Origin of the sequence: Streptomyces sp. x-80 (genome assembly GCF_046549095.1) — a bacterium.
Classification (GTDB): Bacteria; Actinomycetota; Actinomycetes; order Streptomycetales; family Streptomycetaceae; genus Streptomyces; species Streptomyces celluloflavus.
The window spans coordinates 224329-336329 of sequence record NZ_JAJPWM010000005.1; the positions used below are offsets into that span (position 1 = coordinate 224329).

The window sequence follows — 112001 nt, forward strand, 5'->3', positions numbered from 1 at the left end:
TGTACGCGCGGACGCAGGCGAGCGCGACCTCCTTGTCGTGCGCCTCGGCGAAGGTCTGGCCGCAGAAGCGCGGGAAGGTCGGGAAGCAGAGCGACGCCTCGACGTGGTTGAGGTCCATGTCCTTGAGCCGCTCGGCCGGATCCCAGCAGCCGCGCCGCATCTCGGCCCGGGTGATGCCCTCCAGCGTCATATCGTCACGGTCGAAGCCGACGGCGGCGATATTGCGCTTGTACGGGAACTTCAGGTCCTCGTAGATCCACCAGTCGGCCGGCGGCCCGTCCGGGTCCATGGTGATGACGTATTTGCCGCCGGTGTACGCCAGTTCGCCGATGCCCGTGGTCAGCGGGCGCGGTCCGCGGTCGCGGTACTTCGCCGGCAGCCAGGTCTCGAAGAGGTGCGCGGGCTCGATCACATGGTCGTCGACGCTGATGATGCGCGGTAGCTCCATCGGGCTCCCCAATCTGACGCCCTGTCAGAAACCTGTCAGGGAACGAGGCTAGCCCCGACCCTCTGGACCGACAAGGCGCGCAGCCCTACGCTCCCCAGGAAACCTGATGCATCGTCAGCCCACTGTCATGCGACTCCACGTCACTGCCACTGCCAGCCGGCCGCCCGGCCGTCGGCCGATGCCCCGGACACCGGCCGGCACCCCGGCCACGGAGAGGGGGACATATGCCCGCCACCCCCACCCTGTGGGACCTGGTCGCCCGGCGCGCCGCACAGACTCCGGACGCACCCGCCCTCATCCAGGGCGCCGAGAGCGCCCGGCACGAGCGCCGGATCACCTTCGGCGCCCTGCGCCGACGGGCGGAACGCGTCGCGGCCGGTCTGTACGAGCGGGGCGTACGCCCCGGCAGCCGGGTCGTCTGGCAACTGCCGACCCGCATCGAGACGGTGCTGTTCAGCCTCGCACTGGCCCGCCTCGGCGCCGTACAGAGCCCCGTCGTCCCGCTCTACCGCGACCACGAGGTGGACCAGGTGCTGCGGCGCACCCGCGCGGCCTTCTTCGCCGTACCCGGCACCTGGCGCGGTGTCGACCACACCGCGATGGCCCGCCGCCTGGCCCCCGGGCTGCCCGGCCCGCTCACCGTCGTCGAGGCGTACGACACCCTGCCGGACGGTGATCCCGCCGCGCTGCCCGCACCGCCCGCCGACGGCGACGCGGTCCGCTGGATCTACTGGACCTCCGGCACCACCGCCGCCCCCAGGGGCGTCCTGCACACCGACCACAGCCTGCTCACCGCGGGCGGCCGGCTGGCGGAGGCCCTGCGCATCGCACCGTCCGACGTCGGCTCCATGGCCTTCCCGTACGCCCATGTCGCGGGGCCCGACTACACCGTCATGCTGCTTCTGCACGGCATTCCGGCCGTCCTCCTGGAGCATTTCGCGCTGCCCGGCTCGCTCGCCGCCTACCGCCGCCACCGTGTCACCCTGGCGGGCGGCTCCACCGCCTTCTACGCCCTCTTCCTCGCCGAACAGCGCAAACTGCCGCCCGGCCGCCGGCTGCTGCCGTCGCTGCGGCTGCTGGCCGGCGGCGGCGCGCCCAGACCGCCGGAGCTGTACCACGAGGTGGTCGCCGAGCTGGGCTGCCCACTCACCCACGGTTACGCGATGACCGAGGCCCCGATGGTCACCATGGGCGACCCGGCGGACCACCCCGCGCACCTCGCCACGACCGACGGGCGGCCACCGGACGGCATGGAGATCCGTATCGCGCCCGGCAGCGGCGAGATACTGCTGCGCGGCCCGGCCGTCTGCCGCGGCTACCTCGGCGAGCCGGACCCCTTCGACGCGGACGGCTTCCTGTCGACCGGCGACCTCGGACACCTCACCGACACCGGCCATCTCGTCGTCACCGGCCGTCTCAAGGACATCATCATCCGCAAGGGCGAGAACATCTCCGCCCAGGAGATCGAGGGCCTCCTCCACCGGCACCCGGACGTGGCCGACGCCGCCGTCATCGGCCTGCCGGACCGGGAACGCGGCGAACGGGTCTGCGCGGTCGTCGAACAGCCGCCGGGTGCGGGCGAGTTGACGCTCGCCTCGATTGCCGCGCATCTCCGCGCCCAGGGCCTGGCACCGCACAAACTCCCCGAACAGCTGGAGGTACTGCCCGCCTTGCCCCGTGGCGCGACCCTCCGCAAGGTCCTCAAACAGGAGCTGCGGGAGCGGTTCGCGGGGGCGGATCCGGCGGGGTCCCGGATCGCGGATCATCCGTGATCGCCTCCGGAGGGCCTTGACGGGCCGGTGTTCCGCCCCCGCCCTGCGTGGCCCGCGGGCCGGGTCCGCCCTCGGATGCACCCGCAGGTCGCCGGAACGCCGACCATCGCGCTGCCGCCTCCCACACATGGGCATTCCGGGTGGTTTGGTGCGCATGAAGGATGTCGTCGTACGCGAAGGATGCCCCACCACACAGGCAACCTGTGCAGGCTCCCTGCCTTTATGTTATCTTCGCAATATGCCGAGGAGTGGGCACCACGGGGATTCGCCCGAGCCCGCCGAGCGTGCGCGGGTCACGATGACGCCGCCACGCTCCCTGCGGCGGTTCCTGCGTCCGGGCGGGAGAGCCGCACCGTCGGGCGCATAACCGAATCAATTGTCGGTGGAAACCGGGGTTTTGATCATGTCAGCGGAAATCTCCTTTCTGGGCATGGGCGACGTGCTGATCGATCGCGCAGCACCGAAGACCATTTTCGCGCACGTCGCAGATACGCTCCAGGCGGCGGACATCACATTCGCGAATTGTGAGCAGATGTACTCCGACCGTCTGGAGCACCCCGTCTCGCGTCATCCGTCCCATTCAGATCCGGCAAACATCGACGCTCTGGAGTTTGCGGGCTTCGATGTGTTGTCCCTGGCGAACAACCACACGATGGACTGGGGCGGGGACGCCCTTGTGGACACGGTGTCGAGGCTACGGGAGCGAGGGTTTTGGACCGTCGGAGCGGGCGCCGACATCGGTGCGGCGCGGAAGCCGGCCATCGTGGCAGCGAAGGGCGTCAAGGTCGGCTTCCTGGCATATGGCAGCACGGGTCCGGAAGCGTATGCGGCCGATGCGGAGAGTCCGGGATACGCACCCGTCCACGCGTGGACGGAGTACGAGACGCTGGACCGTCAGGCCGCCACGCCCCAGCTGATCCGGTCCGGCGCCAAACCGGCCGAACTCGCCGCCATGACCGACGACATCAAGGCACTCAAGAAGCTGTGCCATGCCGTGGTGGTCTCCTTTCACTGGGGAATTCATTTCATCCCGCGCGTCATTCCGGACTACTGCTATGAGATGGGCCGGGCCGCCGTCGATGCCGGCGCGGACCTCATTCTCGGCACACATCCGCACATTTTGAAGGGAGTTGAGACCTACCGGGGTAAAGTGATTTTCTACTCCACGGGGAACTTCTCCCTGGAGCTCGGCCCGACGCATATGGCGGACGAAAATGCCGTCCAGGCGCTCAAGAGGCTGCACAAGCTGTACGGCGTGCGCCCGGATCCGGAATATCCCACGTACCCGATGCCCCCCGAGTCGAAGGCTTCGATCATCGTGAAAGCCTCGGTCTCCCGCAGGGGGATCGAACGCGTCGGCTATATCCCCGTTCACATCAACCGCAACGCCGAGCCCGAGATTGTCGGTCAGCTCGACCCGCGCGGGCAAGAGGTCTTCGGCTATCTGCGCGGCATCACCGAGAGCGAGGAACTCCCCTGCGTTTTCCGGTGGTACGGCGACGAAGTCGTCATCGACACCGCCACCGACGCGTAGGCGCAGGGACCGGGTCGACGCGGGTTCAGCTGTCGGCGAGACGCTCCATGATGCGCGCCGCGTCCGCCAGCGTCCGGCGCTCGGCGGGCGAGAGATGCCGCTCGATGGCCGCTTCGAGCCATGCCTCGCGGATGGCGGGGATGCTCGAAAGGAGTTCGCGGCCCGCTTCCGTCATCGAGATGAGCGTCTTACGCCCGTCCGTCGGATCCGGCTCGCGGGTGACCAGCCCTTCCCGCAGCAGGGCGGCGACCGTCTCGGCCATCGACTGCGGGCGGACGTGCTCGGCCGTGGCGAGCGCGCTGGCCGTGGTGGACCCCTCCTCGGCGATGCGGCTGAGCGTGGTGATCTGCGACCACGTCCAGCGCCGGTCCGTGGGCGCGGACTCGGTCCGCAGCCGCGCTCGCAGCCGGACCATCGCGTGCGGGAGCCGGCGAGCGACGTCACGGGGGAGCGGGTCTGTCATGAGTGAGCACTCTATGTCCGGTTGTCCGAGATTGCCAGTCGGCCTGTATAGTTAGACAGGTAACCTGATAAGCTGCCCTGCGTACTGGGGTGGGCGACGGTCAAGGGCGACGGCGCAGGTCCGGCCCACGCCTGAGACACGGACGAGAGGCACGACTGTGACCATGCCGACCAGTGATCAGAGCATCGTCGCGCGGCGGACAGCGCTGATGCTGATGGACTACCAGCCCGCGATACTGGGCCAACTCCCCGGCCGGGACGCCTTGCTGGAGAACGCGCGGGCCGCACTCGGCTGGGCGCGCGAGCATGGCGTCAAGGTGGTGTTCGTACGGGTGGCGTTCGCACCGGAGGACTACGCCGCGATCCCCCGCCACCACAAGACGTTCGGGGCCGTGAAGCAGGGCCTCCTGTTCGCCGACGGGGACCCGTCCTTGGAGATCGATCCCGCCCTGGCGGTGCGCGACGGCGACCTCGTCGTCCGCAAGACCCGCTACGGCGCCTTCAGCACCACCGGCCTGCACACCCTGCTCGGGGACGCATCGATCGACACCCTGGTGGTGGGCGGCATCTCGACAGCCGGAGTCGTCTTGTCGACGGTCCGCGACGCCGCTGACCAGGACTACCGCATCTTCGTGCTCGCCGACGCCACCGAAGATCCCGACCCGGAAGTCCACCGGGTCCTCATCGAGAAGGTGCTGCCGCGCCAGGCGGACGTGATCACGACGTCCGATCTGAAAGCCCTGGTCCGCGACGCCTGACCCGCACTCGCCGTTGCCGTTGTCACGCCGCGGCCACGGCCACGGCCGCCGGACGATCGCCCCGCCCGAACGCCACCCGGCAACGGCAAACAGCGACGGCGGCTGAATCCGGCGCCCGGAACCACCGGTGACGGGACGCCGCCCGCCCGCGTACGCGGCGGGCACCACCGCGCGCCCCTCGCGAAGGAGGGATACGCCATGGCCGGGCGCGACACTCTCGGCGTCGGCGACGGCGACGCGCCCGTTTCGATGGCGGCGCCGCGCCGGGACGACCCACAAGTCCGGTTCACCGGTGGACAGTTGGCCGTCTCGTGGCGCCGGCGGAGGCCCCTCGGAACGGGATGCCCGAACTCGACGTGCGGGAGTCCGACGAGCCGGCCGGCCAGGCGCGGCGAGCGGCGGCGAGACGCGCCGCGCGCCGTCGCAGCGCAGCTCACCGGCCTCGTCGTGGCGCGAGTCCGCGCTCGTCGCGGGCGATCCGGTACCGGCGTTACGCCGTGCGGCATCCCGCCGAGGGCGCCGACTGCCGTGGGGGCCCTCGGGCGCCGCGAACGCGCGGGACCACCGCCCGCCCCGGTGAGCACGTACCGCGCGACACCTGCCGACCGCCCGCCACGGCGGTGCGCCCCTCGCACGTCCACCACGTCTGACACCACTGACACATCGCACACGTCTGACACGACTGACACGACTGACCTTCGGCCGGTCAAGAATCGGAAGGAGAACCAGTGCCCTCGTCACAGGCGGCACCCTCTGACGCGCACCGCGAGGCCGACGGCGCGAGCGGATCCGCTGCCGACCGGCAGCGCAGCGCGTTCTCCTGGCGATTCGTCACCCCGCTGTACCTGAGCTCGGCGCTCAACCCGGTCAACAGCTCGCTCATCGCGACGGCGCTGGTACCCATCGCCCACGCGATGGGCGTGTCGGTCGGGGCGACCGCGGTCCTGATATCCGCGCTCTACCTGGCCAGCGCCATCGCCCAGCCCACCGCCGGAAAGCTCGCCGAGCAGCTCGGTCCGCGCCGGGTCTTCCTCGTCGGCATCGTGCTGGTGCTCCTGGGCGGCGTCGTCGGCGGTTTCGGGCAGAACATGGCGGCGCTGACCGTCGCGCGCGTCCTGATCGGGACAGGCACCTCGGCCGGCTATCCGGCGGCGATGGTCATCATCCGGCGTCGCGCGATCCGGGCGGGGATGAGCGGGCCACCCGGCAGGGTGCTCGGCGGCCTGTCCATCGCCGGAACGGTCACGGTCGCGGTCGGCCCGCCCCTCGGCGGTGTGCTGGTCGCCGCGTTCGGCTGGCACTCGGCCTTCCTCGTCAATATCCCCATCACCGTCATCGCCCTGCTGCTGACGATGGCGTGGGTCCCCAGGGACGAACCGCTGGCGCGCCGTCCCCTGCGGGAGATCGCCGGCCGCATCGACGTCAGCGGCATCCTGCTCTTCGGCGGCACCATGAGCGCCCTGCTGGTGTTCCTGCTGTCGCTGCCGGACCCGGACTGGCTTCCGCTCGGCATCGCCGTCGCGCTGGGCGGCGGGCTCGTGCTGTGGGAGCTACGGGCGGCCACGCCCTTCATCGATATGCGACTGCTCGCCTCGAACCGTGCGCTGACCCGCACCTACCTGCGCGGCGCGCTCACCCTGCTGGCGTTCTACACCGTGCTCTACGGCCTCACCCAGTGGCTGGAGGCCGCCCACGGCCTGTCGGCCCAGGAGGCCGGGCTGGTGCTGTTCCCCATGGGCATCCTCGCCGCGCTCGTGTCACGGCCGATCGCGGTCCGCAACCTCGTCCGCGGTCCGCTGGTCGTCGGCGCCGCGAGCTTCGTCCTGGCCGCGGCCGCCGTCACGCTGTTCACCTCGGCAACTCCCGTCGTGGCCATCGTCGGTGTCACGCTGCTGTTCGCGATCACGCTGGGCGCGACCACCGTGAGCAACCAGACCGCCCTCTACACCCAGGCCCCCGCCGACCAGGTCGGCACCGCCGCCGGGCTGTACCGGACCTTCAGCTACCTCGGGTCCATCGCCTCATCCACCATCACCGGCATCGTCTTCCGCCACCACGTCACCGACTCCGGCCTGCATCTGGTCGCCTTGATCCTGGTCGGCGTCAGCATCGCCGTCCTGGCCCTGACCGTGCTCGACCGCACCCTCAGGACGCCCGGGACCTCGCGGTCCGACGACGGTGACGAACGCGCTCGCTGACGGACACCACCGGGCGCCACGCGCTGCGGGACCGGCGCCCGTCCGAGGCGCGAGCAGTGGCGGACCGCCTCGTCACCGGCACCGGCCGGCTCCTGCCCGTACTCCACGAGCGGGCGGCGCGCAGGCACCCCACCACTCCTCATCACTCCCCATCACTCCCTAGAATTACGCAAACATCCCTATGGATTCCGCTTCAGGGATGGTTAGATACGCATGTCGAGCAACCAGGAGACCGGAACCAGAACGAGAGGAACCCGGTGAACAGCATCTACACCTCCGACGAGGGTGCGCGCGTCCTCGCGCAGCGGTACGCCGCCTTCCTGGAGGAGTGGCCCGTGCCCGCCGAACGGCTGCACGTGCCCACCCGCCAGGGCGAGACCTTTGTCCTGGCCAGTGGGCCGAAGGGCGCGGCGCCCCTGGTCCTCCTGCACGGCTCCGGGGCGAATACCGCGATGTGGGCGGACGAGGTGTCCCTGTGGGCCGAGCACTTCCGCGTCTACGCCGTCGACATGATCGGCGAGCCCGGTCTGAGTGCCCGTTCGCGGCCCGCCCTGGATTCGGACGCGCACGCGCTGTGGCTGGATGACGTACTGGACGCGCTGAACGTGGCGAGCGCCGCGTTCGTGGGGACCTCGTTGGGCGGCTGGCTGGCGCTCGACTACGCGATCCGCCGCCCGGCCCGGGTGGCACGGCTGGCGCTGCGCTGCCCCGGCGGGATCGGCCGCCAGAAGATGGGGGTGGTGGTCGCGTCGGCGTTCCTGCTTCCGTTCGGGAACCCGGGACGGCGGGCCATGCTGAATCTGGCGATCGGCCCCACCCCTGCCGCGGCCACGGCCACAGCCACGGCCCAGGAGCGCGCCGTCGGCGAGTATGTGCTGCTCGTCCACAAGCACTTCCGGCCGCGGATGGAGCGGCTGCCCGTCTTCACGGACGGCGACCTGGGTGCGCTGAACATGCCGGTGCAGGTCACCCTCGGCGGCCGGGACCGGCTCATCGACTCCCACGGCACCCGCCGCCGTCTCCAGCGTGCCGCGCCCCGGATCGCGGTCGTCTTCCTCCCCGAGGCGGGCCATCTGCTCAGGATCCCGGCCCGGCGGACCCTGGACTTCCTCCGCGCGGCGCCGGCGGCACCGCCCGCCGCCTGACACGCTCGCGGGCCGCGGCCGGTCCCTCACCGGCGCCCCGCACGACGAGTTCGCGGCCGGACTCCGTGACGCGTGACCACGGGGGCGCTCACCGGCCTCCTCGCCCCGGGCGACGGCCGGCGCCGGCCGCGGTGCCGCGGTGCCACCGTCCCGCGGCCCCCGCTGAGAGGCGGCGTCGTCCCACAGGCGGGTGCTGTGGGCGTCGACGAGGGCGCCGATGCGGGCGAGAACGTCCTCGACCGGCCGCGGGTCGAGCCGGCGTCCGTCCCGCAGCCGCAGTGCGACATGGTCGTCGGCGGCTTCCCTGGCGCCGACGACGGCTTGGCAGGGAACCAGGCGGGCCTGTCGGATACGGGCGCCCAGGCTGCCGTGTTCCGGTCCCGTGGCCTCGGCCCGCAGTCCGAACCCGGCGCACCAGCGGCGCCCGCACGGCCATCTCCCGGCGGCGGGTCCGGGGCGCGCAGCGGCCGCGGCTCGCCGGGCGTCAGCCGGGCCGGTAGGCGTCCGTGGCCTGCTGGTAGAGGTGGTCCGCCTCGCGGCGCCCGCTGTTCGGGCCGATGACGAGGACGAGGTGGTAGCGGCCGTCGTGGATCATCGCGAGGTTGCGGACGTACACCTCGCGGCCGCTGCTGTCGCGCCAGGTGAAGGTGCCCTCCGCCATCGCGGTCTTCCCCACGTCCGTCCGCCGCAGCCGGGAGGACGAGGACCAGCCGGAGTCGCGGTACGGCTGCAACTCCGCCTCCTTGTCCTGCTGGTACGCCATCGGGTCGGCGCCGAAGTGGGCGGTGGTGTCGCGGCCGGGCACGATCACCAGCTCGTAGTCGCCGCCGACGTACCGGACCTGTCCCCGGTCGTTCTCGCCGCGCCGCTCCCAGCCCTTCCGGACCGCGACCTGGAACCCCTGGGGGTCCTTGCGCACCTCGAAACCCTTGGCGAGGCCCGCGGGCGCGGTGGTCTGCGTCGCACCGGCGCCCGCGCCGCCGTCCCGTCCGTCGCCCCGGCCCGCGGTCGCCGCGCCGGTACGGTCGGCGCCGGCCGGTCCGCCCCGGGTGTCCGCACCGGACTTCGGCAGGAACACGAAGGCGTAGGCGATCGCCGCCACGACCAGGAGCAGGATCACGGTGAGCAGCAGCCGGCCGAGGTGCCGCGGCCCGCGGGCGTGCGGCGCCCGCGAGGGTCTCGACGCGTCCGGCGGCCCCGGCGGACCGGTCAGCGCCGACGCCGCCCCCGCCCGCTCCAGTCCCACCTGGCCCAGCATCTGCTGCTCGTAGTGCTGTCCGGCCCGCTGCCGAGCGGACCTGGACGCCTTCTTGGGGCCCTTGACCGGCTTCACCGGTTTGGGCTGCTTGACCGGCTTGGTCTGCTTGACGGGCTTCACCGGAGCCATGGCCTTGGCCGGTCCGGTCGCCCGGGGCTGCCGTTCGGTCCGGGGCCGGCGAGGGGAATCCGGCTGCTCGGGGAGCCGCCGCGGACGGGGCACGGGAGCGGTCGGCGCCGCCGGTCCACCGGGGCCGCCGGACGCGGGGAGGGGCGTGGGGCCGGGCGTGGCGGACGGTGGCCGCGGACCCGGCGTACGGCGGTCCCGGCCCTTCTCCCGCCGCCCCTTGCGGACGAGTTCGCCGCGCCGCCGCACGACCGGCAGCCGTCGCGAATCGGCGGCCCCGTCCAGCGCCGGCATCGTCACCGCCCGGGTGCCGATCTCCGGCTCGGGCGCCGTACGGATCAGCGACCGCAGCCGGCCGCGCAGTTCCCCGATGTCCGGGCGGCCGGCCGGGTCCGGGCACAGCAGCGATTCGACGACGGGCCGCAGCGCACCGCACTCCTCGGCCGTGACGGGCGGCCACGAGCACACCAGCCGGGCCAGTTCGGCGGCGCTCTCCTCGGGGTACGGCGGACGGCCCTGCACCGTGCGGAAGAGCAGCGCGCCGACCGCCCACAGGTCGGTGGCCGGGCCTGTCTGCGGCGCCGACGGCCCCGCCTCGTGCACCGGTCCGGCCTGCTCCGGTGCCCAGCGTTCGGTGACGGGGCCGATGACGGCCAGCCGCGTCTGCCGCGCCCGCTCGGCGGCGAGCCCACCGAGTGGACGGCCGTACGCGGCGGATCCGGATCCGGATCCGGGTCCGGGTCCGGGTGAACTGCCGTCAGCAGGGCCGTACTTGGCGAGTTCGGCATCGCGCGGCGGGGCCTTGACCAGGAACGCGCCGGTCCCCGCGCCGCCGCCGGCCGCCCCGGGCTCCCGGGTCGCCGCCGTCTCCCGGTCCCCGTGTGCCTCCCCGGTCCCGTTCGCCTCCCCGGTCCCTTTCGCCGCCCCCGGCTCCCGCGCCTCCCACGACGCCCCCGCCTCTCCCGGCACCGGGTCGTGCCCGCACAGTGCCTCCTGGGCCGCGCCCACCGCCAGACCGCTCAGGACGGCCCGGCCGTCGTCACAGATCAGGACCGTACGAGCGGTGATATTGCGGTGGAGCCAGCCGTGCGCGTGCAGGGTGCGCAGCGCCGTGAGGACGTCTGCGGCTATTTCCGCGGCGCGGTGCGGGGAGAGCGTCCGTCCGGCGAGCAGCGCGGACAGCGGGCGGGCCGGGATCAGTTCGCCCGCGATCCAGAGGCTGCCGTCCTGCGCGAACACATCGAAGACCTGGTCGAGCCGGGGATGGTCGGGCAGCCGGGCCGCCGCCGTCGCGGCCTCCAGCGCCCGCCGTACGGCGGGATCCCGGGGGCTGCGATCGGCCACCCCCGTGCCCCGCGCACGGGCGCCCCGGAGCGAGGGGTCCGCACCGCTGTACGGGCCGCTCCACGGACCGCCACCGCGGCCACCGTCGTGCGCCGCCTCGTCGACGAACTCCGCCTCCACGACCTCCGGCAGCGGCACTTGGCGGAGCAGGATCTCCTGCCCGCTGTACGTGTCCAGCGCCCGGGTCTCGGTGAACTCGTCGTCGCCCGCCGGCCGCAGTGGCAGACGGTAGCGCTCGGCGAGCACTCTCCCCGCGTACGCGTCCACGGCGCCTCCCCACAGCGCGCGCTGTCAGCCGTCCCCGGAGCCGGACCGCGGCGCGCACCTACGGTCACTTCCGGTCGTTTTCCCGCCCATCGCGGAGGTGTACGGCCCGCGGCGTCTCACGATACGGGCCCGGCCGCGGAGTTGCGGCCCGCCCGGCGGCACCGCACCCGCCGCCGGGGCCCGGTGTCAGTCCTTCACCGTGAACGTCTTGAACGCCGTCTCGCGCAGCTGCCGGCACTCCGTGTCCGACCACGCGTCCGCCTTGCAGGTGATCATGATGGCGTAGCCGTGCTTGTCGTCGGCCTTGAAACCGCGGTTGAGCACCTGCACCTGCTCACCGCCCTGGGTGCGGGTGAACTGCCAGTCCGCGACGGTCGGATAGTCCCGCCATTTGACGGGGGCGATGCCGACCAGGTGGTAGTTGTCGCTGGAGCCGCGCACACTCGGCTCCTGGCTGTGCCAGGATGCCGCCGCGTCGGTGCCGGGCTTGGCGTTGTAGTCGACCTGGATACGCGGAAAGCCGCCCGACGCGCTGTAGATGGCGCCGGAGTTCTGCCCCGCGGTACCCGTCTGCCGGAAGCCCTTGGGCATCGCCATGGCGAACTTGTACTGGCCGTTGGCGATCGCGCCGAAGCCGTCCGGCAGCGCCTGGCCGTCCTTCGCGGCGCCGCTGCCCGACTGCGGCGGCGGGGTGCCCGGACGCTGCTTCGCGGGCTCCTCGCCGGTACCGGACCGGTCCGCCGTGGAGGATGCCTGGCCCGCGGACGCCTTGTCGTTCGTGCCGGACGCGTCCGTGCTCTGGCCGTCGCCGCCGAGCGCGAACGCCAGCACCGTGCCGACGATCGCCACCGCGATCACCACGGCGACGATGACGAGGGTGCGGCGCGGGACCACATCGGTCACCGAGGCGCGCGGCGGGGCCGGCCGGCTGCTGCCGTCGCCCGGTCCGGAGCCGGACCGGGTCGCCGCGGTGGCGGCCTCGCGTACGGACCGGAGGGCGCCGCGCATCCGCTCCTTGGCGGCGTCCGTGTCGAACCCCGGCCGGTCCGTCGCCGGACGGTCCCCGGCCGGGCGGTCCGTCCCGTACCGGCCCGCCGTCCCGGCCGGCGGCTGCCCGGACCCGGCCCGCTCCGGCGCACCCGGCGCCCCGGCCGCGCCGGTACCGGCCGTCCCCGGCCGCGCCTGCGGCGCGGGCTTCGGCTTGCGCTGCGGCTTCGGTCCGGCCGTCGCCTTCGGCTTCGCCGGACGGGCCGCGGGGCCGGCCGGGGCCCGCTCCTCGGGAACCGTCGGCAGTGCCATCGCACGGGTGGCGTCCAGGGCGGGCTCCGGCGCCTGCGGACCGGTGTCCTCCGGCCCGTGCACGACGTCCAGCAGCAGGGCGCGCGCGCCCGCGTCGTCCAGCCGGCCCGCCGGGTTCTTCACCAGCAGGCCGTAGATGACCTCTTCCAGCGCGCCGGCGCTCTTCGGCGGGTCGACCGGCTCGGTCATCACCGCCGTCAGCGTCGCGATCGCCGACCCCTTGTCGTACGGCGGTACGCCCTCGACGCAGGCGTACAGCAGCCCGCCCAGCGACCACATGTCGGCGGGCGGGCCGGGCTTGTGCCCGCGGGCCCGCTCCGGCGAGATGTACGAGGGCGCGCCGACGAGCATGCCGGTGGAGGTGACGGAGGGGTCGCCCTCGACCTGTGCGATGCCGAAGTCGGTCAGGACGACGCGGCCGTCGTCCGACATCAGGACGTTGGACGGCTTCACATCGCGGTGCAGGATGCCCTCGCGGTGGGCGGCGCGCAGCACATCCAGTACGGCGAGGCCGACCTCGGCGGAGCGGCGCGGGGTGAGCGCGCCGTCGTCGCGGATGACCTCGGCCAGCGAGCGGCCCTCGACGAGTTCCATCACGATCCACGGCCGGTCGTCCTCGTCGACCACGTCGAAGACCGTCACGGCGCCGTTGTTGCGGATCCGGGCGATCGCCTTGGCCTCGCGCAGGGTACGGGTGATCAGGCGGCGCTTCTCGTCCTCCTCGACCCCGCCCGGGAAGCGCAGTTCCTTGACCGCGACCGTGCGGCCCAGGACCTCGTCGCGAGCACGCCATACCGTGCCCATGCCGCCCCGGCCGAGAACATCGGCGAGCCGGTACCGGCCGGCGAGCAGCCTGCCCTCCTTGCCGTCCATCTCGACCTCGTCGCCCACTGAATCCCCTCTGTAATCCAGCCGAGTTGGCAGCTTCGCTTTTCCGTCGCTCACCAAACTGGCCCAACTCGGACAACCCACCCTGGCAGAGCCTTCATTCTCCCTCATCCGCAGCCGTGGGGAAGGCCCGGGTCCGCGACGGACGGCACCGCGCGCGCCCGTCATGATGGCCCCGACGAACGGGAGTCCCGATGACGCTGCGGTCACCTCGCGCCGCCTCGGCGCGCGCCGCCCGCCGCCGTGCCACCGCGCTCACCGCCCAGGCCGCCGCCCTGGCACTGGCCCTGACGGCCTGTACGGGCGTAGCGCGGCGCGACCCGGTCCCGTCCGCGGCGGCCGGGGCGCCGTCGGCCGCGACCGGGCGCGCCCTGGACCGGCTGGTGGCCGACGGGGCCCCGGGCGCCGCCTCGCTCAGCACGCGCGACGGCCGCATCCGCGCCTCCCGTTTCACCACTGCGGGTGTCGCCGATCTGCGCACCGGCCGCCCCATGGAGCGCACCGACCACTTCCGGGCCGGCAGCCTCACCAAGACCGTGGTCGCGACCGTCGTCCTGCAACTCGTCGCCGAGGGGAAGCTGTCCCTGGACGACACCGCGGACCGGCAGCTGCCTCAGGGTGTACCGGGCATCGGGCCGGACGAGCGCGGCGTCCTGCGCCAGGTAACGGTCCGCCGGCTGCTGGACCATACGACCGGCCTGTTCGACTACACCGCGGACCCGAGGCTCGCCCGGCAGCTGCGCGGCAGGGGGTTCGGCGCCCACCGCTACGACCACCACACCCCGGCGGAGCTGCTGCGGATCGCGCTGAGCCACGGGCCGGCGGCCGGTTCCCGCGCGTACGGCCCGGCGGGCGGACGGGGCGCCCCCTTCGCCTACTCCAACACCAACTACCTCGTCCTCGGCCTGCTCATCAGGGGCGTCACCGGGCACCCGTACGCCGAGGAGATCCGCCGCCGCGTCATCGGCCCCGTCGGGCTCCGCGACACCTCCTTCCCCGGCACCGACCCGGCCCTGCCCGAGCCGCACGGCCGCGCCTACGCCCGGGTCGGCGGCCGCCGGGTGGACGTCACGGCCCTGGACCCGAGCCGGGCGGGCGCGGCCGGCGAGATGGTCACCACCCTCGGCGACCTCAACCGGTTCTTCGCGGCGCTGCTCGGCGGCGCGCTCCTCCCGCCGCGTCAGATGGCCCAGCTGCGCAGCGAGCGGGGCACCGGCGGCGCCTACGGCCTCGGCCTGTACGCCACCGTGCTGCCCTGTGGCGTCACGGTCTGGGGCCACAACGGCGACATCAACGGCTCGTACGCGCAGACCGCGGGCACCGCCGACGGCCGGCACCTCGTCAGCTACCGCGTCAACACCGCGCCCCTCGCCGTCCCGGAGCACGGCACGGACGTGCTGACCGCGGAGTTCTGCGCACCGTCCCGGCGCACCGCGGGGCACCGGGCCGCCGCCACTCGCGGGCGGACGGCCCGGTCCGGTCCCTGACGGCCGCCGGGGCGCGGGCCGTCGCGCCTCCGCCGCCTACGACGGCACGATGTCCGGCGCGCCCAGCCGTGCCGCGTCCGCCGTCAGATCGTCCGGCTGCCGCTGCGACTCGCGCTCCGCCTCGACCCGTTTCTCGTAGTGGGCGATCTCCTTCTCGACCCGGTCGGTGTCCCAGCCCAGCGCGGGCGCCATCAGCTCGGCCACCTCGCGGGCGCTGCGGGTGCCCCGGTCGAAGGTCTCGATCGAGATGCGGGTCCGCCGGGTCAGTACGTCGTCGAGATGCCGGGCGCCCTCGTGCGTGCAGGCGTACACCACCTCGGCCCGCAGATAGTCGTCGGCGGCGGCCAGCGGTTCGCCCAGCGACGGATCGGCCACCACCAGCTCCAGCAGCTCCTCGGCGCGCGAACCGTAGCGGTTCAGCAGGTGCTCCACGCGCGCCACGTGCAGGCCGGTGCGCGCCGCAGTGCGGGCCCGCGCGTTCCACAGCGCCTTGTAGCCCTCGGCGCCGACCAGCGGCACGTCCTCCGTCACGCACTCCGCGACCCGCTGGTCCAGCGCGTGCACCGCCTCGTCCACGGCGTCCTTGGCCATCACCCGGTACGTCGTGTACTTGCCGCCCGCGACCACGACGAGGCCGGGCACCGGGTGGGCGACCGTGTGCTCGCGCGACAGTTTGCTGGTCGCATCCGACTCACCGGCCAGCAGCGGCCGCAGGCCCGCATAGACGCCTTCGACGTCGTCCCTGGTCAGCGGCGTGGCGAGCACCGAGTTGACATGCTCCAGCAGATAGTCGATATCGGCGCTGGACGCCGCCGGATGGGCCTTGTCCAGATCCCAGTCGGTGTCCGTCGTCCCGATGATCCAGTGCCGTCCCCACGGGATGACGAACAGCACGCTCTTCTCGGTCCGCAGGATCAGCCCGGTCGTCGAGTGGATACGGTCCTTGGGCACGACCAGGTGGATCCCCTTGGACGCGCGGACGTGGAACTGCCCGCGCTCGCCGATCAGCGCCTGGGTGTCATCGGTCCACACCCCGGTGGCGTTGACGATCTGCCGGGCGCGGATCTCGTACTCGCCGCCCGCCTCGACGTCCTGCACCCGCGCGCCGACCACCCGCTCGCCCTCGCGCAGGAAGCCCACCACGCGCGCCCGGTTGGCGACCTGGGCCCCGTACGCCGCGGCGGTCCGCACCAGCGTCATCACGAAGCGCGCGTCGTCCATCTGCGCGTCGTAGTACTGCAACGCCCCGACCAGGGCCTCCTTCTTGAGGCAGGGCGCCACCCGCAGGGCGCGGCGCTGGGAGAGATGCCGGTGTACCGGCAGCCCGCGGCCGTGCCCGGACGAGACGGACATGGCGTCGTAGAGCGCGACGCCCGATCCGGCGTACCAGCGCTCCCAGCCCTTGTGCTGCAACGGGTAGAGGAACGGCACCGGTTTCACCAGATGCGGCGCCAGCCGCTCCAGCAGCAGTCCGCGTTCCTTCAGCGCCTCCCTGACCAGCGCGAAGTCCAGCATCTCCAGATACCGCAGGCCGCCGTGGATGAGCTTGCTGGACCTGCTGGAGGTACCGGAGGCCCAGTCGCGCGCCTCGACCAGTCCGGTGGTCAGCCCGCGCGTCGCCGCGTCCAGTGCCGTACCGGCGCCGACGACTCCGCCGCCGACCACCAAGATGTCCAGCTCCCGCTCCGCCATTCGGGCGAGCGCCTCGGCACGCTGCGCCGGTCCCAGTGTCGCTGTCTTCACCACTGCCTCCCGCTGTGATCGGGGCCACACCCCCCGTCGGTCGATTCTGTCCGCGCTACGTGCCGCCAGTCCCCCTTCGCCGCGGGCGGCGGCAACACCCCGCCACCTCGATCGGCCAATATCCATTCTGAGTCGAATGTCGGCTTAGTCTACTTATGCGCCATCCGGAATCGCTCGGGAAGGGCGGCAGCAGCCATGCCCGCAGACCTCGCCGTCATCGGCCTCGGACACCTCGGCCTCCCTCTTGCCCAGGCCGCCACCACCGCCGGCATCAGCACCGTCGGCTACGACCCCGACCCGCACGCGGCCGCCCCCTCGGTCGCCGACGGGCCGCTGTCCGCCACCGAGATCCGCCGCCTGCTCGCCGGCGGTTTCCGCACCACCGCCGACCCCGCCGCCCTCGGCAAGGTCCGGACGGCCGTCATCTGCACCCCCACACCGCTCGGCGAGGACCGCGCCGTGGACCTGACCGGCGTCGCCGACGCGGCCCGCACCCTGGCCGCGCAGCTGCGCCCGCACACCACGGTCATCCTCGAATCGACCGCCTACCCGGGCACCACCGAGGAATTCCTGCGCCCCCTGCTCGAAGCGGGGTCGGGACTGACCGCCGGCCGCGACTTCCACCTCGCCTGCTCACCCCACCGGCACGACCCCGGCAACCGCACCCACCGCTACGGCAACACCCCCAAGGTCATCGGCGGCCTCACCCCCGCCTGCACCGAGGCCGCCGCGGCGTTCTACGGGCGGCTGACCGACAAGGTCGTCCGCGCCCGCGGCCCCCGCGAGGCGGAGACGGCCAGGGTCCTGGAGACCAACTACCGCCACGTCAACATCGCCCTGATGAACGAGATGGCGGTCTTCTGCCACGACATCGGCGTCGATCTGTGGGACGTCATCCGCTGCGCCGAGACGAAACCCTTCGGCTTCCAGGCGTTCCGCCCCGGCCCCGGCGTGGGCGGCCACGCGGCCCCCATCGACCCCAACTGCCTCTCCTACAAAGGACGTTCACCGGGCTACCCGCTCCGCATGGTCGAACTCGCCCAGGAGGTCAACAGCCGGATGCCGCGCTATGTCATCCAGCGCTGCGCCACCCTGCTCAACGAACACGGCAAGTCCGCCCGCGGCGCCCGCGTCCTGCTCCTCGGCGTCAGCTACCGGCCCGACACCGGCAACCAGGAGGGCTCCCCGGCCCGCGAGATCGCCACCCGCCTCATGGCACTCGGCGCGCAGCTCACGTACCACGACCCCTACGTCCCCCGGTGGAACGTGCGCGGCCGCCCCGTCCCCCGGTCCGACTCCCCCTACGAGGCCGCGGCCGACGCCGATCTGACGCTCCTCCTCCAGCCCCACCGCACCTACGACCTCCAGGGCCTCGCGGCGAAGGCCCAGCTCCTCCTGGACACCCGGGGCTCGACCCCGACGGGCACCGCCCACCGGCTCTGACCCGCAGCCGGTGCGGGACGGTCCCGGAACCGGAAAACGCGGCGGCCCGGCGACATGATGTCGCCGGGCCGCCGCGTCGCGTACGGGGACCCCGTGGCCGCGCCCCGGGGCCTCGCCGCCGCTAGCGGTTGTCGTGCTGCGACGGCGCGACCGTCACCTCGACCCGCTGGAACTCCTTGAGCTCGGAGTAGCCCGTGGTGGCCATCGCCCGGCGCAGCGCGCCGAAGAAGTTCATCGACCCGTCGGGCGTGGTCGAGGGCCCGAGGAGCACCTCTTCCGTCGTGCCGACCGCGCCGAGGTCCATCCGCTTGCCCCGCGGCACGTCCTCATGCACCGCCTCCATGCCCCAGTGGTGGCCGCGGCCGGGCGCGTCCGTCGCACGGGCCAGCGGCGAGCCCATCATCACCGCGTCCGCGCCACAGGCGATCGCCTTCGGCAGGTCGCCGGACCAGCCCACACCGCCGTCGGCGATGACATGCACATACCGGCCGCCGGACTCGTCCATGTAGTCCCGGCGCGCGGCGGCGACATCCGCCACCGCCGTCGCCATCGGGACCTGGATGCCCAGGACGTTACGGGTGGTGTGCGCCGCGCCGCCGCCGAACCCGACCAGCACACCGGCCGCACCAGTCCGCATCAGGTGCAGCGCCGCGGTGTACGTGGCGCAGCCGCCGACGATGACCGGGACATCCAGCTCGTAGATGAACTGCTTCAGATTCAGCGGCTCGGCGGCCGACGAGACGTGCTCGGCGGAGACGGTGGTGCCCCGGATCACGAAGATGTCCACGCCCGCGTCCACGACCGCCTTGGAGAACTGGGCGGTGCGCTGCGGCGACAGCGCGGCGGCGGTCACGACACCCGAGTCGCGCACCTCCTTGATCCGCTGCCCGATCAGCTCTTCCTTGATCGGCGCGGCGTAGATCTCCTGCAACCGCTTGGTGGCCGTCTCACCGTCCAGCTCCGCGATCTCCGCGAGCAGCGGCTCCGGGTCCTCGTACCGGGTCCACAGACCCTCCAGGTTGAGGACGCCCAGGCCGCCCAGCTCACCGATGCGGATGGCGGTCCGCGGCGAGACCACGGAGTCCATCGGAGCGGCCAGGAACGGCAGCTCGAAACGGTAGGCGTCGATCTGCCAGGCGATCGAGACCTCCTTCGGGTCGCGGGTGCGGCGACTCGGGACGACGGCGATGTCGTCGAAGGCATATGCCCGGCGGCCGCGCTTGCCGCGTCCGATCTCGATCTCAGTCACGTGTGTGGCCTTTCCCTCTACGTCTGCCGTTCCAGTATCCCCGACACACGAAAACCCGCGGCCGCGGTGCGGCCACGGGCTTCCGCCACGCCTGCGCGCGCACGCGCCACGCTCAGCGACGCGAATGTCCGGCGCCGCCGGCGACGCGAACAGTCCGGCGCCTCGGTCGCCATCCGCCCCCAGCCCCCCCCGGGGGCAACCCCCGAACCCCCGGCCGGAGGGCCCGTCCTAGCGACGCGAGTAGTTCGGCGCCTCGGTCGTCATCTGACCCCATCCCCCGGGGGCAACCCCCGGACCCCCAGCCGGAGGGCCCGTCCTAGCGACGCGAGTAGTTCGGCGCCTCGGTCGTCATCTGGATGTCGTGCGGGTGGCTCTCCTTGAGGCCCGCGGAGGTGATGCGGACGAAGCGGCCCTTGTCCTTGAGCTCCTGGATGTCGGCGGAGCCGACGTAGCCCATGGAGGCGCGCAGACCGCCGACGAGCTGGTGGGCCACCGAGGAGAGCGGGCCGCGGTAGGGCACCTGGCCCTCGATGCCCTCGGGGACCAGCTTGTCCTCGGAGAGGACGTTGTCCTGGAAGTAGCGGTCCTTGGAGAAGGACTTGCCCTGCCCGCGGGACTGCATCGCGCCCAGCGAACCCATCCCCCGGTACGACTTGAACTGCTTGCCGTTGATGAAGACCATCTCGCCCGGCGACTCCTCGCAGCCGGCCAGCAGCGAGCCCAGCATGACCGTATCCGCACCGGCCGCGATGGCCTTGGCGATATCGCCGGAGTACTGGAGGCCGCCGTCGCCGATCAGCGGTACGCCCGCGGCGTGCGCGGCCTGCGCGGCCTCGTAGATCGCGGTGACCTGCGGCACGCCGACACCGGCGACGACGCGGGTGGTGCAGATGGAGCCGGGGCCGACCCCGACCTTGATGCCGTCGGCGCCCGCGTCGATCAGCGCCTGGGCGCCGTCGCGAGTGGCGACGTTGCCGCCGACGACATCGACGCGGATGTTGGACTTGACCTTGGCGATCATGTCGAGGATGCCGCGGCTGTGGCCGTGCGCGCTGTCCACGACGAGGAAGTCGGCACCGGCCTCGACCAGCGCCTGCGCCCGGTCGTACGCCGCGTCGCCGACACCGACGGCCGCGCCGACGACCAGCCGGCCCTCGGCGTCCTTGGCGGCGTTCGGGTACTTCTCCGCCTTGACGAAGTCCTTGACGGTGATCAGACCCTTGAGGACGCCCGCGTCGTCGACCAGCGGAAGCTTCTCGATCTTGTGGCGGCGCAGCAGCTCGATGGCGTCCTCGCCGGAGATGCCGACCTTGCCGGTGACCAGCGGCATCGGCGTCATGACCTCGCGGACCTGCCGGCTGCGGTCCATCTCGAAGGCCATATCGCGGTTGGTGACGATGCCCAGCAGCTTGCCCGCCGCGTCGGTCACCGGCACACCGCTGATCCGGAACTTGGCGCACAGCGCGTCCGCCTCGGCGAGCTCCGCGTCCGGGCGGACCGTGATCGGGTCGGTGACCATGCCGGACTCGGAGCGCTTGACCAGATCGACCTGGTTGGCCTGGTCCTCGATGGAGAGGTTGCGGTGCAGCACACCGGCGCCGCCCTGGCGCGCCATGGCGATCGCCATCCGCGCCTCGGTGACCTTGTCCATCGCCGCGGACAGCAGCGGGATGCTCACCGTGACGTTCCGCGAGACCCGGGAGGCGGTGCTCACCGCGTTCGGCAGCACCTCCGACGCGCCGGGCATCAGCAGAACGTCGTCGTATGTCAGCCCGAGCATGGCGAATTTGGCGGGCATACCGTCGACGTTGTCACTCATGACACCTTCCCCAATGCTCTTGCCTCAGCGCGGACACCCATGCTAACGGCCTGGAGAGGTGTCCCATTCCACGGCCGATGAGGGCCTCATCACTCGTACGTTTCTACCGAGCCGCCCCGCCGTCCCGAAGGGGGATTCCCGCGGAGCACCGGGGCGCTCCGCGGACCGCCCCCGTCCGCTACTGCTCGGCGAGCGCTCGCAGCCGGCTGAGCGCGCGGTGCTGGGCGACCCGCACCGCACCGGGCGACATCCCCAGCATCTGCCCGGTCTCCTCGGCCGTCAGCCCGACCGCGACCCGCAGCAGCACCAGCTCACGCTGGTTCTCCGGCAGGTTCGCCAGCAGTTTCTTGGCCCACTCGGCGTCGCTGCTCAGCAGCGCCCGCTCCTCGGGGCCGAGGGAGTCGTCCGGCTGCTCGGGCATCTCGTCGGACGGCACGGCCGTACTGCCGGGACCGCGCATCGCGGCCCGTTGCAGATCGGCGACCTTGTGCCCGGCGATGGCGAAGACGAACGCCTCGAAGGGCTTGCCGGTGTCGCGGTAGCGCGGCAGCGCGCAGAGCACCGCGACACACACCTCCTGCGCCAGGTCCTCCACGAAGTGCCGGGCGTCCCCCGGCAGCCGGGAGAGCCGGGTGCGGCAGTAGCGCAGGGCGAGGGGGTGCACATGGGCCAGGAGGTCGTGCGTGGCCCGCCGGTCGCCCTCGACGGCGCGTGCGACGAGATCACTGATCTCCTGATTGCCGTCATCGCGCATCGGTCCATGGTGCCTTGACGCGGCGCCGCTCTCGGCATCACCCCTGTTGTTGTGCACCGAACCGTTACGAGCCGTCGTACTGGAACCCACGTCCCACGCCTCCCCCGATCGGGTTGTGCCCATACCGGCCCCGGGACCCTGTCGGTAGCTTGTAGCCCGTGCCGAACGGCACCGGGCAGGGCTTGTCCGTCATCAGGGTCTCTTCTGGCCGAGTGAGAAGCCCCGGCCTCCGCCGGGGAGGAGTCACACGTCAAGGATGCGGCATCGCGTGACGTTTCGGCGCCGGGCGCCCACGCGGTGGGGCTGCGGCCTTCGCCACCTCATCGAGGGACGAACGCCGCAACCCCGTTACGCAGCGCGTCACACCACGGTCAGCGGACCAGTCCCCAGCGGAAACCCAGCGCCACCGCGTGTGCCCGGTCGGATGCGCCGAGCTTCTTGAAGAGGCGCCGGGCATGCGTCTTGACCGTGTCCTCGGAGAGGAACAGCTCCCGGCCGATCTCGGCGTTGGAGCGGCCGTGGCTCATGCCCTCCAGCACCTGGATCTCCCGGGCGGTCAGTGTCGGCGCCGCGCCCATCTCGGCGGACCGCAACCGGCGCGGGGCGAGCCGCCACGTCGGGTCGGCGAGCGCCTGGGTCACCGTGGCGCGCAGCTCGGCGCGCGAGGCGTCCTTGTGCAGATAGCCGCGGGCACCGGCGGCGACCGCTAGCGCGACCCCGTCCAGATCCTCGGCCACCGTGAGCATGATGATCCGGGCGCCGGGGTCGGCGGACAGCAGCCGCCGCACGGTCTCGACACCGCCGAGACCGGGCATCCGTACGTCCATCAGAATCAAGTCCGAGCGATCGGCGCCCCAGCGGCGGAGGACTTCCTCGCCGTTGGCCGCCGTCGTCACACGCTCGACGCCGGGCACGGTCGCAACCGCCCGACGGAGCGCCTCTCGGGCAAGCGGGGAGTCGTCGCAGACGAGGACGGATGTCATGACCGTCCTCCGCAGCTGATGCGCGTCACCTTGAGCCTCCAGGCTGATACATATCGTCACCTGTGCGATTGACGGCCTCGGACAGATGCCCGACGGCTACCTCTGCCAATCGCCTCCGCACTCTCAACGACGGTCACTCGAAAGAGTTACGGCCTCGACGACCGAGTTCGGCACGCTCCGTAAGGGACCGGATACGCAGACGGTTCATCGCTGTACCGGCGGTCGCGCGCGCACCCTATGCCCTATTTGGCCCTCTTCCTTTCATTTTCGTGCCAACTGCGGCTAGATTCGCAATGAGTCATATTTACATCTACTTAGACAGTAGATGTACGGTCTTCAGCACCGAGCCCGAATCAGCATCGCTTCGAGGGGACACGCAATGGCAGATTTCTCCCGCCTCCCGGGCCCGAACGCAGACCTCTGGGACTGGCAGTTGCTGGCCGCCTGCCGCGGCGTGGACAGCTCGCTCTTCTTCCACCCCGAGGGCGAGCGCGGAGCGGCTCGTAGCGCGCGTGAGACATCGGCGAAGGAGGTCTGCATGCGCTGCCCCGTACGGGCCGAATGTGCGGCGCACGCGCTGGCGGTCCGCGAGCCCTACGGGGTCTGGGGCGGACTGACCGAGGACGAGCGCGAGGAACTCATGGGCCGGGCCCGGCACCGGCTGGTCCCCGCGACCTCGATGACCCACCACGTCGGCGTGACCGGCATCTGACCGTCCGGAGCCGCCGCACCGGAAGCACGCACGCTCCGCGAAAGCCCGCCGCGAGCAGCGGGAAGGCCCCGGGAGAACCCGGCCGGGCCTTCCCCGGATGGCCGGCGCCGCCGCGGGCGGCGCCCCACGCCCGTCCCCCTCGTCACTGATTCATCGCGGCGCTTCTCGTCACTGATTCATCGCGGCGCTTCTCGTCACTGATTCATCGCGGCGCTTCTCGTCACTGCTCCGCTGCGGCACTTCTCGTCGCTGCTTCACCGTGTCGCTTCTCGCCGCTGCTCCGCTGCGGCACTTCGTCGCCGCGTCGCGCTCCGGTCACTCGAACGGCGGCCAGCCGTCGCCCCGTATGAGGAGCACGTCCGCACCGGGTGAGGACCACCGGATGAGCCCCCACCTGAGACCCCACCTGGTGAACGACGCCGGGTGAAACCCCACCGGGTGAACGCCCACCTATGGAATCCCGTCGGCCCTGTGGAATCCCGTCGGCCGTCCCGTGCCGTCAGTGTCCGGCGGCCTCGACCAGCTGATCGAGCATCGCCTCTACCGCGGGGACCTGTGCCAGGTCCGGCAGCGTGAGCGCGACGATCTCGCGGTGCACGGCCGGTTCCAGCCGTACCGTCGTGGTGCCCTTGGGGCGTACGGACGCCAGGGTCAGCTCGGGCAGGGCGGCGACGCCCAGACCCGCGCCGACCAGGCCGATCACCGCCGGATAGTCGTCGGTGGCGAAGTCGATACGCGGGGTGAAGCCCGCGTTCTCGCAGACCTCCACGAGGTGCCCCCGGCAGCGCGGACAGCCGCCGATCCACGGTTCGTCGGCCAGCTCGGCGAACCGGACCGTACCGGCCTGCGCCAGCCGGTGGCCGTCCGGGACCAGTCCGATCAGCCGGTCCGCCAGGATCGGGCGGGCGACCAGGTCGTCCCACTCCGCCCCGGCGGCCGGGTCCGCGCCGCGCACCTCGGGATAGCGGAAGGCCAGCGCGATCTCGCAGTCGCCGTTGCGCAGCATCTCGATCGAGCGCGGTGGCTCGGCCTCGACCAGCGAGACCCGGGTGCCGGGGTACGCGGCGCGCATCGCCGCCAGCGCGGTCGGCACCAGCGTCGAGCTGCCGGAGGGGAACGACACCAGCCGCACCCGGCCGGCCCGCAGGCCCGCGATGGCGGCGACCTCCTCCTCCGCGGCGGTGAGCCCCGCCAGGATGCCGACGGCGTGCCGTACCAGCGCCTCACCCGCCTGCGTCAGCCGCATCTCGCGACCCGTACGGACCAGGAGCGGGGTGCCGGCGGACTGTTCCAGGGCCTTCATCTGCTGGCTGACGGCGGGCTGGGTGCAGCCCAGCTCGCGGGCGGCGGCGGAGAAGGAACCGGTCCTGGCGACGGCGCGCAGCACACGGAGATGACGGGCCTCGATCATTCTTCAAGCATAAGCGAGCCTTGGAGAGAAAGCGGATTACTCACTGCGCGCTTTGGCTGATTTGGCTTAGCGTGAGCGCATGAAACTGCTTTCCGTGAATCTGGGGCGTCCCATCCCGTCCGAGCACACCGACGCCCCGGCCGGGACGGGTATCGACAAACAGCCCGTGGACGGCCCGGTGGCGGTCACCGCGCCGGGCCCCAAGGGCATCGGTGCGAGCGGGCTGGCGGGCGACGCGGTGGTCGACACCCGCCATCACGGCGGCAACGACCAGGCCGTGTACGCCTACGCCCGCGAGGACCTGGACGCCTGGCAGCGGGAGCTGGGCCGCGAGCTGGGCAACGGCGTGTTCGGCGAGAACCTCACCACCGCCGGCGTCGAGGTCAACGGCGCCCTGGTCGGCGAGCGCTGGCTGATCGGCGACCGGCTGCTGCTGGAGGTGACCGCACCGCGGATTCCGTGCCGGACGTTCCAGGGCTGGCTGGGCGAACATGGCTGGATCAAGCGGTTCACGGCGGCCGGGGTGCCCGGCGCGTATCTGCGGGTGCTCGAACCGGGCGAGATCCACGCCGGGGACCCCGTCGAGGTGGTGCACCGCCCGGACCACGGCGTGACCATCGCGCTGATGTTCCGGGCGCTGACGACCGAGCGGGAGCTGCTGCCGCGGCTGCTGACGGTCGGGGACGCGCTGCCGGAGGAGGCACGGGCCAGGGCGGCCAAGTACGTGGCGCAGGCGGCGAGCTGACGGGAAGCCGGCCGAAGGGGGCGGGCGGCGGGAGCGGGTGCCGGCGCGTCCCAGGGCATCGGCGCCGCGCCCGGTGCGGATAGCGTGCCCCGTATGACGACTGCACTGATCACGGGAGCGACGGCGGGCATCGGGGCGGCGTTCGCCCGGCGGCTCGCCAGCGACGGCCACAGCGTGGTGCTGGTGGCGCGCGACGAGAAGCGGCTGCGCGAGCAGGCGACCGAACTGCACGACCGGCACGGCATCGAAGCGGAGGTGCTCCGCGCCGATCTGGCGACGGAGCAGGGCATCACCGCCGTCGAGGAGCGGCTCGCGGACACCACGCGTCCGGTGGATCTGCTGGTGAACAACGCGGGGTTCGGCAACAAGGGCGAGTACCTCGAAGTGTCGATGGCCGATGAGCTGACGATGCTGAAGGTGCACTGCGAGGCAGTGCTGCGGCTCACGACGGCCGCGGTCCGCGGTATGCGGGACCGGCGGCGGGGCGCGGTCGTCAATGTCGCGTCCGTGGCGGCGTTCGTACCGCGCGGGACGTACGGGGCGAGCAAGGCGTGGGTCGTGCAGTTCACCCAGGGCGCCGCGCGGGACCTGGCCGGCAGCGGGGTCCGGCTGATGGCGCTCTGCCCCGGCTTCGTACGGACCGAGTTCCACCAGCGGGCCGGGATGGGCACGGACAACATCCCCGGCTGGTTGTGGCTGGACGCCGGCAAACTGGTCGACGCGGCGATGCGGGATCTGGCGCGCGGCAAGTCACTGTCCGTTCCGGACCCGCGGTACAAGGCGCTGGTGGGCGCGGCGAAGCTGGCGCCTCGCGGGGTGCTCGGCGGGATCACTTCGCGGACGGGGCGGAAGTATGGTCCGCGGTAGTCGCTGGCGCTCCGTTTTTCCCCACGATGCTGGGTGCGGCGCCGTAGTCGCTGGCGCTCCGCCTTTCTCCACGATGTTGGGTGCGGCGCCGTAGTCGCTGGCGCTCCGCCTTTCTCCACGATGTTGGGTGCGGCGCCGTAGTCGCTGGCGCTCCGCCTTTCCCCACGATGTTGGGTGCGGCGCCGTGTCGGCGGGTGAACTCTTCCGCTGCGCGGGGCCGTAGTCGCTGACGCTCCGTCTTTTCCCACGATGCTGGGTGCGGCGCCGTGCCGACGGGTGAACTCTTCCGCTGCGCGGGGCCGTAGTCGCGGACGCTCCGGATTTTCCCACGATGCTGGGTGCGGCGCCGTGCCGACGGGTGAACTCTTCCGCTGCGCGGGGCCGTAGTCGCGGACGCTCCGGATTTTCCCCACGTTGTGGGGTGCGGCGCCGTCCTTTCACGTCGTACGGGGACGTTCCCGTTGGTGCTGCGGATTGCCCGCAGCGCCGCGCTCGGCGGCACTTCTCCATATTGCCGAGTGCGGCGCCGCTTATCCGCTGCGCGGGACATCACTCCCCCGCATTGCCGGGTGCGGCGCCGCATTTCCCTTTCCACTGCGGGGGGGGGGGGACGCCGCTCCCCCGCGTTGCCGGGTGCGGCGCCGTTGCCTTCCCTTCCGCTGCGCGGGGCCGTAGTCGCTGGCGCTCCGTCTTTTCCCACGATGCTGGGTGCGGCGCCGTACTTTCCCGACGTCCGGGATCACCCCCGTTGGTGCTCAGGATTGCCCGCGGCGCCGCGCTCGGCGGCACTTCCCCGCGTTGCCGGGTGCGGCGCCGCTTTTCCCTTTGCGCTACGCGGAACGCCGCTCCCCCACGTTGCCAGGTGCGGCGCCACTTTCCCTTTCCGCTGCGCGGAACGCCGCTCCCCCGCGTTGCCCGGCGCGGCGCCGCTTTTCCGCAACGCGGGACGCCACTTCCCCACGTTGCCCGGTGCGGCGCCGCTTGTTTTGTTTTCCGCTGCGCGGGGCTTTCAAGGGGCGGTGAGGGGCCGCAGGGGTCGGGTGCGGGGACTGCTTCGCTTTACGTCCCCGCACCCGACCCCTGCGGCCCCTCACCTTCCGTGGGTGGGTGGTGGGGAAGAAGAGCTGGGTGGTCAGGAAGGAGAGGTGCGTGGTGGGGGGAGAGTGGGTGAGTGGTGGGGGAAGGGCAGGTGGGAGGTGGTGCCGTCGTGCCAGGTGACGTGGATGGCGTGGGGGGTGATGCGGGTGGTCGCCAGGGTGTGCAGAGGGGCGGGGGTGGGTTCCGCGGTGAGGGAGGCCAGGGAGAGGAAGAGGGTGCCCTGGGGGTCGGAGACGGTGCCGTCCAGGGTGGCGGTGCGGGTGTGCGGGCCGAAGGGGGTGCTGCCGGTGGCGGTCTCGCGGGGTGGGCCGGAGTAGCCGTGTACGGGATGGAGTTGGGCGGTCGGGCCGTCGGGCGTGGTGGCCCAGCCGGTCTGGCGTACGGGGGTGCCGGGGGTGGCGCCGGTGACGAGGTGGGCGCGGAGTTCGGCGCGGCCGTGGACGAGGGTGGCGGACAGGATCCGGACGCCGGGGAGTTCGGTGCCGTCGGCCTGGCGTGGGGTGTGGGTGGAGGCGGCCCAGTCGGGGCCGGTGCCGTGCGGGGTGGCGGGGCCGCGGGTGGTCGGGCTGCCGTCGATGAGCAGGGCGAAGTGGTTGTCGGAGGTGGAGTCGCCTGCCAGACCGTCGGGGGCGGAGTCACCTGCCAGGCCGTCGGGGGCGGAGTCGCCGGCCAGGCCGTCGGGGGCGGAGCCGCCGACCAGACCCTCGGGGGCGGAGCCGCCGACCAGACCCTCGGGGGCGGACCCGTCGGCCAGGGCGTCGGGGGCCGTGGGGCCAGCCAGGGCGCCGGAGGCCGTGGGGCCGATCGGGCCGTCGGAGGCCGTCGGACCGGTGCGGGTGGAGTAGGCGTAGCGGGTGTAGTACGGGTCCGCGTCGCTGAGGACGGAGTTGCTGCCGTGGTTGTGGAGGCGGACCAGGCCGTCGGACACGGTGGACTGGACGAGCAGACCGGTCGGCCCCAGCGGGAGGACGGCGTCGGCGGTCTCGGCGGGGAGGGGCTCCTCGGGGGCCGTCCAGGCGGGGTGGTCGGCGGGCAGCAGGAGGCCGAGGAATCCCTTGGAGGCCCAGTAGGGCGAGCCTGGTCCCGAGTAGACCTGGAGCATCGGGGCGTACTCGCCGTACCAGCCGAGCGGCAGCAGACCGTCCTCGGTGACGGCGCCGCGGTCGAGGAAGTGGCGCAGGGCGCCGGAGGTGAGGCGGCGGGTGGCGCCGGGGGTGAGCGGGGTGTGGCCGGTGAGAGCGCCGAGCCAGGGGGCGGCGGTGGCGGCGAAGCGGTAGGTGAGCGAGCGGCCGAAGGGTATGGGTGCGCCGTTGGCGTCGAAGAGCAGTGTGTAGGAGGCGAGTTGGGCGTGCAGGCGCTCGCCGTAGGTGGCCAGCAGGGCGGCGTCGTCGCTGAGGTGGGCGTGCAGGACGGGATAGAAGTGCAGGGCCCAGGCGTTGTAGTGGTCGAAGGCGCTGTTGTCTCCGTCGCTGTACCAGCCGTCGCCGCGGTACCAGCCGTCTATGCGGCTCAGCGCGCGGTCGATGGCGGCCTGCGCCCGTACGGTCTCGATGCCCGCGTCGAGCAGGAAGCCGCCGACGGTGAGGCCGAAGAGCCACCAGTTGTTGTCGATGGGCGGCGCTTCGAGGGTCGGCAGCAGCCATTCCACGACGCGGGCGCGGACCCGGTCGTCGAGGGTGTCCCAGAGCCGGCGGCGGGTCAGCCGCAGGCCGAGGGCCACCGAGGCGGCCTCGACGTACGCCTGCCGGACGGTCTCGATACGGGGCCAGGAGTCCGGTTGGCCGGGCGCCAACTCCGTGTCGAAGGTGGGGTTCTCGGTTCCGGCGGTGAGGCCCTCGGCGTAGCGGTCGAGGAGGCCGTGCGGGTCGCGGCCGTCGTCGCCGGCGATCCTGAAGGCCGCGAGCAGGAACGTCCGGGCGAAGCCTTCGAGGCCGTCCGAGCGGGGGCCGGAGAAGCTGGGACGGGGGCCGGGGAGGGAGATGAGGCCGTGACGCCGGGAGGCGTACGGGGCGGTGGCGTTCAGCAGGCCGTCGGCCGCCGCCTCCCAGTGGGCGCGGGTCCAGCCGGTGTACGGGCTGCGGTCGCGGTCCTCGGGAGGGAGCGGGAAGGGGTACGAGCGGCGCTGCGCGGCGGAGTGGGACGGGAGTTGGGGCATGGGCTTCCCCTGAGTGGCTGGGCGGCCGGGTGACGCGGGAATCCTTCAGCCGCGAGCGATCCATCGTCAAGAGAGCGGGATCGAATGATCGATTGAGCGTTCTCCGCTCCGGTCGATTCGGAACGATCGGGCTGGACTAGGCTCGGCCGCCATCCGGCCGCCTCGGGCCGCCTGCTGGGAGGGGAACGCCGCCGTGCGTGAGAGTGCAGTGCAACGCCACGACCGCCTGCTGACCTTGGTACGGGAGCACGGCACGGCCCGGGTCACCGACCTCGCCGCCCGGCTCGGGGTGTCGCCGTTGACCATACGGCGGGACGTCGAGACGCTGACCCGCAAGGGCCTGGTCGAGCGGGCGCACGGGTCGGTGTCCTGGCCCCGGCCGCGCACCGGGGAGGCGGGGGCCGGCGGAGCCGGGGCCACGCCGGTGCTCGGGCTGCTCGCGCCGTCGGCCACGTACTACTTCGCCGAGGTGATCCACGGCGCGCACGAGGCGGCGGCGCGGGCCGGGGCCCGGCTGGTCCTGCGGATATCCGACTACCGGCCCGAGGGGGACCGGGCGCGCGCCGAGGGGCTGCTGGCGGCCGGCGCCGAGGGGCTGCTGATCGCGCCGGGCTGGCGCGACCGGGCAGATCCGGCCGAATACGGGGGCTGGCTGGCCGGTCTCCCGGTCCCCGCCGTGCTGCTGGAGCGGACGGCCGCTCCGGGCGGACCGCTGGCGGCGCTGGACCGGGTCTGCTCCGACCATGCGCACGGGGTGCTGCTGGCGCTGCGCCATCTGGCCGGGCAGGGCCATGCGGCGCCGGTGCTGGTGGCCCGCGCGGACAGCCCGACGGCGCTCGCGGTGCGCACCGGTTACGACGAGGCGCTGCGCGCCCTGGGGCTGGAGCTGCCGCATCCGGTGATCGACGCGCCGGCCGGCGGCGATCCGGAGGGGTTCGAGCGGGGCGTACAGGCGCTGTGGACGGCGGTGACGGCGGGGCGGGTGACGGCGGCGCTGGTGCACAACGACGTGGACGCGATCCAGCTGGTGCAGCGGCTGGCGGAGCTGGGTGTACGGGTGCCGGGCGAGCTGGCACTGGTCGCGTACGACGACGAGGTGGCGGCGCTGGCGGACACCCCGCTGACGGCGGTGGCCCCGCCCAAGCGCGAAGTGGGACGGCTGGCCACCGAGTTGCTGCTGGAGCGGTTGCGCGGGCGGGCGGGCGGCGGGGCCGTGGGCTGCCCGGAAGGCGGGCGGCCGGGCGGTGCGGGAGACGGGACGGGGGGCCGGGCCGAGCCCGCGCCGCGGCGGCATCTCGCCCTGCTGCCCCGTCTGCGGGTGCGGGCCTCCTGCGGGGCGGCCGAGGCGCGGGCGGCGCGCGGGTAGCCGCCTCCCCGGCCGGTCCGGCCCCGCCGTTCCGTCCCGTCTCCGAACACTCACACTTTGTTCTTTTTTCGATCATTCAATCTTTCGCTCTTGACTTCGCTCATTCCTGGCCCAAGGATCGCCGCCATCGCTTCCCGCTTTCCTTCCGTCGTCAGGCCGTCAGCCCAGGAGCCGTGTCATGAGCCGCAGTTGGAGCAGAACCTCTGTCGCGATCGCCGGTGCCACGGCCGCCCTCGCCGTACTGACGGCCTGCGGCGGCGGTGACCCCGCCGCCGGAGGCGACGGCGGACACGTCACGATCACCTACTGGGGCTGGGCCAAGGGCACCAAACAGACCGTGGACGCGTTCAACGCCACCCACGACGACATCACCGTGAGGTACGAGGAGATCCCGTCGGGCGGGGCCGGCGGCTATGCGAAGATCGCCAACGCGGTCAAGGCGGGCAACGCCCCCGACCTGGTCAGCATCGAGTACCCCTCGCTCCCCGAATTCGTCAGCCAGGGCTCGCTCCAGGACATCAGCCAGTACGTCACCGACGACCTCAAGAAACAGCTGCTGCCGCAGGCCGTGGAGCTGACCACGCTGGGCGGCAGGAACTGGGCGGTGCCCTTCGACGCCGCACCGCAGACGTACTACTACCGCAAGGACTTCTTCGACCGGCACAAGATCGAGGTGCCGAAGACCTGGGACGAGTTCCGGACCGCGGCGGCCGCCGTCAAGAAGGCCGACCCGAAGGCCCGGATCGGCACGTTCTTCCCGGACGACCCGACGACCTTCGAGGCGATGGTCTGGCAGGCGGGCGCGCGGTGGTTCGCCACCGAGGGCGACGCCTGGAAGGTGGACACCACCGATCCGGCCACCAAGAAGGTCACCGCCTACTGGCAGGGCCTGCTCGACGACGGCCTGGTCAACAGCGCCACCTCCTTCAGCCCCGCGTGGACCGGCGCGCTCAAGAACGGCGACACCGTCGGCTACCTCGGCGCCTCCTGGGGCGCGGGCGCGCTGAAGGGACTCGTCCCCGACCAGAGCGGCAAGTGGGCCGCGGCCCCGATGCCGACCTGGGACGGGAAACCGGCCGGTGGCATGCTCGGCGGCTCCACCTGGGCCGTCACCAAGGACAGCCACCAGGCCGCGGCGGCCGTGAAGTTCGCGACCTGGATGTCCACCTCGCCGGACGCCATCAAGGCCCGGCTCTCCTCCGGCGACTCCAGCGCCTACCCGGCCGCCGCGGCGCTCCGCCCGGTCGCCAAGAAGGCGTTCGACACCGGTTTCTTCGGCGGCCAGGACCTCTACGGGCTCTTCGACGGCGCCGCCGCCGCCATCAAGCGGGACTGGGCCTGGGGCCCGACCGGCGGCACCACCAACACCACGCTCAAGGACGCGTTCGGCAAGGCCGCGGACGGCAACGGCACCCTCGCCGACGCCGTACGGTCCGCCCAGGACGCGACCGTGCGGGAGCTGCACAAGCGCGGGCTGAAGGTCGCCGGCCGGTGAGCCCCAAAGCGCGCGCCGTCACCGTCCTGCTGACGCCGTTCTTCGTCCTCTTCACCGTGGTGATGGTGGTGCCGATCGGCTACGCGCTGTGGCTGAGCCTCTTCACCGAACAGCAGTCGGGGCTCGGGTTCGGCGGTACGCAGACGGTCTTCACCGGCCTCGGCAACTACCTCACGGCGCTGGGCGACCACGCCTTCCGCGACGGTTTCCTCGTCCTGATCGGCTACTGCGCGCTCTACATACCGCTGCTGCTGGCCGGCGGGCTGACGCTCGCGCTGCTGCTGGACTCGGCGCTGGCACGGGCCCGGCGCTTCTTCCAGCTCGCGCTCTTCCTGCCGCACGCCGTGCCCGGCATCATCGCGGCGCTGATCTGGGTCTACCTCTACACCCCGCAACTCAGCCCGGTCATCGGCGCGTTGCAGTCCGGCGGCCTCGACTTCTCCTTCCTCTCCCCCGGCGGCGCGCTGCCCGCCGTCGTCAACATCGCGCTGTGGGAGTGGCTCGGCTACAACATGGTCATCTTCTACGCCGCCCTCCAGGCCATCGACCGCTCGGTGATCGAGGCCGCGACGGTGGACGGTGCCGGCTCCTGGCGGATCGCGACCGGTGTCAAGATCCCGCTGATCCGCTCCTCGGTCGTGATGGTCGCCCTCTTCACCGTGATCGGCTCCCTCCAGCTCTTCACCGAACCACTGATCATCAACCAGGCGTCCTCCGCCGCACTCACCTCCTCCTGGACACCGAACATGTACGCCTACGCCGCGGCCTTCACCCGCAACGACTACGGACTGGCGGCCGCCGCGTCCGTCCTCCTCGCGCTCGCCGCGGCGGTGCTGTCCTTCGCCATCACCCGCCTCTCGCAACGCGCCCCCCGGTCCCGGACGAAGGGCAGGACAACGTGACGGACCGCACCACGGCCGGCCCCGCGACAGCGGACCCGGCCGACGGAACCGGCCGGCCCGGCGACCGGGCCGCCAACGGGGCCGCTGCCACCCCCGCGGGTGCCCCCGGCACCGCTCCCGTACGGCCCGCGCCCCGCGGCACCGTCCGCGCCGCCGCCCGCCCGTCCCGCAGCCGCTGGCTCTCCAAGGCCGCCGTCAACGGCACGCTCGTGCTCGCCGTGCTCTACACCCTCTTCCCCCTCGTCTGGCTGGTCACCGCCGCCACCAAGGACGCCGGCGGGCTGCTGGCCGGGAACGCCTTCTCCTTCGAGGGCTTCGACCTCGGCGGCAACCTCTCCCGCCTGGCGTCCTACAACGACGGCGTCTACTTCCGCTGGTACGCCAACAGCCTGCTCTACGCGGGCGGCGGCGCCCTGCTCTCCGCGCTGGTGTCCGTGGCCGCCGGATACGCCTTCGACACCTACGAATTCCCCGGCAAGGAGCGGCTGTTCGGCGCCGTGCTGCTCGGGGTGCTGGTGCCCACCACGGCGCTCGCCCTGCCGCTGTACCTGCTCGCCGCCAAGACCGGCCTCGTCAACACCTACTGGGCGGTGCTGATACCCGTCCTCGCGCATCCGTTCGGGGTCTATCTCGCACGGGTCTTCAGCGCCGGCTATGTGCCCGGTGAGGCGATCGAGGCCGCCCGTATGGACGGCGCGGGCGAGCTGCGGATCTTCTGGTCGATCGGCCTGCGCATGCTCATGCCGGGCTTCGTGACCATCTTCCTCTTCCAGTTCACCGCGATCTGGAACAACTTCTTCCTCCCCCTGGTCATGCTCTCCGACCAGCGCCTCTTCCCGCTCAGCCTCGGCCTGTACGCGTGGAACAGCAACACCCACGCCGAGCCGTCCTACTACCCCCTCGTCGTCACCGGCTCGCTGCTCGCCGTCATCCCGCTGGTCATCGCCTTCGTCGCCCTCCAGCGGCACTGGAAGGCCGGCCTCGCCGCCGGCAGCGTCAAATGACGACGGACCGCCGGACGACCGCGCGCCCGTGCGACCGCGCGACCGCGAAGGAGCACTGGTTCCACCATGCACCCCACCACTGACAATCCCCCCGGCCCCACCGCACCCCCGGCCGCCCGGCCCGGTCTGCTGCTGTCCATGGGCCCCGGCATCGCCGACCGACTCCTCGCACCCCGGCACCACACCCGCCTCACGGCACTCACCCGCACCAACTCCCGTCTCGTCGGCCATGAGTTGGCCGACCCGACCCCCCAGGTGGCCGCCGCCCTCGCCGGCGCCGAAGTACTCCTGACCTGCTGGGGCGCCCCGCCGCTCACCGCCGGGGTACTGGCCGCGGCCCCCCGGCTGCGCGCCGTCGTCCACGCCGCCGGTTCGGTCAAACACCACATCACCGAAGCCTGTTGGGCGCGCGGCATCGCCGTCACCTCGGCCGCCGCCGCCAACGCGCTGCCGGTCGCCGAATACACCCTCGCCGCGATCCTCTTCGCCAACAAACGGGTGCTGCACACCGCGCACCGCTACCGCGGTCTGCGTGCCCCGCACGACTGGCAGCGCGAACTGGCCACCGCGGGCAACTACCGCCGCACCGTCGGCGTCATCGGCGCCTCCCGCATCGGCCGCCGCGTCATCGATCTGCTGCGCCCCTTCGACCTGCGCGTCCTGCTGCACGACCCGTACGTGGACGCCGCCGAGGCCGCCCGCCTGGGCGCGACGGCGGTCCCCCTCGACACCCTCTGCGCGGACAGCGACATCGTCACCGTGCACGCCCCGGAACTGCCCGCCACCCGCCATCTGATCGGCGCCCGCGAGCTGGCCCTGATGCCGGACGGCGCCACCCTCATCAACACCGCGCGCGGCTCCCTCATCGACGAGGCCGCGCTGCTCCCGGAACTGACCCGCGGCCGCCTCAACGCGGTACTGGACGTCACCGCCCCCGAACTCCCGCCGTCCGCCTCGCCGTTGTACGACCTGCCGAACGTCCTGCTCACCCCCCATGTGGCCGGTTCGCTCGGCGGCGAACTGCACCGCATGGCCGACCTCGCCCTGGACGAGGTCGAGCGCTACACCCGGGGCCGCCCGTTCGCCGACCCGGTACACCCCGAGGGCCTGCACCGGTCGGCCTGACGCGCGGGCCGCGCCCCGCACCCCGGGACGCGGGTGGCGCGGCGGTTGGCCGAGGTGCCGCGGTCCCGGCCCGGCATCCCCGGCCGAGGTGCCCGCCGGGAGTGAGAGAGTGTGCCCATGAGTGAAAAACCAGGGCACCAGCAAGGCTGGTGGGCGCCGCTCAGCGGGGAGCGGGAGGGGCGGTCCGTGATCTGCCCGCGGATGTGCGGCGGACTGCTCACGGCCCAGCCGGCCGGCCCGCTGATCCACTGGACGTGCCAGAACCCGGGGTGCGGCTACCACATCCACAGCTAGCGCCCTCCCGGCAAGCTCCGCCCCGTCGCGCCACCCAGCACGCACGTACCGGACGACGCTCTCCAACGGGGCAGACACTGCCGGTCACGGCACCAGCGGGTACGCCACGGCCCGGCAGCACTCCGCCGGGCCGTGGCCGGGCGCCCCGTCCGCGCACCCGCCACCCCGCCGCGTTCGCCACCCCGCCGCATCCGCGAAGCGCGCGAATTCCGCGAATCCCCGTGTGCCCGACGACGGTTTGTGCGCACAGTCTGTACATGAACAGTTACGGAGACGCGACCCCCGCCTACCTGGCGATCCGGGTCACCCACCAGGAGAGCCCGATCGCGGCCCTCGCCGAACGGGAGGCGTGGCAGGCCAGAGAGCGCTACCCCGAGCTGATGGGGGTGGGTCTGCCGGAGTTCTTCCACGCCCGGGAGTGCGAGACGGGCGGCTGGGAGCTCTCCGAGTACGGCAGCGATACGCCGCAGGGGGCACGGGACATGCTCGGGGCGGACTTCCGGCGGCGGGCCAAGGCGGCCGAGGACTCCGGCGCGGAGCGGGCGCGGCGCAAATGGCTGGCGGCGGCCGCGCGCATGGACCGTGAGGTCGTCGACGAACTGAGCATCCTGGGCACCAGGTTCACGATCGCGCGCGCCTCGCGCTTCATCCGGATGGGCACCGGCGGCCCCGAGCCGCCCCGGCCCACCGACCCCGATCCGGCGGAGGTCGGCGAATCGCACCGGCTGCCCTCGCGCACCAAGGGCTTCGTGATCGACCCGTACACCGGCACCGGGCTGGCCGACGGCATCCTCAAGCTGGATCTCATCCAGTTCGTCGGGGCCCCGCCCGGCGCGCCGCCGGAGATCGTGGCGGATGCGCGGCGGGCCTGTGTGACGCATCCGGGCGGGGTGCTGATGCCCGCCGTGTTCATGGTCGCCGAGCGGACGGACGGGCACTGGCAGTCCCACAACCCGGGCGCGTCGCACTCGACACCGCAGGGCGCGCGGGACGCCCTGGCCGGGTGGCTGCGGGTGATGGCCCCGTTCACACTGGATCTCGACGAGGCGGAGCGCGCGGTGTACGCACGGGTGGCGGACCGGCTCGACGCGAAGCGGAGCAACGGGGCGAGCGTCGCCGGGAGCCGTTTCCGGGTGACCCGGGTCGAGCGGCTGGTCCGGATCGGCCCGGACGGGCCCGAGGGCCCGCGCCCTTCCGACTACGACCCGGAGCAGCCCATCGAGGTCCAGGTCCGCGACCTCAAGGCGCGGGGGCTGTGGCGGGGCGAGGACGAGCCGCTCGAACTCGACGAGCGGGCCGAGAAGTTGCGCGGTCTGTGGGAGCAGGAGGAGGCCCGCCGCCAGGCCGTCCGCCGCGGCAGGTGACGGCGGCAGACGGCAGCCGCCGGCCGGGTGCCGCACATGACCGAGGCCCGGTCCCCGCGCAGAGCGGGGACCGGGCCTCGGCCGTGGTGCATCACACCGGCGGGACTGCCCGCGTCAGTGGGAGTGACCGTGGCCGTGGCCGGCCTCGGCGGACTCCTCCTCCGCCGGCTTCTCGACGACCAGGGTCTCGGTCGTGAGCAGCAGCGAAGCGATGGACGCGGCGTTCTCCAGCGCGGAGCGGGTGACCTTGACCGGGTCGATGACGCCGGCCTTCACCAGGTCGCCGTACTCGCCGGTCGCGGCGTTGAAGCCCTGGCCCTTGTCCAGCTCGGCGACCTTCGAGGTGATGACGTAGCCCTCAAGGCCGGCGTTCTCGGCGATCCAGCGCAGCGGCTCGACGACGGCGCGGCGGACGACGGCGACACCGGTGGCCTCGTCGCCCTCCTTGCCCAGCGAACCCTCGAGTGCCTTGGCGGCGTGCACCAGAGCGGAGCCACCACCGGAGACGATGCCCTCCTCGACCGCGGCGCGGGTCGCGGAGATGGCGTCCTCCAGACGGTGCTTCTTCTCCTTGAGCTCGACCTCGGTGGCCGCACCCACACGGATGACGCAGACGCCACCGGCGAGCTTGGCGAGGCGCTCCTGGAGCTTCTCGCGGTCCCAGTCCGAGTCCGTGGACTCGATCTCGGCCTTGATCTGGTTGACGCGGCCGACGACGTCCTCGGAGTTGCCGCCACCGTCGACGATGGTGGTGTCGTCCTTGGTGACGGTCACGCGGCGGGCGGTGCCCAGCACCTCAAGACCGGCCTGGTCGAGCTTGAGGCCGACCTCCTCGGCGATGACGGTGGCACCGGTGAGGGTGGCCATGTCGCCGAGCATCGCCTTGCGGCGGTCGCCGAAGCCGGGGGCCTTGACGGCCACGGCGTTGAAGGTGCCACGGATCTTGTTGACGACCAGGGTCGACAGGGCCTCGCCCTCGACGTCCTCGGCGATGATCAGCAGCGGCTTGGAGGAGCCGGCCTGGATGACCTTCTCCAGCAGCGGCAGCAGGTCCTGGATCGAGCCGATCTTGCCCTGGTGGATCAGGATGTACGGGTCGTCGAGGACGGCCTCCATACGCTCCTGGTCGGTGACCATGTAGGGCGACAGGTAGCCCTTGTCGAAGGCCATGCCCTCGGTGAAGTCCAGCTCCAGACCGAAGGTGTTGGACTCCTCGACGGTGATGACACCGTCCTTGCCGACCTTGTCCATGGCCTCGGCGATGAGCTCGCCGACCTGCTTGTCCTGCGCGGACAGACCGGCCACGGCGGCGATGTCGGACTTGTCGTCGATCGGGCGGGCGGTCGCGAGGAGCTCCTCGGACACGGCCTTGACCGCGGCGTCGATGCCCTTCTTCAGGGCGGCCGGGGAGGCACCCGCGGCCACGTTGCGCAGGCCCTCGCGGACCAGCGCCTGGGCCAGCACGGTGGCGGTGGTGGTGCCGTCACCCGCGATGTCGTTGGTCTTGGTCGCCACCTCCTTCACGAGCTGGGCGCCCAGGTTCTCGTAGGGGTCGTCGACCTCGACCTCACGGGCGATGGTGACACCGTCGTTGGTGATGGTCGGCGCGCCGAACTTCTTGTCGATGACGACGTTGCGGCCCTTGGGGCCGATCGTCACCTTGACCGTGTCGGCAAGCTTGTTGACGCCGCGCTCAAGGGCGCGACGGGCGTCCTCGTCGAACTTCAGGATCTTCGCCATGGGGTTGCTTCAAGTCCTCTCGTTGCGATCCCGGTCCGCGCCCGGCGGCCGTCATCGCGTCAAACGAACTACGCCCCGGCCCCGGGTTGTTTAGACGCGGGAACCAGGGGCGCAGATCTAGGCAATTCTGGGTGAATTACTTCTCGATGATCGCGAGAACGTCGCGAGCCGAGAGAACGAGGTAGTCCTCGCCGTTGTACTTCACCTCGGTGCCGCCGTACTTGCTGTAAAGCACGATGTCACCGGTGCTCACGTCGAGCGGAAGACGGTTGCCGTCCTCGAAGCGGCCCGGACCAACGGCCAGGACGACGCCCTCCTGGGGCTTCTCCTTGGCAGTGTCCGGAATGACCAGGCCCGAGGCCGTGGTCTGCTCGGCGTCGAGCGGCTGGACCACAATGCGGTCCTCAAGCGGCTTGATGGCAACCTTGGAGCTGGCGGTCGTCACGATCCGACCTCCCCCTTCGGAGATCTCACGGGGTTAACTGTCTGAGGTGGCGACCAGGTGGATCCGTCGTCGCGGGTGCCGGATCTGCCCGTCGCTGTGTTTGGCACTCCCCGGTGGAGAGTGCCAACGCTGACACTATGACGCGGTTAGCACTCGGTCAAGCGGAGTGCCAGCGCGGCGGTGCCGGCACCGGCGTTCCGCGGGCCGCCCCGGCGCCCCGGCCACCCGCCGTCCCCGGCGGCGGTCACAATGCAGGCAGGACGAGAGCAGAACGAGATACGGCGGGGTCACCCGACAACGTGGGGCACGGAGCAGATGCGCATTTTGGTCGTCGAGGACGAAGACGGGCTCGCGGATTCCCTGCGGCGGGGGCTCGGGGCCGAGGGGCACTGGGTGGACGTCGCCCACGACGGCCACCGCGGTCTGGAGCTCGCGCTGACCGGGCCGTACGACGCGATCGTGCTGGACGTGATGCTGCCGGGACCCAGCGGATACGAGATCTGCGGGCGGCTGCGGCGGCACGGCGACTGGACGCCGGTGCTGATGCTCACCGCGAAGGACGGCGAGTACGACGAGGCCGAGGGGCTGGACGCGGGCGCCGACGACTACCTGACCAAACCGTTCTCCTTCGTCGTGCTGCTGGCCCGGCTGCGCGCGCTGGGGCGGCGGACGCGGGACGGGCAGGCGCGGCCGCGCACCCTCCAGGCCGGCGATCTGACGCTGGACACCGAGGGCCGCCGGTGCCGCCGCGGCGACGTCGAGGTGGAGCTGACCGCCCGCGAGCTGGGCGTGCTGGCCTGTCTGATGGCGGGCGACGGGCAGGCCGTCGCCAAGCAGGACATCCTCGACGAGGTGTGGGACTCCCCCACCGAGATCGACCCGAACATCGTCGAGGTGTACGTCTCGTCGCTGCGCAAGAAGATCGACGTGCCGTTCGGGCGGCGGTCGATCCGGACCGTGCACGGGACCGGGTACCGGATGGCGGCGGACGGTGCCTGACCGCCCCACCGGGTGGCTGCGGCGGCTGCCGCCGCGTACGGTCCGTGGCCGGGCCGCGGTGGCCGCCGCGCTGACCATGGCGCTGGTGCTCACCGTCGGCGGCGGCTGGCTCGCCGCGACGCTGCGGGCCAACCTCCTGGACAACACCACGGGCCGCACCGAACTGGCCGCCCGTAAGGTCGCCGCGCAGGTCGACACCGGCGCCCTCCCCGAGCAGCTCGGCGCGCCCGCGTCCGGGGTCGATGTGGTGCTGGTGACGGACGGTGCGGGCGGGGTCGTCGCCGCGAGCCGGTGGCAGGCCGCGTCGATCGCCGCCGACCTGGCCGGTTTCCGGCCGCCGGCGGAGCAGGACTCCGCCTCGCAGATCATCGTCGGCGGGCCGGTCGCGACGGACGAACGCGCGGACGTGGTCGTGGTGCGGGCCGCGCCGCCCGGTGGCGGGGAGCGGTTCGTCTACGCCGTGACCGTGCTGTCCGACGTGGACGACGCCACGCACGCCATCCGGGTGGGGATGCTGGTGGTGGCGCCGCTGCTGATCATGCTGGCGGCGGCCATCGCCTGGGCGGTGACCGGGCTGGCGCTGCGGCCGGTCACCGCGATCCGTACGGAGCTGGCCGCCGTCACGGAGCGCGAGCTGGACCGGCGGGTGCCGGACCCGGCGGGCGGTGACGAGGTCGCGCTGCTGGCCCGTACGGTCAACGCGACCCTGGACCGGCTGGAGGAGGCGGTGGGGCGCCAGCGCCAGCTCGTCGCCGACGCCTCGCACGAGCTGCGCAACCCGATCGCCGCGGTCCGCTCCCGGCTGGAGGTGGCGCTGGCCGGCGAACCGGGCCCCGCGCTCGCCGAGGCGGTACGGGCGGCGCTCGGCGACACCGAGCGGCTCCAGCGGATCGCCGCCGATCTGCTGCTGCTCGCCCGGCTCGACGCGCATCCGCCGCGGGCCGCGGAGCCGGTGGACCTGGCGCTGCTGGCGGCCGAGGAGGCGGCCCGGCGGCGGGCGCCGCGGGTGCCGCTGGCGGTACGGGCCCAGGCGCCGGTTCCGGTCCGCGGTGACCCGGCCCAGCTGGAGCGGCTGCTGACCAATCTCGTCGACAACGCGCTGCGGTACGCCGGCTCCCGGGTGCGGATCACGGCCGAGCCGCTGCCGGGCGGCGGGGCGCGGCTGGAGGTCGCCGACGACGGGCCGGGGATCGCCCCGGCCGACCGGGAGCTGATCTTCGAGCGGTTCGCCCGGCTGGACGCGGCGCGCGACCGCGAGCGCGGCGGGAGCGGCCTCGGCCTGGCCATCGCCCGCGGTATCGCCCGCGCCCACGGCGGCGACCTGACGGTGGCCGCCGGGCCGGACGGCCTGCTCACCGGGGCCCGCCTGGTGGCGGCCTTTCCGGCGCCGCTCCCGCCGGCCGGGCCCCGTCCGCCGTTCCGGGCGCCCGGCTCCTGAAGGACTTTTCAGAAGTTTCAGGTCTTCTTCAGGAAGCGCCGCCCACCCTGGTCGAATGAAGCACCGTCAGCATGGTCGGACTGTGACACGGCGTCGGCGCGCGGTATCGCGCAGGGGCGCACGGCGACGGCTCGGGCGCCGGATTCTGGTGACTCTGAGTGTGCTCCTGCTCGCCGCCGCCGGCTGCGGCTGGTACCTCTACGACGATCTGACCCGGCAGATCGGCTCCTCGCACGCGCTCGACAAGAACGCGCCGCGGTCCGCCGGCGGGGCCACCAACATCCTGCTGATGGGGCTGGACAGCCGTAAGGACCAGGAGGGGAACGATCTGCCGGCGGACGTGCTCCAGAAGCTGCACGCCGGCAGTTCCGACATCGGCGGCTACAACACCAACACCCTGATCCTGCTGCACGTCCCGGGGGACGGCGGGCGGGCCAAGGCGTTCTCCATACCCCGGGACGACTTCGTCGAGATACCCGGGCACGGCAAGGACAAGATCAAGAAGGCGTACGGGCTGGCGAAGGCGGCCAAGGAGGACGCCCTCGTGAAGCAGGGCGTCACCGATCACGGACAGCTGGAGCGCGAGGGCCGGGAGGCCGGCCGCAAGGCCGAGATCGAGACCGTACGGAACTTCCTCGGGGTGCCGATCGATCACTTCGCCGAGGTGAACCTGGCAGGCTTCCTGCACATCGCCGAGGCGCTCGACGGCGTGCCGGTATGCCTGAAGCACCCGGTCAAGGACCGCTACTCCGGCGCCGACTTCCCGGCCGGCAAGCAGACGCTGAACGGGCCGCAGTCGCTCGCGTTCGTCCGCCAGCGGCACGGGCTGCCGGCCGGCGACCTGGACCGCACCCGCCGCCAGCAGGCATTTCTCGCCTCCGCGACACACAAACTGAACTCCGCGGGCACCTTCACCGACCCGCTGCGGCTGGTGCGGCTGATGGACGCCGCCAAGAAGGATCTGGTCATCGACCAGGGCTGGGATCTGCTGTCGTTCATCCAGCAGGCGAAGAACCTCTCCGGCGGGAACGTAGAGTTCTCGACACTGCCGATCGAACGTTTCGGTCGGCACAACGGGGAGGACATCAACGTGGTCGACCCGCAGACGATCAAGCGGCTGGTCTCGAAAGCCATCGGTGCCAACTCGGACACACCTGCCACGTCCTCCGCAACCCCGCCTGCGTCGTCCTCGTCTACCTCCTCGACTGCCGAGCCGAAATCCGGACCCACTTCGTCCGGATCCGCGGCCAAGACGATCGATGGCGGAGGAATCCCGTGCGTGGACTGACCGGCGCACCCAGGACCGACGAGCCGGAGGGTGATGCCGAACGGACGATGACGTTCGCCGCCCTCGCGCAGGCGCCCAACCGCCGCAGAACCGAGGCGTGGCTGCTCGGCTTCGTCATCCTGATCACGGTCTTCGGGTACGCCTACACCGGCCTGTCGATGACCGGCAAGCTGTCCGACGGGCTGGCCGGCTTCGCCGTCAGCGTCTTCTTCGTGGCGCTCGTCCCGCACCTGGTGGTCCGCCGCTTCGCACCGCGCGCCGACCCGCTGATCCTGCCGCTGGCCACCCTGCTGACAGGGATCGGGCTGGTGCTGCTGCACCGCCTGGACATCACCTACGCGGCGAAACCCCGGCTGAAGATCGCCCAGGCGGCGAGCGGCCAGCTGGTGTGGACCGTGATCGGGGTGGCGGTCTGCATAGCGATCCTGTTGCTGCTGCGCGACCACCGCATCCTCCAGCGCTACATCTATCTGACGATGGCGGTCGCGCTGGTGCTGCTGATGGCGCCGGCCTTCTTCGGTGCCGACCAGTTCGGCGCCAAGCGGTGGATCCTGCTCGGGCCGCTGTCGATGCAGCCCGGCGAGTTCGTCAAGATCATGATCGCGGTGTTCTTCGCGGGCTATCTCACCGTCAACCGCGACGCCCTGGCGCTGACCGGCCGCCGCGTCATGGGCATCCAGCTGCCACCCGGCCGGCAGCTCGGGCCGATCTTCACCATCTGGGTCATCAGCCTGCTGGTGCTGGTCTTCGAGCGGGACCTCGGCACCTCGCTGATCTTCTTCGGCGTCTTCGTGATCATGCTGTACATGGCCACCGAGCGGACCAGCTGGGTGCTCTGCGGCCTGGCGATGGCCGTGGCGGGCGCCGTCACCGTCGGTTCCATCGAGCCGCACGTCAAGGGCCGCATCATGGCCTGGCTGCACCCCATGGACATCTTCCTGCCCGAGAACCAGCGACCGCCCGGCCTGATCTCCGACCAGGCCGCCCAAGCGCTGTTCAGCTTCGGCAGCGGCGGCATCAGCGGCAGCGGACTGGGCCAGGGCCACCCGGAGCTGATCGGCTTCGCCGGCAACAGCGACTTCATCCTCACCACCGTGGGCGAGGAGCTGGGCCTGGCCGGGGTGATGGCGATCCTGATGCTGTACGCGCTGCTCGCCCAGCGCGGCCTGCGGGTGAGCCTGACCGCCCGCGACCCGTTCGGCAAGCTGCTGGCGGTCGGGCTCGCCGGCGCGCTGCTGCTCCAGGTCTTCGTCGTCGCCGGCGGTGTCACCGGCCTGATCCCGCTCACCGGCAAGGCCCTGCCGTTCCTGGCCAAGGGCGGTTCGTCCCTCGTCGCGAACTGGGTGATGATCGCGCTGCTCATCCGCATCAGCGACAGCGCCCAGCGCCGCCGCGAACCGGTGGGCCCGGGAGCCAACCGGCCGGGACGCCGCGGGCGCGGCCGCCGCCGGGCGGAGCCCGAGCTCGAACCCGAGGCGTAGCCCGCCCCCGGCCGCCCCGCCGTTCCCCGGCCGCCCCGCACGTGATCCGCCAGGGCCGCACGCAGTCCGCCGACCGCGCAACGGCACAGCCATGGCGCACAGCCGTCCGCAGCACCCGGCGCACCACCTCCGGGATCACACCACCCCGGCCACACCGCCCCGACCCGGGCCGTCCCGATCCGCCCCACCCCGGGACAGGCCCCACCCCGCACGTGATCCGCCAAGGCCACACGCAGTCCGCCGACCGCGCAACGGCACAGCCCTGGCGCACGGCCGTCCGCAGCACCCGGCGCACCACCTCCGGGATCACACCACCCCGGCCACACCGCCCCGACCCGGACCATCCCGGGGCGGGCCCCGCCCCGCGCTCCCCTGCGCCGCGCCGCAGAAGTCCGGCACGACGCGGGACACCGGATCGCGGCAGCGCCCCCGCGCCGCACCGGGGCGCTCCCGCCCTGCGCGCCGAAGCGGTCCGCCGACTGGCCCACAATGGGGCAGGTGACCGACCTCGACACCTTCTCCGCGCTGCTCGCCCCCGAGGGGCAGGCGCTGCTGACCGCACTGCGCGACCACGATCCGGCCGACGAACTGACGACCGCGACCCGGCTGCGCCGGGACCATCCGGCGCCGCTGGTCTCCGCGGCGCTCGGGCAGGCGCAGCTGCGGCAGCGGGCGGCGGTGAAGTTCGGGGCGGACGCGCGGCTGATGTACTTCACACCGCACGGTGTCGAGCAGTCCACCCGCGCCGTCGTCGCCGCGCACCGCGCCGCCCGGCTCGCCGCGCTCGGCGTCCGTACGCTGGCCGACCTCTGCTGCGGTATCGGCGGGGACGCCCTCGCCCTGGCCAGGGCCGGGATCTCGGTGCTCGCGGTCGACCGCGACCCGCTGGCCTGCGCCGCCGCCCGCGCCAACGCCGAGGCGCTGGGGCTGGCGGAGCTGATCGAGGTCCGCTGCGCCGATGTCACCGAGGTGGACACCGCCGGATATGACGCCGTCTTCGTCGACCCGGCCAGGCGGGGCGGGGCGCGGGGCGGCCGGATCTTCGACCCGGAGGCGTACTCACCGCCGCTGTCCTGGGCCGTCGAGGCCGCCCGTACCGCCCCGTACGCGGCGCTGAAGATCGCCCCCGGGGTGCCGCACGACGCACTGCCGGAGGATGCCGAGACGGAGTGGATCTCCGACGCGGGCAAGGTGAAGGAGGCGGTGGTCTGGTTCGGCGGGGCACCGGGGAGCGCACCGGCCGCGCCGGACGAGGTGGCCGGTGCCGCCCACCGCATCGTCCCCGGCGGCCGCCGGGCCACGCTGCTGCCGGCCGGTGACTCCCTGCTCGGCGCGGGGCTGCCGGACCCGGAGCCGGGGCCGGTCGGCGCCTGGCTGTACGAGCCGGACGGCGCGGTCATCCGCGCCCATCTCGTCGCGGACGTCGCCCGGCAGACCGGCGGCTGGCTGATCGACCCGACGATCGCCTACATCACCGCGGACACCCTCACCGAGACCCCGTACGCGACCGCCTACGCGATCACGGATGTGCTGCCGTTCAACGTCAAGAAGCTGAAGGCGCTGCTGCGGGAGCGCGAGGTCGGCATCGCGGTGATCAAGAAGCGCGGTTCGGCGGTGGAGCCGGAGGAACTGCGCAAGAAGCTGAAGCTGGGCAGCGGGCGGCGCTCCTGCACCATCTTCCTCACCCGGGTCGCCGGCGCCCCCACCATGCTGCTGGGGCACCCGGCCGCCGAGCTCACTCCCGGTCGGTGAGGTCCTCGGCGTAGATCTGCGAGAGCGGCTGCGGGCCGATGTACTGCTGGCAGGTGCACCGGCCGGCCTCGTACCGGATCGGCTTCTGGTCCGCGTCCCAGGCGACCGGCACCTGGACCAGCTCATGGCACTTGCCCTGCTTGTCGTGCTTGGCGAGATGGTGCGTACAGCCGCACACCGGATCCGGCGTCTTGTCGGCGGCCGCCAGCTCCTGGCGCTCCTGGCGCGCGGACTCCAGGCGCTCCATCTTGCGCTCGTGCCGGGTGCGCAGGGCCGTCCGGCCGGCGTCGGCCACCTTCGCGAAGCCGCCCACCGCGAAAAAGATGAACACCCACCAGAACCAGTGCACAGTCCGCCGCCTCCCCGTGTGCGTGCGTGCCAACCGCTCCCGCTCAGGGTAAGGCGTTCGCACGGGCGGCGGGGAGCCGGGCGGCGGGGGCGGAACCCGTGCGGACCGGGCGTCAGGAGTAGAGGTTGTCCTTGCTGACCTCGTGGACGTGGTCATGACCGTGCGCGTGCGGATGGTGGGCGTGGCCGGGGCCCGCCGCCGACGACGGCTCGCCGGGGACGTGCGGGTCGGTCACCGGCAGGGAGGAGTCCGCGGACAGGTCCCAGGCGGAGGCCGCCCGGCCCCGGGCCACCATCTCCGCGCCGAGCGCCGCGACCATCGCGCCGTTGTCCGTGCACAGCTTGGGCCGCGGCACCCGCAGTGTGATGCCCGCGTCCTCGCAGCGGCGCTCCGCCATCGCCCGCAGCCGGGTGTTGGCCGCGACCCCGCCGCCGATCATCAGATGGTCCACGCCGTGGTCCTTGCAGGCCCGGACGGCCTTACGGGTCAGCACGTCCACCACGGCCTCCTGGAAGGACGCCGCGACATCCGCGACCGGGATGTGCTCACCGGCCGCCCGCTTCGCCTCGATCCAGCGCGCGACCGCGGTCTTCAGACCGGAGAAGGAGAAGTCGTAGACCGGGTCGCGCGGGCCGGTCAGCCCGCGCGGGAAGCGGATCGCGTCCGGGTTCCCCTCGCGCGCGTAGCGGTCGATGACCGGGCCGCCCGGGAAGCCCAGGTGCAGCACCCGCGCGATCTTGTCGAACGCCTCGCCCGCCGCGTCGTCGATGGTGGCGCCCAGCGGGCGGACGTCGGCGGTGATGTCCGGGGCCAGCAGCAGCGACGAGTGGCCGCCGCTCACCAGCAGCGCCATGGTCGGCTCGGGCAGCGCGCCATGCTCCAGCTGGTCGACGCAGATGTGCGAGGCGAGGTGGTTGACGCCGTACAGCGGCTTGCCCAGGGCGTACGCGTACGCCTTCGCGGCCGAGACACCGACCAGCAGCGCGCCCGCCAGGCCGGGCCCCGCGGTGACCGCGATGCCGTCCAGATCGCTCGCCGCGACCCCGGCGTCCTTCAGCGCGCGCTGGATCGTCGGCACCATCGCCTCCAGATGCGCCCGCGAGGCCACCTCGGGCACCACCCCGCCGAAGCGCGCGTGCTCGTCGACGCTGGAGGCGACCGCGTCGGCGAGGAGGGTGTGCCCGCGGACGATGCCGACACCGGTCTCGTCGCAGGAGGTCTCGATGCCGAGGACCAGCGGTCCGCCGCGTGAGTCAGCCATGGTTCTCAGGTTCCTTGTACGGGGTCGGAAGGGGCGGTGGGGGCGGTGGAGCCCGGCGGGGCGCCGGTGACACCGGCCGGATCGGCGTCGGCATCCGGGGCGGTGTCCGGGTCCGGGTCCGGGTCGGTGTCCGGGTCCGTACCGGTACGGCGCATCACCAGCGCGTCGACGTTGCCCGGCTGGTAGTAGCCGCGCCGGAAGCCGATCGGCTCGAAGCCGAAGCGCTCGTACAGGCGCTGCGCGCGGACGTTGTCGACCCGCACCTCCAGCAGCACCTCCCGGCACTCGAAGGCGGTGGCCGCCGACAGCAGCTCGGTCAGCAGCCGGGCGCCCAGGCCGGTGCCCCAGTGGTCGCGGGCGGTGGCGATGGTCTGGATGTCGCCGGTGCCGTCGACGGCGGCGAGCCCGCCGTAGCCGACCAGCCGGCCGTCCGTCTCGGCCACGACGTAGCGGCGGTTGGCCCGCGGGCCGCGGGCGTGCGCCAGCTCGGACCAGAACATCCCCGGCGACCAGGCGTCCTCGGGGAAGAGCGTGCGCTCCAGCTCCAGCACCGCGTCCAGGTCCCACCAGCGCAGCTCGCGCAGCACGGGGGCCGGGACGGGCACCTCGCCCGTCGGCGCTCCGTTCCTCGCGGCGGGCGTCACGTCGGGGTGACCACCTTGTAGTTGGCCGGGACCTGGGCGTCCGGCCGGCGCAGGTACAGCGGCTGGGCGGGCAGGAACTCCGTACCGGCCGCGAGCTTCTCGGCGGCCAGCGCGGCGAGCGCACCGGCGGACTGGTGCTCGGGCCCCTCGCGCCGGACGCCGGTGAAGACCGACGCGTACAGCAGCGCGCCCGCGCCCACCGCCGGGACGCCGGCCATCTGGTCGGCGAGGTCCGCGGGGCGGTCCACGGCGGGTTCGGTCAGCCGGGTCCGGGCATCGCCGTAGCGCGCCCAGTAGACCTCCTTGCGGCGGGCGTCCGTCGCCACCACGAAGGGCTCCGTCAGGCCGGACGCGTACGCGAGGCCGTCCAGGGAGCACAGACCGTGCACCGGGACGTCCAGCGCGGCCCCGAACGTCGCCGCGGTGACCAGCCCGACCCGCAGGCCGGTATACGGGCCGGGGCCGACGCCGACGACGATGTCGCTGACCGCGTCGAGGGTGCGGCCGGCCTCCGCCAGCACCCGGTCGACGGCCGGCAGCAGCAGTTCGCCGTGCCGGCGCGCGTCCACCTGGCGCGACTCGGCGAGGACCTGGGAACCGTCGTGGAGCGCGACGGTGACGGCAGGGGTGGCGGTGTCAAGAGCTAGCAGCAGCACGCCTTTAAGACTACGGCTCGGCCGGTGGTGCCCGGCGCGGTGCTACGGTCGGCCCACATCCAAGCAGTTAGTCAGCCAGGCACGGGGCCTACCGCCGCCGGCGGAGAGTACGGAAAGGTGGCACAGCGGTGCCCGCTAAGAGCAGCTCGATCGTCGTCGCTCTGACCGCGGCGGCCGTGGTCGTGGTCGGCGTGCTCGGCTACCAGGCCGCGGCGTCCGCGCCGGACCAGCTCACCCAGGCCCGGAAGGGCGGCGGTCCCACCACCCCCAAGACCCCGGCGGACCCGCACGCCAAGAAGGAGAAGGCCCCCGCGCCCCCCGCGATCCCCGCGGCGTCCGGCTCCGGCGAGCGGGTCGTCTACGCGCTCGGCGCCAAGCGGGTCTGGCTGGTCGGCGCGGACGGCAAGGCGCGGCGTACGTTCGCGGTCGCGCCGAGCACCGTCAGCCCGCCCCTGGGGACGTACTCGGTCACCTCGCGTTCGGTGAGTGTGACGGGCTCCGACGGCATCGCGATCGAGCACGTCGTGCGGTTCGCCAGCGTGGACAACGTCGTGATCGGTTTCAGCGCGGCGGTCGACGGCTCGAAGCCGGACCTGGACCCGGCCAAGAAGACCGGCGGTGTCCGCGAGTCGCGGGACGACGGCAAGGCCATGTGGGACTTCGCGCTACGCGGTGCGAAGGTCGTCGTCGTCGCCTGACCGCCCGCCCCGCGGGTCGCCCCTACGCCCGTGTGTCGCCCCTACGGATGACGGCGCCCGCGGATCACGCCGCGTCGCACCCCTGGGTGGCCGTCGGCGGGCGCCCGCTCCCGGTCCGCGCTTCCGTCCCGGGCCCTGCCGCCGTGTGCTCGGCGTCCGCTGCGTCCGCTGCGTTCTCGGTGGGCACTGTGTTCTCGGTGGGCTCGGTGTTCTCGATGGTCCCGGCGGTCTCAGCGTCCTCGTCGACAGGCCCCGCGGGTTTGCCCACCCGGGCGGCCGCGGGGGCTCTCGGGGGCGTGGAGACGGCGCTGGCCGCGGCGCACGCCGCCAGCAGCTGGTTCATCGTGGGCGGCTGCTCGGGCGCATCGTCCTCGGCGCGCCGGGCCGCCGTGAGGGGGGCGCGCCCGCGGTCCTCGGACGTGCGGGAGGTGTGGTGGGCCGACATGAACGCCTCCCGGGCTCCTGGGGCAGGCAGCGGAAGTTAGGTTGACCTAACCAGCTCTCTGCATCCATGTCACCATGCCCGGCACCGCGCGCGCAACATCTTGCCGACGACCTGTCGGAAACTGTCGGAAAGTGCGGAGTCCACCGGCCCCGGCCGGGCGGGGTACGGCGCGGTCAGCGGGGTGCGAGGGCCGGCAGACCGGCGTCGGCCCAGCGCGCGCCGACACCGGTGACCGTCACCTCGCGTACGTCGTCCACGTCGCTCTCCAGGGCGTCGGCCACACCGCCCGGCGCGTCCGCCCCCACCGCCCGCGCGATGACGACATGCAGCCGGTCCTCGGACAGCTCCTCGACCTTGCCGTCGCCCCACTCCACGACCACCACCGACTCCGGCAGCGAGACGTCCAGGTCCAGGTCCTCCATCTCGCCGAGACCGCCGCCGAGCCGGTACGCGTCCACGTGCACCAGCGCCGGACCGCCGGTCAGCGAGGGGTGCACCCGGGCGATCACGAAGGTCGGGGAGGTCACCGCGCCGCGCACGCCCAGGCCCTCGCCCAGGCCCCGGGTCAGCGTCGTCTTGCCCGCGCCCAGCTCGCCGGTGAGCAGCACCAGGTCACCGGGGCGCAGCAGCGCGGCCAGTCTGCGGCCCAACTCCTGCATCTGGTCGGGGGACTTGATCGTGACGTGGGTGGTCGCGGCAGTGGTGCTCATGCCGCAAATGGTACGGGCCCCGCGGCCGGCCGTGCCGGGCCCGCGTCCGGCCGGTGGCCCGGACCGGCCGCCCCGGCCGGGCCGGGCCGTCCGGGGTTCCGTCCGGGGCGGCCGGGTCCCTCGTTCAGGCCCGCGCCGAGCGGGAGCTGCGCGCCGTCGCGCACGCCCGCTCCACCAGCGACACCAGTTGCTCGTTGACCTCGTCGGGGCGCTCCAGCATCACCAGATGTCCGGCGCCGGGGAGGCACACCAGCTCGGCCGTGGGCAGCAGCTCGGCGATGGCCCGGCTGTGGTCGGCCGGGGTGATCAGGTCCTTCTCCCCGGCGAGCACCAGCGCGGGCACCCGGTCGTACGCCACCAGCGACTCGGTCTTGTCGTGCTCCGCGAAGGCCGGGTAGAACTCGGCGACCACATCGATCGGGGTCGCCTCGATCAGCCGCTCACCGAACCGGGCGACGCCCGGGTCCACGTCCTCGGGCGTACCGAACGAATAGCGCTTGACGATCCCCGCGAACAGGTCGGCGGTGGCCCGGCGCCCGCGCTCGACGATCTCGGTCTGCGCGCCCAGCGCCTTGAGCACGCCGGGCGCCAGCCGGTGGAACGCCTTGACGCCCAGCGCCGGCAGCCCGAAGGCGACCTCGCTGAGCCGGCCCGCGGAGGTGCCGATGAGGGCCACCCCGGCCACCCGTTCCGCGACGTACTCGGGGAACTGGTCGGCCAGCGCCATCACCGTCATCCCGCCCATGGAGTGCCCGACCAGCACGATCGGGCCCTCGGGCGCGGCGGCGTCCAGCACCGCCTTCAGGTCTCGCCCGAGCAGGTCGATGGTGACCGGCTCGGAGCCGTCGAGCTGGGCGAGCCCGCGGGCCGAGCGGCCGTGGCTGCGCTGGTCCCAGTGGACGGTGCGCACCGTGCCGCGCAGCGCGGCGCGCTGGAAGTGCCAGGCGTCCTGGCTCAGGCAGTAGCCGTGGCTGAAGACCACGGTGAGCTCCGGGGAGCGCCGCCCGAGCGCCGCCCGCAGCCGCTTGCGGTAGGTGCCCTGGCCCGCCGTCCCGGAGCCGCCGGACCGCTTCTTCGGCGCCTCGCCCGACGCATGGCCCGCCGCGCCGCCCGGCTCGTCGATCTCGTAGTACAGCGCGGTGCCGTCCTCCGCGATCACCGTGCCGGGGGTGCCGCGCAGCGTGCCGTACGGGCCCGCCGCGTCCAGCGCCAGCCGGGCCCGGCGGCGCATCCCGCGGCCGACCGTCATCCGCTCCAGCGCCACCCCGGCCGCGGCGCCCGCCGCGACCACGCCGATCGCCGCGCCGGCGATACCCGCGTGCCGCCCGGCCCTGGACCAGTTACCGGCCGCGTCGGCCGCCGCCCCGACCGCCCTGGCCGCGGTCTCCTTGCCTTCCGTCATGCCCTGCCCCCCTGGCCGCCGACTCCTTCGTCGTGCTCATCACTATCCAGGAAGACGCGCGGCACCCGGGTGCCGATCCGGGTGACGATCTCGTAGCCGATGGTGCCGGTCGCCCTGGCCCAGTCCTCGGCGGTCGGCTCACCGCGGTCCCCCGGCCCGAACAGCACGGCCGGATCGCCCGGCCGCGCACCGTCGCCGCCCAGGTCCACCACGAACTGGTCCATCGCGATCCGGCCGGCGACCGTCCGCCACTTGCCCGCGACCAGCACCGGCCCGCTGCCGGAGGCGTGCCGCGGAATGCCGTCGGCGTAGCCGAGCGGGACCAGCGCGAGGGTGGTGTCACCGGGCGTCGTGTAGTGGTGGCCGTACGAGACGCCGTGGCCGCCCGGGACCCGCTTGACCGACGCCAGCGACGCCTCCAGCGTCATCGCGGGCCGCAGCCCGAAGTCCTCCGGGATGCCGATCTCGGGGCTGGGCGAGACGCCGTAGACGCCGATACCGGAGCGGACCAGGTCGAAATGCGCCTCGGGGAGGGTGAGCAGCGCCGGGGTGTTGGCGATATGCCGTACCTCGGGGCGCAGCCCGGCCGCCGCGGCGGCCGCCAGTGCCTGCCGGAAGGCGGTCAGCTGGAGCGCGATCGAGGGGTGTCCGGGCTCGTCGGCGCAGGCGAAGTGGGACCAGACGCCGGTGACCGTGAGCGCCCCCGCCACCTCGGCGGCGCGGGCGGCGGCGATCAGCTCCGGCCAGTCGGCGGGCTGGCAGCCGTTGCGGCCCAGACCGGTGTCGGCCTTGAGCTGGACGCGGGCGGGGCGGCCGCAGGCCCGCGCCGCCGCGGTCACCTCGCGCAGCGCCCACAGGCCGCTCACCGAGACGTCGATGTCCTGCTCGATCGCGGTGCGCCAGGGGCCGCCGGGCGTCCACAGCCAGCACATCAGCCGCCCGGTGTCCCCCGCCGCCCGCAGCGCGAACGCCTCCTCCGGGAGCGCCGTACCCAGCCAGCTCGCACCGGCCGCGCGGGCGGCGCGGCCGCACCGCACCGCACCGTGTCCGTAGCCGTCGGACTTGACCACGGCCATCAGCTCTGCCCCGGGTGCGCGGCGGCGCAGTGCGCGGACATTCGACCGGACGGCGGCGAGGTCGATGGCGGCGCGGGCACGCATTGCTGTCTCGTTCATCTTCCTCAGTGTCTCAGGCGGCACCGCCGCGCTCCGGGGGACCGGCGCCCAGGGGTCCCCTCGTAGCACCGGCACGGGGTACCTGACCTGGGCACACCCGCGCCGGACCGCCCGGTCGGTCCTGTACGTCCCGCCAGGCCGCGGCCAGGTGACCGGCGACCTCCGACGCCAGGATCGGGGCGCCCGTCGGACCGGCCGCGCGGCGGGCCGCCAGACCGTGCAGATACGCGCCGACGGACCCCGCGTCGCGGGCCGGCAGCCCGGCGGCGAGCAGCGCGCCGGTCACCCCGGAGAGCACATCGCCGCTGCCCGCCGTCGCCAGCCAACCCGTCCCGGTGGGATTGACCCGTACGGGCCCGGCCGAGTCGGCGACCAGCGTCGTCGAGCCCTTCAGCAGCACCGTGGCGGCGTACCGCCCGGCCAGCTCCCGTACGGACCGCAGCCGGGCCGCCTCGACCTCGTCCCGGCCCCGGCCGAGCAGCGCCGCGGCCTCGCCGGCGTGCGGGGTCAGCAGCGTGCCCGCGGTCCTGGCGCGGACCCGCTCCGGGGTCAGGAAGCGCAGCCCGTCCGCGTCCACCAGCACCGGCACATCCGCGGCCAGCACCTCGTCCAGCGGGTCCGCGTCGTCACCGAGGCCCGGTCCGATCACCCATGCCTGGACCCGGCCCGCCTTGCCGGGCGGCCCGGCGTGCACCAGCGTCTCCGGGAACCGCGCGAGCACCGCGTCGGCGGCCGGGCCGACGTACCGTACGGCGCCCGCGCCCCCGCGCAGCGCGCCCGCCACCGCCAGCACCGCCGCGCCCGGATAGCGGGCCGAGCCGGCGACCACGCCGACCACCCCGCGCCGGTACTTGTCGCTCTCGGCCGTCGGCCGCGGCAGCAGCTCCGCCACGTCCGCGTGCTGCAACGCCTCCACATCGGCGGCCGCGGGCAGCGCGAGCCCGATGTCCACCAGCCGCAGCGCGCCCGCCGCCGCACGCGCCGGGTCGATCAGCAGCCCCGGCTTGTACGCCCCGAACGTCACCGTCGCATCGGCCCGTACGGCGTCCCCGCGCACCTCGCCGCTGTCCGCGTCCACCCCGCTCGGCAGATCGACGGCCACCACGGTCGCCGACTCCCGTGCCGCGCGGGCGAGCCGGGCCGCCTCGGGGCGCAGCCCGCCCCGGCCGCCGATGCCGACGATGCCGTCCACGACCAGATCGGCCCGCGCGAGGTCCCGCGCCGCGTCGGCCGACACCCGCCCGCCGGCCGCCCGCAGCGCGGCCAGTCCGCCGCCGTGCGCCCGCTCGGGCGACAGCAGTACGGCGGCGACCCCGGCCCCGCGGCGCGCCAGCCGGGCGCCCGCGTACAGCGCGTCGCCGCCGTTGTCGCCGCTGCCGACCAGCAGCACCACCCGGGCGCCGTACACCCGGCCCAGCAACTCCGCGCAGGCGGTGGCCAGTCCGGCCGCCGCCCGCTGCATCAACGCCCCGTCCGGCAGCCGGGCCATCAGCTCCCGCTCCGCGGCCCGCACGCTCTCCACGCTGTAGGCAGTCCTCATGCGGTCAGTCTCACACCCGCGCCGCGGCGGGCACCGCACCCGGACGGGGAGCGGAGCGCCGCACCGGGACGGCCGCCCCGCCGCTACCCCTCGGCGATCACCACCGCCGACGCGACCCCCGCGTCATGGCTGAGCGACACGTGCCACGCCCGTACGCCCAGCTCCGCCGCGCGCGCCGCGACCGTGCCGCGGACCCGCAGCCGCGGCTGACCGCTGTCCTCGACGTACACCTCGGCATCCGTCCAGTGCAGCCCGCCGGGCGCGCCGAGCGCCTTGGCCACCGCCTCCTTGGCGGCGAACCGGGCCGCCAGCGAGGCGGTCCCGCGGCGCTCGCCGCTCGCCAGCAGCAGCTCCTCTTCGATGAACAGCCGCCGCGCCAGCTCCGGTGTCCGCTCCAGCGCCGCGCCGAACCGTTCGATCTCGGCGACGTCGATCCCCACCCCGATGATCACCGGTTCACTCCACCGTCACGGACTTGGCGAGGTTGCGCGGCTGGTCGACCTCGTTGCCGCGGGCGGTGGCCAGCTCACAGGCGAAGACCTGGAGCGGCACCACCGACACCAGTGGCTGCAACAGCACCGGGGTGCGCGGGATCCGTACGAGGTGGTCGGCGTACGGGGCCACCGCCTCGTCGCCCTCCTCCGCGATCACGATGGTGCGCGCCCCGCGGGCCCGGATCTCCTGGATGTTGGAGACGATCTTGTCGTGCAGCACCGAGCGGCCGCGCGGCGACGGCACCACCACGACCACCGGCAGATCCTCCTCGATCAGCGCGATCGGCCCGTGCTTGAGCTCACCGGCCGCGAACCCCTCCGCGTGCATGTACGCGAGTTCCTTCAGCTTCAGCGCGCCCTCCAGGGCCACCGGGTAGCCGACGTGCCGCCCCAGGAAGAGCACCGTGTTCTTGTGGGCGAGGCCGCGCGCCAGCTCGCGCACCGGCTCCATCGTGCCGAGCACCTCCTCGACCTGGGTGCCGATGGCCGCCAGTTCGCGCACCACGTCCCGGATCTCGTCGCCCCATTTGGTGCCCCGCACCTGCGCCAGGTAGAGCGCGACCAGATAGCAGGCCACCAGCTGCGTCAGGAACGCCTTAGTGGAGGCGACGGCGACCTCGGGCCCGGCGTGCGTGTAGAGGACCGCGTCCGACTCCCGCGGAATCGTGGACCCGTTCGTATTGCAGATCGCGAGCACCTTCGCGCCCTGCTCACGGGCGTGCCGCAGCGCCATCAGCGTGTCCATGGTCTCGCCGGACTGGCTGATGGCGATCACCAGCGTCCGCGGGTCCATGATCGGGTCGCGGTAGCGGAACTCGCTGGCCAGCTCGGTCTCGCAGGGAATCCGCGTCCAGTGCTCGATCGCGTACTTGGCGATCATGCCCGCGTGGTACGCCGTCCCGCACGCCACGATGACGACCTTGTCGACCTCGCGCAGCACCGACGGCGCGATGCGGACCTCGTCCAGCGAGAGCACCCCCGAGGCGTCGATCCGCCCCAGCAGGGTGTCCGCGACCGCCTTCGGCTGCTCGGCGATCTCCTTCAGCATGAAGTAGTCGTAGCCGTCCTTCTCGGCCGCCGACGCGTCCCAGTCGACGTGGTACGCCCGCACCTGCGCCGGGGCGCCGTCGAAGTCCGTCACCGTCACACCGTCCCGGCGCAGCTCCACGACCTGGTCCTGCCCCAGCTCGACGGCCTCCCGGGTGTGCGCGATGAACGCCGCCACGTCCGAGGCCAGGAACGCCTCGTCCTCCCCGACGCCGACCACCAGCGGCGAGTTGCGGCGCGCCCCGACGACCAGATCCGGTACGTCGGCGTGCACCGCGACCAGCGTGAACGCGCCCTCCAGTCGCCGGCACACCTGCCGCATCGACTCCGGCAGATCGCCGCACGACGAGTACGCCTCGGCCAGCAGGTGCGCGACGACCTCCGTATCCGTCTCGGACTCCAACTCGTGCCCACGGTCGGCCAGTTCGGTCCGCAGCGCCGCGAAGTTCTCGATGATGCCGTTGTGGACGACGGACACCCGGCCGGCGTTGTCCAGATGCGGATGGGCGTTCTGGTCGGTGGGCCCGCCGTGCGTGGCCCACCGGGTGTGCCCGATCCCGGTCGTCCCGGTCGGCAGCGGACGGTCCGCCAGCTCCTTCTCCAGGTTGGCGAGTTTCCCCGCCTTCTTGGTCGCCGCCAGCCCGCCATCGGCCAGCACGGCGACCCCCGCCGAGTCGTAACCCCGGTACTCCAGCCGCTTCAGCCCGGCCAGAACGACATCAAGGGCAGGCTGCCCGCCCACATATCCCACGATTCCGCACATGGAGGCAGCCTACGACGCACCGACACCGGGCCTCGCGGCACGCCGCGCCTTGGTGCGGGGGCCGGACGGGGGCGGCCCTGCTCCCCCACCCGCGCCTCTCGGCTCGGAGTGCGATGGGCCCCGCGTCCGCGACGAGGTCGCCGGCGACAGGGCCGCCCGAAGGTGACCCGACCCGCTGAACGCAACACGCTGAGGTGGACGGGATATCGGCCAGGACCAGCCTGTGCGCCCGGAGTCTCCTGTGCCCGTCCACCCATCGGGGCTTGATTCGACCAGCCCGGCCCTGCGGTTCCCGTCCCGCCCGGCGCACGGCGTTCGCGATCCTCGCGCAGCCCCGCGACCGGTCGAGGGCGTCGCCGGCATGCATCTCGGGGAGCAGGCGGCGGTGCGGCCTTTCGACACAGCACGCCGCGCGTTCTGCTCGATACGGCACCCGCAGTGTTTCCGACGTTTTCCAAATCGTTCGAACCGTTCCTTCCGGCCAGTTCCAGTCCTGCCGGACGTGATCAAACTTTTGCCCTGCCCGCTGACCTGGAGAGGATATGCGCCGCAGTGCCCTGGGCACGGTGAAATATCGGAGCAACCCACTGGCCGGTTCGCGCGTACGGAGTTGCCGACTTGTCGTGTACCTGGGAATGATCCGAGCCGATACGCCCCCTCAACCGCCAGGAGGAAGAACGCAATGGTGTACTCGGACCCCCAGGAATTCGGCGAACTCACCTTCATCTTCAGCGACGGTGAGGGCAAGCCACCGAACGGCTATTTCAGCCTTGCGGGGCACATCTATCCCGCCGAAGAAAGCCGCCGCCCCCCGATGGTCTGGGTAAAGGAGACCAGGTCCGGTTCCGGTGCACTTGCCAAGCCCATCGACTGGAAGCCCCTGAAATGGGAGGGCAAAGTCCGGCACTACCGGCCCGTCCCCCCGCCTGGATACCGGGCGTTGAGCGATTTCCCTGGATCCGGCTCCACCATTCCCCGCAGTGACTTTCGTTGCATCAGGGAAGTAATCAACGGACGCAACTACGTCGCCAAAGGTCTGCTGGACACGGAGACCGGCACGCTGGGTGCGGAGCCCAGGCCGCCACAGGCGATCCCCGACGATTCCGGAGTTCTCCTCGTGCCAGGCAATTGCTTCTGGTTCTGGGACGAAAGCGATCACGCAGGGGAAGACCCTGGCAACGTTTACGTTCTGGACGTGCCACCCCATTCCGTCAGGGGAGATGACTTGATCGCCCCCGTCCTCAGAAATTATGACACCGTACCCGACCAACAGTGCGATGTGACCGACCACCAGGTCACCGTCCCGTGCACTGCCATCTTGGACAAGGACAAGACCGCGGAATGGATTGTCCGAAACTCCCCCGTCTACACGGTACGCCGCAAGCGTTGCTACACGATCATCGGCTCGGACAACAGGAAAAACTCGGACGCCGACGGGAGCCTCAAGGAAACGGTCTCCTGGGGAGTCACGAAGACCGAAGCCGAGTCGTTCCACGCGTCGGTTGGCGTTACCGTGGGATACGAAGTCGGGATCAACTTTGAGGTCGTCGAGGCTAAAGCTTCATTTCAGCTGGCTCTGCAACTGGGGTATGACCGAACGCACTCGGTGTCCGTTATGAAAAATTATTCCCGCGATGCCACTACCACCACGCTGGCGCATCACACCACAGCCTTCTACGCCGAGACCCACACTTTAGACGTCGTCCGCAAGGACGGAACACACGCTTCCGGCCAGAATGGTCTGACCTTCAATGCCGGGAAACATGTCACGACGTGCCAATGGCCGCCCGCCAAACAGCCACCGGGGCCGCACCCGGGGCACCCCCAGAACTGAGCCGACCCGACAGGAAATCAGCCACAAGGCCCCCTGTGCCTCTTTCCGGGAATCCCGGAAAGAGGCACAGGGAAACACACTCCCGGGCTGACCGTTTACTCAGCCACTCTGGCAACGACGAGCCGGGGGATTTCCACACTCCCCTGGCCGGCGAAACCATTGTGCTGCACAACCAGCCTGTCATGGTCGTACGTACTTAATTCCAGCGTGTTCGTGGAGCCGGTCACCCACGGAATGCTCCAGTAGATCTTCACCCACTGGTCCGGGTTGTCGCCGAGCTGGTAGATGACCGTGCCCGTTGTCCCGGTCGCAGTGCTCTGCCGACCACTGGAACGGAACGCCTCACCATCGAACTTCTTTTCGAGGTCGACGGGTGCGTGGTTCCCTAAATCCGTCCACTTTCCCCAGTCCAGGTGCTCGTACTTGAGCTTGAGCAGCCCGCCGGTGAGGTTCTTCAGCTGGCAGCCGAAAACCAAGTTCTCCGACATCTCTTTCCTTTCACACTCGGGAGGAGCAACAACACGGAGAACATATAAGGCGATGTCCGGCGGCAGGGAGAATCCAGCCATCGCTTAAGGAATCGCCACTACGAGTCATTTAGGCGATCAAGATTCTGACCTCTCCTAATGGCATCGAGCCGCTTTCAGATACCGCTTGACGGTTGCAATATGTGCGCGACCAGTGCGGTTCCGAAGCCTCTGATCAGCAGAAACGTTAATTCCTTCGGAACGTCTCAATCCTTCCCCATGCCAAGTAGGAGGTGACCCGCAATGGCACAGGTGATCCTGAGGAGAGATGCCGAATCGCTACCGCCGGCCAGGGAACGGCTGGTCCGGTCGGCAGCAAGGGGGCACACACGCTGTACGGCAGCATCAGCTCGTGGCGACCGGGGATAGCCGTGATGCCGGTGAGGAGAACGTGGTCGAACGGCAGCCAGGTGCCAGGTGATTCAGCGGGGCTCATGCGGAGTCCGTCGGATGTGAGCACGACGCGTCAGGGTGTGATCGCGCCGGCGCTCTTGTGCGCCGGCCGCCGCTTCCTGGCAGTGGCGGGCGTCGAACCGATGGCCGGAAACCCCACGGCGGCCAAAGTCGGGTGGCCCTCGAACGGCGGGGCACCCCACTCGCGGGCTGGTCTGGACTCAGGTTGCCGTACGGGGGAATTAAGCCCTCCGGACCAGGAGGTCCGTGCTGTCCGTCCGGGAGATCTTCCACGTGATTTGCGGCCCGCGGACGGAGCGTTCCCGGCGTCCCAGGCATGAGCCGAGGCCGTTTTTGCAGCGGCCTTTTCCAGGCTCGGCCTCCGCCGACCCGTCCGTCCCGGTCAGCATGGGGAGCTGGATTCTGCCGAGCACCGGGCCGACGGACGCCAGGCCGAGATCACTGGGCGTGAGCGGCTGATCAACCGCATCGGAGAGGACTCCCGCGAGCAGTGCGGGCACCGGCGGGCGGCCCCGCTCCCCCACCCGCGCCTCCGGTTCAGAGTGCGATGAGCCCCGCGTCCGTCGGCCGGAATCCACAGGCATCGACGTAGAGCGCCCGCAGACGCCCCTCGAAGTCGACATGCAGCCCCCGCCACTCGCGCGTGACCATCACTACGCCTCGAACGCTCCGGCCTTCACCCCGCCGACAAACGCGGCCCAGGCGGCGGGCGCGTGGAACTGCGTCCCACCGTCGCGGTCTTTACTGTCCCGGACGGCGCGGCCGCCGTCGGCGGTGTGCGCGACTTCTACGCAGTCATTGGTCGGCCCTGAGGAAGCACTGGCCTTCTTGAATGCGGTCACGAGTTCTCGGTTCTTCATAGCGCACCTTTCTCGCTTCCAAAGAAATTCAGCAAACTGGCCACTCGGGATGGAGAGGGTCACATTCGCTGGACGCCCCCAGGAGCACGACGCCAACACAGAGACCGTGGCCATCCCCCGCCTGCTCACGCTCCCCCGTTCTCCGCGGTGGCGCCGTTCCCCATGAAAGTCACCGGTCGAACGCTCCGGCCTTCACGCCGACGACGAACGCACCCCAGGCGGCGGACGCGTGGAACTGCGTCCCACCGTCGCGATCCTTACTGTCCCGGACGGCGCGGCCGCCGTCGGCGGTCACAGCCACCTCCACACATTCCTGATTTATCCCCTGCGACGCACTGGCCTTGACGAATTCAGTGACGATGTCCCGAGACTTCATCGATGTCACCCCTCACCCTTCGGAATACCCGCTATCACTTTCTCCAGGAACACCAGGCTTTGCTTCGGACTCAACGCGGCCGACCGGAGCGCTTCGAAGATCCGCGCATGCTTGGCCACGTCTTCCAAGTCCTCAATGATCACGGTGCTCGTCGTGCTGTCGAACGCGACGGCTTCAGGAGCAGGCTCGGGCCCGAACGAGTACAGGACGAAGTGCGACGCCATGTGTGCGGCACTCCATTCCGAATACGGCAGGATCTGCACCGTGACGTTCTGCCGCCGGGCAGTGTCGAGGACGTACATCAACTGCTCCCGATGCACTTCCCTTGACGGCATGGGGGCGGTCAGCGCCGGCTCCCAGACGACCGCGGCGAAATGTGATCCGGCTTCTTCAATGACCCGTTTACGCTCCCGCCGGACCGCCATAGCCTTTTCGATGGTCTCGGGCGAGTGCACTGTCAGGCTGGCGCCGACAAGCGTCTTGAAGTAGCCGGGCGTTTGCAGCAGTCCAGGAATGAAGAGCGGTTGCCACGTCCGGATGTACGACGCGTCGGTCTCCAGCGCGATCAGATCGGCATGCTCATCGCTGACCATGCCTGCGTAGTCGAGCCACCAGCCACGCTTGTTGCTCACCCGGGCGAGGTGCTCCAAATGCACCCTTACGTTGGCGTCGTCCACGCCGTAGAGGTCCAGCAGGACCCGCACATCACCGACGCGCGACGCACTGATGCCCGCTTCGACGCGGCTGACCTTCGCCGTGGAACAGCCGAGCGCCTCGGCCGCATGCTCCTGGTCGAGATGAGCGGCGAGCCGGTACCGCTTGAGGGCCGCGCCGAGCCGCCGACTACGCACTGTGGGCTTCCCACCTGCGGGCATGCCGTCTCCCTGTCTTCCGCTTCCAGGATGCACGGTAACTGACCACGCACACCAGGCTGTTGAGACTCCGAGTAGCTCGTAAATTTACACCTACCGAGGACTTGCAAGTTGCCCCACCGCGCCTCTAGCTTCAGTCACATCACTCCGTGCCATCACAACGAAACCGTGAGTGATCAAGGTTCCGCCTGCCCACCACCCTTGGGGGACATATGTCCGGGCGCACGCACGTGACGAGGTTCCGGATCCGCAGGAGCTCCGTACCCGCAGCTCGCCACCACGTCGAAACGCTCCTGAAGGAGTGGAGGCTCGGCGGCCTCGTTGACGTCGCCGCCCTGATCACAAGTGAGTTGACGGGAAACGTCATCAACCACGCCAGGGGAACAGGCGAGTTCTTCGACCTGGGCCTGCGCCGCCGAGGTGGCCTCCTGATCCTGGAGGTCTCCGACTCCTACCAGTGGCAGATGCCCGAACTCCGGAAGCCCGGCCCGGACGACCTCTCCGGCCGGGGCCTGCTCATCGTCGACGCACTGTCCGAGAACTGGGGCGTCCGGCCACGCGACCCCGGCAAGACCGTGTGGGCGCATCTCACGATCAACCGCGTGGAACACCGATAGGCCAAGCCCCTTCCACCGGCGTCCCATCAGAGGCTTCCCCGCCCTCCTCGGGCGGGGAGGTACGAGCGCTTCCCCTCGGTTCGTGATCAGCGGTGGGAACGGGAGCCACCCCTATCAGGTGACATCGCATGACGCCGGGCGGTGTGGGAGTGTCCGCGGATGCGATACGGACGTGAACCGATGGCTTGGCGGTCCCGGGCCCGGCTGCCCCGTGTCCCTGACAGGCGCGGTTCAGAAGGGCCCGGCCCCGTCAGGGCCTCTCCGTAGCTCGGACGTTGTCTGGACGCACCGAGCCCCTAGGGCCTGTGGTTGTTGTGATCAGTACTGCTTGGTCTGTGGAGCGGGCCGTCGACGAGGTGCCTCGGCTGAGGTCCTCGTCGACGGCCTCTTTCCGGACCGAGTGTCCGGCTTCCCAGTGCCGGGTTCGGTGAACCGCTGTGTATGGGGTGTGCGAAATACCTCTGGTTCTTCTGGCTGTCAGCACCGCGGGTCTGGTGGTCGGGGCGGGCACCCTCGCGGACGGACGCCGTAGTTGGCAGAGCCTGGCCCGGTGATCAGGGCTTGGGAAGCGTTCCCGGCATCAGGTACTTGTCCTCAGGTACCTTGTCGCCCCTCCACTGGGCGAAGAACTCGGTGAGGTCCTGCCCGGACACCTGCGTGAACATCCGCGCCATGTCCTCCCAGCCGCGTACCTCTCCGGCATTCTCGGTCTGCCACTTCTTCAGTACGGCGTCGAAGTTCTCGGCGCCGATCTGATGCCGGAGAGCGTGCAGGAAGTAGCTGCCCTTGCTGTACGCACCCATCCCGTCGAGGGTGTTGTCGGCCCACCATTTCGCGTCGTCCTTGCGCTCAAGGATCTCGCTCCGGTAGCGGGCGTCGATGTCCTTCCCGTTGTGTTCGTCCCACAGCCACGCCGCGTACTGGGCGACGGACTCGGTGGTGATCGCATCGGCCGGGGCGTCACCACCGGACACTGCCATCCCGAACCACTGGTGTGTCCACTCGTGCGCATAGGCCGGCTCGTCCCAGTACTGCAATGGAGCTGAGAAGTGGACCCTTCCTTGAGTCGCCAGGAAGGGATAGTTCTCGTCCGCCGGTTCGGCGAACAAGGTGCCCAGCGAGGAGAACGGGTAGGGCGTGCCGAACTTCTGGGCGAGGAAGTCGATGATCTCCTGCTGCTTGGCCACGTAGGGGGCGGCCTTCGCCTTCAGCCCTTTGCCGTAGGCGGTGTAGACGGGCTTGCCGTCCTTCAGCCGGGATTCCTCGATCTCCCACGGGCCGATACTGATGACCGATTCCTTGAGGGCGTCCAGGTCCTGTGTGGTGGCCCAGTGATAGGTGTCCCGGTCACCGGTGTGCTCGGTGTCTGTCTTGGTGCCGTTGGACATCGCCGACCAGCCGGCGGGCACCGTAGCGGACACCTTCAGTGAGGCCCGGTCCATGACACCCGCATGGGAGGCGAACCAGGGGGTGTTCTCCATGCTCATCAACCCGCCGTCCGTGGTGCCGAACAACCTGGCCCCCTCTGGGGCACCCGCGTACTTCACCCGGACGGTGAACTCCTGGCCGCGTTCGATCTTCCGTGCCGGACGGACGGTGAGGGAGGAGTCGTAAGGGTCGTCCGGATTCGTCTCGAAACCGGCCTTCACGCCGTCGACCTCGACACTCTCCGTGGGGAAGACCAGGCCGAGCCGCAGAGTGTCGAGATCCTGGTCGGCCTTCGCGTTGATGTCCGTGATCCCTGACAGCTCCTTGGCCTCGGGGCGGTAATCGAGCTTCACTTTGTAAGAGCTCACGTCGAAGTCCTTGCCCGGGGCCTGCGCCGCACCGGCCGGAACGCTTGCGAGCACCGATCCTCCCAGCACGACCGCGCCGCAGAGAACCGCGCTGCCGAACCTCTTTCCTGCATACATGTCCCGATCTCCTTCACGTTGCGTACCTCCGGCACCGGCACACTAGAGAGTCGAATTGACGGGACTTAGCCCAGATTGCGACCGCCCCGTGACAGTCTGGTTCTTCCGCTTGGGCCTGTGTTGCGATCAAACTTCAGGTCCCGTCCCCGTACGCGGACGGGGGGCCGGTAGACGCTGGGTGTGACGCGTAGGCAACTGAGCGGCGGGCAACGGACGTTCATCGAGCCCTGTCTGCCGATCGGCGGGTTCGGCCCGTACCCGAGCGGCTGCGGGACCAGTTCGAGGGGGTGATCTGGCGGTTCAGGTCCGGCGCCCAGCGGCGGGAGATGCCCTGTGAGTCCGGTCCCTGGCCGACGGTCTACGGCCGCTTCCGGGCCTGGAGGGATGCCGGTGTCTTCACCGCGCTGGCCTTGCGGGCCTCGATCGCGACCAGGTCTGCTCACCGAGCCGACCCTGAGCGCGGTGGTCGATCCGGCGACGACCACCGCGGCGGGCAGCTGCCGGTGCAGCAACAGCACCTCGATCAGTATCCGGGTGCCCTCCGCTGCCCGGCCTTCGTCTTCGCCGCGGCCCAGAACGCCTCGTGCACCTTGGTGAAACCGCCCTCCGCCCTGGCCTGCACCAAAGCCGCGGCCCCGCCGAACGCACCCGGCTTGACCAGCAGGATCTCCAGATAGTGGTCCAGAATGTCGTGATAGGCGTAACGCCTGGTCAGCCTCGGGTGCCGGGCGACGACATGGCGGCCGTCGAAGACCCACAGCTCATTCGCCCGCAGCTTCACCCGCACCTTCGCGCCGATGAACTTCGCTGGCACCGAGTAGTGGCACTGGCGCACCGTGCCCCGCCCGTTGCGGGCCACCACCGGCGTCAGATCGATCCCGCAGTCGTACCCGTCCGCGGGCAGCGGCCCCAGCAGCGGGCGGCGCCCCTCTTTCGCCAGGGCCAGCTCCGGACGCCGCTTTGCCACGTAATCCCGCACCGTGGAGTACGCGGCGAGCTCGAAATCGTGCTCACCCGCAAGCCGCTCAAGGATCCGGTCGATGGTGTGCTTCTGCTTCCTCCACACCTCAAGGTCCTCGCGCAGCATCGCGTCGATGAAGCCCTTCACCGGCTCCAGCACGCTCTTCCTCGGCGGCGGCTTCTTCCGCCTCGCCGGCACCGGGCACGACAGCGCCTTCGCCACCGTGTTCCGCGACACCTTGTACCGCTGAGCCAGCACCAGCCCCGACACCGCCGGATCCAGCCGACGATCCCGGCGGATCCGCTCAAAGACCCACTCACGCGACCTGTACACACGGGTTTCCTGACACGACCGTGATCAATGATCACAGCGTGCAAGCGGCTCCCAAAACGACCGCCCCACTGGCTCTACTTCACCCCGTTAGAAACACCGGCATCTACGAAAACCTGCCGCCGGGCGTCTACCGGTACTCATCGCAGTGCACCGGGCTTCAGCCCGGTGGTGAAGCGATACTGAACGCTGCCCTGACCGGCAGATCAGAGCAGCCGATTCTGCTGCTCAATGTACTGACGGCCGATCGAGGGCGGAGCCCCGCACACTGACCCGGCGAAGCATGAGCCGGACCACAGACGCTGTGCCCGCCAGTAGTGCCGGACCAGTTCCGGGTACTCCTGGCGGAGCCTGCGCGAGCTGACGCCCTTGAGCCGTGCCGTCCTTGACGGGGGTGTGGCTCCAAAACCGGCACGCGCCACACGGCGAAGGTCCGCGCACGCCCGCGGCGCGCCGTTCCGGGTGTCCCCTGGCGCCGTCGCGGCCGTCACCCCCCGGCGGCCGCCGGGGGAACCACGTCCCGGTAGAGCTGGAAGAGGCTGATTCCCTCGCCCTCCTCCTCGTACGTGTCCAGCAGCGACCAGCACCGCGCGACGAGTTCCCGCGCCTGGGTGCCGGGCCAGGGCTGCGGGAGCAGTTCGGGCGGGAGGAGGGGGTCGTGTTCCATGGCGCGGGAGAACTCGGCGGCCAGTTCGACCGCGATGCTCAGCCGCTCGGGGGCCGTCAGACCGGCGTCCTCCGTCAGCCGGCGCAGCCGCGGCCGGACGACGGCGGCGAGGCGGTGATGGCGCTCGGCGATCTCGTCCAGCGGCCACAGGGCGCGGGCGAGTGCGACGGGATCGCGCTCATCGCCCTGGCGCAGGTCACGGGTGGTGAGGAAGGTGAGGTGGCCGAAGACGTCGAGAGGGCGGGCCTGCTCCTCGACGTACGGTTCCCAGCTGTTGGCGCTGACGTAGAGGCCGCCTTGCACGGGGGCGCCGCCGAGCCGGGTGAGCGCGGTCCGCAGGGCGTCGCGCGCGGTGCGGATGCTCTCGGGCACGGCGAAGGCGACCAGATGCCAGGTGCCGTCCCAGGGCATCAGCCCCGCGTCCTGCTGGAAGGCGTAGGCGACGAACTCGACGTCGGGGCCCAGCGACCGCGCGGTGGCGCCGGCGGCGCGCAGCAGGGCCTTGCGCCCCCTGCCCTCCTGCGTGAAACGCCCCTCGGTGACCAGCCGCTTGATGCACAGCCGCACCTGCTGATCGCTCATCCCGAGCAGGTCGGCGGTGGCATAGAGCTCACCGGTATCGACGGTGTGGTCGGTGCGGATCAGGGCCTCGACGAGCGTCCGGGTGGGGACCTGGACGTCTGGTGCCGACATGCGGGGGGAATCCGTTCTGCTCGTGGAATGGTGGGCCTTCCGGGCGTGTGAAGGGTACGGCACGCGGGGGTGCCGGAGCGGAGCCCCGGCAGGTCGCGCGGGCCGGAGGTCAGCCCGGTGAACACACTGATCGCGCGGGCCGGAAGTCCGCCCGGTGAGCGCACTGATCGCGCTGTCCGTCCCGGCCGCCGCCAGACGCTCCCCCGCACCCGCGTACCGTCCCGGCAACACGGCCCCGATCAGGGCGGCATAGGGTCGGCCGATGGGTACTTCGTATGACGACGACTATCTCGACCAGGTCCTGATCGGGGGCCGTGAGCCCGCGCGGATCGTGGTGGTGGACCCGGATCCGCACTGGGCCGACCGGTTCGGCGCCCTCGCCGCGAGGGTCCGCCGGGCGCTCGGGGAGACGGCGCGGGTCGAGCACATCGGTTCCACGTCGGTCCCCGGGCTGGCGGCGAAACCGATCATCGACATGCTGCTGATCGTCGAGGACGCCGCCGACGAGGACGCTTTCGTGCCGGCACTCGTGGCGGAGGGATTCGTCCTACGGGTGCGCGAGGCCGGCCACCGGATGCTGCGCACCCCCGAGCGCGACGTGCATCTGCACGTCTACGGCGAGGGCGCGCAGGAGATCCAGGACTACCGCGATCTGCGCGACTGGCTCCGCCACGACCTGACGGACCGGGAGGTGTACGCGGCGAAGAAGCGCGAACTCGCCGAGCGGGAGTGGCAGGACATGAACTACTACGCCCAGGCGAAGGATGAGGTGGTCGCGCTGATCCTCGCGCATGCCCGTGCCTGGCGTACCGGCGAGCGGGCGTGAGCGCGTGAGCGCGTGAGCGCGTGAGCGAGCCGGGGCCGGGACCACGGCCCGGCCCCTTCGACGTGCCCGGCCGGTGACGTGAGCCGCCGGTCCGGCAGGGGCGGTGACCTCCCGAGCCCCGGGAGGCCGGCGGCGAGCACGCGGTGGCAGGGCGGGGCCGCCAGGAGCGGCCCCCGGTCCGCCGGGCTGCGTCCCGGACCGTGCAGCAGCACCGGGGGGGGCCGCTGCCGATGCCCTGTCGTCCCACCCGTTCACCCGGCCGTTCACTCGCCCGTTCACCCAGCCGTTCACCCGGCCTGCGTCACGGTGATGGCCACGCCGTCGGGAGCACCGTCGCCGTCGGCGAGGCCGGGCACCTGGCGTGCCAGGTCGGCGAAGAACCGTTCGGCGTCGACGGCGGTCTCCGGCGGGTGCACGCCGGGTCGGCGGGCGGTGCCGTCCAGCAGTTGCGCGAGCCCCAGCGCCAGGGGGATCCCGGTCGCCGCCGCCATGTCGTTGACCAGTGCCGTGGCACCGGGCGTATCGGCGAGCCGGGCCAGCGCGGTGAGCGGGCCGCCGTTCCGGGTGCCCCTGGCGACGGCGAAGAACGGCGGCAGCGACCCGGGCCCCTTGCGCGTCACGGCACCCGCCGTGGCCCGCAGCGCGCGGGACAACGAGGGCCTGACCAGATCGGCCGCGGCGGTCTCGCCGGTGAGTCTGCCGGCGTCGATGTCGCGGCGCAGGACGTCCAGGTAGGCCACCGTGCCCGGGGTGACGACCATGAGATTGGCGGCCTCGCCGGCCGGGCGGAAGCTGCGGTGCAGGGTGACCGGCTCGGGGTGCCCGACGGTGTAGGCCGTGCCGGAGTTTCCCGGGGAGACGTCGAGGGCGACCGGCAGGAGCGGCCGCCGCTGGACCAGCTGCCCGCCGCTGATCACCGCCACCTCCCCGCTGATCTGCTCCATCCAGTGCACGGCCGCCGCGGTGGGGCGCCCTTCGGCGTCACTCATCTGTTCGTCGTCGTCCCAGCCGCTGGTGACGTCGACGGGCCAGGCGGTGTACAGGTCCTGGACGTGGTCCAGATGCCGGACGGCGCGGGCGGCCAGCAGGTTGCTGACACCGGGGCTGGCGCCCATGCCCACGACGGCGCAGACCCCGGCGGCCCGCGCGTCCTCGTCCAGGGCGAGCATCTCCAGGGTCGGCTCCCAGTCGTCGCAGATGTCCAGGTAGTGGGTCCTGGCCGTGATCGCGGACCGCAGCACGGTCATGCCGAAGCGGAAGTACGGGCCGACGGTGTTGAGCACGACATCCGCGTCCTCAAGTGCGGTGCGCAGCGCGGTGGTGTCGGTCACGTCCACCGTGAGCGCCCGCACCGGCACCTCGGCGGTACCGGCGAGCCGGCCCACCAGCGCCTGGGCCGCCGCCAGGTTTCTGTCGGCCACCACCATCTCCGTGACACCGGGGAGCCGGGCCGCCACGCGCACCGCCACGGCCCCCATCGCTCCGGCGCCGCCGAGAGCCAGGATCCTCATCGCATCTCCATTCGCCGCATGGACGCCATATGGAATGCGATCGTAAACCATACGATCGTATCCATGATGACCAATCAGGCCGATCAGTGAATGGATACGGATCCTGACCGGCCCGCGCAGCAGCACGCGGCCCGCCCCGCACGGATCGCCCCGCACGGGCCGGCCCCGGCCCCGGCGCACCGGGACCGGACCCCGCGGCAGACCGGCGGCCAGGTGGGCGACGACCCGGCCGCCGTTCAGGAGCCGTCGGCCCCCGCGGAGGCGTCGCCGAGCAGCCCGGCCGCCTGCCGGGCCGCCTGGTCGAGGGCCTCGTCGAGATGCTCGGGGCGGCGTCCGCCGGCGCTGGCGAGGGGGCCGCGCCCGCCCGAGCCGCCGCCGACGATGCGGGCCGCCGCCGTGAGGAGCTCACCGGCCTCGGTACCGCCCCGGTGCAGGTCGGGCGAGACGGCGGCGGCGAGGAGGGCCTTGCCGTCGTGGTCGGCCCCGAGGATCACGACGGCCGGGCCGTGCGGGACGCGGCGGAGGGCCTCGGCGGCGAGAGAGCGCAGTTCGTCCGGGGCAACGCCGGTGACGCGCCGCGCGACGAGCCGGCCCGCGCCGACCGGCCGGGCCCGGCCGGCGAGCTGCTCGGCCCGCTGCCGCAGTTCTTCGGCCCGCACCTTCGCCAGTTGTGCCTGGGCGTCGGCCAGGGCGTCCAGGCGCTTGCGCAGGGCCGCGGGGGCGTCGGCGGGACGCGCACCGAGCAGGCCCGTCAGCTCGGCCAGCAGGCGGCGTTCGGTGTCCTGGTGGTGGCGGGCCTGGTGGCCGGTGAGGGCTTCGACGCGGCGCAGGCTGGAGCCGATGGAGGACTCGCCGAGCAGCCGGAAGGTGCCGATCTGGGAGCCGTGCGCGACATGGGTGCCGCCGCACAGCTCACGGGAGAAGTCACCGATGTCGACGATCCGGACGGTGTCGCCGTACTTCTCCCCGAACAGGGCGAGCGCGCCCACGGCCTCGGCCTCGGCGCGGCCGGCGTACCAGGCCCGCACCTCCGGATCGTCCAGGAGGTGACCGTTGACGGCCGCCTCGATCCGGGCGAGCTGGTCGGGGCCGACGGCGGAGAAGTGCGCGAAGTCGAAACGGAGCCGGTCCGGCTCGACGAGGGAGCCCTGCTGGCGGGCGTGGTCGCCCAGGGTGGCCCGGACGACCGCGTGCAGGATGTGGGTGGCCGAGTGCGCGCGCATCAGCCCCTTGCGGCGGTCGCCGTCCACCACCGCGACGCCGCTGTCGCCGGTACGGAGTTCGCCTTCGAGGACGCGGGCGGTGTGGACCCGGAAACCGTCCAGGCCGTAGTGCGTGTCGGTGATCCGCAGCCGGGCGCCGTCGCGGGTGGTCAGGGTGCCGGTGTCGCCGATCTGGCCGCCGGCCTCGGCGTAGAAGGGTGAGCGGTCCAGGACGAGTTCGGCCTCGGTGCCCTCGGGGGCGGTGCGGGCCACCGCGCCGTCCCGGACGATGCCCCGCACAGTGGTCTCGGCGGTGAGGTGGTCGTAGCCGAGGAACTCGGTCCGCGGCAGACCGGCGGCCAGCTCACGGTAGGTGTCCCGCTTCCTGAGCGCCTCGGCGGTCCGGGCCCTGCCGCCGGCCTTCGCGCGCTTCTGCTGCTCCGCCAGCAGGGCGGCGAACCGGTCCTCGTCGACGGTCAGGCCGGCCTCCCGGACGGCCTCGACGGTGAGTTCGAGGGGGAAGCCGTAGGTATCGGCGAGCTCGAAGGCGGTCTCGCCGGGCAGCGCGGCCGACCGGGTCTCTCGGGTACGGCTGATCGCGGCGTCCAGCAGCCGGGTGCCCTGGGCCAGGGTGCGGGTGAAGGACTCCTCCTCGCTCGTGACGACCCGCTCGATCAGCGCGGCCTGCGCGGTCAGTTCGGGCCAGACCCCGCCGAGATGGGCGATCACGCTCGCGGTGACGGCCGGCAGCACGGGCCCGTCGATGCCCAGGAGGCGGGCGTGGCGGACGGCACGGCGCATCAGCCGGCGCAGCACGTAGCCGCGGCCGTCCTTGGCGGGCAGCACGCCGTCGGCGATGAGGAAGGCGATGGAGCGGGCGTGCTCGGTGACGACCTGGAAGGAGACCTTCTCCTCGCCCCGGCCGGGGTAGTCGCGGCCGGCGAGGCGCTGGACGGTGTGGAGGGTGGGCAGCAGCAGGTCGGTGGTGCAGACGTTCTCGGCGTCCTGGAGGATCGCGGCGAGCCGGTCCAGGCCCAGGCCGGTGTCGATGCTCTTGGTGGCGAGTTCGCCGAGGATGGGAAAGGCGCCCTTCTTGTCGCCCTCGCCGCGCCGGAACTGCATGAAGACCAGGTTCCAGATCTCCACGTAGCGTTCGCCGTCGACGGCGGGCCCCCCTTCCCTGCCGAAGGCGGGGCCACGGTCGTAGTTGATCTCCGAGCAGGGTCCGCAGGGGCCGGGGACGCCCATCGACCAGTAGTTGTCCGCCATACCGAGGCGCTGGATACGGGAGGCGGGGACGCCGATGCGGCGCCAGTGGCGTTCGGCCTCGTCGTCGTCCTCGTAGACGGTGATCCAGAGCCGGTCCGGCGCCAGGCCGTAGCCCTCGGTGAGCAGCTCCCAGGCGAACGCGATGGCGTCTTCCTTGAAGTAGTCGCCGAAGGAGAAGTTGCCCATCATCTCGAAGAACGTCGCATGCCGGTTGGTGCGGCCGACGTTGTCGATGTCGGAGGTCCGCGCGCACTTCTGGATGCTGGTGGCGCGGGGGAAGGCGGGCGGGGTCTCACCGAGGAAATAGGGCTTGAACTGGTTCATCCCGGCGTTGGTCAGCAGCAGGGTGGGGTCGTCCGGGACCAGGGGGCTGGACGGGACCTGGTGGTGGCCGCGGGAGGTGAAGAAGTCGGTGAACGTCTCGCGGATCTGCGTCGCGCGCATGGCTGCATGGCCTCACGGAAGAGTCGTGGCAGGTGGGGGAAGAGCACACGCCGAGCCGGGCCGAGAACGGGGACTGAGAGGGTTCTCAGTTCTCCAGCTCGACGCAGATAGCTCGCGCCCCCACGGTGCAGACCATGACTCCCGATCCGTTGATCGCTTCGGTGGTACGGCGGGCCCCGATGGGTCTGCCGCCCTTTCGACTGTAGCCGGTCCGGCGTCAGGACCGCTCGGCGTTTTTACGGGGCTCCGCCATGGCTCGGCGGGGGCGGGTCCACGGGCGGCGGCCGAGCCCGGCAGGCCGGGCCGGGCCTGCCGCGGTGCGGGCCCGTACTCCCCGCGGCGGCGTACGGGTGAACCTGCGCACCCCCTCCCGCCGGGCCCGTGTGCGCGGGGTAGGGCTTCGGTGTCACCGTCCCGTACCAGGAAAGGCGATACCCATGGCAGGCAATGACCTGGGCAGTCTGCTCGACGCACTGCTCGGCGACGGCTCGGGCCGGCTGCTCGGGACGCTGCTCGATGCGGTCGGGGGCGCCGGGACCACCGGTGGCGGCGGGAATCCGCTGGACGGGCTCCTCGCCGAGCTGCGGGAAGGCGGGATGGCCGACCAGGTCCAGTCCTGGGTGGGGACGGGCGCGAACCGGTCCATCAGCGGTCCCGAGATCGCGCAGGCCCTGCCCTATCAGGCACTCGACCACGTCGCCCAGCAGGGCGGCGTCTCCCCGGAGGAGGCCGCCGACCGCATCGCCGCGACACTTCCGCGGGCGGTCGACAAGCTCACCCCGGCGGGCGAACTGCCGCAGGGGTCCCTGGAGGACCTGATCCGGCAACGGATGTGACGGGCGACGGCCGGCGGTAGGCAGCCGGTGGTCGGCGAGCCGCCCACCGTCGGCAGTCGACGGTCAGCGGTCGGCGATCGATCGGCGGCCGGCAGCCAGCGGTCCGCAGTCGGCGATCAACTGTCGACGGCGACGGCCGCCGGCTGACAGGCGGCGACGGCCGCGGGTCACCGGCGCCCGGCGGCACCCGCACCCGCACCCGTCCCCTTCAGTACCCCCGCTCGATCCGGTCGAGTGCCCCCCGGACCGTCTCCAGGAACTCCGCCTCCTCGTCCTCGTCCATGCCGGGCCGGCTGCCCGGTTCGTAGTGCTCCAGGAAGTCGGCGAGGTCCTCCCCCAGGTCCTCGTCGGGCAGTTCCTCGGCCAGCTCGGCGTGGACCCGGGCCGCCGGCGCGTCCGTCGTCGCGTCCCCGGCCGTCTTCCTCGTCCCAGCCGCCCCCGGGCCGTTGCCCGGGGACCGGTTCCCACCGCGGGCCGCCTTGCGCAGCAGCCCTGACAGGCGCGGTCGCACGCCCACCCCCATATTCGTCATGTTGCTCAGCCGGGCCGTACCCGGCGCCGTCGCCTCATCCGGCCCGTACCGGCGCCGTCCCCGCCGCCGACCGTACCGGCGAACATCCGCCGGGTACACCGGTTACCGACACGCCGGGCGGCGTACGCCCCGGCCCGCGCCCCCCGGCGCGGCGTACGGGAACCCGCGCCCCGCACAGGGACCACCCCGATATGAGCCGCGCGACGCGCCTGCGCACAATGGGCGCGTGCCCCTCACGACAGAGCCGCAGCAACGACGCCGCGCCGACAGCTCCCCGTACGTCGATCTGACGCGTGCGGAGTGGAGCGCCCTGCGCGAGAAGACCCCGCTGCCGCTGACCGCGGCGGAGGTCGAAAAGCTGCGCGGCCTCGGCGACGTCATCGACCTCGACGAGGTGCGCGACGTCTACCTCCCGCTCTCCCGCCTGCTCAACCTCTACGTCGGCGCCACCAGCAGTCTGCGCGGCGCGCTGAACACCTTCCTCGGTGACGCGGGCGGCGGCCACGGCGCGCAGCCCGGCACCCCGTTCGTCATAGGGGTCGCGGGCAGCGTCGCGGTCGGCAAGTCCACCGCCGCCCGGCTCCTCCAGGCGCTGCTGGCCCGCTGGCCCGAGCACCCGCGCGTCGAGCTGGTCACCACCGACGGGTTCCTCTTCCCCAACGCCGAGCTGCAAGAGCGCGGCCTGATGTCCCGTAAGGGCTTCCCGGAGTCCTACGACCGCCGGGCCCTGACCCGCTTCGTCGCGGATGTGAAGTCCGGCAAGGCCGAGGTCACCGCCCCGGTCTACTCGCACCTGATCTACGACATCGTGCCCGGCGAGCGGCTGACCGTGCACCGCCCGGACATCCTCATCGTCGAGGGCCTGAACGTCCTCCAGCCGGCGCTGCCCGGCAAGGACGGCCGCACCCGCCTGGGCCTGGCCGATTTCTTCGACTTCTCCGTCTACGTCGACGCGCGCACCGAGGACATCGAGCGGTGGTACCTCGGCCGGTTCCGCAAGCTGCGCGAGACCGCCTTCCAGAACCCGTTCTCGTACTTCCGCAAGTACACCCAGGTCTCCGAGGAGGAGGCGCTGGAGTACGCCCGGATGATCTGGCGCACCGTCAACAAGCCCAATCTCCAGCAGAATGTCGCGCCCACCCGCGGCCGCGCCAACCTGGTGCTGCGCAAGAGCGGCGACCACAAGGTGCAGCGGCTGTCGCTGCGCAAGCTCTGAACGCCGGCCCGCCGGCGCCGACCGACCCACCGCCCCCGGGAGCCGTGCCACCGTGCTGCACCTGCGCCTGATCGTCCCCGCCGACCGCACACCGGACGTGCTGCGGCTGCTGGAGACGACCGTCGGCACCGCCCACCTGGCCGTGCTGACCGGAGCCGCCCGCGACCCGCAGGGCGATGTGGTGCTGTGCGATGTGGCCCGGGAGGCCGCCGACGGCCTGCTGACCGGACTGCGCGAACTGGGCCTGGACCGGACCGGTTCGATCGCGGTGGAGAACATCGACCTCTCGCTCTCCCGGCGCGCGGACCAGGCGGAGGCCGACGCGCCCGGCGAGGGCGCCGACGCCGTCCTGTGGGAGTCACTGACCGAGGCCACCCACGAGGAGTCCACGCTCTCCGTCACCTACCTGGTGTTCCTGACGGTCGCCACGATGCTCGCCGCCTGCGGTGTGGTCCTCGACAACGCGGTCCTGATCGTCGGCGCGATGGCCGTGGGACCGGAGTTCGGCCCACTGGCCGGCATCTGTACGGCGCTGGTGCAGCGCGCGCCCCGGCTCGCCTGGCGCTCGCTGCTCGCGCTGCTCGTCGGGTTCGCGGTGGCGATGGCGGTGACGGTCGGCTTCAGCCTCTTCATGGACGCGATCGGCCTCTTCCACATCGAGGCGCTGAAGGCCGACCGGCCGAACACCAACTTCATCTACCGGCCCGACTGGCTCTCCTTCGTCGTCGCCGTACTGGCCGGCATCGCCGGGGTGCTCTCGCTGACGTCCGCCAAATCCGGCGCCCTGGTCGGCGTGGCCATCTCCGTGACCACCGTCCCGGCCGCCGCCAACGCCGCCGTCGCGTTCAGCTACCACGCGTACGGCCAGGCCGGGCACTCCATGGAGCAGCTGCTGCTGAACCTCGTCGGCATCATCGTCGCGGGCGCCCTGACACTGGCCACCCAGAAATATCTCTGGGCCCGCCAACGCGAACGGGCGGGTTCCCGGCCGTAAGGCCGCGAACCCGCCCGCGAGGCACCCGTCCGGCGCCGTCCGGCTAGCCCAGCGCCGACTTCACCGCGTCCGCGAGCCGCCCCGCGACGGCCCGCGCCTGCTCGATGTCCGCGGCCTCGACCATCACCCGTACGAGCGGCTCGGTGCCGGACGGACGGAGCAGCACCCGCCCGGTCGTGCCCAGCTCCCGCTCCGCCTCGGCGACCGCGGTGGTCAGCTCGGGCGAGGTGGCCACCCGCGACTTGTCGACGTCCGGGACGTTGATGAGGATCTGCGGCAGCCGCTCCATGACGCCCGCCAGCTCCCCGAGGGGCCGGCCGGTGGCGGCGACCCGGGCGGCCAGCATCAGACCGGTCAGCGTGCCGTCACCGGTCGTGGCGTGGTCCAGCACGATGACGTGCCCGGACTGCTCGCCGCCCAGCGCGAAGCCGCCCGCCTTCATCTCCTCCAGCACGTAGCGGTCGCCGACCGCGGTCTGCACGAACTCGATGCCCTCGCGTTCCATGGCCAGCTTGAAGCCCAGGTTGGACATGACGGTGGCGACGACGGTGTTCTTGCGCAGCACACCGGCCTCGCGCATGCCGAGCGCGAGGACGGCCAGGATCTGGTCACCGTCGATCTCGTTGCCCGCGCCGTCCACGGCCAGGCAGCGGTCCGCGTCACCGTCGTGCGCCACACCCAGGTCGGCGCCGTGCTCGACGACGGCCTCGCGCAGCAGCCGCAGATGGGTGGAGCCGCAGCCGTCGTTGATGTTCAGGCCGTCGGGCTCGGTGCCGATGGGGATGACCTCGGCACCGGCCCGCGCGAACGCCTCGGGCGAGACCCGCGCCGCCGCGCCGTGCGCACCGTCGATGACGATCTTCAGCCCGTCCAGGCGGTTGGGCAGCACGCCGATCAGGTGCGCGACGTAGTTGTCGAAGCCCTCGTCGTAGACCGTCACCCGGCCCACCCCGGCGCCGGTCGGCCGCTCCCACGGCTCACCGGTGCGGTGCGAGCGGTAGGTCTTCTCGATGCGGTCCTCCAGCTCGTCGGCGAGCTTGTGGCCGCCGCGGGCGAAGAACTTGATGCCGTTGTCGGGCATCGGGTTGTGGCTGGCGGAGAGCATCACGCCGAGGTCCGCGCCGAGCGATCCGGTCAGATACGCGACGGCCGGGGTCGGCAGCACGCCCACCCGCAGCACGTCCACGCCGGCGCTGGCCAGCCCCGCGACGACGGCGGCTTCCAGGAACTCTCCCGACGCACGCGGATCGCGTCCGACCACCGCCACCGGCCGGTGACCTTCGAAGGTGCCCGCTTCGGCGAGCACATGCGCCGCAGCGACCGACAGACCGAGCGCGAGCTCCGCCGTCAGATCCGCATTGGCGACACCGCGCACACCGTCCGTGCCGAAGAGTCGTCCCACTGGTGTCCTCCGAGTAGATGAGCTTGGACCAGAACCTGAAGTCCAGGTATACGCCCCTGGTCGCGGATAGCCGAACGCCCCGGCAGCACGGAAGTGCCACCGGGGCGTTCGCCAAGAGCTGCCGTCGCAGCGAGCGCGATTAGCGCTTGCTGTACTGGGGCGCCTTGCGGGCCTTCTTGAGACCGGCCTTCTTGCGCTCGACCGCACGGTCGTCGCGCTTGAGGAAGCCGGCCTTCTTCAGCGGGGCGCGGTTGTTGTCGACGTCCGCCTCGTTCAGCGCACGGGCGACGCCCAGACGCAGCGCACCGGCCTGGCCGGAGATGCCGCCACCGGAGATCCGGGCGACGACGTCGTAGCGGTTGTCGAGCTCCAGCACCTTGAAGGGCTCGTTGACTTCCTGCTGGTGCACCTTGTTGGGGAAGTAGCCCTCAAGGGTGCGACCGTTGATCTTCCACTGACCGGTGCCCGGAACGATCCGGACGCGGGCGATGGCGTTCTTGCGACGGCCCAGGCCGGCAGCCGGCTGGGGGTCGCCGAAACGGGAGGCGAGGGACTCGGAGGTGTACTCCGACTCAACGACCTCGGTCTCGGTGGTGTACTCCTCGACGGCCGTCTCTTCGTCGAGGACGGGGGTCTCAGGGGTGGTCTCGGCCACGATGCTCCTCAGATTCTTTTCGTCTTAGGGGGTGGCCGGACTTACTGCGCGACCTGGGTGATCTCGAACGGGACCGGCTGCTGCGCAGCGTGCGGGTGCTCGGCGCCCGCGTAGACCTTCAGCTTCGAGAGCATCTGACGGCCGAGGGTGTTCTTGGGGAGCATGCCCTTGATGGCCTTCTCGACGGCCTTCTCGGGGTTCTTCTCAAGCAGCTCGTCGTAGCGGACGGAGCGCAGGCCACCCGGGAAGCCGGAGTGGCGGTAGGCCATCTTCTGGCTCCGCTTGTTGCCGGACAGGTGCACCTTCTCGGCGTTGACGATGATGACGAAGTCACCGGTGTCAACGTGCGGCGCGTACACCGGCTTGTGCTTGCCCCTCAGGAGGGACGCGGCCTGGGAGGCCAGACGGCCCAGGACAACGTCCTGCGCGTCAATGATGTGCCACTGGCGCTGGACATCGCCGGGCTTGGGGCTGAACGTACGCACGGTCGTAGCCTTCGCTTCTTCAGTGATGGGGTCTCCCCGAGCCCGCGAGGGCCGGGAGGACGGGTCCTGTACTGGTCACCACGGTCGATCACACCAGCTCTGGCGGTACTACGGGTGACGCAACCCGATCGTCCGCCGCTGGTCATCGGCCTGGTGGACCGGCGTAAGGGCCCCTCACGTGAGATAGAGCAAGCCAATACGCATAACGAACTGGCAGAATACCGGCCCGCCCCCGGCCGGGTCAAAACGCGCCCCGAACCCCCGTACGAGCACGGCCGCGCCACCCCCTCGCCCGGCCGCCCCGGCTACCGCTTCCGCGCCACCCGGCGCTCGTCCCAGACCGGCTCCGGCGTCTCCCGCACCCGGCCGTCCTGCCCGAAGACCAGATAGCGGTCGAAGGAGCGGGCGAACCACCGGTCGTGCGTCACGGCCAGCACCGTCCCCTCGTACGCCTCCAGGCCCTCCTGCAACGCCTCCGCCGATTCCAGGTCCAGGTTGTCCGTCGGCTCGTCCAGCAGCAGCGCTGTGGTCCCCGACAGCTCCAGCAGCAGGATCTGGAAGCGCGCCTGCTGACCGCCGGAGAGCCGCTCGAAGCGCTGCTCCGCCTGGCGCTCCAGCTCGTAACGGCGCAGCGCGCTCATCGCCCTGCCGCGGTCCTTGGCGTGCTCGGTCCACAGGATCTCCAGCAGCGTGCGCCCCTCCAGCTCGGGATGGGCGTGCGTCTGCGCGAAATGGCCCGGGACGACGCGGGCGCCCAGCTTCCACCCGCCCGTGTGCGCCACGTCCTCCCCGGCCAGCAGCCGCAGGAAGTGCGATTTGCCGGAGCCGTTGGAGCCCAGCACGGCCACCCGCTCGCCGTAGAAGACCTCCAGGTCGAACGGCTGCATCAGCCCGGTCAGCGTCAGGTCCGCACAGGTGATGGCGCGCACGCCGGTCCGGCCGCCGTGCAGCCGCATCGTGATCTCCTGCTCGCGCGGCGGCTCCGGCGGCGGGCCGATCTCCTGGAACTTGCGCAGCCGGGTCTGTGCCGCCTGGTAACGCGAGGCCATCACATCGCTGCGCGCCGCGTACTGCTGCATGTCCAGCACCAGCCGCTTGAGCTGCGCGTGCTTCTCGTCCCAGCGCCGCCGCAGCTCCTCGAAGCGCGCGAACCGCTCCTTGCGCGCCGCGTGATAGGTCGCGAAACCGCCGCCGTGCACCCAGACCTCGGAGCCCGTGGGGCTCGCCTCGACGCTGACGATCTTCTCCGCGGCGCGGGCCAGCAGCTCCCGGTCGTGGCTGACGAACAGCACCGTCTTCTTCGTCTCGCGCAGCCGCTCCTCCAGCCACCGCTTGCCCGGCACGTCCAGATAGTTGTCCGGCTCGTCCAGCAGCAGCACCTCGTCCGTACCGCGCAGCAGCGACTCCAGCACCAGCCGCTTCTGCTCACCGCCGGAGAGCGTGCGCACCTGGCGCCACTGCGCCTTCTCGTACGGCACGCCGAGGGCGGCCATCGTGCACATGTCCCAGACCGTCTCGGCCTCGTAGCCGCGCGCCTCCGCCCAGTCACTGAGCGCCTGTGCGTACGCCATCTGCGCGGCCTCGTCGTCCGAGGTCATGATCGCCAGCTCCGCGGTGTCCACCGCCGCGGCCGCCGTCCGGATCCGCGGGGACGCGACGGAGACCAGCAGGTCACGCACGGTCCGCTCATCGCGCACCGAACCGACGAACTGCGGCATCACGCCCAGCCCCCCGCTGACCGTCACCGACCCCCCGTGCGGCTGCAACTCCCCCGCGATCAGCCGCAGCAGCGTCGTCTTGCCCGCGCCGTTGGCCCCCACCAGCGCCACCGACGTGCCCTCCCCCACCCGGAAGGACACGTCCCCCAGCAGGACCCGCCCGTCCGGCAGGTAGTACTCCAGATGTCCGGCCTCCAGATGTCCCATGGTCTGGATTGTCACCGCCCGCCACCCTTTCGGCCAAGCGCATTAAGATGCGCGCCATGAGCTTTGGGCAAGGGGGGCCGTTCGGCGGTCCAGGGGGATCCACGCCGGACTGGGACGCACTCGCCGACGAGAGCGCGGCACGCGCCCGGCGCAGGCGCTGGCTGCTGATCGGCGGCGGCGCTCTCGCGGCGCTCGCGGTCGCCGCCATCGTCGCCACCGCCGTCATCACCAGCGGCAAGGGCAGCACGGGGACCACCCTGCCCGCGGCCCCCGACCTGCCCAAGGAACCGGACAGCAAGCCGTCCTTCCCCGACGTCTCGGTGCCGCCCCCGCCGGACCCCCGGGACTACATCTCCGACCCGGCGAAGGACACCGCGCCGCTCACCCCCGCCACCCTCTTCCCCGACGAGAACATGATCGTCGGCGAGCACAGCTACCCGCGCGCGACGACCTCCACCACCACGGACTGCACCGCCGCCGCCCAGGGCGCGCTCGGCTCCCTGCTCGCCGGCAACGGCTGCACGCAGCTGCTGCGCGCCACCTACGCCAAGGACGGCGTCGCGGTCACCGTCGGCGTCGCCGTCTTCCCCTCCCCGGCCAAGGCCGCCAAGGTCAGGGACCAGACCAAGCCCAATCTCGCCCCGCTGGCCGGCGGCGGGGTGCCGGCCGCCTTCTGCCAGGGCACCCGCTGCCGTACGACCACCAACGCCACCGGCCGCTACGCCTACTTCACGATCTCCGGCTACACCGACGGCAAGGCCGTCACCGAGTCCGAGACCCGGGCCCAGCAGATCGGCCGGGACGGCGCCTCGTACGCCTTCGGCCGGATCACCCAGCGCGGCAAGGACCAGGCCGCGAAGGCCGCGGAAGAGCAGCTCAAGTCCCAGTCCTGACGGAGGAGGGCAGGCCCCGGGCCGACAGGCCGGCCCCCGGGGCCCGCCGGGGGCGCCACCCGCCCGGCGGCCGGGGCGTCCGCTCCCGCCTCAGCAGCAGCCGCGCCCCGGCAGCGTCCGCTTGTTCCGCGCCTCCTGGTTGCGCGCCATCAGCAGCTCGTCGGCCGGATAGCCGACCTCCTCCAGCGTCAGCCCGTGCGGCCGCACCACGTGCACCGCCGAGTCCCGCACCCCCGCCGCCAGCACCTTCCCGGCCCACTCCACCGGCCGGTGCCCGTCCCCGACGAACAGCAGCGCGCCCACCAGCGACCGCACCATGTTGTGACAGAACGCGTCCGCCCGCACCGTCGCCGTCACGATCCCGTCCGCACCGCGCACCCAGCTCAGCTCCTGGAGCGTGCGGATCGTCGTGGCACCCTCGCGCCGCTTGCAGTACGCCGCGAAGTCGTGCTCCCCCAGCAGCGCCCGGGACGCCGCGTTCATCGCCGCGACGTCCAGTGCCCAGTCGTGCCACAGCACATGGCCGCGCAGCAGCGGGTCCACACCCCCGGGGTGATCGCTCACCCGGTACGCGTACCGGCGCCAGATGGCCGAGAACCGCGCGTTGAAACCGTACGGCGCCTCCGCGACCCGCCACACCCGGATGTCCTTCGGCAGCCGCCCGGCCAGCCGGCGCCGCAGATGCTCACCGTGCTCGGCCCACACCTCCTGCGGCAGGTCCACGTGCGCCACCTGGCCGCGCGCGTGCACCCCGGCGTCCGTCCGCCCCGCGACGGTCAGCTCATACGTCTCCTGCGACCGGGTCACGGTCCGCAGCGCGGTCTCCAACTCCCCCTGGACGGTGCGCCGTTCGCGCTGTTTCGCCCAGCCCGAGAAGTCCTTCCCGTCATACGAAAGATCCAGCCGCACCCGGACGTATCCGGGCTCCACCTCATCACTCACACCGCACTCCTCTCACACCCCGCACGCCACACATCTGCCGACCCGCCCGGACAAACGGAACGGGCCCGCTCCCCCGAAAGGAAACGGACCCGTCCGCGACACAGTCAGCCTCAGGCGTCCTTGGACTCCTCGGCCGGCGCCTCGTCGGCCTTGGCCTCAACGGCCTCGTCCTTCTTCAGCGCGTCTTCCTTGACCGCACGCTTGGTGGCGGCCTCGGCCTCACCGGTGGCCTGCTGGGCCACGGTCAGGGCCTCCACCAGCTCGATGACGGCCATGGGAGCGTTGTCGCCACGGCGGTTACCGATCTTGGTGATCCGGGTGTAGCCACCCGGGCGGTTCTCGAACCGCGGACCGATCTCGGTGAAGAGCGTGTGCACGACGCTCTTGTCCGAGATCAGCTGCATGACCTGACGGCGGTTGTGCAGGTCGCCCTTCTTCGCCTTGGTCACCAGACGCTCGGCGTACGGGCGCAGCCGGCGCGCCTTCGCCTCGGTCGTCTTGATGCGACCGTGCTCGAAGAGAGCGGTGGCCAGGTTGCGCAGCATGAGCCGCTCGTGCGCGGCGCCGCCGCCCAGACGAGCACCCTTGGCGGGCTTCGGCATGTGTTTCTCCTTCATTGCTGCACCGGCCGTATCAGGTACCGGTGTCAGTTCCCGCGAGGCGGCCGCCCCGCGGAAGATTCACGACCCCGTAGGGGCCCAGTCCTGCTCAGTGCTGCCCAGCACTGCTCAGTACTGCTCGGTCTCCACGAACCCGGCGTCCGCGTCGTCGTCGGCGCCGAAGGCGTCGGCGGCGGCGGTCGGGTCGAATCCGGGCGGGCTGTCCTTGAGCGCCAGGCCCATACCGGCCAGCTTCGCCTTGACCTCGTCGATCGACTTCGCACCGAAGTTGCGGATGTCGAGCAGGTCCGCCTCGGAGCGGGCGACGAGCTCGCCCACCGAGTGGATGCCCTCACGCTTGAGGCAGTTGTACGACCGAACGGTGAGCTCCAGCTCCTCGATCGGCAGCGCCAGGTCGGCGGCCAGGGCGGCGTCCGTGGGCGAGGGGCCCATGTCGATGCCCTCGGCGTCGATGTTGAGCTCGCGCGCCAGACCGAACAGCTCGACCAGGGTCTTACCGGCCGACGCCATGGCGTCGCGCGGACGCATGGCCTGCTTGGTCTCGACGTCGACGATCAGCTTGTCGAAGTCGGTGCGCTGCTCGACACGGGTCGCCTCGACCTTGTAGGTGACCTTGAGCACCGGCGAGTAGATGGAGTCGACCGGGATCCGGCCGATCTCCTGGCCCACCTGCTTGTTCTGGACGGCGGAGACATAGCCGCGACCGCGCTCGACGGTCAGCTCCATCTCCAGCTTGCCCTTGCCGTTGAGCGTGGCGAGGACCAGGTCCGGGTTGTGCACCTCGACACCGGCCGGGGGCGCGATGTCGGCAGCGGTGACCAGGCCGGGACCCTGCTTGCGCAGGTACATCACGACCGGCTCGTCGTGCTCCGAGGAGACGACCAGCTGCTTGATGTTGAGGATGAGGTCGGTGACGTCCTCCTTGACGCCCGGCACGGTGGTGAACTCGTGCAGGACACCGTCGATGCGGATGGACGTGACCGCCGCACCCGGAATCGAGGAGAGGAGCGTACGACGCAGAGAGTTGCCGAGGGTGTAGCCGAAGCCCGGCTCCAGCGGCTCGATCACGAACCGTGAGCGGTACTCGTCGACGACCTCTTCGGTCAGCGAGGGGCGCTGAGCGATCAGCATGTTTCGATCCTTCAGTCGTGGGCGCCCGCTATTTGACGCCCTCTGTACTACATAAGGGTACGGGCGGTACGGCGCCACTGGCTCCGTACCGCCCGGACCATTGAGCTGCTACTTGGAGTAGAGCTCAACGATCAGCTGCTCCTGCACCTGGGTGTCGATCACCGGGCGCTCGGGCAGGGAGTGCACGAGGATCCGCAGGTTCGACGGGATCGCTTCCAGCCAGGCCGGAACGGTCCTGTCGCCGGCCTCGGCCTGCGCCACCGCGAACGGGGTCAGGTTCCGAGAGCCCTCGCGGACCTCGATGATGTCGTTCGCAGCCACACGGGCCGACGGAATGTCGGTCTTGCGGCCGTTCACGTTGATGTGTCCGTGACGGACCAGCTGACGGGCGTGGTCGCGGGACTTGGCGAAGCCGGCCCGGTAGACCACGTTGTCGAGACGAGTCTCAAGGATGCGCAGAAGGTTCTCACCGGTCTTGCCGGACTTCTGGTTCGCTTCCTTGTAGTAGTTCACGAACTGCTTCTCAAGGACACCGTAGATACGGCTGCACTTCTGCTTCTCACGAAGCTGGAGCAGGTACTCGCTGTCCTTGGTGCGCCCGCGTCCGTGCTCACCCGGGGGGTAAGGACGGATCTCGATCGGGCACTTTGCGCTCTCACACTTGCTGCCCTTGAGGAACAGCTTCTGCTTCTCCCGACGGCAACGCTTGCAGTCGGCCCCGGTGTAACGCGCCATATTGTCTTGTCTCCTACTTCAGCTGGTCAGACGCGGCGGCGCTTGGGCGGGCGGCATCCGTTGTGCGGGGTGGGGGTGACGTCCTGGATCGAACCCACCTCAAGGCCGGTGGCCTGGAGGGAGCGGATCGCGGTCTCACGGCCGGAGCCGGGACCCTTGACGAAGACGTCGACCTTGCGCATGCCGTGCTCCTGCGCGCGGCGGGCGGCCGACTCGGCGGCCATCTGCGCGGCGAAGGGGGTGGACTTGCGCGAGCCCTTGAAGCCGACGTGGCCGGCAGAGGCCCAGGAGATCACGTTGCCCGTGGGGTCGGTGATCGAAACGATGGTGTTGTTGAACGTGCTCTTGATGTGAGCGTGCCCGTGGGCGACGTTCTTCTTCTCCTTGCGGCGCACCTTCTTGGCGCCGGCCGTACGGCCCTTCGGAGGCATGAATTTCTCCCGTGGAGGTGGTCGGTCCTACTACTCGGACCGCGATGACCTGCGATGACCTGGAGGTCGCCCTCCGGAACACCGCAGTGCGTCCGGTGAGGACTACTTCTTGCCCGGCTTCTTCTTGCCGGCGATCGCGCGACGCGGACCCTTGCGGGTACGGGCGTTCGTGCTGGTGCGCTGACCGTGCACCGGCAGACCGCGACGGTGACGCAGACCCTGGTAGCAGCCGATCTCGACCTTGCGGCGGATGTCGGCCTGGATCTCGCGACGGAGGTCACCCTCGGTCTTGAGGTTGTTGTCCACGTACTCGCGGATCTTGACCAGGTCTTCCTCGGCCAGGTCGCGGACCCGGGTGTCCGGGTTCACGCCGGTGGCGGCGAGGGTCTGCTGGGACAGCGTCCGCCCGATACCGAAGACGTAGGTGAGGGCGACCTCCACACGCTTTTCGCGCGGGAGATCAACGCCTGCGAGGCGTGCCATTGATGTGGCTCCTGATGGCTATTCGGAGGTCTTCCACAGCACCGTTCCCGTAAGACTCTGAAGAATTACGAGCCGGGTCCCCGGCCTCCGAGCCGGGGGTGTCGTCCCCACGCGACAGATGCGGGGGTCGGGTGACTGCGTATGTACGTATGTGATTGCGTCGCGCGAAGAACTGCGAAATGCAGGTCGGTCGGCGTGCGTCAGCCCTGGCGCTGCTTGTGGCGCAGGTTGTCGCAGATGACCATGACCCGGCCGTGACGGCGGATCACCTTGCACTTGTCGCAGATCTTCTTGACGCTCGGCTTGACCTTCATGGGATGTGAGGTTCTCCGGGTCAGTGCCGTCACCCCACGGGAGCGGGGCGGCGACAAGATCTACTTGTAGCGGTAGACGATCCGGCCACGCGTCAGGTCGTACGGAGAGAGCTCCACCACGACCCGGTCATCCGGGAGGATTCGGATGTAGTGCATCCGCATCTTGCCACTGATGTGCGCGAGGACCTTGTGACCGTTCTGGAGCTCTACCTTGAACATCGCGTTCGGCAGAGACTCGATCACGGTGCCCTCGATCTCGATGGCACCTTGCTTCTTGGCCACGCTTCGCCTTTCGAATCGGCTACCTTGATCGACTCCCCTGCCGCACCCGCTCCGAGAAGCGGGCACACGGATGCACGAGAGCCGACGCGTCAGTCTACGTCAGTGCACACGAAAAGACGAATCCACGATTATTGCCCACGAAAAGTGATCGTTAAGCCAGGGGGTCCGGAGCGGCGGTGATCCCCAGCTCGGCCAGTTTGGCCTTGCCGCCGTCCACCGCGGTCAGCACCAGCGGGCCGTTCTCGGTCAGCGCGACCGAGTGCTCCCAGTGCGAGGACCAGCTGCCGTCGTTCGACTTGACCGTCCACTCGTCGTCCAGGACGTGCGTCTTGGCGGTGCCGAGATTGACCATCGGCTCGATCGCGATGCAGAAACCGGGCACCAGCTTGGGGCCCCGGCCACGCTTGCGGTCGACGTAGTTCAGCAGGTGCGGATCCATGTGCATCTGCGATCCGATGCCGTGGCCGCCGTAGTCCTCGACGATGCCGTACTTACCGCCGGCCGGCCGCGGCTGGCGGCGGATGTAGCCCTCGATGGCCTTGGAGATGTCCACCAGCCGGTTGCCCTTGGCGACCGCCGCGATGCCCGCCCACATCGACTCCTCGGTCACCCGGCTGAGCTCGACCAGCTCCGCGGAGTGACCGGACCCGACGAAGGCCGTGTACGCCGCGTCGCCGTGCCAGCCGTCGATGATCGCACCGCAGTCGATGGAGATCAGGTCGCCGTCGCGCAGCACGGTCTCCGCGTCGGGGATGCCGTGCACCACGACATCGTTCACCGAGGTGCAGATCGTCGCGGGGAAGCCGCCGTACCCCAGGAAGTTCGACTTCGCACCGTGCTCGGCCAGTACCTTGCGCGCCGCGTCGTCCAGGTCCTTGGTCGTGGCGCCAGGCACCGCGACCTCACGGGTCGCCGCGTGGATGGCGGCGACGACCAGCCCCGCCTCGCGCATCTTCGCGATCTGCTCCGGGGTCTTGATCTCCACCATGGCGGCTGACGCCTTCCTGAACCGACGACTACGACACTGCGTTTCACGCGCCGGCCGACCGCCGCGCGGGCGCGCCCGCCCTGTACACGATACGGCCGCGGCGCCCTGCCGGGCATCGCGGCCGTATTCGGAGTGTGTGCGGCCCTACTCGCCGCGGCCCAGCGCGGCCATCGCCCGCCGGGTGACCTCATCGACCTTGCCGAGGGCCGGGATCGTGATGACCAGGTCCTGGCCCTTGTAGTAGTCGATGATCGGCTCGGTCTCCGTGTGGTAGACCTCCAGGCGCTTGCGCACCGTGTCCTCGTGGTCGTCGTCACGCTGGTAGAGCTCGCCGCCGCAGGTGTCGCAGACACCCTCGGTGGCCGGCTTCTGGTACTCGACGTGGAAGACGTGCGCCGAGTTGCTGCGGCAGATACGCCGACCGGCGATCCGCTTGACGACCTCGTCCTCGGGGACCTCCAGGTCGAGCACCGCGTCCAGCGCGATGCCCTTGCCCTTGAGGAAGCCGTCGAGCGCCTCGGCCTGCTTGAGGTTGCGCGGGAACCCGTCCAGCAGGAACCCGCCGGCCGTGTCCGGCTGCTCCAGACGGTCCTCGGCCATGCCGATCGTGACCTCGTCCGGCACCAGGTTTCCGTCGTCCATGAAGGACTTCGCCCGAACACCCAGCGGTGTGCCCTCGCTGATGTTGGCGCGGAAGAGGTCGCCCGTGGAGATGTGCGGGATCGCGAGGTTGGCGGCGAGGTACGCGGCCTGCGTACCCTTGCCGGCCCCCGGGGGTCCGACGAGGACGATTCGCATCAGCGGAGGAACCCTTCGTAGTTGCGCTGCTGAAGCTGGCTCTCGATCTGCTTCACGGTCTCCAGACCCACACCCACGATGATCAGGATGCTCGTCCCGCCGAACGGGAAGTTCTGGTTCGCCTGGAACAGCACCAACGCCACTGTTGGTACGAGTGCGATCAGCCCCAGGTACAGCGAGCCCGGCCACGTGATCCGGTTGAGCACGTAGCTGAGGTACTCGGCCGTCGGGCGACCAGCCCGGATGCCCGGGATGAAGCCACCATACTTCTTCATGTTGTCGGCAACTTCTTCGGGGTTGAAGGAGATCGCGACATAGAAGAAGGCGAAGAAAACGATCAGCAGGAAGTACGTAACGATGTAGACGGGGTGATTTCCCTTGGTGAAGTTGGTGGCGATCCAGGTCGCCCACGCCGCCTTCGACCCGCTGAACTGTGCGACCAAGGCCGGAATGTAGAGCAATGACGACGCGAAGATGACGGGAATCACACCCGCCTGATTCACCTTCAGCGGAATGTACGTGGACGTACCGCCATAGGACCGGCGTCCGATCATCCGCTTCGCGTACTGGACCGGAATGCGCCGCTGGGCCTGTTCGACGAAGACCACCAGGGCGACCATCGCCAGTCCCACGAGGATGACCGCGCTGAACTCGATCCAGCCGTCGGCGAGCTTGCCGGTGAGCTTGATCTGCCACAGCGCGCCCGGGAAGCTGGCGGCGATCGAGATGAACATCAGGATCGACATGCCGTTGCCGATACCGCGGTCGGTCACCATCTCACCGAGCCACATCACCACGGCCGTACCGGCGGTCATCGTGATGACCATCGTGATGGTGGTGAACATCGAGTCGTTGGGCACGATCTCGCTGGCGACCGGGCAGCCCTGGAAGAGCGCGCCGCTGCGCGCCGTGGCCACCAGTCCGGTGCCCTGGAGGATCGCGAGCGCGATGGTCAGATAGCGGGTGTACTGGGTGATCTTCGCCTGGCCGGTCTGGCCCTCTTTCTTGAGGGCTTCCAGCCTCGGGATCACCACGGTCAGCAGCTGGAGGATGATGCTCGCCGTGATGTACGGCATGATCCCCAGCGCGAAGATCGTGATCTGGAGCAGCGCGCCGCCGCTGAACATGTTCACCAGGGCGAACAACTGGTTGTTGGCGCCGGTCTGCTTCACGCAGGCTTCGACGTTCGCGTAGTTCACCCCGGGGATCGGGACATGCGCGCCGATCCGATAGAGCACGATGATGCCCAACGTGAACAGCAGCTTCTTGCGCAGGTCGGGCGTCTTGAACGCTCGGGCGAACGCGGTGAGCACGGTGCCTCCTGCGCCTCCCGCCTCGGGTGCGAGAGGTGACGGTCTTGAGGATCGACGGATACATAGCGGTCGAATGCCGCACAGCCACAGGCCGTGCGGCGGGGCCCGGAGGTCGCCCTCCGGAAAACAACAGTGCATGCCACCTTACCGGCGACCATGCCCCCTTGGAACGACCAACCGGGGATGCCCCAAACGATGGGCATCCCCGGTCAGTTGAACCAACGAACTCAGATCAGTTCGGTGACGGTGCCGCCGGCAGCGGCGATCTTCTCCTTGGCGGAGCCGGAAACGGCGTCAACCGTCACCTGGAGCGCCACGGAGACCTCGCCGGTGCCGAGCACCTTGACGAGCTCGTTCTTGCGAACCGCACCCTTGGCGACCAGATCGGCCACCGTGACCTCGCCACCCTGCGGGTAGAGCTCGGCCAGCTTGTCCAGGTTCACCACCTGGAACTGCTTGTGGGCGGGGTTCTTGAAGCCCTTCAGCTTCGGGAGACGCATGTGGAGGGGCATCTGCCCGCCCTCGAAGCGCTCCGGAACCTGGTAACGGGCCTTCGTGCCCTTGGTACCACGACCAGCGGTCTTACCCTTGGACGCCTCACCACGACCCACACGGGTCTTGGCGGTCTTGGCGCCCGGGGCAGGACGGAGGTTGTGGACCTTCAGCGGGTTGTTCTCCGCCATGTCAGTCGACCTCCTCGACCGTCACGAGGTGACGGACGGTGTGCACCATTCCGCGGAACTCGGGGCGGTCCTCCTTGACAACCGAGTCGTTCAGGCGCTTGAGCCCGAGCGACCGAAGGGTGTCGCGGTGGTTCTGCTTGCTACCGATGAAGGACTTCGTCTGCGTGATCTTGAGGTGCGCCATTACGCGGTCACCCCGGCACGCGCCCGCAGCAGAGCGGCGGGAGCAACGTCCTCCAGCGGCAGGCCACGACGGGCCGCGATCTCCTCGGGGCGCTGAAGGCCCTGAAGCGCGGTCACCGTGGCGTGCACGATGTTGATCGGGTTCGACGAACCGAGCGACTTGCTCAGCACGTCGTGGATGCCGGCGCACTCCAGAACGGCGCGCACCGGACCACCGGCGATCACACCGGTACCGGGGGAAGCCGGCTTGAGCAGGACGACGCCCGCAGCCTTCTCGCCCTGGATCGGGTGCGGGATGGTGCCCTGGATACGGGGGACCTTGAAGAAGCTCTTCTTGGCCTCTTCCACGCCCTTGGCGATGGCAGCCGGAACTTCCTTGGCCTTGCCGTAACCGACACCTACGGTGCCGTCACCGTCGCCCACCACGACCAGCGCGGTGAAGCTGAAACGGCGACCACCCTTGACAACCTTGGCGACGCGGTTGATCGCGACAACGCGCTCAACGTACGCGGTCTTTTCGGCGGCAGCACCACCGTCGCGACCCTTCCGGTCCCGCCGCTCGCCGCCACCGGCACCGCTTCCGCGGCGCTGGGGTCCAGCCATTGGATTTACCTCTCTCTGTTACGTCCGCTAGCTCCGGAACCGGGGCTTAGAACTTCAGCCCGGCTTCGCGGGCGGCGTCCGCCAGAGCGGCAATGCGCCCGGCGTACTGGTTGCCACCGCGGTCGAACACGACGGCCTCGACGCCGGCGGCCTTGGCGCGCTCAGCGACCAGGGCACCGACCTGCTTGGCCTGGGCGCTCTTGTCGCCCTCGCCACCACGGATGGACGTGTCCAGGGTCGACGCCGACGCGAGCGTGTGGCCCGCGATGTCGTCGATGACCTGCGCCACCATGTGGCGGTTGGAACGCGTCACGACCAGACGCGGACGCGCCGGCGTACCCGCAATCCGCTTACGGATGCGGATGTGGCGCCGCTTGAGGGCCGCGCCCTTGCGAGCGTTACCCTTCGCGATCTTCACACCGTATGCCATGGCTTACTTACCAGCCTTTCCGACCTTGCGGCGGATGACCTCGCCGGCGTACTTGACGCCCTTGGCCTTGTACGGGTCAGGCTTGCGCAGCTTGCGGATGTTGGCCGCAACCTCGCCCACCTTCTGCTTGTCGATGCCCTCGACGCTGAGCTTGGTCGGGGACTCGACCTTGAAGGTGATGCCTTCGGGAGCCTCGATCACGATGGGGTGGCTGTAGCCCAGTGCGAACTCCAGGTTGGAGCCCTTCGCCTGGACCCGGTAACCGACACCGCTGATCTCGAGTGCCTTGCTGTAGCCCTGGGTCACGCCGGTGATCATGTTCGCCACCAGCGTGCGGGACAGGCCGTGCAGGGCCTTGTTCTGACGCTCGTCGTTCGGGCGGATGACGTTCAGCACGCCGTCCTCACCCTTGGCGACCTCGATGGGGGCGGCAACGGTGTGCGAGAGGGAACCCTTGGGGCCCTTCACCGCGACCGTGCGGCCATCGATGGTGACGTCCACACCAGCAGGAACCTGGATGGGCAGCTTGCCAATACGCGACATTAGCTATTCCTCCGTTCCTGGTTACCAGACGTAGGCGAGGACTTCCCCACCCACGCCCTTCTTGCTGGCCTGCTGACCGGTCAGGAGACCGTGGGACGTGGAGATGATCGCCACGCCCAGGCCGCCGAGGACCCGCGGCAGGTTGGTGGACTTTGCGTAGACCCGCAGGCCCGGCTTCGAAATCCGCTTGATGCCGGCGATCGAGCGCTCGCGGTTCGGGCCGAACTTCAGCTCGAGGACGAGGTTCTTGCCGACCTCGGCGTCCTCGACCTTCCAGCCGGTGATGTAGCCCTCCTGCTGGAGGATCTCCGCGATGTGCGACTTGATCTTGCTGTGCGGCATCACGACGGTGTCGTGGTACGCCGAGTTCGCGTTACGCAGACGAGTCAGCATGTCCGCGATGGGATCAGTCATGGTCATGAATTGGCCTTCGGCCTCTCTCGCCGGGGTTTCCTATGTGCGCCATCCCTCTCCCCGATCAGAGTCGGGACGGGTGCGGTGCGGGGACCTACGGCGTAGTAAGCGACGTTATGCGGGCGATGCCCGCGGTCGGTCTTGGGCGGCGGGGCCCAACCCTTCTACCCTACGGGACAAAGGGACGGGCCCCTACCGGCCAGATGCTTACCGAGAGCTTCAGGTAGTTCCCAACTAGGGAATTACCAGGAGCTCTTGGTCACGCCCGGCAGCTCGCCACGGTGAGCCATCTCACGAAGGCACACGCGGCACAGGCCGAACTTGCGGTAGACGGAGTGCGGCCGGCCGCAGCGCTGGCAACGCGTGTACGCGCGCACAGCGAACTTCGGCTTGCGGGCCGCCTTCGCGATCAGAGCCTTCTTCGCCACGGTCAGTTCTCCTTGAACGGGAAGCCGAGGTGACGAAGCAGGGCACGGCCCTCATCGTCGTTCTGGGCGGTCGTCACCACGGTGATGTCCATGCCCCGGACCCGGTCGATCTTGTCCTGGTCGATCTCGTGGAACATGACCTGCTCCGTGAGACCGAAGGTGTAGTTGCCCCGGCCGTCGAACTGCTTCGGGGACAGACCACGGAAGTCGCGGATGCGCGGCAGCGCCAGCGACAGCAGACGGTCCAGGAACTCCCACATGCGGTCGCCACGGAGGGTGACGTGGGCACCGATCGGCTGGCCCTCACGCAGCTTGAACTGCGCGATGGACTTACGGGCCTTGGTGACGGCCGGCTTCTGGCCGGTGATCGTGGTGAGGTCGCGGATGGCGCCCTCGATCAGCTTGGAGTCGCGGGCGGCGTCGCCCACACCCATGTTGACCACGATCTTGGTCAGACCGGGGATCTGCATGACGTTCTCGAACGAGAACTCGTCCTTCAGCTTCCCGGCGATCTCTTCGCGGTAGCGCTGCTTGAGGCGCGGTGCGTTGGTGGTGGCAGTCATCAGATGTCCTCACCGGTCCGCTTGGCAACGCGGATCTTGTTGCCCTCGTCGTCGAAGCGGTATCCGACGCGGGTGACGACCTTCGTGCCGTCCTTCTCCACGATCAGCTGAACGTTGCTGACGTGGATGGGGGCCTCGGTCGTCACAATGCCGCCGGTCTTCGAACCACGAGCGGTCTGGCCGGCCTTGGTGTGCTTCTTGACCCGGTTGACACCCTCGACAAGAACACGGTCCTCGCGGGGGAAGGCCTGCACGACCTTGCCCTGCTTGCCCTTGTCCTTACCGGTGATGACCTGGACCAGGTCGCCCTTCTTGATCTTCATCGGTTACAGCACCTCCGGCGCGAGCGAGATGATCTTCATGAACTTCTTCTCGCGCAGCTCCCGGCCCACCGGGCCGAAGATGCGGGTGCCGCGGGGGTCGCCATCGTTCTTGAGGATGACGGCCGCGTTCTCGTCGAAGCGGATGTACGAGCCGTCGGGACGGCGGCGCTCCTTGACGGTGCGAACGATGACGGCCTTGACGACGTCACCCTTCTTCACGTTGCCACCGGGGATCGCGTCCTTGACGGTGGCGACAATGACGTCACCGATGCCCGCGTAGCGGCGACCCGAACCACCGAGAACACGGATGCAAAGGACTTCCTTCGCACCAGTGTTGTCGGCGACGCGCAGTCGCGACTCCTGCTGGATCACGTCTATCTCCTGATCGTCTGCCGGTTCCCGGCGGGGGCCTGACCTCTATGAGGCCGGGCCCCCGCCGAGCCTGGCGGAACTGAACCTGAGCAGTGAGCTCAGGTGGTACTAACGGATTTCCCTGACGGGAACGGCCTGCTTACTTGGCCTTCTCAAGGATCTCCACGACGCGCCAGCGCTTCGTGGCCGACAGCGGCCGGGTCTCCATGAGGAGAACACGGTCGCCGACGCCCGCGGCGTTCTGCTCGTCGTGCGCCTTGAGCTTGTTCGTACGACGGATGACCTTGCCGTACAGCGCGTGCTTGACGCGGTCCTCGACAGCGACGACGACGGTCTTGTCCATCTTGTCGCTGACGACGAGACCCTCGCGGGTCTTGCGGAAACCGCGGTCGTTGGTCTCAGTCACATTCTTCTCGCTCATCAGGCGCTCTCCACCGTCTCGATGCCCAGCTCGCGCTCACGCATCAGGGTGTAGATCCGGGCGATGTCCTTGCGGACGGCCTTCAGCCGGCCGTGGTTCTCAAGCTGTCCGGTCGCCGCCTGGAAGCGGAGGTTGAACAGCTCCTCCTTGGCCTCACGAAGCTTGCCGACGAGGTCCTCGTCATTCAGCTCGCGCAGCTCGGTCGCCTTGGTACCGGCCGCCATCACGACTCACCTGCCTCGCGCCGCACGATGCGGCACTTCATCGGAAGCTTGTGGGCGGCGCGGGTCAGCGCCTCCTTGGCAACCTTTTCGTTCGGGAAGGACAGCTCGAACATCACCCGACCGGGCTTGACGTTCGCGACCCACCACTCCGGAGAACCCTTACCGGAACCCATGCGGGTTTCGGCCGGCTTCTTCGTCAGCGGACGGTCGGGGTAGATGTTGATCCACACCTTGCCGCCACGCTTGATGTGACGAGTCATGGCGATACGAGCGGACTCGATCTGCCGGTTCGTCACGTAGGCGGGCGTCACGGCCTGGATGCCGTACTCACCGAAGGCCAGCTCGGTGCCACCCTTGGCCATACCACTGCGCTTGGGGTGGTGCTGCTTGCGGTGCTTGACCCTGCGAGGGATCAGCATGTCGGTCAGGCCTCCGTTCCGGGGGTCTCCGCCGGAGCAGTGGCTGCGGCCTCGGCCTTGGGGGCCTCGGCAGCGGCGCTCTGCTGCGGCTTGCGGCCGCCGCGGCCACCGCGCTCGCCACCACGACGCGGGCGGTCGTTGCCGCCACCACGGGCCGGGCGGTTACCCGCACGGGCGGCAGCGTTCTCGGCGCGGACCTCGGCGATGTTCTTGACGTCGCCCTTGTAGATCCAGACCTTCACGCCGATCCGGCCGAAGGTGGTCTTGGCCTCGAAGAAGCCGTAGTCGACGTTCGCACGGAGCGTGTGCAGGGGCACACGGCCCTCGCGGTAGAACTCCGAGCGGGACATCTCGGCGCCGCCGAGACGGCCACCGCACTGGATCTTGATGCCCTTGGCGCCGGCCTTCATCGTCGACTGCATGCTCTTACGCATGGCGCGACGGAAGGAGACGCGGGAGGACAGCTGCTCGGCGACGGCCTGGGCCACGAGCTGAGCATCGGTCTCGGGGTTCTTGACCTCGAGGATGTTCAGCTGGACCTGCTTGCCGGTCAGCTTCTCCAGTTCGCCGCGGATGCGGTCGGCCTCGGCGCCACGGCGGCCGATGACGATGCCCGGACGAGCGGTGTGGATGTCAACGCGGACGCGCTCACGGGTGCGCTCGATCTCCACCTTGGAGATACCGGCGCGCTCCATGCCCTTCGTCATCATGCGACGAATGGCGACGTCTTCCTTGACGTAGTCCTTGTACAGCTTGTCGGCGTACCAACGCGACTTGAAGTCGGTGGTGATGCCGAGCCGGAACCCGTGCGGGTTAACCTTCTGGCCCATTACCGGGTTCCTTCCTTGCTGCTGACGACCACGGTGATGTGGCTGGTCCGCTTGCGGATCCGGTAGGCACGGCCCTGGGCACGCGGACGGAACCGCTTCAGGGTCGGGCCCTCGTCGACGTACGCCTCGGTGATGACGAGGCTGCCGGCGTCGGTGTGGTCGTAGTTGTGCGCGGCGTTGGCAATGGCGCTGTCCAGCACCTTGCCAACCGGCACGCTCGCGGCCTGCGGGGCGAAACGCAGGACCGCCTGAGCCTCCGTGGCATCCATGCCACGGATAAGGTCCACCACGCGGCGGGCCTTCATGGGCGTGACGCGGATGTACCGCGCCTGGGCCCTGGCTTCCATGGTTGTCCCTTCGGTGTCAGTCATAGTCTTCGCACTCCGCCGATCAACGACGCCGCGACTTGCGGTCGTCCTTCTCGTGGCCGCGGAAGGTACGGGTCGGCGCAAACTCGCCGAGCTTGTGGCCGACCATCGACTCGGTGACGAACACCGGGACGTGCTTGCGGCCGTCGTGCACCGCGATCGTGTGGCCGAGCATGGCCGGGACGATCATGGAGCGGCGGGACCAGGTCTTGATGACGTTCTTGGTGCCGGCTTCGTTCTGGACATCCACCTTCTTGGTGAGATGTCCGTCGACGAAGGGCCCCTTCTTGAGACTGCGCGGCATCTAAACCCGCTCCTAGCGCTTCTTGTTCGTCTTGCGGCGGCGGACGATGTACTTGTTGCTGGCCTTCTTCGGCGAGCGAGTACGACCCTCCTTCTTGCCCCAGGGCGAGACCGGGTGGCGACCACCGGAGGTCTTGCCCTCACCACCACCGTGCGGGTGGTCGACCGGGTTCATCACGACACCACGCACGGTCGGGCGGACGCCCTTCCAGCGCATACGGCCGGCCTTGCCCCAGTTGATGTTCGACTGCTCGGCGTTGCCGACCTCGCCGATGGTGGCGCGGCAGCGGGCGTCGACCAGCCGGATCTCACCGGAGGGCATACGAAGGTGGGCCATGGTGCCCTCCTTCGCCAGCAGCTGCACGGAGGCACCCGCGGAGCGGGCGAACTTCGCGCCGCCGCCGGGCCGCAGCTCGATGGCGTGGATCGTCGTACCCACGGGGATGTTGCGCAGTGCCAGGTTGTTGCCGGGCTTGATGTCGGCGCCGGGGCCGTTCTCAATCCGGGCGCCCTGGACCAGGCCGCGGGGGGCGATGATGTAGCGCTTCTCGCCGTCTGCGTAGTGCAGCAGCGCGATGCGCGCGGTGCGGTTGGGGTCGTACTCGATGTGCGCGACCTTGGCCGGCACGCCGTCCTTGTCGTGACGACGGAAGTCGATCACGCGGTAGGCGCGCTTGTGGCCACCACCCTGGTGGCGAACGGTCACACGACCGGCGTTGTTACGGCCGCCCTTGCTGTGCAGCGGGCGGACCAGCGACTTCTCCGGCGTGGACCGCGTGATCTCGACAAAGTCGGCGACGCTGGAGCCACGACGGCCCGGGGTCGTCGGCTTGTACTTGCGGATACCCATTTCTCAGTCCTCGTCCGATTCCGGACGACTCGGACTCCGTTAGGAGACCGGGCCGCCGAAGATGTCGATACGGTCGCCCTCGGCGAGGGTCACGATGGCGCGCTTGGTGTTGGCGCGCTTGCCGAAACCGGTCTTGGTGCGCTTGCGCTTACCCTGACGGTTGATCGTGTTGACCCCGGTGACCTTGACCGAGAAGACCGTCTCGACGGCCTGCTTGATCTGGGTCTTGTTCACGCCGGGCGCGACGATGAACGTGTACTTGTTCTCGTCCAGCAGCGCGTAGCTCTTCTCCGAGACAACCGGCTTGACGAGAATGTCGCGCGGGTCCGAGAAGGTCTTGCTGGTAACGGTCGCCTCAGTCATCAGGCGTCGCTCCCTTCGAGCTCAGCGGCCTTGGGACCAGCCACGAAGGACTCGAAAGCGGCCTTGGTGAAGACCACGTCGTCAGAGATGAGCACGTCGTACGTGTTCAGCTGGCCCGGCTCCAGGAGGTGCACCTGGGGCAGGTTGCGGGCGGAGAACCACGCGGCCTCGTCGCTGCGCTCGACGACCAGGAGCACGTTCTTGCGCTCGCTGACCTTGCCGAGGAGCGCCTTGGCGGCCTTGGTGGAGATCTCGCCCTCGACCACGCCGGAGACGACGTGGATGCGGCTGTTGCGGGCCCGGTCGGTGAGGGCTCCGCGCAGGGCGGCGACCTTCATCTTCTTGGGCGTCCGCTGCGAGTAGTCACGCGGCACGGGACCGTGCACGACGCCACCGCCGGCGAACTGCGGCGCACGGGTCGAACCCTGGCGCGCGCGGCCGGTGCCCTTCTGGCGGTACGGCTTGCGGCCACCGCCGCGGACCTCGCCACGAGTCTTGGTCTTGTGCGTGCCCTGACGGGCCGCGGCCAGCTGCGCGACAACGACCTGGTGGATCAGCGGAATGCTGACCTTGGCGTCGAAGATCTCCGTGGGGAGCTCGACGGTCCCGGCCTTGTCGCCTGCCGGCGAAAGGATGTCAATGGTGCTCATCGTTACCTCAGGCCCCCTTGGCCGCGGTACGGACCAGGACGAGGCCGCCGTTCGGACCAGGAACTGCGCCCTTGATGAGCAGCAGACCCTTCTCCGCGTCAACGGCATGGACGGTCAGGTTCTGGGTGGTGACCCGCTCATTGCCCATACGGCCGGCCATCCGCATGCCCTTGAACACGCGGCCCGGGGTGGCGCAGCCACCGATGGAACCAGGCTTACGGTGCACGCGGTGGGCACCGTGCGACGCCTTGCCGCCATGGAAGCCGTGACGCTTCATGACGCCGGCGAAGCCCTTGCCCTTGCTCTTGCCGGTCACATCGACCTTGACACCGGACTCGAAGGTCTCGGCGTTCACTTCCTGGCCGAGGGTGTACTCGCCGGCATCGGCGGTACGGACCTCGACGAGGTGGCGGCGGGGCGTGACGTCTGCCTTGGCGAAGTGGCCCTTGAGGGGCTTGTTCACCTTGCGCGGGTCGATCTCGCCGAAGGCGATCTGGACGGAGTCGTAGCCGTCCTGGTCATTCGTACGCACCTGGGTAACGACACAGGGGCCGGCCTTCACCACGGTCACCGGGACGACACGGTTGTTCTCGTCCCAGACCTGGGTCATGCCGAGCTTCTCGCCCAGGATGCCCTTGATCTGCTTTGCCATCTCTTCCGCGCCTCTCAGAGCTTGATCTCGATGTCAACGCCGGCCGGAAGGTCCAGGCGCATCAGCGAGTCAACGGTCTTGGGCGTCGGGTCGAGAATGTCGATCAGGCGCTTGTGCGTGCGCATCTCGAAGTGCTCGCGCGAGTCCTTGTACTTGTGCGGCGACTTGATGACGCAGTACACGTTCTTCTCAGTGGGCAGCGGCACCGGGCCCGCGACCGACGCACCAGTCCTGGTCACCGTCTCGACGATCTTCTTCGCCGACGTGTCGATGACCTCGTGGTCGTAGGCCTTGAGCCGGATGCGGATCTTCTGTCCCGCCATGGCTACTCAGTAGTCCTGTCTCTCGTAACGCTCTGGGGCCCGATGCGCCGCGTTCCCTGGGGAACACTGTCCAACCTCCGACCCACGCGGTCGGGCGTGTCGCACCCCTTCCCGTAAATCTCCATAACGGAGATCCTTCAAGAAGGAGGTTGTGGGGGAAGAACACCCACCGGGCGCCTGGCTGGTACCCCGCTGACGCTTCCCGGAAGATTCCCGTACTTCCGCCCCTGAGCAGGGACGACGAATACCTGGGACTCGCTTCCGGTCCTCCCGGCGGGAGGCGCGCAGCATCGGCACTCAACCGAGCAACCTGGCCAGTGTGCCATACGGGTCACGGCACTCGCCAATCGAGCCCAAGAGGTTACCGCAGCCGCGCGGCCCCCCGTACCGGGCGACTCGCCCATCCTGCCCCGTACACGTCACCGGAACGACGTGTACGAGACAGGCCGGACGGGGTCACCCCCGGGCCGTGTACGTCACGAACACGGCCCAGGCATTCGGCGTAAACCCGAGGCTCGGCCCCTGCGTGTCTTTGGAGTCACGGACGTGGACGGTGCCGGGGGTGGTGGCTACCTCGACGCAGCTATCAATTTCCGGGCCGCTGCTGTGGCTGCTCTTGAACCACGCCGGCTCGGCAGTGTCCCCGGCGGGGGGCTTGACGATCATGTCTCTCCTCGCACTTTCCCGATCGCGGAGATACCGGATCAGACCCCGGACGCGTACGCCACGAAATCCGCCCACGCACCCGGCGCGAATCCGAGGCTCGGCCCCTGCATGTTCTTCGAATCGCGGACATGGACGGCGCCAGGGCTAGCGGCGACCTCAACGCAGCTATCAGCATCGGGGCCACTGCTGTGGCTGCTCTTGAACCACACCAGCTCGGCACCGCGACTGACAGAAGACTTGTGGCTCACGCCTCCCCCAGCCCCTTCACAAACGCGGCCCAGGCATCCGGCGCGAACCCGATACTCGGCCCCTCGACATCCTTGGAGTCGCGGACGTGGACGGTGCCGGGGACGGTGGCGACCTCGACACAGCTGTCAGCGTTGTTGCCGCTGCTGTAGCTGCTCTTGAACCACGCCAGCTCGACAGCGTCCCCCGCAGAGGGCTTCACGATCATGTCTCTCCCAGCACTTTCGCGATGAAGGCCAGCGACTCCCGTGGCGTGAGCGCCTGAGGCCGTCAGCTCCGGGCCGCGTACGCCACGAAGTCGGCCCAGGCACCCGGTGTAAACCCGAGGCTCGGCCCCTGGAGATCCTTCGAGTCGCGGACGTGGACGGTGCCGGGGACGGTGGCAACCTCGACGCAGCTATCGCCTTCGTTGCCGCTGCTGTAGCTGCTCTTGAACCACTTCAGCTCGGCAGCATCCCCGACAGAAGACTTCAGGATCATGTCTCTCCCAGCACTTTCTCGATGAAGGCCAGCGATTCCCGTGGTGTGAGCGCCTGGGCCCGGATGATGCCATACCGCAGATCGAGGATCCGGAGCTGTTTCGGATCGGAGACCGGACGGCCGGCGAATGCCCCCTCGGAGCGCCCCACCGCCGTACCATCCCCGAACTTCAGCATCTCGATCCCACCATCCAGCCCGGGGTGAGCCTCGCAGTGGGTCGGCATCACCTGGAGCGTGACGTTCCGCAACTGCCCTACCTCCAGGAGGCGTTCGAGCTGTCGGCGCCACTCCATTGTGCCTCCAATCGGACGGCGCAGCGCTGCCTCTTCCTGCACGAAGCTGAGCGCCGGAGCAGGCGATCGGTCGAAAATCGACCGCCGGGCCATGCGCGCGGCCAGCACTCGCTCCACCTCGTCCGCCGAGTACGCAGGCTGGCGTTCTTCAAACAGAACCCGCGCATGCCCCTCCGTCTGGAGCAGACCGTGTATTCCGTGGGTCGCGTAGACCGCGATCTCGACGGCCTGCGCCTCCAGCCTGGTCAGCGCCCGAATCTTCTTCGGATACCGCACCTCCGCGACGTCCTGCTTCATCGCGGCGATCTTGCCGCCCGCGCCCAGGACCTCGTCGGCCTTCTCCAGGTACTCCGGGCGCGGGATCCGCTTTCCCGTCTCGACCTTGTAGATCAGGTTCTCGCCATAGCCGATGGCCTCGCCGAGCTCCGCCGCTCGCAGGCCCGCCCCCTCCCGCCACAGCTTCAGCTGGCGGCCGACCGACTTCAGCACCGCCTCGCCCTCATCGTCGAGACCGGGGCTCTGGTCGGGCTCGTCCACCCCGTCCGCCGCCCTGCCCGTACCGCCGTCGTCCACGTTCACCGTGCCCACCTCCGACGTATCGCTGTTCATTGCGCACGCTCACGGAAGGTCACGCTGGACGGGCCGGACAGTTCCGGACCATGCCGAGACAGTCACCGTACGTACAGGCGGCGCTACTTTTCAGAGTATGCACACCCGGACACGCTGAGTGATGTGAATCACGAAATCAGCGGTCAGCGGCTCCTGCCACGGCCAGCCGCCCCCACCCACGCCGCCGCACCCGCCCGGCAGTTCCGCGTCCAGCTGTCCGCCACCCGCCGGGGCGCCCGGCTCGCCCGGCTGCTCACGACCGAGCAACTCCGGTCCTGGTGGCTGCCGTTCGAGACGCCGGCGCAGATCGTCGCCGAGCTGGCCGCCAACGCCATCTCGCACGGGCGGGTACCGGGGCGCGACTTCCGCCTCACCGTGACCGTAAAAAAGAATCCGGACACGGACAGCGACACGATCCGTATCGAGGTGACCGACGCGCGCAGCGAGCGGCTCCCAATCCCGCAGGCCCAACAACCCACGGCAGAACAGGAGTCGGGGCGCGGACTCCTCCTCGTCGCCGCGTTCGCGGACCGCTGGGGAACGGTGTCCGGGCCCCCTCCCTGCAAGACGGTCTGGGCGGAATGCGACCTGTCAACACGCGCCTGAGGCCCGTCAACCGGAGGCCGGAAACCTGGCTTCCGGTGCTCGGTGCGGCGGAGCTCCGGGACGTAAAAAGACCAAAGAACCACAGGTAGAGAACCCCAACCCACCAAACCCCACCAGCCCGCCACAGGCCCGCCGCCCGCCCCGTCACCCACTCAGGTGATCCACGACCGGAAGGCTGGCCTTCGCCGCCCACGGCGGGGCAGGCTCGGCCCCGACGCCCCCTGAAACCCCACACATGCGACGGCCCCCGGCCGGGACGGCAATCCCGATCGAGGGCCTGACCACCGAGGAAGTAGGAGCTTCCCGATGGCTGAGCAGCAGCTTAACGCCGCCTCGTGCGCGCGGTACGTCGTTCGCCGATCCCTCTCCGGAGTCCACAAGGTGACCGAATTCCAGCATCCAGGCTTCACGATCATCGGCGACCACCTCGCCCAGCACCGCGAGCTGTCCCTCACCGCGATCGGCCTGGCGACCTACATCCAGTCGCTGCCCGAAGGCGCCCCGGTCGACATCCGCACCCTCGCCGGAAAGTTCCCCGAGGGCCGCGAACGGGTGGCCACGGCGCTGCGCGAACTGGAGGCGTACGGCTATATCGAGCGGGTCCGCGAGCGCACCGACGACGGCAAGCTCGTCACGATCACCTACTCGTACAACAACCCCGAGGCCACCCGCGCCCGCCGCGCCCGCGAGGCCGCCGCCCGCTCCCCCCGCCGCGCCACCGGCGACCCGGCCCCCGAGGAGCCCGCCCCAGCCCCGCCCACCACGCCCGAGACCTCGGCCGACGCCGCTCCCGAGCCGGTACCTGGACCGGTGCCTGAGCCCGCACTCGGCTCCGAGCCCGCACCTGAATCCGCACCCGAGCCCACTCCCGAGCCGGTACCTGCGTACGAGTCCACGCCTGGACCGGCGCCTCAGCCCACTCCCGGCCTCGCCCCCGAGCCCGTACCTGCGCACGACCCCGCACCTGCACCTGTGCCCGCACCTGGGCCGGTACCTGCGTACGAGCCCACGCCCGAGCCAGACCCGGAGTCCGAGCCCGTACCCGAGCGTGCCTCTGAGCCCGCCCCTGAGCCCGACGCCGTACCTGATACCGCACCCGAGCCCGATCCCGTACGCCCGGTGGGCGCCGTCCCCGTAGGCCCCGTGGGGACCGCTCCCGTACGCCCCGTCGATACCGCTCACGCAGGCCCCGTCGCGCCCCCTCCCGTACGCGCAGCCGACGCCGCTCACCTAGACGCCCCGGGCACCGCCACCCCCGTACACCGCGCGGAGACCGTCCCCGTACGCACAGCAGACATCGGTACCGCCCCCGCTCCCCGCCCCGCGAGCCCCGCGGACGCCAACCCCGTCGGCGCCACCGTCCCCGCACCCCGCCGTGTACCACCCCGTCCCCCACTCCCCCGGCCCCGTACGTCCGAGCACCGGCAGACGGCCGCCGCCCTCCTCGCGGAGCTGCGCCGCGCCGACCCCCGCCTGCTGCTCTCCGTGCGGGACGTCCACCGCCTCGCCCCCGCCGTGGCCGCCTGGCTGGAGCGCGGCGCCGAGCCCGACGCCGTACGCCACACCCTGACCACCGGCCTCCCGGCCCCACTGCGCCACCCCGCGGCCCTGCTCGCCCACCGCCTCACCGCGCTACTGCCCCCACCCCTCCCAACCGCCCAGGCCACCCCGGCCGCCGCCCACCCGCACCCGTTCCAGACCTGCGACGGCTGCGACCGCGCCTTCCGCGCCCCGGCCCCCGGCCACTGCCGCGACTGCCGCAGTCAGGGCGCTACGGCGGAGCTGGCCGCTGCCTGAGACGCGCCCGAGGCCGTGCACCGCCCCGTTCAGGAGGGACCCACCCACATACCCCGCGTCATTGGCATGAAGACGGTGGCTCCGGCCGTGCGGCAGAGCCGCCGCCGGCACAGTTGCCGACAGAGGCGAGGCACGAACACCATGACCGCCACTCCGGACCAGGAGCGGCCGGACACCCTCCGCTACCGGGCACTGCGCGACCTCGTCGAACGGATGCAGGACACCGCCCCCGGCAAGCTGGAGATCACCAAAGAAGGCATCGTGCACGACATGGCGTCGCCGCGCGGCCCGCACGAGCTGACCGCGGCCCGCGTCAGCCGCCGGCTGGAGAAGGTCATGCCGGACGGCCTGCTGGCCCACACCGGTACGCCGGATGTGGAGGACGTGCGCGAGGGCGTCATGCGCCACCCGGACATCATGGTGATCGCCGAAGCGGACATGGAAGTCGAAGGGTCCTTCGATCCCCGCGCCCTCATCGCCGCCGTCGAGATCGTGTCCCGGTCCAATCCGGACAACGACTGGATGGGCAAAACCCGGGACTATCCGCTGCTCGGGATTCCCCTGTACCTGATCTTCGACCCTCGTACGGGCGTGGGCGCGGTACTTTCCGAGATCCACTCGACGCCGGACGGCCCTCGGTACGCCACGCGGAAAAATTTCGTCTACGGCGAGGACATCACCATCGGCGAGTGGACCATCTCGACGCGGGAGCTGCCCCGCTACCGGTGACCGGAGCGTGCGCGGGAGCGCCGAACCGGCCGTCGCGAACTCCCACCCCACCCACAACACAGAAGTGCCCGCACGACCGAAGTCGTACGGGCACTTCACGAGCCAAGGCTCAGAGCCGAAGCTCACAGCTCAATCGAGCTACCGGGTCTCCCCGATCAACAATTACTTGTTGATCTTGGTGACCTGGCCGGCGCCGACGGTCCGGCCACCCTCACGGATGGCGAACTTCAGGCCCTCCTCCATGGCGACCGGCTGGATCAGCTCGACCGTCATCTCGGTGTTGTCGCCCGGCATGACCATCTCGGTGCCCTCGGGGAGGGTCACGACGCCGGTCACGTCCGTGGTACGGAAGTAGAACTGCGGGCGGTAGTTGTTGAAGAACGGGGTGTGACGGCCACCCTCGTCCTTCGACAGGATGTACGCCTGGGCCTCGAACGAGGTGTGCGGCGTGACCGAGCCGGGCTTGATGATGACCTGGCCGCGCTCGACGTCCTCGCGCTTGATACCGCGAAGCAGCAGACCGACGTTCTCACCGGCCTGGCCCTCGTCGAGAAGCTTCCGGAACATCTCGATACCGGTGACCGTGGTGGTGGTCTTCTCGGTCTTGATGCCGATGATGTCGACGGTCTCGTTGACCTTGAGGATGCCACGCTCGATACGACCGGTGACAACGGTGCCACGGCCGGTGATCGTGAAGACGTCCTCGATCGGCATCAGGAACGGCTTGTCGACGTCGCGCTCGGGCTGCGGGATCGACTCGTCGACGGCCTTCATCAGGTCGAGGACGGACTTGCCCCACTCGGCGTCGCCCTCGAGCGCCTTGAGCGCCGAGACCTTGACGACCGGAACGTCGTCGCCCGGGAACTCGTACTCGGAGAGGAGCTCGCGGACCTCAAGCTCGACGAGCTCCAGGATCTCCTCGTCGTCCACCATGTCGGCCTTGTTCAGCGCGACAACGATGTAGGGAACGCCGACCTGGCGGGCCAGGAGCACGTGCTCCTTGGTCTGCGGCATCGGGCCGTCGGTGGCGGCGACCACGAGGATGGCGCCGTCCATCTGCGCCGCACCCGTGATCATGTTCTTGATGTAGTCCGCGTGACCGGGGCAGTCAACGTGGGCGTAGTGACGGCTCTCCGTCTGGTACTCGACGTGCGCGATCGAAATCGTGATACCGCGCTGGCGCTCCTCAGGAGCCTTGTCGATCTGGTCGAAGGCCGAGGCCTCGTTCAGGTCCGGGTACGCGTCATGCAGCACCTTGGTAATGGCGGCCGTGAGGGTCGTCTTACCGTGGTCGATGTGACCGATGGTGCCGATGTTGACGTGCGGCTTAGTCCGCTCGAACTTCGCCTTCGCCACTGGGGTCCTCCTGTGGAGTGGTTCTGTACGCCTTACTCATCGGCGCCAGGTGATCTTTGCTGGGGTGCCGGCTGCCGGGGCATTCCTCACGGATTGCGGGGTTTGCCCCGGCAGACGGTGTCAAGCCTAAAGCGTGTTCCGGCTAACGGGAGCAGGAACTACTCGCCCTTGGCCTTCGCGATGATCTCCTCGGCGACGTTCCGGGGAACCTCGGCGTAGGAGTCGAACTGCATCGAGTAGCTTGCGCGACCCGACGTCTTGCTGCGGAGGTCTCCGACGTAGCCGAACATCTCCGAGAGGGGAACCAGGCCCGTGACGAGCTTGGCGCCGCTGCGGTCCTCCATGGACTGAATCTGTCCACGGCGGGAGTTGATGTCGCCGATCACATCGCCCATGTAGTCCTCGGGCGTGGTGACCTCGACCTTCATCATCGGCTCCAGCAGGGCCGGGCTGGCCTTGCGGGCGGCCTCCTTGAAGGCCATGGAACCGGCGATCTTGAACGCCATCTCGGAGGAGTCGACCTCGTGGTACGCACCGTCGAGGAGCGTGACCTTGACGCCGGTCAGCGGGTAGCCGGCGAGAACACCGAACTCCATGGCCTCCTGGCAGCCCGCGTCCACGGACGGGATGTACTCCCGCGGGATACGGCCACCGGTGACCTTGTTCTCGAACTCGTACCCGTCGCCCTCAAGCGGTGCGATGGCGATCTGCACCTTCGCGAACTGGCCGGAACCACCAGTCTGCTTCTTGTGCGTGTAGTCGAGGCGCTCGACGGCCTTGCGCAGGGTCTCGCGGTACGCGACCTGCGGCTTGCCGACGTTGGCCTCGACCCGGAACTCACGGCGCATACGGTCGACCAGCACGTCGAGGTGCAGCTCGCCCATACCCGCGATGATGGTCTGGCCGGTCTCGTCGTCGGTGTGAACCTGGAACGACGGGTCCTCTTCGGCGAGGCGCTGGATGGCGACACCCAGCTTCTCCTGGTCGCCCTTGGACTTGGGCTCAATGGCGACCTGGATGACCGGAGCCGGGAATTCCATCGACTCCAGGATCACCGGCTGCGCGGAGTCGCAGAGGGTCTCACCGGTGGTGGTCTGCTTCAGACCCATGACGGCGACGATGTCACCGGCACCCACCGACTCGATCTCCTCACGCTTGTTCGCGTGCATCCGGTAGATCTTGCCGATGCGCTCCTTCTTGCCCTTCACCGAGTTCTGCACCTGCGAGCCGGCCTCAAGGCGGCCCGAGTACACCCGGATGAAGGTGAGCTTGCCCAGGTGGGGGTCGCTCGCAATCTTGAACGCGAGAGCCGCGAGCGGCTCGTCGTCGGACGGCTTGCGGACGATGACCTCGTCCGCGTTCTTCACCGACTGGCCCTCGACATCGCCGATGTCCAGCGGCGACGGGAGGTAGCGGGCGACGCCGTCGAGCAGGGGCTGGACGCCCTTGTTCTTGAAGGCGGTACCGCAGAACACCGGGGTGACGGTGGTGGTGCCCTCAGCGCCGGTCGAGGCGATGGTGATACGACGGATCGCCTCGTGCAGCTGCTCCTCGGTGGGCTCCTGGCCCTCCAGGTACAGCTCCATCATGGCTTCGTCGTTCTCCGCGACGGCTTCGAGCAGCTTGCCGCGCCACTCGTCGGCCGCCTCGATGTGCGTGTCGGGGATGTCGACAGTGTCGTACATCTCGCCCTTGGCAGCATCCGCGGACCAGACCAGGGCCTTCATGCTGACGAGGTCGACGACGCCCTTGAAGTCCATCTCGGTGCCGATCGGCAGCTGCATGACCAGCGGCACCGCGCCGAGGCGGTCCACGATCATGTCGACGCAGCGGTGGAACTCCGCGCCGGTCCGGTCGAGCTTGTTGACGAAGCAGATACGCGGAACGCCGTAGCGGTCCGCCTGACGCCAGACGGTCTCGGACTGCGGCTCAACACCGGCAACGCCGTCGAACACCGTCACCGCACCGTCGAGGACGCGCAGGCAGCGCTCCACCTCGACGGTGAAGTCGACGTGGCCCGGGGTGTCGATGATGTTGATGGTGTGGTCGACGTTGTTCAGCGGCCAGTGGCAGGTCGTCGCGGCAGACGTGATCGTGATGCCGCGCTCCTGCTCCTGCTCCATCCAGTCCATCGTGGCAGCGCCGTCGTGGACTTCACCGATCTTGTAAGAGACACCGGTGTAGAACAGGATCCGCTCGGTGGTGGTCGTCTTGCCCGCGTCGATGTGGGCCATGATCCCGATGTTGCGGACCTTGGCCAGGTCAAGCGAAGTGGTGGCCATATCGGCTCAGTCTTCTCTCGGTCTCGATGTGGGTTGCGACTACCAGCGGTAGTGCGCGAAGGCCTTGTTGGACTCGGCCATCTTGTGCGTGTCCTCACGCTTCTTGACCGAAGCGCCGAGGCCGTTGGAGGCGTCCAGCAGTTCGTTCATGAGGCGCTCGGTCATGGTCTTCTCGCGACGGGCACGGGAGTAGCCCACGAGCCAGCGGAGCGAGAGGGTGGCGGCACGACCGGGCTTGACCTCGATCGGGACCTGGTAGGTCGCGCCACCGACACGGCGGGACTTGACCTCAAGGGTCGGCTTGATGTTCTCCAGCGCGCGCTTGAGCGTGATGACCGGGTCGTTACCGGTCTTCTCGCGCAGACCCTCCATGGCGCCGTAAACGATGCGCTCGGCGGTGGAGCGCTTGCCGTTCAGCAGCACCTTGTTGATGAGGGAGGTCACCAGAGGAGAACCGTAGACCGGGTCGATGATGACCGGGCGCTTCGGGGCGGGGCCCTTACGAGGCATTCTTACTTCTCCTTCTTGGCGCCGTAGCGGCTGCGGGCCTGCTTACGGTTCTTGACGCCCTGCGTGTCGAGGGAGCCGCGGATGATCTTGTAGCGAACACCCGGCAGGTCCTTCACACGGCCACCACGCACGAGCACGATCGAGTGCTCCTGGAGGTTGTGCCCCTCGCCCGGGACGTAGGCAGTAACCTCGATCCCACTGCTCAGCTTGACTCGCGCGACCTTGCGGAGGGCCGAGTTCGGCTTCTTCGGGGTGGTCGTGAAGACGCGCGTGCACGTGCCACGACGCTGCGGCGACCCCGCCAATGCGGGTGTCTTGTTCTTCTCGACCTTGTCCTGGCGGCCCTTGCGGACCAGCTGCTGGATCGTAGGCACCGTTTCTCCGGTTTCTCGTCTCGGTACAACTAACCTGGAACATCGCCGACCCACGCGGTCGGGTGTGTCGAAGGCTGCAAACCCCCACCAGAGGCAGGGAAGGCGCAGATTTCGGTGTCTCGGACCGGTAATCGGTCGACCCGGGCCCTACGTGATCTTCAGCACACGCAGGAACCCAGGGACACCCCAGGCACAAGGTCAGAGCGTACCTACCGCATCAGTCGCGGTCAAAACAAATGCACATGCGAAGGAAACGCCGGACACGGCGATGTTGGAGCCACCGTAGTTGGCCTGGCGCCCCTACGGAAGGAAGGCGCCGCTTCTCGGTCGGATGTCGGCCACCGGCCGATCACTCATCCGTCGGAGAAGCGGCGCCTTCCTGGCGGCCGCGGGGTGTCAGCCCTGGTCGGAGCGGCCCAGGCCCTTGCGGATGGCTCGTTCCACGGCGTTGTACTCGGTGCCGGGCCCGCCGTCCACGACCAGCGTGCCCTGGGGGAAGAGCTGCGGCTGGGCCAGGAAACGGGGCTCCTCGCCCCGGCGCTCCTGGGCGGAGTGCACGGTGAAGGGGGGTGGACGAGATATACGTCACCGGCCTCTCCGGTGACCAGCGCCTCGGGGCGGCCCTCGGTGCAGCTGAGCTGGTCGATGAGGGTGCGCAGGGACATGCCCGCCTCCCCCGCCGGCTCCAGCAGCGGAGGCACTCCAGGTGGGAGCCGACGCGCACCCGGGTGGGGCCGTCGTCCTCGGTGACGTCGGAGTAGAGGAAGAGGACCAGCAGGGCGCGGGCTACGCCATCAGCGTCCCACTCGCCGCGCAGACCGCCGCCCCCACCCTCACCCACAAGGCCATCGGCCACGGCATGCGGGCGGCGCTGGTCGACGGCTACGGTCCCGCCGCCGGCCTCCCGGTGCCTCGCCCGGCGCGACGCGCTCCACGACCGGCACCAGCCCTGCCGCACCGGCCTGCTGGCGCTGTGCAGCACGTGCTGCATCGAGGCACTGGCGCTCCTCCCCCGGCTGAATGCCCACGTGGAAACCGAACGCCCGGAGATTCTGCAATTCCCCGGCATCGGCCTGGGCATAGCCGTACAGGCGGAAACCGGCCTGGTCGTCCCCATGCTGCGGAATGCCCAGAAGTACGATACGGATTCCCTCGTCCGGCCATTCATGAACTCGTCGGCACGGCCTGCGCGGGAACCCTCGCACCGGCCGATATGAGCGACGGTACTTTCACGCTAAACAATTATGGAATTTTCGGGACAGCCGGAGTCACACCGCTGCTCGATATCCCCGAAGCGGCAATGCTTGGCATCGGATCCATCACGGGCCGGCCATGGGTCGTCGAGGAACAGCTCGCCGTGCGCAAGATGGCCACATTCTCGCTCACCTTCGACCATCGCGTATGCGACGCCGAGGCAGCAGCCGCCTTCCTGCGGCACGTGACACAGCGGGCCGAGGAGCAGCCCGCGACCGCTGTACCGTAGTCGTTCAGCTGGCCCGCGCCTGCCGGCGCATACCGCGACGGCTGGTCAGCAGGGTGTCCAATGATCGGGATAAGCAATGCCGAATTTCACGCGCTGCATCCCCGCATGCGCACGGCGGCGAAACCGGTGACCCGATGGCACCGTCCCCCAGATCCCCCATTCTTCACACCCAACCTGACAAGTCTTGATCCGAATTCAAGACATGCTCCAAGGGAGCGAAACGCATCCTCCGCATCACAACTCCCGGCCCAGGAACCGCACCCCTCACCGAATACGTGAAGCCACGCACGCAACAATAACGCAACAAAGGAAGCCGCCTCTCGCGTGCCGAGAGGCGGCTTCCGGAACAGCGCGAAAACAAAGAAAAAAGCGAGGAGAGACACAGCCGCGACGACCGCGCCTCCCGGTGGACCGGCAGAGGCAGGCCCGAAGGGCCGCGCCCTCAGTGGCCGAAGATGACCGCGAAGGCGATCCCCAGCAGGAGCAACGCCC

General features: G+C 70.6%; 116 protein-coding genes and 2 pseudogenes (2 of these 118 only partly in view). 36 read left to right on the top strand and 82 right to left on the bottom strand.

Features of this window, described 5'->3' with window-relative positions; translation table 11 throughout:
• Positions 1–448, bottom strand: the 5' portion of a protein-coding gene (locus ACLJWH_RS11665) for an amidohydrolase family protein (RefSeq protein WP_411141571.1). 770 nt of this gene lie to the left of the window's left edge; only the first 448 of its 1218 coding nucleotides appear in the window; its start codon is at positions 446–448; its stop codon lies off the left edge, out of view.
• A 224-nt stretch (positions 449–672) separates the two neighbouring features.
• Between ACLJWH_RS11665 and ACLJWH_RS11670 the strand changes: the two genes are divergently transcribed.
• Both ACLJWH_RS11670 and ACLJWH_RS11675 read left to right on the top strand, forming a co-directional pair.
• Complete coding sequence (locus tag ACLJWH_RS11670; RefSeq protein WP_411141572.1) at positions 673–2220, top strand: class I adenylate-forming enzyme family protein; 1548 nt, start codon at positions 673–675, stop codon at positions 2218–2220.
• 382 nt (positions 2221–2602) lie between these two features.
• A complete protein-coding gene (locus ACLJWH_RS11675; RefSeq protein ID WP_411141807.1) occupies positions 2603–3754 on the top strand; it encodes a CapA family protein in 1152 nt (383 codons plus the stop codon).
• A 25-nt stretch (positions 3755–3779) separates the two neighbouring features.
• Here the strand turns inward: ACLJWH_RS11675 and ACLJWH_RS11680 are convergent, their stop codons facing one another.
• Positions 3780–4217 carry a MarR family winged helix-turn-helix transcriptional regulator gene (locus tag ACLJWH_RS11680; protein WP_411141573.1) on the bottom strand — a complete coding sequence of 146 codons (438 nt, stop codon included), beginning with the start codon at positions 4215–4217 and terminating at the stop codon, positions 3780–3782.
• Between the two features lie 163 nt (positions 4218–4380).
• Between ACLJWH_RS11680 and ACLJWH_RS11685 the strand changes: the two genes are divergently transcribed.
• From ACLJWH_RS11685 to ACLJWH_RS11695, 3 genes are all read left to right on the top strand, one after another.
• On the top strand, positions 4381–4974 hold the full coding sequence (locus ACLJWH_RS11685) for a cysteine hydrolase family protein (protein ID WP_411141574.1): 594 nt from the start codon (positions 4381–4383) through the stop codon (positions 4972–4974).
• 728 nt (positions 4975–5702) lie between these two features.
• Positions 5703–7172: an MFS transporter gene (locus tag ACLJWH_RS11690; protein ID WP_411141575.1), complete on the top strand. Its 1470-nt coding sequence runs from the start codon at positions 5703–5705 to the stop codon at positions 7170–7172.
• A 257-nt stretch (positions 7173–7429) separates the two neighbouring features.
• Positions 7430–8317, top strand: coding sequence for an alpha/beta fold hydrolase (locus ACLJWH_RS11695; protein ID WP_411141576.1), 888 nt, complete (start codon positions 7430–7432; stop codon positions 8315–8317).
• A gap of 484 nt (positions 8318–8801) precedes the next feature.
• Here ACLJWH_RS11695 and ACLJWH_RS11700 read toward each other — a convergent pair whose 3' ends face one another.
• Together ACLJWH_RS11700 and ACLJWH_RS11705 are read right to left on the bottom strand one after the other, a co-directional pair.
• Positions 8802–11312, bottom strand: coding sequence for a protein kinase (locus ACLJWH_RS11700; protein ID WP_411141577.1), 2511 nt, complete (start codon positions 11310–11312; stop codon positions 8802–8804).
• 186 nt (positions 11313–11498) lie between these two features.
• The gene (locus tag ACLJWH_RS11705) at positions 11499–13502 is read right to left on the bottom strand and encodes a serine/threonine-protein kinase (RefSeq protein WP_411141578.1); all 2004 of its coding nucleotides are present in this window, start codon (positions 13500–13502) and stop codon (positions 11499–11501) included.
• Positions 13503–13693: 191 nt separating this feature from the next.
• Here ACLJWH_RS11705 and ACLJWH_RS11710 point away from each other — a divergent pair, with 191 nt between their 5' ends.
• On the top strand, positions 13694–14986 hold the full coding sequence (locus tag ACLJWH_RS11710; protein ID WP_411141579.1) for a serine hydrolase domain-containing protein: 1293 nt from the start codon (positions 13694–13696) through the stop codon (positions 14984–14986).
• Positions 14987–15022: 36 nt separating this feature from the next.
• Here ACLJWH_RS11710 and ACLJWH_RS11715 read toward each other — a convergent pair whose 3' ends face one another.
• Positions 15023–16729: a glycerol-3-phosphate dehydrogenase/oxidase gene (locus tag ACLJWH_RS11715; RefSeq protein WP_411141580.1), complete on the bottom strand. Its 1707-nt coding sequence runs from the start codon at positions 16727–16729 to the stop codon at positions 15023–15025.
• A gap of 195 nt (positions 16730–16924) precedes the next feature.
• Between ACLJWH_RS11715 and ACLJWH_RS11720 the strand changes: the two genes are divergently transcribed.
• Positions 16925–18172 (top strand): nucleotide sugar dehydrogenase, encoded by a 1248-nt coding sequence (locus ACLJWH_RS11720; protein WP_411141581.1) that lies wholly within the window; start codon positions 16925–16927, stop codon positions 18170–18172.
• Positions 18173–18293: 121 nt separating this feature from the next.
• On the opposite strand, the gene ACLJWH_RS11725 is transcribed toward ACLJWH_RS11720, so the two are convergent.
• The 4 genes from ACLJWH_RS11725 to ACLJWH_RS11740 all read right to left on the bottom strand — a co-directional run bounded on the left by ACLJWH_RS11725 (position 18294) and on the right by ACLJWH_RS11740 (position 22977).
• Positions 18294–19421, bottom strand: coding sequence for a GuaB3 family IMP dehydrogenase-related protein (locus ACLJWH_RS11725; RefSeq protein WP_411141582.1), 1128 nt, complete (start codon positions 19419–19421; stop codon positions 18294–18296).
• Between the two features lie 316 nt (positions 19422–19737).
• Positions 19738–21240 carry an IMP dehydrogenase gene (gene guaB, locus ACLJWH_RS11730; RefSeq protein WP_411141583.1) on the bottom strand — a complete coding sequence of 501 codons (1503 nt, stop codon included), beginning with the start codon at positions 21238–21240 and terminating at the stop codon, positions 19738–19740.
• Positions 21241–21418: 178 nt separating this feature from the next.
• Positions 21419–21994 carry a sigma-70 family RNA polymerase sigma factor gene (locus ACLJWH_RS11735; RefSeq protein ID WP_411141584.1) on the bottom strand — a complete coding sequence of 192 codons (576 nt, stop codon included), beginning with the start codon at positions 21992–21994 and terminating at the stop codon, positions 21419–21421.
• Positions 21995–22365: 371 nt separating this feature from the next.
• Positions 22366–22977 (bottom strand): response regulator transcription factor, encoded by a 612-nt coding sequence (locus tag ACLJWH_RS11740; RefSeq protein ID WP_003948568.1) that lies wholly within the window; start codon positions 22975–22977, stop codon positions 22366–22368.
• A gap of 379 nt (positions 22978–23356) precedes the next feature.
• Here ACLJWH_RS11740 and ACLJWH_RS11745 point away from each other — a divergent pair, with 379 nt between their 5' ends.
• The gene (locus tag ACLJWH_RS11745) at positions 23357–23689 is read left to right on the top strand and encodes a WhiB family transcriptional regulator (protein WP_367433689.1); all 333 of its coding nucleotides are present in this window, start codon (positions 23357–23359) and stop codon (positions 23687–23689) included.
• A 499-nt stretch (positions 23690–24188) separates the two neighbouring features.
• Here the strand turns inward: ACLJWH_RS11745 and ACLJWH_RS11750 are convergent, their stop codons facing one another.
• Complete coding sequence (locus ACLJWH_RS11750; RefSeq protein ID WP_411141585.1) at positions 24189–25100, bottom strand: LysR family transcriptional regulator; 912 nt, start codon at positions 25098–25100, stop codon at positions 24189–24191.
• Positions 25101–25179: 79 nt separating this feature from the next.
• Between ACLJWH_RS11750 and ACLJWH_RS11755 the strand changes: the two genes are divergently transcribed.
• A complete protein-coding gene (locus ACLJWH_RS11755) occupies positions 25180–25845 on the top strand; it encodes an MOSC domain-containing protein (RefSeq protein ID WP_411141586.1) in 666 nt (221 codons plus the stop codon).
• Between the two features lie 93 nt (positions 25846–25938).
• Positions 25939–26712: an SDR family NAD(P)-dependent oxidoreductase gene (locus tag ACLJWH_RS11760; RefSeq protein ID WP_411141587.1), complete on the top strand. Its 774-nt coding sequence runs from the start codon at positions 25939–25941 to the stop codon at positions 26710–26712.
• Positions 26713–27844: 1132 nt separating this feature from the next.
• Here the strand turns inward: ACLJWH_RS11760 and ACLJWH_RS11765 are convergent.
• The gene (locus tag ACLJWH_RS11765) at positions 27845–29965 is read right to left on the bottom strand and encodes a DUF2264 domain-containing protein (protein ID WP_411141588.1); all 2121 of its coding nucleotides are present in this window, start codon (positions 29963–29965) and stop codon (positions 27845–27847) included.
• Between the two features lie 193 nt (positions 29966–30158).
• On the opposite strand from ACLJWH_RS11765, the gene ACLJWH_RS11770 reads away from it, so the two are divergent.
• From ACLJWH_RS11770 to ACLJWH_RS11800, 7 genes are all read left to right on the top strand, one after another.
• On the top strand, positions 30159–31331 hold the full coding sequence (locus tag ACLJWH_RS11770; RefSeq protein ID WP_411141589.1) for a substrate-binding domain-containing protein: 1173 nt from the start codon (positions 30159–30161) through the stop codon (positions 31329–31331).
• Between the two features lie 178 nt (positions 31332–31509).
• Entirely contained in the window at positions 31510–32826 is a 1317-nt protein-coding gene (locus ACLJWH_RS11775) for an ABC transporter substrate-binding protein (protein WP_411141590.1), read from the top strand.
• Positions 32823–33728: a carbohydrate ABC transporter permease gene (locus ACLJWH_RS11780; RefSeq protein WP_411141591.1), complete on the top strand. Its 906-nt coding sequence runs from the start codon at positions 32823–32825 to the stop codon at positions 33726–33728. The genes ACLJWH_RS11775 and ACLJWH_RS11780 overlap by 4 nt, the downstream gene beginning before the upstream one ends.
• Before the next feature lie 209 nt (positions 33729–33937).
• On the top strand, positions 33938–34732 hold the full coding sequence (locus ACLJWH_RS11785; RefSeq protein ID WP_411141808.1) for a carbohydrate ABC transporter permease: 795 nt from the start codon (positions 33938–33940) through the stop codon (positions 34730–34732).
• A gap of 66 nt (positions 34733–34798) precedes the next feature.
• Entirely contained in the window at positions 34799–35857 is a 1059-nt protein-coding gene (locus ACLJWH_RS11790; protein WP_411141592.1) for a hydroxyacid dehydrogenase, read from the top strand.
• A gap of 117 nt (positions 35858–35974) precedes the next feature.
• Positions 35975–36151 (top strand): hypothetical protein, encoded by a 177-nt coding sequence (locus ACLJWH_RS11795; protein WP_381679293.1) that lies wholly within the window; start codon positions 35975–35977, stop codon positions 36149–36151.
• Between the two features lie 257 nt (positions 36152–36408).
• On the top strand, positions 36409–37515 hold the full coding sequence (locus ACLJWH_RS11800; RefSeq protein WP_411141593.1) for a DUF5954 family protein: 1107 nt from the start codon (positions 36409–36411) through the stop codon (positions 37513–37515).
• A gap of 114 nt (positions 37516–37629) precedes the next feature.
• Here ACLJWH_RS11800 and groL read toward each other — a convergent pair whose 3' ends face one another.
• Complete coding sequence (gene groL, locus ACLJWH_RS11805) at positions 37630–39255, bottom strand: chaperonin GroEL (RefSeq protein ID WP_411141594.1); 1626 nt, start codon at positions 39253–39255, stop codon at positions 37630–37632.
• 136 nt (positions 39256–39391) lie between these two features.
• Complete coding sequence (groES, locus tag ACLJWH_RS11810) at positions 39392–39700, bottom strand: co-chaperone GroES (RefSeq protein WP_052859677.1); 309 nt, start codon at positions 39698–39700, stop codon at positions 39392–39394.
• Positions 39701–40015: 315 nt separating this feature from the next.
• On the opposite strand from groES, the gene ACLJWH_RS11815 reads away from it, so the two are divergent.
• The 5 genes from ACLJWH_RS11815 to ACLJWH_RS11835 all read left to right on the top strand — a co-directional run bounded on the left by ACLJWH_RS11815 (position 40016) and on the right by ACLJWH_RS11835 (position 46658).
• On the top strand, positions 40016–40699 hold the full coding sequence (locus tag ACLJWH_RS11815) for a response regulator transcription factor (protein ID WP_411141595.1): 684 nt from the start codon (positions 40016–40018) through the stop codon (positions 40697–40699).
• Complete coding sequence (locus ACLJWH_RS11820) at positions 40692–42137, top strand: sensor histidine kinase (RefSeq protein ID WP_411141596.1); 1446 nt, start codon at positions 40692–40694, stop codon at positions 42135–42137. The genes ACLJWH_RS11815 and ACLJWH_RS11820 overlap by 8 nt, the downstream gene beginning before the upstream one ends.
• 148 nt (positions 42138–42285) lie before the next feature.
• The gene (locus ACLJWH_RS11825) at positions 42286–43425 is read left to right on the top strand and encodes an LCP family protein (protein WP_411141597.1); all 1140 of its coding nucleotides are present in this window, start codon (positions 42286–42288) and stop codon (positions 43423–43425) included.
• A gap of 47 nt (positions 43426–43472) precedes the next feature.
• Positions 43473–44906, top strand: a complete 1434-nt coding sequence (locus ACLJWH_RS11830) for an FtsW/RodA/SpoVE family cell cycle protein (RefSeq protein ID WP_411141809.1) — start codon at positions 43473–43475, stop codon at positions 44904–44906.
• Between the two features lie 489 nt (positions 44907–45395).
• On the top strand, positions 45396–46658 hold the full coding sequence (locus ACLJWH_RS11835; RefSeq protein ID WP_411141598.1) for a THUMP-like domain-containing protein: 1263 nt from the start codon (positions 45396–45398) through the stop codon (positions 46656–46658).
• Here the strand turns inward: ACLJWH_RS11835 and ACLJWH_RS11840 are convergent.
• The 4 genes from ACLJWH_RS11840 to tsaB form a co-directional block, all read right to left on the bottom strand.
• A complete protein-coding gene (locus ACLJWH_RS11840; protein WP_411141599.1) occupies positions 46642–47007 on the bottom strand; it encodes a hypothetical protein in 366 nt (121 codons plus the stop codon). The genes ACLJWH_RS11835 and ACLJWH_RS11840 overlap by 17 nt on opposite strands.
• Before the next feature lie 112 nt (positions 47008–47119).
• Positions 47120–48268, bottom strand: a complete 1149-nt coding sequence (gene tsaD, locus ACLJWH_RS11845) for a tRNA (adenosine(37)-N6)-threonylcarbamoyltransferase complex transferase subunit TsaD (protein ID WP_411141600.1) — start codon at positions 48266–48268, stop codon at positions 47120–47122.
• 5 nt (positions 48269–48273) lie between these two features.
• On the bottom strand, positions 48274–48912 hold the full coding sequence (gene rimI, locus ACLJWH_RS11850) for a ribosomal protein S18-alanine N-acetyltransferase (RefSeq protein ID WP_411141601.1): 639 nt from the start codon (positions 48910–48912) through the stop codon (positions 48274–48276).
• On the bottom strand, positions 48909–49568 hold the full coding sequence (gene tsaB, locus ACLJWH_RS11855; RefSeq protein WP_411141602.1) for a tRNA (adenosine(37)-N6)-threonylcarbamoyltransferase complex dimerization subunit type 1 TsaB: 660 nt from the start codon (positions 49566–49568) through the stop codon (positions 48909–48911). The genes rimI and tsaB overlap by 4 nt, the downstream gene beginning before the upstream one ends.
• A 128-nt stretch (positions 49569–49696) precedes the next feature.
• Here tsaB and ACLJWH_RS11860 point away from each other — a divergent pair, with 128 nt between their 5' ends.
• The gene (locus tag ACLJWH_RS11860; RefSeq protein WP_411141603.1) at positions 49697–50266 is read left to right on the top strand and encodes a hypothetical protein; all 570 of its coding nucleotides are present in this window, start codon (positions 49697–49699) and stop codon (positions 50264–50266) included.
• Positions 50267–50330: 64 nt separating this feature from the next.
• Here the strand turns inward: ACLJWH_RS11860 and ACLJWH_RS11865 are convergent, their stop codons facing one another.
• The 7 genes from ACLJWH_RS11865 to glmS all read right to left on the bottom strand — a co-directional run bounded on the left by ACLJWH_RS11865 (position 50331) and on the right by glmS (position 57842).
• On the bottom strand, positions 50331–50711 hold the full coding sequence (locus ACLJWH_RS11865; RefSeq protein WP_411141604.1) for a hypothetical protein: 381 nt from the start codon (positions 50709–50711) through the stop codon (positions 50331–50333).
• A gap of 173 nt (positions 50712–50884) precedes the next feature.
• A complete protein-coding gene (tsaE, locus tag ACLJWH_RS11870) occupies positions 50885–51421 on the bottom strand; it encodes a tRNA (adenosine(37)-N6)-threonylcarbamoyltransferase complex ATPase subunit type 1 TsaE (protein ID WP_411141605.1) in 537 nt (178 codons plus the stop codon).
• Positions 51422–51545: 124 nt separating this feature from the next.
• Complete coding sequence (locus ACLJWH_RS11875; protein ID WP_411141606.1) at positions 51546–52823, bottom strand: alpha/beta fold hydrolase; 1278 nt, start codon at positions 52821–52823, stop codon at positions 51546–51548.
• Positions 52820–53998: an alanine racemase gene (gene alr / locus ACLJWH_RS11880; RefSeq protein ID WP_411141607.1), complete on the bottom strand. Its 1179-nt coding sequence runs from the start codon at positions 53996–53998 to the stop codon at positions 52820–52822. The genes ACLJWH_RS11875 and alr overlap by 4 nt, the downstream gene beginning before the upstream one ends.
• Positions 53999–54011: 13 nt before the next feature.
• Complete coding sequence (locus tag ACLJWH_RS11885; RefSeq protein ID WP_411141608.1) at positions 54012–55538, bottom strand: NAD(P)H-hydrate dehydratase; 1527 nt, start codon at positions 55536–55538, stop codon at positions 54012–54014.
• Positions 55539–55621: 83 nt separating this feature from the next.
• Positions 55622–55990: a holo-ACP synthase gene (locus ACLJWH_RS11890; RefSeq protein ID WP_411141609.1), complete on the bottom strand. Its 369-nt coding sequence runs from the start codon at positions 55988–55990 to the stop codon at positions 55622–55624.
• A 4-nt stretch (positions 55991–55994) separates the two neighbouring features.
• Complete coding sequence (gene glmS, locus ACLJWH_RS11895; RefSeq protein WP_411141610.1) at positions 55995–57842, bottom strand: glutamine--fructose-6-phosphate transaminase (isomerizing); 1848 nt, start codon at positions 57840–57842, stop codon at positions 55995–55997.
• Positions 57843–58524: 682 nt separating this feature from the next.
• On the opposite strand from glmS, the gene ACLJWH_RS11900 reads away from it, so the two are divergent.
• Positions 58525–59676: a hypothetical protein gene (locus tag ACLJWH_RS11900; protein WP_411141611.1), complete on the top strand. Its 1152-nt coding sequence runs from the start codon at positions 58525–58527 to the stop codon at positions 59674–59676.
• A 95-nt stretch (positions 59677–59771) separates the two neighbouring features.
• Here the strand turns inward: ACLJWH_RS11900 and ACLJWH_RS11905 are convergent, their stop codons facing one another.
• From ACLJWH_RS11905 to ACLJWH_RS11920, 4 genes are all read right to left on the bottom strand, one after another.
• Positions 59772–60164 (bottom strand): aegerolysin family protein, encoded by a 393-nt coding sequence (locus tag ACLJWH_RS11905; protein WP_411141612.1) that lies wholly within the window; start codon positions 60162–60164, stop codon positions 59772–59774.
• A 1106-nt stretch (positions 60165–61270) separates the two neighbouring features.
• Positions 61271–61477, bottom strand: coding sequence for a DUF397 domain-containing protein (locus ACLJWH_RS11910; RefSeq protein ID WP_411141613.1), 207 nt, complete (start codon positions 61475–61477; stop codon positions 61271–61273).
• Between the two features lie 169 nt (positions 61478–61646).
• Positions 61647–61853: a DUF397 domain-containing protein gene (locus ACLJWH_RS11915; protein WP_411141810.1), complete on the bottom strand. Its 207-nt coding sequence runs from the start codon at positions 61851–61853 to the stop codon at positions 61647–61649.
• Positions 61854–61858: 5 nt separating this feature from the next.
• Positions 61859–62728 carry a helix-turn-helix domain-containing protein gene (locus tag ACLJWH_RS11920; protein WP_411141614.1) on the bottom strand — a complete coding sequence of 290 codons (870 nt, stop codon included), beginning with the start codon at positions 62726–62728 and terminating at the stop codon, positions 61859–61861.
• A 209-nt stretch (positions 62729–62937) separates the two neighbouring features.
• On the opposite strand from ACLJWH_RS11920, the gene ACLJWH_RS11925 reads away from it, so the two are divergent.
• Positions 62938–63342: an ATP-binding protein gene (locus ACLJWH_RS11925; RefSeq protein WP_411141615.1), complete on the top strand. Its 405-nt coding sequence runs from the start codon at positions 62938–62940 to the stop codon at positions 63340–63342.
• A gap of 554 nt (positions 63343–63896) precedes the next feature.
• Here the strand turns inward: ACLJWH_RS11925 and ACLJWH_RS11930 are convergent.
• Positions 63897–65255: a hypothetical protein gene (locus tag ACLJWH_RS11930; protein ID WP_411141616.1), complete on the bottom strand. Its 1359-nt coding sequence runs from the start codon at positions 65253–65255 to the stop codon at positions 63897–63899.
• Between the two features lie 180 nt (positions 65256–65435).
• On the opposite strand from ACLJWH_RS11930, the pseudogene ACLJWH_RS11935 reads away from it, so the two are divergent.
• Positions 65436–65662: pseudogene (locus ACLJWH_RS11935) on the top strand (transposase); the annotation flags it as partial.
• Between the two features lie 116 nt (positions 65663–65778).
• On the opposite strand, the gene ACLJWH_RS11940 reads toward ACLJWH_RS11935, so the two are convergent.
• From ACLJWH_RS11940 to ACLJWH_RS11950, 3 genes are all read right to left on the bottom strand, one after another.
• Positions 65779–66375, bottom strand: a complete 597-nt coding sequence (locus tag ACLJWH_RS11940; protein ID WP_411141617.1) for a Mu transposase domain-containing protein — start codon at positions 66373–66375, stop codon at positions 65779–65781.
• Between the two features lie 377 nt (positions 66376–66752).
• Positions 66753–67133, bottom strand: a complete 381-nt coding sequence (locus ACLJWH_RS11945; protein ID WP_411141618.1) for a transposase — start codon at positions 67131–67133, stop codon at positions 66753–66755.
• The gene (locus tag ACLJWH_RS11950) at positions 67034–67906 is read right to left on the bottom strand and encodes a PaaX family transcriptional regulator C-terminal domain-containing protein (RefSeq protein ID WP_411141619.1); all 873 of its coding nucleotides are present in this window, start codon (positions 67904–67906) and stop codon (positions 67034–67036) included. Before ACLJWH_RS11950 ends, ACLJWH_RS11945 begins: the two co-directional genes overlap by 100 nt.
• 262 nt (positions 67907–68168) lie before the next feature.
• On the opposite strand from ACLJWH_RS11950, the gene ACLJWH_RS11955 reads away from it, so the two are divergent.
• The gene (locus tag ACLJWH_RS11955; protein ID WP_411141620.1) at positions 68169–68732 is read left to right on the top strand and encodes a GrpB family protein; all 564 of its coding nucleotides are present in this window, start codon (positions 68169–68171) and stop codon (positions 68730–68732) included.
• Positions 68733–69019: 287 nt separating this feature from the next.
• Here ACLJWH_RS11955 and ACLJWH_RS11960 read toward each other — a convergent pair whose 3' ends face one another.
• Positions 69020–70243, bottom strand: a complete 1224-nt coding sequence (locus ACLJWH_RS11960) for a saccharopine dehydrogenase family protein (RefSeq protein WP_411141621.1) — start codon at positions 70241–70243, stop codon at positions 69020–69022.
• A 236-nt stretch (positions 70244–70479) separates the two neighbouring features.
• On the bottom strand, positions 70480–73158 hold the full coding sequence (alaS, locus tag ACLJWH_RS11965; protein WP_411141622.1) for an alanine--tRNA ligase: 2679 nt from the start codon (positions 73156–73158) through the stop codon (positions 70480–70482).
• A gap of 437 nt (positions 73159–73595) precedes the next feature.
• Here alaS and ACLJWH_RS11970 point away from each other — a divergent pair, with 437 nt between their 5' ends.
• The gene (locus tag ACLJWH_RS11970) at positions 73596–73994 is read left to right on the top strand and encodes a YidB family protein (protein WP_411141623.1); all 399 of its coding nucleotides are present in this window, start codon (positions 73596–73598) and stop codon (positions 73992–73994) included.
• 208 nt (positions 73995–74202) lie between these two features.
• Here the strand turns inward: ACLJWH_RS11970 and ACLJWH_RS11975 are convergent, their stop codons facing one another.
• Positions 74203–74505 (bottom strand): hypothetical protein, encoded by a 303-nt coding sequence (locus ACLJWH_RS11975; RefSeq protein WP_411141624.1) that lies wholly within the window; start codon positions 74503–74505, stop codon positions 74203–74205.
• Positions 74506–74752: 247 nt separating this feature from the next.
• Here ACLJWH_RS11975 and coaA point away from each other — a divergent pair, with 247 nt between their 5' ends.
• Together coaA and ACLJWH_RS11985 are read left to right on the top strand one after the other, a co-directional pair.
• Positions 74753–75742: a type I pantothenate kinase gene (coaA, locus tag ACLJWH_RS11980; protein WP_411141625.1), complete on the top strand. Its 990-nt coding sequence runs from the start codon at positions 74753–74755 to the stop codon at positions 75740–75742.
• Positions 75743–75794: 52 nt separating this feature from the next.
• Positions 75795–76736: a DUF389 domain-containing protein gene (locus tag ACLJWH_RS11985; RefSeq protein WP_411141626.1), complete on the top strand. Its 942-nt coding sequence runs from the start codon at positions 75795–75797 to the stop codon at positions 76734–76736.
• Positions 76737–76779: 43 nt separating this feature from the next.
• On the opposite strand, the gene glmM is transcribed toward ACLJWH_RS11985, so the two are convergent.
• The 4 genes from glmM to ACLJWH_RS12005 form a co-directional block, all read right to left on the bottom strand.
• Positions 76780–78138, bottom strand: a complete 1359-nt coding sequence (glmM, locus tag ACLJWH_RS11990; protein ID WP_411141627.1) for a phosphoglucosamine mutase — start codon at positions 78136–78138, stop codon at positions 76780–76782.
• Between the two features lie 139 nt (positions 78139–78277).
• A complete protein-coding gene (gene rpsI, locus ACLJWH_RS11995; protein WP_052859640.1) occupies positions 78278–78793 on the bottom strand; it encodes a 30S ribosomal protein S9 in 516 nt (171 codons plus the stop codon).
• A 41-nt stretch (positions 78794–78834) separates the two neighbouring features.
• Positions 78835–79278, bottom strand: coding sequence for a 50S ribosomal protein L13 (gene rplM, locus ACLJWH_RS12000; RefSeq protein WP_411141628.1), 444 nt, complete (start codon positions 79276–79278; stop codon positions 78835–78837).
• Between the two features lie 305 nt (positions 79279–79583).
• The gene (locus ACLJWH_RS12005; RefSeq protein ID WP_411141629.1) at positions 79584–81203 is read right to left on the bottom strand and encodes an ABC-F family ATP-binding cassette domain-containing protein; all 1620 of its coding nucleotides are present in this window, start codon (positions 81201–81203) and stop codon (positions 79584–79586) included.
• A 56-nt stretch (positions 81204–81259) separates the two neighbouring features.
• Between ACLJWH_RS12005 and ACLJWH_RS12010 the strand changes: the two genes are divergently transcribed.
• Positions 81260–82096, top strand: coding sequence for a hypothetical protein (locus ACLJWH_RS12010; RefSeq protein ID WP_411141630.1), 837 nt, complete (start codon positions 81260–81262; stop codon positions 82094–82096).
• 90 nt (positions 82097–82186) lie between these two features.
• On the opposite strand, the gene truA is transcribed toward ACLJWH_RS12010, so the two are convergent.
• The 37 genes from truA to ACLJWH_RS12195 form a co-directional block, all read right to left on the bottom strand.
• Positions 82187–83038, bottom strand: a complete 852-nt coding sequence (gene truA / locus ACLJWH_RS12015) for a tRNA pseudouridine(38-40) synthase TruA (protein WP_411141631.1) — start codon at positions 83036–83038, stop codon at positions 82187–82189.
• Between the two features lie 110 nt (positions 83039–83148).
• Complete coding sequence (gene rplQ, locus ACLJWH_RS12020) at positions 83149–83640, bottom strand: 50S ribosomal protein L17 (RefSeq protein ID WP_411141632.1); 492 nt, start codon at positions 83638–83640, stop codon at positions 83149–83151.
• Positions 83641–83766: 126 nt separating this feature from the next.
• A complete protein-coding gene (locus ACLJWH_RS12025) occupies positions 83767–84789 on the bottom strand; it encodes a DNA-directed RNA polymerase subunit alpha (RefSeq protein ID WP_003956430.1) in 1023 nt (340 codons plus the stop codon).
• A 108-nt stretch (positions 84790–84897) separates the two neighbouring features.
• A complete protein-coding gene (rpsD, locus tag ACLJWH_RS12030) occupies positions 84898–85524 on the bottom strand; it encodes a 30S ribosomal protein S4 (RefSeq protein ID WP_411141633.1) in 627 nt (208 codons plus the stop codon).
• A gap of 26 nt (positions 85525–85550) precedes the next feature.
• Positions 85551–85955, bottom strand: coding sequence for a 30S ribosomal protein S11 (rpsK, locus tag ACLJWH_RS12035; protein ID WP_004571845.1), 405 nt, complete (start codon positions 85953–85955; stop codon positions 85551–85553).
• A gap of 102 nt (positions 85956–86057) precedes the next feature.
• Positions 86058–86438, bottom strand: a complete 381-nt coding sequence (rpsM, locus tag ACLJWH_RS12040; protein WP_006604894.1) for a 30S ribosomal protein S13 — start codon at positions 86436–86438, stop codon at positions 86058–86060.
• A gap of 200 nt (positions 86439–86638) precedes the next feature.
• Positions 86639–86752 (bottom strand): 50S ribosomal protein L36, encoded by a 114-nt coding sequence (rpmJ, locus tag ACLJWH_RS12045; RefSeq protein WP_003956441.1) that lies wholly within the window; start codon positions 86750–86752, stop codon positions 86639–86641.
• 60 nt (positions 86753–86812) lie between these two features.
• On the bottom strand, positions 86813–87034 hold the full coding sequence (infA, locus tag ACLJWH_RS12050; protein WP_003956442.1) for a translation initiation factor IF-1: 222 nt from the start codon (positions 87032–87034) through the stop codon (positions 86813–86815).
• 151 nt (positions 87035–87185) lie between these two features.
• Positions 87186–88022 (bottom strand): type I methionyl aminopeptidase, encoded by an 837-nt coding sequence (gene map / locus ACLJWH_RS12055; RefSeq protein ID WP_411141634.1) that lies wholly within the window; start codon positions 88020–88022, stop codon positions 87186–87188.
• A 144-nt stretch (positions 88023–88166) separates the two neighbouring features.
• Complete coding sequence (locus ACLJWH_RS12060; RefSeq protein ID WP_411141635.1) at positions 88167–88820, bottom strand: adenylate kinase; 654 nt, start codon at positions 88818–88820, stop codon at positions 88167–88169.
• A complete protein-coding gene (gene secY / locus ACLJWH_RS12065; RefSeq protein WP_411141636.1) occupies positions 88820–90133 on the bottom strand; it encodes a preprotein translocase subunit SecY in 1314 nt (437 codons plus the stop codon). Before secY ends, ACLJWH_RS12060 begins: the two co-directional genes overlap by 1 nt.
• Before the next feature lie 227 nt (positions 90134–90360).
• Entirely contained in the window at positions 90361–90816 is a 456-nt protein-coding gene (gene rplO / locus ACLJWH_RS12070) for a 50S ribosomal protein L15 (protein ID WP_411141637.1), read from the bottom strand.
• Between the two features lies 1 nt (position 90817).
• Positions 90818–91000: a 50S ribosomal protein L30 gene (rpmD, locus tag ACLJWH_RS12075; protein WP_362701420.1), complete on the bottom strand. Its 183-nt coding sequence runs from the start codon at positions 90998–91000 to the stop codon at positions 90818–90820.
• Positions 91000–91602 (bottom strand): 30S ribosomal protein S5, encoded by a 603-nt coding sequence (rpsE, locus tag ACLJWH_RS12080; RefSeq protein WP_381679244.1) that lies wholly within the window; start codon positions 91600–91602, stop codon positions 91000–91002. The genes rpmD and rpsE overlap by 1 nt, the downstream gene beginning before the upstream one ends.
• 46 nt (positions 91603–91648) lie before the next feature.
• Positions 91649–92032, bottom strand: a complete 384-nt coding sequence (gene rplR, locus ACLJWH_RS12085) for a 50S ribosomal protein L18 (RefSeq protein WP_411141638.1) — start codon at positions 92030–92032, stop codon at positions 91649–91651.
• Between the two features lie 3 nt (positions 92033–92035).
• Positions 92036–92575 (bottom strand): 50S ribosomal protein L6, encoded by a 540-nt coding sequence (rplF, locus tag ACLJWH_RS12090; protein ID WP_052859627.1) that lies wholly within the window; start codon positions 92573–92575, stop codon positions 92036–92038.
• Between the two features lie 21 nt (positions 92576–92596).
• The gene (gene rpsH, locus ACLJWH_RS12095; RefSeq protein ID WP_052859626.1) at positions 92597–92995 is read right to left on the bottom strand and encodes a 30S ribosomal protein S8; all 399 of its coding nucleotides are present in this window, start codon (positions 92993–92995) and stop codon (positions 92597–92599) included.
• A 236-nt stretch (positions 92996–93231) separates the two neighbouring features.
• Positions 93232–93417, bottom strand: a complete 186-nt coding sequence (locus ACLJWH_RS12100; RefSeq protein WP_004571834.1) for a type Z 30S ribosomal protein S14 — start codon at positions 93415–93417, stop codon at positions 93232–93234.
• Between the two features lie 2 nt (positions 93418–93419).
• Positions 93420–93980, bottom strand: coding sequence for a 50S ribosomal protein L5 (rplE, locus tag ACLJWH_RS12105; RefSeq protein ID WP_094791271.1), 561 nt, complete (start codon positions 93978–93980; stop codon positions 93420–93422).
• Positions 93980–94303: a 50S ribosomal protein L24 gene (rplX, locus tag ACLJWH_RS12110; protein ID WP_381679238.1), complete on the bottom strand. Its 324-nt coding sequence runs from the start codon at positions 94301–94303 to the stop codon at positions 93980–93982. Before rplX ends, rplE begins: the two co-directional genes overlap by 1 nt.
• A 3-nt stretch (positions 94304–94306) precedes the next feature.
• Positions 94307–94675 (bottom strand): 50S ribosomal protein L14, encoded by a 369-nt coding sequence (rplN, locus tag ACLJWH_RS12115; RefSeq protein WP_030831680.1) that lies wholly within the window; start codon positions 94673–94675, stop codon positions 94307–94309.
• 139 nt (positions 94676–94814) lie between these two features.
• A complete protein-coding gene (gene rpsQ / locus ACLJWH_RS12120; RefSeq protein WP_351511166.1) occupies positions 94815–95096 on the bottom strand; it encodes a 30S ribosomal protein S17 in 282 nt (93 codons plus the stop codon).
• Positions 95096–95320 carry a 50S ribosomal protein L29 gene (rpmC, locus tag ACLJWH_RS12125; RefSeq protein WP_006604881.1) on the bottom strand — a complete coding sequence of 75 codons (225 nt, stop codon included), beginning with the start codon at positions 95318–95320 and terminating at the stop codon, positions 95096–95098. The genes rpsQ and rpmC overlap by 1 nt, the downstream gene beginning before the upstream one ends.
• The gene (gene rplP, locus ACLJWH_RS12130) at positions 95320–95739 is read right to left on the bottom strand and encodes a 50S ribosomal protein L16 (RefSeq protein ID WP_006604880.1); all 420 of its coding nucleotides are present in this window, start codon (positions 95737–95739) and stop codon (positions 95320–95322) included. The genes rpmC and rplP overlap by 1 nt, the downstream gene beginning before the upstream one ends.
• A 5-nt stretch (positions 95740–95744) precedes the next feature.
• Positions 95745–96569, bottom strand: a complete 825-nt coding sequence (gene rpsC / locus ACLJWH_RS12135) for a 30S ribosomal protein S3 (protein ID WP_411141639.1) — start codon at positions 96567–96569, stop codon at positions 95745–95747.
• Positions 96569–96916, bottom strand: coding sequence for a 50S ribosomal protein L22 (gene rplV, locus ACLJWH_RS12140; protein ID WP_052859704.1), 348 nt, complete (start codon positions 96914–96916; stop codon positions 96569–96571). Before rplV ends, rpsC begins: the two co-directional genes overlap by 1 nt.
• A 43-nt stretch (positions 96917–96959) precedes the next feature.
• Positions 96960–97241, bottom strand: a complete 282-nt coding sequence (gene rpsS, locus ACLJWH_RS12145) for a 30S ribosomal protein S19 (protein ID WP_052859621.1) — start codon at positions 97239–97241, stop codon at positions 96960–96962.
• Positions 97242–97253: 12 nt separating this feature from the next.
• A complete protein-coding gene (gene rplB, locus ACLJWH_RS12150) occupies positions 97254–98090 on the bottom strand; it encodes a 50S ribosomal protein L2 (RefSeq protein ID WP_052859620.1) in 837 nt (278 codons plus the stop codon).
• A 39-nt stretch (positions 98091–98129) separates the two neighbouring features.
• Positions 98130–98453, bottom strand: coding sequence for a 50S ribosomal protein L23 (rplW, locus tag ACLJWH_RS12155; RefSeq protein WP_052859619.1), 324 nt, complete (start codon positions 98451–98453; stop codon positions 98130–98132).
• Entirely contained in the window at positions 98453–99103 is a 651-nt protein-coding gene (gene rplD / locus ACLJWH_RS12160) for a 50S ribosomal protein L4 (RefSeq protein ID WP_411141640.1), read from the bottom strand. The genes rplW and rplD overlap by 1 nt, the downstream gene beginning before the upstream one ends.
• Positions 99104–99110: 7 nt before the next feature.
• A complete protein-coding gene (gene rplC / locus ACLJWH_RS12165; RefSeq protein ID WP_052859617.1) occupies positions 99111–99755 on the bottom strand; it encodes a 50S ribosomal protein L3 in 645 nt (214 codons plus the stop codon).
• A 14-nt stretch (positions 99756–99769) separates the two neighbouring features.
• Positions 99770–100078: a 30S ribosomal protein S10 gene (gene rpsJ / locus ACLJWH_RS12170; protein ID WP_004571821.1), complete on the bottom strand. Its 309-nt coding sequence runs from the start codon at positions 100076–100078 to the stop codon at positions 99770–99772.
• 456 nt (positions 100079–100534) lie between these two features.
• The gene (locus ACLJWH_RS12175; protein ID WP_411141641.1) at positions 100535–100744 is read right to left on the bottom strand and encodes a DUF397 domain-containing protein; all 210 of its coding nucleotides are present in this window, start codon (positions 100742–100744) and stop codon (positions 100535–100537) included.
• Positions 100745–100782: 38 nt separating this feature from the next.
• Positions 100783–100992 carry a DUF397 domain-containing protein gene (locus ACLJWH_RS12180; protein ID WP_411141642.1) on the bottom strand — a complete coding sequence of 70 codons (210 nt, stop codon included), beginning with the start codon at positions 100990–100992 and terminating at the stop codon, positions 100783–100785.
• Positions 100989–101198: a DUF397 domain-containing protein gene (locus tag ACLJWH_RS12185; RefSeq protein WP_411141643.1), complete on the bottom strand. Its 210-nt coding sequence runs from the start codon at positions 101196–101198 to the stop codon at positions 100989–100991. Before ACLJWH_RS12185 ends, ACLJWH_RS12180 begins: the two co-directional genes overlap by 4 nt.
• 62 nt (positions 101199–101260) lie before the next feature.
• Complete coding sequence (locus ACLJWH_RS12190) at positions 101261–101470, bottom strand: DUF397 domain-containing protein (RefSeq protein WP_411141644.1); 210 nt, start codon at positions 101468–101470, stop codon at positions 101261–101263.
• The gene (locus ACLJWH_RS12195; RefSeq protein ID WP_411141645.1) at positions 101467–102342 is read right to left on the bottom strand and encodes a helix-turn-helix domain-containing protein; all 876 of its coding nucleotides are present in this window, start codon (positions 102340–102342) and stop codon (positions 101467–101469) included. The genes ACLJWH_RS12190 and ACLJWH_RS12195 overlap by 4 nt, the downstream gene beginning before the upstream one ends.
• Positions 102343–102495: 153 nt before the next feature.
• Here ACLJWH_RS12195 and ACLJWH_RS12200 point away from each other — a divergent pair, with 153 nt between their 5' ends.
• The 3 genes from ACLJWH_RS12200 to ACLJWH_RS12210 all read left to right on the top strand — a co-directional run bounded on the left by ACLJWH_RS12200 (position 102496) and on the right by ACLJWH_RS12210 (position 105504).
• The gene (locus tag ACLJWH_RS12200; RefSeq protein WP_411141646.1) at positions 102496–102978 is read left to right on the top strand and encodes an ATP-binding protein; all 483 of its coding nucleotides are present in this window, start codon (positions 102496–102498) and stop codon (positions 102976–102978) included.
• Between the two features lie 306 nt (positions 102979–103284).
• Positions 103285–104775, top strand: a complete 1491-nt coding sequence (locus ACLJWH_RS12205) for a hypothetical protein (RefSeq protein ID WP_411141647.1) — start codon at positions 103285–103287, stop codon at positions 104773–104775.
• Between the two features lie 141 nt (positions 104776–104916).
• A complete protein-coding gene (locus tag ACLJWH_RS12210; RefSeq protein ID WP_411141649.1) occupies positions 104917–105504 on the top strand; it encodes a Uma2 family endonuclease in 588 nt (195 codons plus the stop codon).
• 162 nt (positions 105505–105666) lie between these two features.
• On the opposite strand, the gene tuf is transcribed toward ACLJWH_RS12210, so the two are convergent.
• From tuf to ACLJWH_RS12235, 5 genes are all read right to left on the bottom strand, one after another.
• On the bottom strand, positions 105667–106860 hold the full coding sequence (tuf, locus tag ACLJWH_RS12215) for an elongation factor Tu (protein WP_411141651.1): 1194 nt from the start codon (positions 106858–106860) through the stop codon (positions 105667–105669).
• A 158-nt stretch (positions 106861–107018) separates the two neighbouring features.
• A complete protein-coding gene (fusA, locus tag ACLJWH_RS12220) occupies positions 107019–109142 on the bottom strand; it encodes an elongation factor G (protein ID WP_052859606.1) in 2124 nt (707 codons plus the stop codon).
• Between the two features lie 39 nt (positions 109143–109181).
• Positions 109182–109652: a 30S ribosomal protein S7 gene (rpsG, locus tag ACLJWH_RS12225; RefSeq protein WP_030986135.1), complete on the bottom strand. Its 471-nt coding sequence runs from the start codon at positions 109650–109652 to the stop codon at positions 109182–109184.
• Between the two features lie 2 nt (positions 109653–109654).
• Complete coding sequence (gene rpsL / locus ACLJWH_RS12230) at positions 109655–110026, bottom strand: 30S ribosomal protein S12 (protein ID WP_030062899.1); 372 nt, start codon at positions 110024–110026, stop codon at positions 109655–109657.
• Between the two features lie 396 nt (positions 110027–110422).
• Positions 110423–110584 carry a hypothetical protein gene (locus ACLJWH_RS12235; protein ID WP_411141652.1) on the bottom strand — a complete coding sequence of 54 codons (162 nt, stop codon included), beginning with the start codon at positions 110582–110584 and terminating at the stop codon, positions 110423–110425.
• An 11-nt stretch (positions 110585–110595) separates the two neighbouring features.
• Between ACLJWH_RS12235 and ACLJWH_RS12240 the strand changes: the two genes are divergently transcribed.
• Both ACLJWH_RS12240 and ACLJWH_RS12245 read left to right on the top strand, forming a co-directional pair.
• Entirely contained in the window at positions 110596–110787 is a 192-nt protein-coding gene (locus tag ACLJWH_RS12240) for a hypothetical protein (protein WP_411141653.1), read from the top strand.
• A gap of 210 nt (positions 110788–110997) precedes the next feature.
• A pseudogene (locus ACLJWH_RS12245) lies at positions 110998–111509 on the top strand (2-oxo acid dehydrogenase subunit E2).
• A gap of 442 nt (positions 111510–111951) precedes the next feature.
• On the opposite strand, the gene ACLJWH_RS12250 reads toward ACLJWH_RS12245, so the two are convergent.
• Positions 111952–112001 carry the final stretch of a DUF1707 and DUF4190 domain-containing protein gene (locus ACLJWH_RS12250; protein WP_411141811.1) on the bottom strand. It continues 427 nt past the right edge of the window, so 50 of the gene's 477 nt are visible here — the last part of the coding sequence; its start codon lies beyond the right edge, outside the window; its stop codon occupies positions 111952–111954.

Coding starts and splice junctions, on each gene's coding strand:
- rplO (WP_411141637.1), bottom strand. CDS start 90,816: ATGGCGGAGAACAACCCGCTGAAGGTCCACAACCTCCGTCCTGCCCCG.
- ACLJWH_RS11765 (WP_411141588.1), bottom strand. CDS start 29,965: ATGCCCCAACTCCCGTCCCACTCCGCCGCGCAGCGCCGCTCGTACCCC.
- ACLJWH_RS12025 (WP_003956430.1), bottom strand. CDS start 84,789: ATGCTGATCGCTCAGCGCCCCTCGCTGACCGAAGAGGTCGTCGACGAG.
- rplR (WP_411141638.1), bottom strand. CDS start 92,032: ATGGCATACGGTGTGAAGATCGCGAAGGGTAACGCTCGCAAGGGCGCG.
- rpsH (WP_052859626.1), bottom strand. CDS start 92,995: ATGACCATGACTGATCCCATCGCGGACATGCTGACTCGTCTGCGTAAC.
- ACLJWH_RS11865 (WP_411141604.1), bottom strand. CDS start 50,711: ATGTCGGCCCACCACACCTCCCGCACGTCCGAGGACCGCGGGCGCGCC.
- tsaE (WP_411141605.1), bottom strand. CDS start 51,421: ATGAGCACCACTGCCGCGACCACCCACGTCACGATCAAGTCCCCCGAC.
- rpmC (WP_006604881.1), bottom strand. CDS start 95,320: ATGGCGGCCGGTACCAAGGCGACCGAGCTGCGCGAGCTGAATGACGAG.
- map (WP_411141634.1), bottom strand. CDS start 88,022: ATGGTGGAGATCAAGACCCCGGAGCAGATCGCGAAGATGCGCGAGGCG.
- ACLJWH_RS11930 (WP_411141616.1), bottom strand. CDS start 65,255: ATGTATGCAGGAAAGAGGTTCGGCAGCGCGGTTCTCTGCGGCGCGGTC.
- rpsG (WP_030986135.1), bottom strand. CDS start 109,652: ATGCCTCGTAAGGGCCCCGCCCCGAAGCGCCCGGTCATCATCGACCCG.
- ACLJWH_RS11750 (WP_411141585.1), bottom strand. CDS start 25,100: ATGATCGAGGCCCGTCATCTCCGTGTGCTGCGCGCCGTCGCCAGGACC.
- ACLJWH_RS11955 (WP_411141620.1), top strand. CDS start 68,169: ATGGGTACTTCGTATGACGACGACTATCTCGACCAGGTCCTGATCGGG.
- fusA (WP_052859606.1), bottom strand. CDS start 109,142: ATGGCCACCACTTCGCTTGACCTGGCCAAGGTCCGCAACATCGGGATC.
- rpsD (WP_411141633.1), bottom strand. CDS start 85,524: ATGGCGCGTTACACCGGGGCCGACTGCAAGCGTTGCCGTCGGGAGAAG.
- rplW (WP_052859619.1), bottom strand. CDS start 98,453: ATGACTGAGGCGACCGTTACCAGCAAGACCTTCTCGGACCCGCGCGAC.
- rpsM (WP_006604894.1), bottom strand. CDS start 86,438: ATGGCACGCCTCGCAGGCGTTGATCTCCCGCGCGAAAAGCGTGTGGAG.
- ACLJWH_RS11790 (WP_411141592.1), top strand. CDS start 34,799: ATGCACCCCACCACTGACAATCCCCCCGGCCCCACCGCACCCCCGGCC.
- ACLJWH_RS12010 (WP_411141630.1), top strand. CDS start 81,260: ATGAGCTTTGGGCAAGGGGGGCCGTTCGGCGGTCCAGGGGGATCCACG.
- rpsC (WP_411141639.1), bottom strand. CDS start 96,569: ATGGGCCAGAAGGTTAACCCGCACGGGTTCCGGCTCGGCATCACCACC.
- ACLJWH_RS11710 (WP_411141579.1), top strand. CDS start 13,694: ATGACGCTGCGGTCACCTCGCGCCGCCTCGGCGCGCGCCGCCCGCCGC.
- ACLJWH_RS12210 (WP_411141649.1), top strand. CDS start 104,917: ATGACCGCCACTCCGGACCAGGAGCGGCCGGACACCCTCCGCTACCGG.
- ACLJWH_RS12060 (WP_411141635.1), bottom strand. CDS start 88,820: ATGCGAATCGTCCTCGTCGGACCCCCGGGGGCCGGCAAGGGTACGCAG.
- tsaD (WP_411141600.1), bottom strand. CDS start 48,268: ATGGCTGACTCACGCGGCGGACCGCTGGTCCTCGGCATCGAGACCTCC.
- ACLJWH_RS12190 (WP_411141644.1), bottom strand. CDS start 101,470: ATGATCCTGAAGTCTTCTGTCGGGGATGCTGCCGAGCTGAAGTGGTTC.
- rplF (WP_052859627.1), bottom strand. CDS start 92,575: ATGTCGCGTATTGGCAAGCTGCCCATCCAGGTTCCTGCTGGTGTGGAC.
- rpsK (WP_004571845.1), bottom strand. CDS start 85,955: ATGCCTCCGAAGGGCCGTACGGCCGGCGCCAAGAAGGTGCGCCGCAAG.
- ACLJWH_RS11680 (WP_411141573.1), bottom strand. CDS start 4,217: ATGACAGACCCGCTCCCCCGTGACGTCGCTCGCCGGCTCCCGCACGCG.
- ACLJWH_RS12175 (WP_411141641.1), bottom strand. CDS start 100,744: ATGATCGTCAAGCCCCCCGCCGGGGACACTGCCGAGCCGGCGTGGTTC.
- ACLJWH_RS11800 (WP_411141593.1), top strand. CDS start 36,409: ATGAACAGTTACGGAGACGCGACCCCCGCCTACCTGGCGATCCGGGTC.
- rpmJ (WP_003956441.1), bottom strand. CDS start 86,752: ATGAAGGTCAAGCCGAGCGTCAAGAAGATCTGCGACAAGTGCAAGGTG.
- rpsS (WP_052859621.1), bottom strand. CDS start 97,241: ATGCCGCGCAGTCTCAAGAAGGGGCCCTTCGTCGACGGACATCTCACC.
- rplD (WP_411141640.1), bottom strand. CDS start 99,103: ATGAGCACCATTGACATCCTTTCGCCGGCAGGCGACAAGGCCGGGACC.
- ACLJWH_RS11920 (WP_411141614.1), bottom strand. CDS start 62,728: ATGCCCGCAGGTGGGAAGCCCACAGTGCGTAGTCGGCGGCTCGGCGCG.
- ACLJWH_RS11960 (WP_411141621.1), bottom strand. CDS start 70,243: ATGAGGATCCTGGCTCTCGGCGGCGCCGGAGCGATGGGGGCCGTGGCG.
- rpsJ (WP_004571821.1), bottom strand. CDS start 100,078: ATGGCGGGACAGAAGATCCGCATCCGGCTCAAGGCCTACGACCACGAG.
- rplE (WP_094791271.1), bottom strand. CDS start 93,980: ATGACTGCCACCACCAACGCACCGCGCCTCAAGCAGCGCTACCGCGAA.
- ACLJWH_RS11775 (WP_411141590.1), top strand. CDS start 31,510: ATGAGCCGCAGTTGGAGCAGAACCTCTGTCGCGATCGCCGGTGCCACG.
- ACLJWH_RS11755 (WP_411141586.1), top strand. CDS start 25,180: ATGAAACTGCTTTCCGTGAATCTGGGGCGTCCCATCCCGTCCGAGCAC.
- guaB (WP_411141583.1), bottom strand. CDS start 21,240: ATGAGTGACAACGTCGACGGTATGCCCGCCAAATTCGCCATGCTCGGG.
- rpsE (WP_381679244.1), bottom strand. CDS start 91,602: ATGGCTGGACCCCAGCGCCGCGGAAGCGGTGCCGGTGGCGGCGAGCGG.
- ACLJWH_RS11950 (WP_411141619.1), bottom strand. CDS start 67,906: ATGTCGGCACCAGACGTCCAGGTCCCCACCCGGACGCTCGTCGAGGCC.
- ACLJWH_RS11970 (WP_411141623.1), top strand. CDS start 73,596: ATGGCAGGCAATGACCTGGGCAGTCTGCTCGACGCACTGCTCGGCGAC.
- ACLJWH_RS12205 (WP_411141647.1), top strand. CDS start 103,285: ATGGCTGAGCAGCAGCTTAACGCCGCCTCGTGCGCGCGGTACGTCGTT.
- rplP (WP_006604880.1), bottom strand. CDS start 95,739: ATGCTGATCCCTCGCAGGGTCAAGCACCGCAAGCAGCACCACCCCAAG.
- ACLJWH_RS11885 (WP_411141608.1), bottom strand. CDS start 55,538: ATGAGGACTGCCTACAGCGTGGAGAGCGTGCGGGCCGCGGAGCGGGAG.
- ACLJWH_RS11830 (WP_411141809.1), top strand. CDS start 43,473: ATGACGTTCGCCGCCCTCGCGCAGGCGCCCAACCGCCGCAGAACCGAG.
- ACLJWH_RS12185 (WP_411141643.1), bottom strand. CDS start 101,198: ATGATCGTGAAGCCCTCTGCGGGGGACGCTGTCGAGCTGGCGTGGTTC.
- ACLJWH_RS11900 (WP_411141611.1), top strand. CDS start 58,525: ATGGTGTACTCGGACCCCCAGGAATTCGGCGAACTCACCTTCATCTTC.
- ACLJWH_RS11915 (WP_411141810.1), bottom strand. CDS start 61,853: ATGAAGTCTCGGGACATCGTCACTGAATTCGTCAAGGCCAGTGCGTCG.
- ACLJWH_RS12005 (WP_411141629.1), bottom strand. CDS start 81,203: ATGGGACATCTGGAGGCCGGACATCTGGAGTACTACCTGCCGGACGGG.
- ACLJWH_RS11670 (WP_411141572.1), top strand. CDS start 673: ATGCCCGCCACCCCCACCCTGTGGGACCTGGTCGCCCGGCGCGCCGCA.
- rpsQ (WP_351511166.1), bottom strand. CDS start 95,096: ATGAGCGAGAAGAATGTGACTGAGACCAACGACCGCGGTTTCCGCAAG.
- ACLJWH_RS11925 (WP_411141615.1), top strand. CDS start 62,938: ATGTCCGGGCGCACGCACGTGACGAGGTTCCGGATCCGCAGGAGCTCC.
- rplV (WP_052859704.1), bottom strand. CDS start 96,916: ATGGAAGCCAGGGCCCAGGCGCGGTACATCCGCGTCACGCCCATGAAG.
- ACLJWH_RS11910 (WP_411141613.1), bottom strand. CDS start 61,477: ATGAAGAACCGAGAACTCGTGACCGCATTCAAGAAGGCCAGTGCTTCC.
- ACLJWH_RS11720 (WP_411141581.1), top strand. CDS start 16,925: ATGCCCGCAGACCTCGCCGTCATCGGCCTCGGACACCTCGGCCTCCCT.
- alaS (WP_411141622.1), bottom strand. CDS start 73,158: ATGCGCGCGACGCAGATCCGCGAGACGTTCACCGACTTCTTCACCTCC.
- ACLJWH_RS11740 (WP_003948568.1), bottom strand. CDS start 22,977: ATGACATCCGTCCTCGTCTGCGACGACTCCCCGCTTGCCCGAGAGGCG.
- ACLJWH_RS11735 (WP_411141584.1), bottom strand. CDS start 21,994: ATGCGCGATGACGGCAATCAGGAGATCAGTGATCTCGTCGCACGCGCC.
- rplB (WP_052859620.1), bottom strand. CDS start 98,090: ATGGGTATCCGCAAGTACAAGCCGACGACCCCGGGCCGTCGTGGCTCC.
- ACLJWH_RS11905 (WP_411141612.1), bottom strand. CDS start 60,164: ATGTCGGAGAACTTGGTTTTCGGCTGCCAGCTGAAGAACCTCACCGGC.
- alr (WP_411141607.1), bottom strand. CDS start 53,998: ATGAACGAGACAGCAATGCGTGCCCGCGCCGCCATCGACCTCGCCGCC.
- ACLJWH_RS11760 (WP_411141587.1), top strand. CDS start 25,939: ATGACGACTGCACTGATCACGGGAGCGACGGCGGGCATCGGGGCGGCG.
- glmS (WP_411141610.1), bottom strand. CDS start 57,842: ATGTGCGGAATCGTGGGATATGTGGGCGGGCAGCCTGCCCTTGATGTC.
- ACLJWH_RS11835 (WP_411141598.1), top strand. CDS start 45,396: ATGGGGCAGGTGACCGACCTCGACACCTTCTCCGCGCTGCTCGCCCCC.
- ACLJWH_RS11875 (WP_411141606.1), bottom strand. CDS start 52,823: ATGACGGAAGGCAAGGAGACCGCGGCCAGGGCGGTCGGGGCGGCGGCC.
- ACLJWH_RS11685 (WP_411141574.1), top strand. CDS start 4,381: ATGCCGACCAGTGATCAGAGCATCGTCGCGCGGCGGACAGCGCTGATG.
- rplC (WP_052859617.1), bottom strand. CDS start 99,755: ATGGCAAAGCAGATCAAGGGCATCCTGGGCGAGAAGCTCGGCATGACC.
- rpmD (WP_362701420.1), bottom strand. CDS start 91,000: ATGGCGCACCTCAAGATCACGCAGACGAAGTCCTTCATCGGTAGCAAG.
- rplX (WP_381679238.1), bottom strand. CDS start 94,303: ATGAAGATCAAGAAGGGCGACCTGGTCCAGGTCATCACCGGTAAGGAC.
- groL (WP_411141594.1), bottom strand. CDS start 39,255: ATGGCGAAGATCCTGAAGTTCGACGAGGACGCCCGTCGCGCCCTTGAG.
- ACLJWH_RS11795 (WP_381679293.1), top strand. CDS start 35,975: ATGAGTGAAAAACCAGGGCACCAGCAAGGCTGGTGGGCGCCGCTCAGC.
- ACLJWH_RS11745 (WP_367433689.1), top strand. CDS start 23,357: ATGGCAGATTTCTCCCGCCTCCCGGGCCCGAACGCAGACCTCTGGGAC.
- rplQ (WP_411141632.1), bottom strand. CDS start 83,640: ATGCCGAAGCCCGCCAAGGGTGCTCGTCTGGGCGGCGGCGCCGCGCAC.
- ACLJWH_RS11815 (WP_411141595.1), top strand. CDS start 40,016: ATGCGCATTTTGGTCGTCGAGGACGAAGACGGGCTCGCGGATTCCCTG.